Annotated in this window: 97 protein-coding genes and 7 pseudogenes (2 of these 104 cut by a window edge); 53 read left to right on the top strand and 51 right to left on the bottom strand. The window is 43.5% G+C overall.

The window, feature by feature from the left end; translation table 11 throughout:
• The 4 genes and pseudogenes from asnB to nagA all read right to left on the bottom strand — a co-directional run.
• Positions 1–824: pseudogene (gene asnB, locus P4S59_RS04400) on the bottom strand (asparagine synthase B) (it extends 840 nt beyond the left edge of the window).
• A 230-nt stretch (positions 825–1,054) separates the two neighbouring features.
• Positions 1,055–2,644 carry a cation:proton antiporter family protein gene (locus tag P4S59_RS04405; RefSeq protein ID WP_006742714.1) on the bottom strand — a complete coding sequence of 530 codons (1,590 nt, stop codon included), beginning with the start codon at positions 2,642–2,644 and terminating at the stop codon, positions 1,055–1,057.
• Positions 2,645–2,725: 81 nt separating this feature from the next.
• Positions 2,726–3,940 (bottom strand): DNA-binding transcriptional regulator NagC, encoded by a 1,215-nt coding sequence (gene nagC / locus P4S59_RS04410; protein ID WP_006742713.1) that lies wholly within the window; start codon positions 3,938–3,940, stop codon positions 2,726–2,728.
• Between the two features lie 2 nt (positions 3,941–3,942).
• Entirely contained in the window at positions 3,943–5,079 is a 1,137-nt protein-coding gene (gene nagA / locus P4S59_RS04415) for an N-acetylglucosamine-6-phosphate deacetylase (protein WP_047009534.1), read from the bottom strand.
• Between the two features lie 489 nt (positions 5,080–5,568).
• On the opposite strand from nagA, the gene nagE reads away from it, so the two are divergent.
• Both nagE and glnS read left to right on the top strand, forming a co-directional pair.
• A complete protein-coding gene (nagE, locus tag P4S59_RS04420) occupies positions 5,569–7,140 on the top strand; it encodes an N-acetylglucosamine-specific PTS transporter subunit IIBC (RefSeq protein WP_006742711.1) in 1,572 nt (523 codons plus the stop codon).
• 236 nt (positions 7,141–7,376) lie between these two features.
• Positions 7,377–9,047 (top strand): glutamine--tRNA ligase, encoded by a 1,671-nt coding sequence (gene glnS, locus P4S59_RS04425; RefSeq protein ID WP_337168014.1) that lies wholly within the window; start codon positions 7,377–7,379, stop codon positions 9,045–9,047.
• 289 nt (positions 9,048–9,336) lie between these two features.
• Here glnS and fcrX read toward each other — a convergent pair whose 3' ends face one another.
• Positions 9,337–9,786: a ferric iron uptake transcriptional regulator FcrX gene (gene fcrX / locus P4S59_RS04430; protein WP_005382141.1), complete on the bottom strand. Its 450-nt coding sequence runs from the start codon at positions 9,784–9,786 to the stop codon at positions 9,337–9,339.
• 200 nt (positions 9,787–9,986) lie between these two features.
• On the opposite strand from fcrX, the gene P4S59_RS04435 reads away from it, so the two are divergent.
• Positions 9,987–10,490, top strand: coding sequence for a DUF4442 domain-containing protein (locus P4S59_RS04435; RefSeq protein ID WP_005393042.1), 504 nt, complete (start codon positions 9,987–9,989; stop codon positions 10,488–10,490).
• 50 nt (positions 10,491–10,540) lie between these two features.
• Here the strand turns inward: P4S59_RS04435 and fldA are convergent, their stop codons facing one another.
• From fldA to P4S59_RS04450, 3 genes are all read right to left on the bottom strand, one after another.
• Entirely contained in the window at positions 10,541–11,074 is a 534-nt protein-coding gene (gene fldA, locus P4S59_RS04440) for a flavodoxin FldA (RefSeq protein WP_005393040.1), read from the bottom strand.
• Between the two features lie 48 nt (positions 11,075–11,122).
• Positions 11,123–11,344: a DUF2788 domain-containing protein gene (locus P4S59_RS04445; protein WP_005393038.1), complete on the bottom strand. Its 222-nt coding sequence runs from the start codon at positions 11,342–11,344 to the stop codon at positions 11,123–11,125.
• A 112-nt stretch (positions 11,345–11,456) separates the two neighbouring features.
• Positions 11,457–12,224: an alpha/beta fold hydrolase gene (locus P4S59_RS04450; RefSeq protein WP_012842048.1), complete on the bottom strand. Its 768-nt coding sequence runs from the start codon at positions 12,222–12,224 to the stop codon at positions 11,457–11,459.
• 92 nt (positions 12,225–12,316) lie between these two features.
• On the opposite strand from P4S59_RS04450, the gene seqA reads away from it, so the two are divergent.
• Together seqA and pgm are read left to right on the top strand one after the other, a co-directional pair.
• Positions 12,317–12,859, top strand: coding sequence for a replication initiation negative regulator SeqA (gene seqA / locus P4S59_RS04455; protein ID WP_005393026.1), 543 nt, complete (start codon positions 12,317–12,319; stop codon positions 12,857–12,859).
• Between the two features lie 92 nt (positions 12,860–12,951).
• Positions 12,952–14,598, top strand: coding sequence for a phosphoglucomutase (alpha-D-glucose-1,6-bisphosphate-dependent) (gene pgm / locus P4S59_RS04460; RefSeq protein WP_337168015.1), 1,647 nt, complete (start codon positions 12,952–12,954; stop codon positions 14,596–14,598).
• 62 nt (positions 14,599–14,660) lie between these two features.
• Here the strand turns inward: pgm and P4S59_RS04465 are convergent, their stop codons facing one another.
• Positions 14,661–15,434 carry a DUF1853 family protein gene (locus tag P4S59_RS04465; protein WP_046874255.1) on the bottom strand — a complete coding sequence of 258 codons (774 nt, stop codon included), beginning with the start codon at positions 15,432–15,434 and terminating at the stop codon, positions 14,661–14,663.
• Positions 15,435–15,666: 232 nt separating this feature from the next.
• Between P4S59_RS04465 and P4S59_RS04470 the strand changes: the two genes are divergently transcribed.
• Complete coding sequence (locus P4S59_RS04470; protein ID WP_145474338.1) at positions 15,667–16,425, top strand: Nif3-like dinuclear metal center hexameric protein; 759 nt, start codon at positions 15,667–15,669, stop codon at positions 16,423–16,425.
• 87 nt (positions 16,426–16,512) lie between these two features.
• On the opposite strand, the gene P4S59_RS04475 is transcribed toward P4S59_RS04470, so the two are convergent.
• Positions 16,513–17,802: a citrate synthase gene (locus tag P4S59_RS04475; protein WP_005382163.1), complete on the bottom strand. Its 1,290-nt coding sequence runs from the start codon at positions 17,800–17,802 to the stop codon at positions 16,513–16,515.
• 396 nt (positions 17,803–18,198) lie between these two features.
• On the opposite strand from P4S59_RS04475, the gene sdhC reads away from it, so the two are divergent.
• The 8 genes and pseudogenes from sdhC to sucD all read left to right on the top strand — a co-directional run bounded on the left by sdhC (position 18,199) and on the right by sucD (position 27,908).
• Positions 18,199–18,591, top strand: a complete 393-nt coding sequence (sdhC, locus tag P4S59_RS04480) for a succinate dehydrogenase cytochrome b556 subunit (protein ID WP_017634811.1) — start codon at positions 18,199–18,201, stop codon at positions 18,589–18,591.
• Positions 18,585–18,929 carry a succinate dehydrogenase, hydrophobic membrane anchor protein gene (gene sdhD, locus P4S59_RS04485; RefSeq protein WP_005382169.1) on the top strand — a complete coding sequence of 115 codons (345 nt, stop codon included), beginning with the start codon at positions 18,585–18,587 and terminating at the stop codon, positions 18,927–18,929. The genes sdhC and sdhD overlap by 7 nt, the downstream gene beginning before the upstream one ends.
• Entirely contained in the window at positions 18,930–20,696 is a 1,767-nt protein-coding gene (sdhA, locus tag P4S59_RS04490) for a succinate dehydrogenase flavoprotein subunit (protein ID WP_005393016.1), read from the top strand.
• Positions 20,697–20,711: 15 nt separating this feature from the next.
• Entirely contained in the window at positions 20,712–21,422 is a 711-nt protein-coding gene (locus P4S59_RS04495; protein WP_046874253.1) for a succinate dehydrogenase iron-sulfur subunit, read from the top strand.
• Positions 21,423–21,592: 170 nt separating this feature from the next.
• Positions 21,593–24,419: pseudogene (gene sucA, locus P4S59_RS04500) on the top strand (2-oxoglutarate dehydrogenase E1 component).
• A 28-nt stretch (positions 24,420–24,447) separates the two neighbouring features.
• Entirely contained in the window at positions 24,448–25,656 is a 1,209-nt protein-coding gene (odhB, locus tag P4S59_RS04505) for a 2-oxoglutarate dehydrogenase complex dihydrolipoyllysine-residue succinyltransferase (protein WP_176320271.1), read from the top strand.
• A gap of 213 nt (positions 25,657–25,869) precedes the next feature.
• Complete coding sequence (sucC, locus tag P4S59_RS04510; RefSeq protein WP_005393009.1) at positions 25,870–27,036, top strand: ADP-forming succinate--CoA ligase subunit beta; 1,167 nt, start codon at positions 25,870–25,872, stop codon at positions 27,034–27,036.
• Positions 27,036–27,908, top strand: a complete 873-nt coding sequence (sucD, locus tag P4S59_RS04515; protein WP_005382181.1) for a succinate--CoA ligase subunit alpha — start codon at positions 27,036–27,038, stop codon at positions 27,906–27,908. The genes sucC and sucD overlap by 1 nt, the downstream gene beginning before the upstream one ends.
• A gap of 71 nt (positions 27,909–27,979) precedes the next feature.
• Here sucD and znuB read toward each other — a convergent pair whose 3' ends face one another.
• Both znuB and znuC read right to left on the bottom strand, forming a co-directional pair.
• Positions 27,980–28,765 (bottom strand): zinc ABC transporter permease subunit ZnuB, encoded by a 786-nt coding sequence (gene znuB / locus P4S59_RS04520; protein ID WP_046874250.1) that lies wholly within the window; start codon positions 28,763–28,765, stop codon positions 27,980–27,982.
• Positions 28,758–29,546, bottom strand: a complete 789-nt coding sequence (znuC, locus tag P4S59_RS04525) for a zinc ABC transporter ATP-binding protein ZnuC (protein ID WP_006742704.1) — start codon at positions 29,544–29,546, stop codon at positions 28,758–28,760. The genes znuB and znuC overlap by 8 nt, the downstream gene beginning before the upstream one ends.
• 78 nt (positions 29,547–29,624) lie before the next feature.
• Between znuC and znuA the strand changes: the two genes are divergently transcribed.
• From znuA to P4S59_RS04550, 5 genes are all read left to right on the top strand, one after another.
• Positions 29,625–30,512 (top strand): zinc ABC transporter substrate-binding protein ZnuA, encoded by an 888-nt coding sequence (znuA, locus tag P4S59_RS04530; RefSeq protein ID WP_046874248.1) that lies wholly within the window; start codon positions 29,625–29,627, stop codon positions 30,510–30,512.
• Between the two features lie 201 nt (positions 30,513–30,713).
• Positions 30,714–34,091, top strand: a complete 3,378-nt coding sequence (locus P4S59_RS04535) for an AraC family transcriptional regulator (RefSeq protein ID WP_337168016.1) — start codon at positions 30,714–30,716, stop codon at positions 34,089–34,091.
• 825 nt (positions 34,092–34,916) lie between these two features.
• Positions 34,917–35,144 (top strand): FeoA family protein, encoded by a 228-nt coding sequence (locus P4S59_RS04540; RefSeq protein ID WP_005382190.1) that lies wholly within the window; start codon positions 34,917–34,919, stop codon positions 35,142–35,144.
• The gene (gene feoB / locus P4S59_RS04545; protein WP_337168017.1) at positions 35,144–37,420 is read left to right on the top strand and encodes a Fe(2+) transporter permease subunit FeoB; all 2,277 of its coding nucleotides are present in this window, start codon (positions 35,144–35,146) and stop codon (positions 37,418–37,420) included. Before P4S59_RS04540 ends, feoB begins: the two co-directional genes overlap by 1 nt.
• Positions 37,417–37,647, top strand: coding sequence for a FeoC-like transcriptional regulator (locus tag P4S59_RS04550; protein ID WP_005396058.1), 231 nt, complete (start codon positions 37,417–37,419; stop codon positions 37,645–37,647). The genes feoB and P4S59_RS04550 overlap by 4 nt, the downstream gene beginning before the upstream one ends.
• A gap of 93 nt (positions 37,648–37,740) precedes the next feature.
• Here P4S59_RS04550 and P4S59_RS04555 read toward each other — a convergent pair whose 3' ends face one another.
• Both P4S59_RS04555 and argS read right to left on the bottom strand, forming a co-directional pair.
• Positions 37,741–38,169, bottom strand: a complete 429-nt coding sequence (locus P4S59_RS04555; RefSeq protein ID WP_012842045.1) for an HIT family protein — start codon at positions 38,167–38,169, stop codon at positions 37,741–37,743.
• Positions 38,170–38,295: 126 nt separating this feature from the next.
• Positions 38,296–40,029 (bottom strand): arginine--tRNA ligase, encoded by a 1,734-nt coding sequence (gene argS, locus P4S59_RS04560; RefSeq protein WP_337168018.1) that lies wholly within the window; start codon positions 40,027–40,029, stop codon positions 38,296–38,298.
• A 220-nt stretch (positions 40,030–40,249) separates the two neighbouring features.
• On the opposite strand from argS, the gene P4S59_RS04565 reads away from it, so the two are divergent.
• Positions 40,250–40,849: a VOC family protein gene (locus tag P4S59_RS04565; protein ID WP_337168019.1), complete on the top strand. Its 600-nt coding sequence runs from the start codon at positions 40,250–40,252 to the stop codon at positions 40,847–40,849.
• A 74-nt stretch (positions 40,850–40,923) separates the two neighbouring features.
• On the opposite strand, the gene purU is transcribed toward P4S59_RS04565, so the two are convergent.
• Positions 40,924–41,757 carry a formyltetrahydrofolate deformylase gene (purU, locus tag P4S59_RS04570; RefSeq protein ID WP_005382206.1) on the bottom strand — a complete coding sequence of 278 codons (834 nt, stop codon included), beginning with the start codon at positions 41,755–41,757 and terminating at the stop codon, positions 40,924–40,926.
• 218 nt (positions 41,758–41,975) lie between these two features.
• Between purU and P4S59_RS04575 the strand changes: the two genes are divergently transcribed.
• The 7 genes and pseudogenes from P4S59_RS04575 (at position 41,976) to rnd (ending at position 49,468) form a co-directional block, all read left to right on the top strand.
• Positions 41,976–43,916, top strand: coding sequence for an ATP-dependent DNA helicase (locus tag P4S59_RS04575; RefSeq protein WP_337168020.1), 1,941 nt, complete (start codon positions 41,976–41,978; stop codon positions 43,914–43,916).
• A 29-nt stretch (positions 43,917–43,945) separates the two neighbouring features.
• Complete coding sequence (gene tsaB, locus P4S59_RS04580) at positions 43,946–44,647, top strand: tRNA (adenosine(37)-N6)-threonylcarbamoyltransferase complex dimerization subunit type 1 TsaB (protein ID WP_337168021.1); 702 nt, start codon at positions 43,946–43,948, stop codon at positions 44,645–44,647.
• A 60-nt stretch (positions 44,648–44,707) separates the two neighbouring features.
• On the top strand, positions 44,708–45,013 hold the full coding sequence (locus P4S59_RS04585) for a chromosome partitioning protein ParA (protein WP_074191016.1): 306 nt from the start codon (positions 44,708–44,710) through the stop codon (positions 45,011–45,013).
• Positions 45,014–45,055: 42 nt separating this feature from the next.
• Positions 45,056–45,613, top strand: coding sequence for a Slp family lipoprotein (locus P4S59_RS04590; RefSeq protein WP_337168022.1), 558 nt, complete (start codon positions 45,056–45,058; stop codon positions 45,611–45,613).
• 6 nt (positions 45,614–45,619) lie between these two features.
• Positions 45,620–46,474 (top strand): alpha/beta fold hydrolase, encoded by an 855-nt coding sequence (locus P4S59_RS04595; RefSeq protein ID WP_337168023.1) that lies wholly within the window; start codon positions 45,620–45,622, stop codon positions 46,472–46,474.
• A 106-nt stretch (positions 46,475–46,580) separates the two neighbouring features.
• A pseudogene (gene fadD, locus P4S59_RS04600) lies at positions 46,581–48,271 on the top strand (long-chain-fatty-acid--CoA ligase FadD).
• Between the two features lie 79 nt (positions 48,272–48,350).
• Positions 48,351–49,468, top strand: a pseudogene (gene rnd / locus P4S59_RS04605) (ribonuclease D).
• 78 nt (positions 49,469–49,546) lie between these two features.
• Here rnd and minE read toward each other — a convergent pair.
• Genes minE through minC form a run of 3 tightly spaced genes read right to left on the bottom strand, consistent with a single transcriptional unit; the run spans position 49,547 to position 51,305 of the window.
• A complete protein-coding gene (gene minE, locus P4S59_RS04610) occupies positions 49,547–49,810 on the bottom strand; it encodes a cell division topological specificity factor MinE (RefSeq protein WP_005396037.1) in 264 nt (87 codons plus the stop codon).
• Positions 49,811–49,812: 2 nt separating this feature from the next.
• On the bottom strand, positions 49,813–50,625 hold the full coding sequence (gene minD, locus P4S59_RS04615) for a septum site-determining protein MinD (protein WP_005388331.1): 813 nt from the start codon (positions 50,623–50,625) through the stop codon (positions 49,813–49,815).
• Between the two features lie 17 nt (positions 50,626–50,642).
• Positions 50,643–51,305, bottom strand: a complete 663-nt coding sequence (gene minC, locus P4S59_RS04620) for a septum site-determining protein MinC (protein WP_337168024.1) — start codon at positions 51,303–51,305, stop codon at positions 50,643–50,645.
• Positions 51,306–51,502: 197 nt separating this feature from the next.
• On the opposite strand from minC, the gene P4S59_RS04625 reads away from it, so the two are divergent.
• The 4 genes from P4S59_RS04625 (at position 51,503) to P4S59_RS04640 (ending at position 55,297) form a co-directional block, all read left to right on the top strand.
• On the top strand, positions 51,503–51,784 hold the full coding sequence (locus tag P4S59_RS04625; protein ID WP_005382303.1) for a YcgL domain-containing protein: 282 nt from the start codon (positions 51,503–51,505) through the stop codon (positions 51,782–51,784).
• A gap of 48 nt (positions 51,785–51,832) precedes the next feature.
• Positions 51,833–52,804, top strand: coding sequence for a lytic murein transglycosylase (locus tag P4S59_RS04630; RefSeq protein WP_337168025.1), 972 nt, complete (start codon positions 51,833–51,835; stop codon positions 52,802–52,804).
• Between the two features lie 91 nt (positions 52,805–52,895).
• Positions 52,896–53,840: a LysR family transcriptional regulator gene (locus P4S59_RS04635; protein WP_124008631.1), complete on the top strand. Its 945-nt coding sequence runs from the start codon at positions 52,896–52,898 to the stop codon at positions 53,838–53,840.
• 257 nt (positions 53,841–54,097) lie between these two features.
• Positions 54,098–55,297, top strand: a complete 1,200-nt coding sequence (locus P4S59_RS04640; RefSeq protein ID WP_337168026.1) for a NupC/NupG family nucleoside CNT transporter — start codon at positions 54,098–54,100, stop codon at positions 55,295–55,297.
• Between the two features lie 68 nt (positions 55,298–55,365).
• Here P4S59_RS04640 and folD read toward each other — a convergent pair whose 3' ends face one another.
• Entirely contained in the window at positions 55,366–56,226 is an 861-nt protein-coding gene (gene folD, locus P4S59_RS04645) for a bifunctional methylenetetrahydrofolate dehydrogenase/methenyltetrahydrofolate cyclohydrolase FolD (RefSeq protein WP_005396027.1), read from the bottom strand.
• 881 nt (positions 56,227–57,107) lie between these two features.
• Here folD and P4S59_RS04650 point away from each other — a divergent pair.
• From P4S59_RS04650 to P4S59_RS04690, 9 genes are all read left to right on the top strand, one after another.
• Positions 57,108–58,529: a site-specific integrase gene (locus P4S59_RS04650; RefSeq protein ID WP_140263776.1), complete on the top strand. Its 1,422-nt coding sequence runs from the start codon at positions 57,108–57,110 to the stop codon at positions 58,527–58,529.
• 231 nt (positions 58,530–58,760) lie between these two features.
• Positions 58,761–61,883, top strand: a complete 3,123-nt coding sequence (locus P4S59_RS04655; RefSeq protein ID WP_337168027.1) for a hypothetical protein — start codon at positions 58,761–58,763, stop codon at positions 61,881–61,883.
• A gap of 7 nt (positions 61,884–61,890) precedes the next feature.
• On the top strand, positions 61,891–62,565 hold the full coding sequence (locus P4S59_RS04660; RefSeq protein ID WP_078230897.1) for a hypothetical protein: 675 nt from the start codon (positions 61,891–61,893) through the stop codon (positions 62,563–62,565).
• A gap of 192 nt (positions 62,566–62,757) precedes the next feature.
• The gene (locus tag P4S59_RS04665) at positions 62,758–63,330 is read left to right on the top strand and encodes a recombinase family protein (RefSeq protein WP_078230896.1); all 573 of its coding nucleotides are present in this window, start codon (positions 62,758–62,760) and stop codon (positions 63,328–63,330) included.
• The gene (locus tag P4S59_RS04670; protein WP_337168028.1) at positions 63,330–63,629 is read left to right on the top strand and encodes a hypothetical protein; all 300 of its coding nucleotides are present in this window, start codon (positions 63,330–63,332) and stop codon (positions 63,627–63,629) included. Before P4S59_RS04665 ends, P4S59_RS04670 begins: the two co-directional genes overlap by 1 nt.
• A gap of 121 nt (positions 63,630–63,750) precedes the next feature.
• On the top strand, positions 63,751–65,937 hold the full coding sequence (locus tag P4S59_RS04675; RefSeq protein ID WP_337168029.1) for an AAA family ATPase: 2,187 nt from the start codon (positions 63,751–63,753) through the stop codon (positions 65,935–65,937).
• 442 nt (positions 65,938–66,379) lie between these two features.
• Positions 66,380–67,912, top strand: a complete 1,533-nt coding sequence (istA, locus tag P4S59_RS04680) for an IS21 family transposase (RefSeq protein WP_337167981.1) — start codon at positions 66,380–66,382, stop codon at positions 67,910–67,912.
• A 10-nt stretch (positions 67,913–67,922) separates the two neighbouring features.
• Positions 67,923–68,663, top strand: a complete 741-nt coding sequence (gene istB, locus P4S59_RS04685) for an IS21-like element ISVch3 family helper ATPase IstB (RefSeq protein WP_238131037.1) — start codon at positions 67,923–67,925, stop codon at positions 68,661–68,663.
• Positions 68,664–68,833: 170 nt separating this feature from the next.
• Positions 68,834–70,000 carry a hypothetical protein gene (locus P4S59_RS04690; RefSeq protein WP_140263772.1) on the top strand — a complete coding sequence of 389 codons (1,167 nt, stop codon included), beginning with the start codon at positions 68,834–68,836 and terminating at the stop codon, positions 69,998–70,000.
• 102 nt (positions 70,001–70,102) lie between these two features.
• Here the strand turns inward: P4S59_RS04690 and P4S59_RS04695 are convergent.
• From P4S59_RS04695 to P4S59_RS04755, 13 genes and pseudogenes are all read right to left on the bottom strand, one after another.
• A protein-coding gene (locus P4S59_RS04695; RefSeq protein WP_425597862.1) for an IS3 family transposase occupies positions 70,103–71,637 on the bottom strand; the annotation gives its coding sequence in 2 pieces (ribosomal slippage) (positions 70,103–71,169 and positions 71,169–71,637; 1,536 coding nt in all).
• A 285-nt stretch (positions 71,638–71,922) separates the two neighbouring features.
• Positions 71,923–72,627, bottom strand: a complete 705-nt coding sequence (locus P4S59_RS04700; RefSeq protein ID WP_140263771.1) for an FRG domain-containing protein — start codon at positions 72,625–72,627, stop codon at positions 71,923–71,925.
• Positions 72,628–72,806: 179 nt separating this feature from the next.
• Positions 72,807–73,208, bottom strand: a complete 402-nt coding sequence (locus P4S59_RS04705) for a hypothetical protein (protein WP_337168655.1) — start codon at positions 73,206–73,208, stop codon at positions 72,807–72,809.
• A complete protein-coding gene (locus P4S59_RS04710; protein ID WP_337168030.1) occupies positions 73,151–74,107 on the bottom strand; it encodes a DUF6602 domain-containing protein in 957 nt (318 codons plus the stop codon). The genes P4S59_RS04705 and P4S59_RS04710 overlap by 58 nt, the downstream gene beginning before the upstream one ends.
• A 355-nt stretch (positions 74,108–74,462) precedes the next feature.
• Positions 74,463–74,927: a hypothetical protein gene (locus P4S59_RS04715; protein ID WP_000185534.1), complete on the bottom strand. Its 465-nt coding sequence runs from the start codon at positions 74,925–74,927 to the stop codon at positions 74,463–74,465.
• Positions 74,928–74,931: 4 nt separating this feature from the next.
• Positions 74,932–75,954: a hypothetical protein gene (locus P4S59_RS04720; protein ID WP_140263769.1), complete on the bottom strand. Its 1,023-nt coding sequence runs from the start codon at positions 75,952–75,954 to the stop codon at positions 74,932–74,934.
• Between the two features lie 270 nt (positions 75,955–76,224).
• Positions 76,225–78,063, bottom strand: coding sequence for an ATP-binding protein (locus tag P4S59_RS04725; protein ID WP_337168635.1), 1,839 nt, complete (start codon positions 78,061–78,063; stop codon positions 76,225–76,227).
• Positions 78,064–78,315: 252 nt separating this feature from the next.
• Positions 78,316–78,420 (bottom strand): annotated as a pseudogene (locus P4S59_RS04730) (helix-turn-helix domain-containing protein); the annotation flags it as partial.
• Positions 78,421–78,543: 123 nt separating this feature from the next.
• Positions 78,544–78,903, bottom strand: coding sequence for an HVO_A0114 family putative DNA-binding protein (locus P4S59_RS04735; RefSeq protein WP_337168031.1), 360 nt, complete (start codon positions 78,901–78,903; stop codon positions 78,544–78,546).
• A gap of 13 nt (positions 78,904–78,916) precedes the next feature.
• Positions 78,917–79,114: a hypothetical protein gene (locus P4S59_RS04740; RefSeq protein WP_140263766.1), complete on the bottom strand. Its 198-nt coding sequence runs from the start codon at positions 79,112–79,114 to the stop codon at positions 78,917–78,919.
• Between the two features lie 2 nt (positions 79,115–79,116).
• Positions 79,117–79,314: a hypothetical protein gene (locus P4S59_RS04745; protein WP_140263765.1), complete on the bottom strand. Its 198-nt coding sequence runs from the start codon at positions 79,312–79,314 to the stop codon at positions 79,117–79,119.
• A gap of 60 nt (positions 79,315–79,374) precedes the next feature.
• A complete protein-coding gene (locus P4S59_RS04750; RefSeq protein WP_257980128.1) occupies positions 79,375–80,682 on the bottom strand; it encodes a HipA domain-containing protein in 1,308 nt (435 codons plus the stop codon).
• Position 80,683: 1 nt separating this feature from the next.
• Positions 80,684–81,223, bottom strand: coding sequence for a hypothetical protein (locus tag P4S59_RS04755; protein ID WP_140263763.1), 540 nt, complete (start codon positions 81,221–81,223; stop codon positions 80,684–80,686).
• A gap of 106 nt (positions 81,224–81,329) precedes the next feature.
• Between P4S59_RS04755 and P4S59_RS04760 the strand changes: the two genes are divergently transcribed.
• The 4 genes from P4S59_RS04760 (at position 81,330) to P4S59_RS04775 (ending at position 87,481) form a co-directional block, all read left to right on the top strand.
• Entirely contained in the window at positions 81,330–81,539 is a 210-nt protein-coding gene (locus tag P4S59_RS04760; protein WP_069216269.1) for a helix-turn-helix domain-containing protein, read from the top strand.
• Positions 81,540–81,814: 275 nt separating this feature from the next.
• On the top strand, positions 81,815–84,142 hold the full coding sequence (locus P4S59_RS04765) for a nucleoid-associated protein (protein WP_337168032.1): 2,328 nt from the start codon (positions 81,815–81,817) through the stop codon (positions 84,140–84,142).
• Between the two features lie 517 nt (positions 84,143–84,659).
• Entirely contained in the window at positions 84,660–86,291 is a 1,632-nt protein-coding gene (locus tag P4S59_RS04770; RefSeq protein ID WP_337168636.1) for an AAA family ATPase, read from the top strand.
• On the top strand, positions 86,288–87,481 hold the full coding sequence (locus P4S59_RS04775) for a hypothetical protein (RefSeq protein ID WP_267409230.1): 1,194 nt from the start codon (positions 86,288–86,290) through the stop codon (positions 87,479–87,481). The genes P4S59_RS04770 and P4S59_RS04775 overlap by 4 nt, the downstream gene beginning before the upstream one ends.
• A gap of 214 nt (positions 87,482–87,695) precedes the next feature.
• Here the strand turns inward: P4S59_RS04775 and P4S59_RS04780 are convergent.
• Positions 87,696–88,348, bottom strand: a pseudogene (locus P4S59_RS04780) (transposase).
• Between the two features lie 439 nt (positions 88,349–88,787).
• On the opposite strand from P4S59_RS04780, the gene P4S59_RS04785 reads away from it, so the two are divergent.
• Positions 88,788–90,482, top strand: a complete 1,695-nt coding sequence (locus tag P4S59_RS04785) for a class I SAM-dependent methyltransferase (RefSeq protein ID WP_282150386.1) — start codon at positions 88,788–88,790, stop codon at positions 90,480–90,482.
• A gap of 94 nt (positions 90,483–90,576) precedes the next feature.
• On the opposite strand, the gene P4S59_RS04790 is transcribed toward P4S59_RS04785, so the two are convergent.
• The 17 genes and pseudogenes from P4S59_RS04790 to P4S59_RS04870 all read right to left on the bottom strand — a co-directional run bounded on the left by P4S59_RS04790 (position 90,577) and on the right by P4S59_RS04870 (position 105,790).
• Complete coding sequence (locus P4S59_RS04790) at positions 90,577–91,800, bottom strand: beta-ketoacyl-ACP synthase (protein WP_258624908.1); 1,224 nt, start codon at positions 91,798–91,800, stop codon at positions 90,577–90,579.
• Positions 91,797–92,522, bottom strand: coding sequence for a 3-oxoacyl-ACP reductase FabG (gene fabG / locus P4S59_RS04795; protein WP_258669279.1), 726 nt, complete (start codon positions 92,520–92,522; stop codon positions 91,797–91,799). The genes P4S59_RS04790 and fabG overlap by 4 nt, the downstream gene beginning before the upstream one ends.
• Positions 92,519–92,983, bottom strand: coding sequence for a hotdog family protein (locus P4S59_RS04800; RefSeq protein ID WP_048626141.1), 465 nt, complete (start codon positions 92,981–92,983; stop codon positions 92,519–92,521). The genes fabG and P4S59_RS04800 overlap by 4 nt, the downstream gene beginning before the upstream one ends.
• Positions 92,976–94,163, bottom strand: coding sequence for a beta-ketoacyl-[acyl-carrier-protein] synthase family protein (locus tag P4S59_RS04805; protein ID WP_282150385.1), 1,188 nt, complete (start codon positions 94,161–94,163; stop codon positions 92,976–92,978). The genes P4S59_RS04800 and P4S59_RS04805 overlap by 8 nt, the downstream gene beginning before the upstream one ends.
• Positions 94,164–94,183: 20 nt before the next feature.
• Positions 94,184–94,795, bottom strand: a complete 612-nt coding sequence (locus P4S59_RS04810) for a DUF3261 domain-containing protein (protein WP_337168033.1) — start codon at positions 94,793–94,795, stop codon at positions 94,184–94,186.
• Positions 94,792–97,134 carry an MMPL family transporter gene (locus P4S59_RS04815; RefSeq protein ID WP_337168034.1) on the bottom strand — a complete coding sequence of 781 codons (2,343 nt, stop codon included), beginning with the start codon at positions 97,132–97,134 and terminating at the stop codon, positions 94,792–94,794. Before P4S59_RS04815 ends, P4S59_RS04810 begins: the two co-directional genes overlap by 4 nt.
• Entirely contained in the window at positions 97,106–97,726 is a 621-nt protein-coding gene (locus tag P4S59_RS04820) for a LolA family protein (RefSeq protein ID WP_029837307.1), read from the bottom strand. The genes P4S59_RS04815 and P4S59_RS04820 overlap by 29 nt, the downstream gene beginning before the upstream one ends.
• Positions 97,726–98,172, bottom strand: a complete 447-nt coding sequence (locus P4S59_RS04825) for an acyl-CoA thioesterase (RefSeq protein ID WP_005388315.1) — start codon at positions 98,170–98,172, stop codon at positions 97,726–97,728. Before P4S59_RS04825 ends, P4S59_RS04820 begins: the two co-directional genes overlap by 1 nt.
• Positions 98,172–99,725 carry an HAL/PAL/TAL family ammonia-lyase gene (locus P4S59_RS04830; RefSeq protein ID WP_005396014.1) on the bottom strand — a complete coding sequence of 518 codons (1,554 nt, stop codon included), beginning with the start codon at positions 99,723–99,725 and terminating at the stop codon, positions 98,172–98,174. The genes P4S59_RS04825 and P4S59_RS04830 overlap by 1 nt, the downstream gene beginning before the upstream one ends.
• Positions 99,709–101,415 (bottom strand): glycosyltransferase family 2 protein, encoded by a 1,707-nt coding sequence (locus P4S59_RS04835; protein ID WP_337168035.1) that lies wholly within the window; start codon positions 101,413–101,415, stop codon positions 99,709–99,711. Before P4S59_RS04835 ends, P4S59_RS04830 begins: the two co-directional genes overlap by 17 nt.
• Positions 101,408–101,776, bottom strand: coding sequence for an ApeI family dehydratase (locus P4S59_RS04840; protein WP_145532332.1), 369 nt, complete (start codon positions 101,774–101,776; stop codon positions 101,408–101,410). Before P4S59_RS04840 ends, P4S59_RS04835 begins: the two co-directional genes overlap by 8 nt.
• A 10-nt stretch (positions 101,777–101,786) precedes the next feature.
• A complete protein-coding gene (locus P4S59_RS04845; protein ID WP_337168036.1) occupies positions 101,787–103,187 on the bottom strand; it encodes an AMP-binding protein in 1,401 nt (466 codons plus the stop codon).
• Positions 103,188–103,191: 4 nt separating this feature from the next.
• Positions 103,192–103,751 (bottom strand): annotated as a pseudogene (locus P4S59_RS04850) (hypothetical protein).
• Positions 103,751–104,008 carry an acyl carrier protein gene (locus P4S59_RS04855; protein ID WP_005382279.1) on the bottom strand — a complete coding sequence of 86 codons (258 nt, stop codon included), beginning with the start codon at positions 104,006–104,008 and terminating at the stop codon, positions 103,751–103,753. Before P4S59_RS04855 ends, P4S59_RS04850 begins: the two are co-directional and overlap by 1 nt.
• A 15-nt stretch (positions 104,009–104,023) precedes the next feature.
• Positions 104,024–104,284, bottom strand: a complete 261-nt coding sequence (locus tag P4S59_RS04860; RefSeq protein WP_005382278.1) for a phosphopantetheine-binding protein — start codon at positions 104,282–104,284, stop codon at positions 104,024–104,026.
• 13 nt (positions 104,285–104,297) lie between these two features.
• Complete coding sequence (locus P4S59_RS04865; protein WP_182019111.1) at positions 104,298–105,065, bottom strand: lysophospholipid acyltransferase family protein; 768 nt, start codon at positions 105,063–105,065, stop codon at positions 104,298–104,300.
• Complete coding sequence (locus P4S59_RS04870) at positions 105,062–105,790, bottom strand: beta-ketoacyl synthase chain length factor (protein ID WP_145474318.1); 729 nt, start codon at positions 105,788–105,790, stop codon at positions 105,062–105,064. The genes P4S59_RS04865 and P4S59_RS04870 overlap by 4 nt, the downstream gene beginning before the upstream one ends.
• A 77-nt stretch (positions 105,791–105,867) precedes the next feature.
• Here P4S59_RS04870 and P4S59_RS04875 point away from each other — a divergent pair, with 77 nt between their 5' ends.
• From P4S59_RS04875 to P4S59_RS04890, 4 genes are all read left to right on the top strand, one after another.
• On the top strand, positions 105,868–106,266 hold the full coding sequence (locus tag P4S59_RS04875; protein WP_005390458.1) for a hypothetical protein: 399 nt from the start codon (positions 105,868–105,870) through the stop codon (positions 106,264–106,266).
• Between the two features lie 27 nt (positions 106,267–106,293).
• A complete protein-coding gene (locus P4S59_RS04880) occupies positions 106,294–107,361 on the top strand; it encodes a methyltransferase (protein WP_337168037.1) in 1,068 nt (355 codons plus the stop codon).
• A 7-nt stretch (positions 107,362–107,368) separates the two neighbouring features.
• Positions 107,369–108,613: an NAD(P)/FAD-dependent oxidoreductase gene (locus P4S59_RS04885; RefSeq protein ID WP_317387623.1), complete on the top strand. Its 1,245-nt coding sequence runs from the start codon at positions 107,369–107,371 to the stop codon at positions 108,611–108,613.
• A 220-nt stretch (positions 108,614–108,833) separates the two neighbouring features.
• Positions 108,834–109,574, top strand: coding sequence for a transglycosylase SLT domain-containing protein (locus P4S59_RS04890; protein WP_006742867.1), 741 nt, complete (start codon positions 108,834–108,836; stop codon positions 109,572–109,574).
• Between the two features lie 9 nt (positions 109,575–109,583).
• Here P4S59_RS04890 and P4S59_RS04895 read toward each other — a convergent pair whose 3' ends face one another.
• On the bottom strand, positions 109,584–110,888 hold the full coding sequence (locus P4S59_RS04895) for a hemolysin family protein (protein WP_164666897.1): 1,305 nt from the start codon (positions 110,886–110,888) through the stop codon (positions 109,584–109,586).
• Positions 110,889–111,064: 176 nt separating this feature from the next.
• Here P4S59_RS04895 and P4S59_RS04900 point away from each other — a divergent pair, with 176 nt between their 5' ends.
• The 4 genes from P4S59_RS04900 to P4S59_RS04915 form a co-directional block, all read left to right on the top strand.
• Positions 111,065–112,273: a DEAD/DEAH box helicase gene (locus tag P4S59_RS04900; protein WP_046874220.1), complete on the top strand. Its 1,209-nt coding sequence runs from the start codon at positions 111,065–111,067 to the stop codon at positions 112,271–112,273.
• A gap of 252 nt (positions 112,274–112,525) precedes the next feature.
• Positions 112,526–113,188 carry a potassium channel family protein gene (locus tag P4S59_RS04905; RefSeq protein ID WP_006742864.1) on the top strand — a complete coding sequence of 221 codons (663 nt, stop codon included), beginning with the start codon at positions 112,526–112,528 and terminating at the stop codon, positions 113,186–113,188.
• Positions 113,185–114,552, top strand: coding sequence for a TrkH family potassium uptake protein (locus P4S59_RS04910; RefSeq protein ID WP_337168038.1), 1,368 nt, complete (start codon positions 113,185–113,187; stop codon positions 114,550–114,552). Before P4S59_RS04905 ends, P4S59_RS04910 begins: the two co-directional genes overlap by 4 nt.
• Positions 114,553–114,908: 356 nt before the next feature.
• Positions 114,909–115,343: the 5' portion of a M6 family metalloprotease domain-containing protein gene (locus P4S59_RS04915; RefSeq protein WP_337168039.1), read on the top strand. Its footprint extends 2,550 nt past the window's final position; only the first 435 of its 2,985 coding nucleotides appear in the window; it begins with the start codon at positions 114,909–114,911; its stop codon lies off the right edge, out of view.

The raw sequence follows: 115,343 nt of genomic DNA on the forward strand, positions 1-115,343 counted from the left end.
AGGCCAACAGCGAAAGAGTGCAGTTGTGGCCACCAAGCTTCTGACTTTTCATCGTCTTCAATTCGCATTGCAGCAAAACGTTTAGCCACAGCAGAGGTGATGGATGAATCTAAACCACCTGATAGTAAAACACCATATGGAACATCCGTCATTAGTTGGCGTTTAACCGCTGCTTCTAGTGCTTCAGTCAGTTCTTCTTTGCTGGTGGTGTTACCTTGAACAGCAGCGTATTCGTTCCAGTCACGAACATAGTAACGCGTTGGCTCGGCATCTTTTGAACTGTAGTAGCTACCAGGAGGGAACTCGCTCACTGTTTTACATACTGGAACAAGTGCCTTCATCTCTGATGCAACATAGTAGTTGCCATGCTCATCATGACCTTGATAAAGAGGGATAATGCCAATGTGGTCGCGACCGACTAAGTATTCGTCTTTTTCTTCATCGTACAGAACAAAAGCGAAAATACCGTTTAGTTCTTCAAGGAGATCTGCACCCATATCTTGGTACAGTGCAAGAATGACTTCACAGTCTGAATCGGTTTGAAACTCGTATTTTCCTTCGTAACGAGCACGAATTTCTTTATGGTTGTAGATTTCACCATTGACTGCAAGGATGAGCTTTTTATCAGGGCTGTATAGCGGTTGTGCACCACTATTTAGACCAACAATCGCCAAGCGCTCATGCGCTAAAATAGCGCGCTCTGAAGAGTAAATCCCAGACCAGTCAGGGCCACGATGACGAAGTTTTTTCGACATTTCTAATGCGATAGGGCGCAATGCGGCTGCATCGCTTTTAATGTCTAAAATGCCAAATACTGAACACATACTACATCCTTACTAAACTAAATAATTTCTAATCGGTATGGCTTCAATTTGCCATTACTAGTAAAAAAAGCAACGTTTTGTGATTATAAAAATGATAAAAAGCCTTGTTGTGTAAATATTATTTAATTTAATGGCTGGTTTGGTGAATGGAATCAAGGTTTGGTATAAAAACCATACAAAAAAGCCTTTCTATTGATAGAAAGGCTTTTAAAAAATATTAGTATGGTTGCTTATTTTATTGGTGTGAACTGAGGTTCAAGTTGTTTACACACATGTCGAGCAAAACCGCTACCTGCTTCACTGTATATATTGAATGCGGCGTCAACTCCGCTTTCCAGCAAACCTTCCAACTGATCTGGGTACTCGGCGATAGCAGCTATTTGCCCTTTATATTTTCTGCGTTTAAGCTGCTCAAGTGCGGTTTGGTTACCTTGATGATGAGGCATGGCAAGCAGCACCAGTTTGACATGGCCTGTATCTAAAATTCGTTCCCAAAAATCTGGGTCTGTGGCATCGCCAGCGATCACGTTTCTTCCCTCTGAACGGTGCTGATGTGCTGCATCTTCACGAATTTCTATGCCTAGTGAAATTTTGCCATAGCGCGCACGTAATTCATCATAGGCCCCAGTCCCGATGCGCCCCATGCCTAAGATCAATACCTGGGCATGCCCAGGGTTAATGAGTTGGTCACGCTGGTTAAGCTTTTCTGCGGCTGTCTCTTGCAGCCACTTGCCGGAGTGTTGATAAATTTTGTGGCTAAGGCGGTTAAGTGGCGCAGAAATAATAAAGGACACAGACACCGCAACCGCAATCGCAGCGAGCATATCGCTTGGCATCCAGCCCATTTTATAGGCCAACCCTGCGACTATAAGGCCAAACTCACTGTAGTTGAACAGCGATAAAGAGGCGAGCAAAGAGGTACGTACTCGAAACTTAAAGTGATTAATCGTGACGAAGTACAAGAGCCCTTTTATAGGCAGCAGTAAGATAAATAGTAGGGCGAGTACGACGCCATTGACGCTCAATGAAGCGGACAAGCCAATGTTTAAAAAGAAGCAGACTAAGAACAGCTCCTTCATATTGAATAGCGATTTTGATAGCTCTGAAGCTTTAGGGTGGCCTGCGAGCAACATGCCTAAAATCAGCGCGCCCAAGTCTGGTTTCATACCGACCAGTTCGAATAGCCCTGCCCCAACAACAAGCGCGAAGAAAATACCGAACAGCACCAGCATTTCGCCGTGGCCAACTTTATCTAACAGCTTATAGAATAGTGGACGAAGGAAAGGCAATGCGAACAAACCAATGGCATACCATTCTGGGACTTTGCCAGTTGAAGCAGTCAGGAATACCACGGCAAAAATATCTTGCATAACCAAGATACCGATCGCGAGTGTGCCGTAGGTAGCGTTCATTTCCCCTTTTTCTTGCAATGCTTTTACGGCAAAAACGGTACTGGAGAACGATAGTGCAAAAGCTAAAAGTAGGATTTGACCGCTATCCATACTGGCGAGCGAAGTTAAGCCCAGTAGTTTTAAACCTGATAGCGCTAGTGCAAAAAAAGCGGTAGACAGTATGTTGTGGGCGGTCGCTCCTCCCCATATTTCTTTGGACAGTAGCGTTTTGACATCAAGCTTGAGTCCGATCGTGAATAGAAGAAGAGTGACACCAAGATCTGCAAGAGTGACGATAACGTCATTGCTTTGATAGCCAAATGCATGCAAACCAAATCCTGCCAGTAGAAAACCAACGAGGGGAGGGAGGCTACATTTAAGCGCAATAAAGCCAGCTAAAAAAGCTGTTGTAATTAGAATAATTTCCATACTGTTGAGCTGTATTCCTGATATACAAAAACGGGCTGTGAAAACACAGCCCGAGATTGTAACTCAATTAGTTGTATAAACTTAGTCTTCAAGTAACTTTTGTAACAAAACTCCGTTTAGCATTGCGCGTTTAATCATCGCAAATGCGCCCATCGTTGGCTGCTTATCAATGTGTGAAGCCACGATAGGAAGGTCGTTATGGAAAGTTTTGAGAGATTGATTTTCGACATTGCGTTGAATGGCAGGGAAGACTATGTCTTGTGCGGCAGTAATGTCGCCCGCAATGACAATTTTCTGAGGATTAAACAAGTTAACGGTAATTGCAATCGCTTTACCTAACTGGTTACCCACTCGCACTAAACTCTGCTTTGCAAGTTCGTCACCATCCATTGCATGCTGACACACTGCTTCAATCGTGATGTTTTCAAGGTCAGTCAAGCTTGACTCATAGCCTTGAGCAATCAGTTGTTTTACTCGTTGGATAATAGCTGGGTTCGCTGCTACGGTTTCTAAGCAACCAAAGTTCCCACATTGGCACTGTTCACCAAGCGGATCGATTTGGATATGACCAATTTCACCGACGTTGCGGTTAAAACCAAGAAAAACCTGGCCGTTAACGATAATACCTGCACCAGTACCGCGGTGAACGCTAACTAAAATGGAGTCCTGACAGTCTTGGCTTGCCCCAAAGTAGTGCTCCGCTAACGCCATGCCACGTACGTCATTCCCAACAAAGCATGCGGTATTAAACTTCTCTCCAACAATTTCACCCAGCGCCAGATTATCGATATCGGTATTCGGCATGTACTCAACTACGCCTGTTGTTGGGTTTACAAGGCCCGGTAGCGTAATACCAATTGCGATGAGCTGATCAATTTTGTCTTCGCAACGGTTTACGAAGTCTTTAAGTAAATCGATAAGCCCAGCGATCAAGTCAGCTTGGTTGGTGTAATGCAGTTCGTGTTGATCTTCCGCAAGTGCAGTGCCACCTAAATCGTACAAACAAAATTGTACGTAATCTCGACCTAAACGAACCGCAATAGAGTGGAAGGGTTTGACTTCGGTGGTCAGAGAGATTGCACGACGACCACCAGTTGAAGCTTGCTGGGCGACCTCTTTAATAAGGCCGCGCTCTAAAAGTTGGCGGGTTATTTTGGTAACACTAGCAGGTGCGAGCTGGCTCACATCTGCGACTTGAATACGGGAGATAGGACCTTGCTGATCAATCAGCCTATATACCGCAGCGCTGTTAAGCTGTTTTACTAAATCTACATTACCAATCTGTCCGCCATTCATGCTTAATTTTGCTCGTATTGTCCGTTAACAACCGTCGCTTTTACTTTGAAGTCACGATCGAAAATGGTTAGGTTTGCAACCATCCCTTTTCGAACTCGGCCAAGGCGATCCTCAACACCAATTGCAGTTGCTGGGTATAACGTGGCCATTCGTAGAGCTTCGTCTAAAGCGATCCCCGCGTGCTCAACTGAATTCTGAACTGCTTCTATCATTGTCAAAGCTGAGCCGCCTAGTGTGCCGTTTTCATCAACACACTTACCATCTCGGTAATATACTTTCTTACCGACAAAAATAAAGTGATCAATGTTAGCACCTGCTGGAGCTGTGGCATCCGTCACCAAAACAAGCTTTTCACCTTTGATTTTATGAGCAATTCGGATGTTTGCGTAGTCTACGTGGAAACCATCAGCAATAATGCCAGCATAAACGTCAGGCGTATCATAAATTGCACCAACAACTCCAGGTTCACGACCAACCATAGGTGTCATCGCATTAAATAGGTGTGTGGCAAAAGTAATACCTGCTTCAAAGCCTTTACGCGCTTCGGCGTAGGTCGCATTTGTATGACCAATAGAAACTACGATGCCGGCTGCTTTTAATCGTGCAATATGCTCTGGATCGTTTTGCTCTGGTGCAAGCGTTACTTTAGCGATGATGTCGGCGTTTGCGCAGATCAGATCAATCATGCTTTCATCTGACGGGCGAATAAAATCGACGTTGTGGATACCTTTTTTCGCGACGTTAAGATAAGGGCCTTCTAGGTGTAGACCAAGTGATTGGTTTTGATATTGGTTATGATATTCACGAGCGGCAGAAATTGCAGTTCGCATATCTTCGTCTGATGAAGTAATGAGCGTTGGTAAGAAGCTAGTACAGCCGGACTTGAGGTTTGCTTCGTGCATGATTTGCATGGTTTCCGGTGTGATTGCATCGTTTAGCATTACACCGCCACAGCCATTCAGTTGTAGGTCGATAAAGCCCGGACTTAGGTTTGCGCCTGCGAGGTCTTTCACTTCGATGCCCTGAGGTAGCTCTGCAACCGGCACAATAGATTGAATAAGGTCGTTTTCGATGATGACCGCATGATCGGTAAGAACATCACTACCGGTATAAATTTTACAGTTACTTAGCGCGTACATAGTCAGCTAGTCCTTATAGATGAGAATTCAATTTCTATATCGTTACCTAAGTGGAGACTGCTTTAGTCATATGGGTACTTAGTTTGTATCACTGAATTAGATAACGAGTCACATACAGCAAGTCGCGTTTTATCGATGTTATTGTCATAGTAACTAACTGAAAAGTAATAATTGTATGGTTTTTTATGATTCTTTTTCAGAGCAAAGTTACAGTGATTTACCCGCCTAGATACCAAAATAACACTGATTCTGCCTTGCATAAAGTGCGAGAATATTATCTTTAAAACGCCATTTTTTCGTATAATAAAATAAGTTTTATGATCTCGCTAGCAAAAACCTTCCGAAAGGGCAAATTGTGGTGATTATGATCACAAACGGTGAGCTTTTAATTTGCGGAGCAAAATTAATGTCATAAACTGAGGATGACTAAATTGGACGACTGAAATAAGTCATTCAACATAACATCTAATCCTATAGGGGGAACTTAAGGTGAATATTCTCGGATACGCGCAGAAGTTAGGTAAAGCTCTTATGCTTCCTATTGCGACTTTGCCAATCGCAGGCTTGTTACTGCGCTTGGGCCAGCCGGATGTTTTTGACATCGCATTTATGGCACAAGCAGGTAACTCAATCTTTTCTAACCTTCCATTGTTGTTTGGCCTTGGTATTGCGATCGGTCTATCTAAAGACGGTCAAGGTGCAGCTGGCCTTGCTGGTGCAGTTGCGTACTTTGTACTGACAGCGACAGCGTCAACAATTGATGCATCAGTAAACATGTCGTTCTTTGGTGGTATCATCGCAGGTATTATTGCTGGCCACTCTTACAACGCTTTCCATGCTACACGTCTTCCTGAGTGGCTTGCTTTCTTCTCTGGTAAACGTTTAGTGCCGATTATGGCAGGTCTATTCGCTTTAGTTGCTGGTGCAGTTGGTGGCATTGTATGGCCAACAATTCAAGGTGGTCTAGATGCGCTTGCTCATGGCATCTCAACTTCTGGCGCTATTGGTCAGTTTATCTACGGTACACTGAACCGAGCCCTTATTCCTGTAGGTCTACACCACGTACTTAACTCATTCTTCTGGTTTGGTATGGGGTCTTGTCAAGAAGTGCTAGTAACTGGTGCAAATGCTGCGGGTCAAGCGCTTCCTGCTCTACAACAACTGTGTGTGGATCCTGCGCTAGCGAAAACGCTTGTGGCTGGTCAAACTCATACATTTGAATTCGCTAACTCTGTCACTCCTGAAATCACTGCAACAGTGAAGGAAGTAACTGAAACAGTTAAATCTGGTGACCTACACCGTTTCTTCGGCGGCGATAAGAGCGCTGGTGTGTTCATGAACGGTTTCTTCCCAGTAATGATGTTCGGCCTACCTGGTGCGGCGCTTGCAATGTACCTAGCGGCTCCTGCTGAGAAACGTAGCCAAGTTGGTGGTGCATTGTTCTCTGTTGCATTCTGTTCATTCCTAACTGGTATCACAGAGCCTCTAGAGTTCATGTTCGTATTCCTAGCGCCTGCACTATACGCGATTCACGCAGTGTTCACTGGTCTGTCGCTAGTTGTTGCTAACATGCTTGGTACGCTACACGGCTTCACATTCTCAGCTGGTCTAATTGACTACTTGTTGAACTACGGTCTAGCAACTAAACCGCTACTACTTGGTGCAGTTGGTCTTGGCTTTGGTGCTCTATACTTCTTCACATTCAGCTTCGCAATCCGCGCATTCAACTTGAAATCGCCTGGTCGTGAAGATGACGACAGCGAAGCTGCAGCGCCTGCTGGTGAGAAGAAAAGTGGTGACCTAGCTCGCCAATACTTAAAAGCACTTGGCGGTCATGACAACCTAACTTCAATCGACGCATGTATCACTCGACTACGCTTGACGCTAAAAGATCGTTCAGTCGCTGATGAGGAAGTACTGAAGAAACTGGGTGCGAAAGGTGTGGTTAAACTTGGTGAAAACAACCTTCAAGTTATCCTTGGCCCTCTAGCTGAAATCGTTGCTGGCGAAATGAAAGCAATCGGTGCTAATGAAGACCTATCGAATGTAAAATTGCCTTAATTACATCGAACTGATATCTGACTAAAGACCTCCCTCGGGAGGTCTTTTTTTGTTTTGGCACTTTGAATCTGCTGTGCTTTCGCTCTAACTCGATAAATATTGTCGTTTTAGCGCGAGTTCTTGTTGTCTAATTGCTTAGAATTGTGGATCATTAGAAACAATGTACTCTGCAAAACCATACTTGGATGCAGAGTTCCGTTTTCTCTGACAATACTAATATTTTTGAGGTGCTATAGATGAGTGAAGCTGATGCTCGTCCATCAAACTTTATTCGCCAGATCATTGATAAAGATCTAGCGGATGGTAAACACACTAGCGTGCATACTCGATTCCCGCCGGAGCCAAATGGCTACCTGCATATCGGTCATGCTAAGTCTATCTGTTTGAACTTCGGTATTGCTCAGGACTACCAGGGTCAATGTAATCTACGTTTCGACGATACGAACCCTGAAAAAGAAGACATCGAATACGTTGAGTCTATCAAGAAAGATGTAAACTGGTTGGGCTTTGAGTGGAGTGGTGAAGTATGTTACTCATCAAACTACTTCGATAAGCTTTACGAATATGCAATTGAATTGATTAACAAAGGCTTAGCGTACGTAGATGAGCTAAGTCCAGAGCAGATTCGTGAATACCGTGGCACGCTAAAGGCGCCAGGTAAACCAAGCCCATACCGTGACCGTTCTGTTGAAGAGAACTTAGCGTTATTTGAAAAAATGCGCGCTGGTGAATTTGAAGAAGGTAAAGCGTGTCTTCGTGCCAAGATTGACATGGGTTCTTCATTCATGGTTATGCGCGATCCAGTTTTATACCGTGTGCGTTTTGCTACGCACCACCAAACTGGTGATAAGTGGTGCATTTACCCAATGTACGACTTCACGCACTGTATCTCTGATGCATTAGAAGGCATTACACACTCTATCTGTACGCTTGAGTTTATGGATAACCGTCGTCTGTACGACTGGGTTCTGGACAACATCACGATCGAAAGCCGTCCGCATCAATACGAGTTCAGTCGCTTAAACCTTGAGTACACAGTGATGTCTAAGCGTAAGCTTAATCAACTCGTCACTGAAACACTGGTTAACGGTTGGGATGACCCACGTATGCCAACAGTCTCAGGTCTGCGTCGTCGTGGCTTCACGCCAGCATCTATCCGTGAGTTCTGTAAGCGTATTGGTGTAACGAAGCAAGAAAATATGATCGAGTTTAGCTCACTAGAATCTTGTATTCGTGATGACCTAAACGAGAACGCTCCGCGTGCAATGGCTGTGCTGGATCCTGTTAAAGTTGTTATCGAAAACTTTGAAGAAGGTGCAGTAGAAAACTTGACGGTTGCTAATCACCCAAACAAACCAGAGATGGGTGTGCGTGAAGTACCATTCACTCGAGAGTTGTGGATTGAGCGTGAAGACTTCCGTGAAGAGGCGAACAAAAAGTACAAGCGTTTAGTGCTAGGTAAAGAAGTTCGCTTACGTGGTGCTTACGTGATCAAAGCAGAGCGCGTTGAAAAAGATGCCGAAGGCAACATCACGACTATCTTCTGTTCTTACGATGCAGACACACTAGGTAAGAACCCGGCTGATGGCCGTAAAGTAAAAGGTGTGATTCATTGGGTATCAGCTGATAAAGCATTACCAGCGGAAATCCGTCTGTACGATCGTCTATTTACGGTTCCAAACCCGGGTGCAGCAGAAGACTTTGCTTCTACAATCAACCCTGAATCATTAGTTGTGATCAATGGTTTTGTAGAGCCTAGCTTAGCGTCTGCAGTAGCAGAAAAAGGCTACCAGTTTGAGCGTATGGGTTACTTCTGCGCAGACTCGAAAGATTCTTCAGCAGATAAACTAGTATTCAACCGCACGGTTGGTCTACGTGATACTTGGGCAAAAATTGAGAACCAATAATCTCGATTAATGCAAAAACCGATAAAAATGCCAGCAAATGCTGGCATTTTTTTATTCTCATTATCGTAATGCGGCGGTTATAGGTAGTGTAGGGAGTTGCTTAAGAACGAGGGACGTTTGATAAATGTTCGGTTTGGAGGCAAAACAATGATGTTTATTAAGGTTTGAATTGGTAAGTCTAATCGACGCTTTACAAAAGTTGGTACGGCAATTCAGCTATTGAAAGATATCGCCCTCAGAAACAAAAAACGCCAGCATGAGCTGACGTTTATTTTAAATCAACAAACCGTTATTTTTTTGGTTTGTGTGCATCTGGATTGTCTTTACAACCACCATCACTACACTTGCCGTACAAGTATAAGCTGTGGTTTGTTAGCGTGACATTGTACTTAGCTGCAATCTCTTTTTGACGTTCTTCAATAAGATCGTCAGAAAATTCAATTACCTCACCACAGTCTAGGCACACTAGATGGTCGTGGTGATGTTGAGTCGATAATTCGAAGACTGACTTACCACCTTCAAAGTGGTGACGAGTTACAATACCAGCATCATCGAATTGGTTTAGAACTCGGTAAACAGTTGCTAGGCCAATCTCTTCACCTAGATCAATCAACTTTTTGTACAAATCTTCAGCACTGATGTGCTGGCAGTCTGGCTGCTGAAGTACTTCTAGAATTTTTAGCCTTGGAAGGGTTACTTTTAAACCCGCATCCTTCAGCGCCTGATTATTATCTGACATATACTTTCCCGTTGGATCATCTGCAGCGATTTAACAGAATTCAATCTTCCTACCATTATAGGATAAGCGCTCAGAACATTAAACCACGAACTTCAAAGGGTTAATAGAATCTTTTTGTAAATTAGAAACAGGTCGATTATATTACAGATCTGACCAGTTACAACTTTGTAACATTGAGCTTAGAGAGGGCACGGACTGCGATGAATAAGCGACTTGCGAAGATATACAAACCAGGAATTGTAAAATTCGCACTCAATATTTGGCCACCTTTTTGGGGCGCTGGTATTAAAATCTTACATATTTCTGAAGACTTTCGTACCGTGAAGGTGCGTTTGAAACTTCGCTGGTGGAATAAAAACGCCAATCGTACTCAGTATGGTGGCAGTATTTTCTCTTTAACTGATCCCATTTACTCGTTGATGCTGATGGGGATTCTACGCGAGGAGTATTACGTGTGGGATAAAGAGGCGAGTATTAACTTTATTAAGCCAGGGCAAAGTGATTTATTTGCAGAATTTGAGGTCACTGAAGGAATGCTAGAAAACATTTATCAAATGACACGGAATGGAGAAAAGTGTTTTCCTGAATTTATTACCCATGTAAAAGACAAACAAGGGAACGTGGTTTCAGAGGTTCAACGCAAGCTTTATGTAAGAAAGAAACCTCAGTATCGCGAAGAGGAAGTGCTCACCGATGCTTTGTGAAAATATACAAAAAGACCTCCAATCGGAGGTCTTTGTATAATTCGATTTATTTAGCCTTCAAGCTCAGCTAAACACATTTCTTCGTAAATCTGTTTAACCCAGTTCTCAACACGTTCGTCAGTCAGTTCCGGTTGACGGTCTTCATCGATACATAGACCTACGAATTGGCTGTCGTCACCTTCAACAAGTGCTTTAGACGCTTCAAATTCGTAGCCTTCTGTTGAAGTATGGCCAAGAATTGTGCCACCTTTAGACTCAACGATATCACGTACTGTGCCCATCGCGTCACAGAAGTACTCTGCGTAGTCCTCTTGGTCGCCACAGCCAAAGATAGCCACTAGCTTAGTAGAGAAGTCGATTTGCTCAAGTTCAGGGAAGAAATCATCCCAATCACATTGTGCTTCGCCGTAGTACCAAGTTGGGATACCTAGAAGAAGAAGATCGAAGTTATCAATGTCTTCTTTGCTGCTTTTCGCGATGTCTTGAACGTGAACTAGATGCTTACCTAGTTGCTTTTGAATCATCTTTGCAACGGCTTCAGTATTACCTGTGTCGCTACCGAAGAAGATACCTACACTTGCCATAGAGTCTATACCTTTACATTGTTTGTTATTGGCGATGGTACTAAGGGTTTAACCTAACCCAGAGCCTTCCCAAGTTAGCTGAATTACACCTTTTGCAATAAAGCCAGCACAGCCTAGGAAAAGGACTAACCACACAATACGACGACCAAAAACAGGTACATTGCCTTGCTTTAGCACATCTTTTATCGCCATCCCGATGAAAAAGAAGATAGCAGCAAAAAGAAGATCGAGCCCAATAGACTCGAGCATATCCATATAGTCGTAAAGCATTTTAGCCCTTCATGCCGAAAAATCTTGGGCGCACTATACCACTGTTAAACGGTAAAGTTAATGCACTACAAGAAGGGTTATTTCAATAATCTATTGTTGCTTTTCGAATTTGTTAACTCGAAATGTATTTCCGAATGACTCTCATTACTTCAGCCGGTTTTTCGGCGTGAAGCCAGTGGCCAGTATTAGCGATAATATGTGCTTTTGCTTGTTTGAACTGTTTTTGCACCGCAGGTTGGTGCTCTGGCATTAAGTAATCGGAATCACCACCTTTAACAAACAGAGTGGGTATGTCTGTTGGGGCAATTTCCTGCCAGCCGATAATTTGTGCGTAATTCTCAAAAAGGCTCGGTACGTTAAACCGCCAGTCCATTTTATCGCCATTTTTGTATAGTGACTTAGAGAGAAATTGTCTTACACCGTCGATCTCCACATGTTGAGCTAGGATATCCATCGCTTGTTGACGGCTTGCTGGCTTTTCGTTAATTACGGCGTGTAAACCATTAAACACATTGTCGTGACGGTTTGCTGTGTAGGCGACAGGTGCCATGTCGAGCACAACCAACTGTTTGACGAGCTCTGGAGCAATGTCCACCAGTGTCATCGCGACCTTTCCACCCATTGAATGCCCAATAATAATAGATGGATCAACATTTAAGTGTTGTAGGAGTTGTGCCACATCTTTTGCCATGTCGGCGTAATTATGAATGTTTGAGTGAAAAGAGAGGCCGTGATTTCTCAGATCAATACTGATCACCGTGTGATCTTTAATAAGATCGCGGGCTAGTAGACCCAGATTACTTAAACTACCAAACAATCCGTGAATCAAAACAACTGTTTGGCCTTGGCCTTCCTGCTTATAGTTGAGTAATGCTGACATTTTATCTTATTCGTGATGGGTTTAACGTGGAGTATCCGAGAGGATCTCGTTATAATCCCCCAGAGTTTAAACATTGAGAATGTGAAAAGCGAATGAAAACAATTGAGGTTGATGAGGATCTATACCGTTACATTGCTAGCCAAACTAAGCATATCGGTGAAAGCGCCTCGGATATTTTGCGACGCCTTTTAAACCTTGATGGTCAGTTGCAGGAAGCTGAAGCCGCGCCTGTAGTAGAGAAGCCACAAGGGATTGTAGTAAGTAAAGATGCGGGTAAAACGGAATCTGTTGATGTAGTGAAAGAAATGCGTTCGCTGCTTATTTCTGATGAGTTTGCCGGTCTAAAAAAAGCGATTGATCGCTTTATGTTAGTACTATCGACCTTACATAAATTAAATCCAGAAGGTTTCGCGCAGGCTACGAATGTAAAGGGGCGCAAACGCGTGTACTTTGCAGATAATGAAGAAACCTTGTTGGCAAATGGCAACACGACCAAGCCAAAAGCCATTCCTGGCACACCGTTTTGGGTTATCACGAACAACAATACCAGTCGTAAAAGACAGATGGTTGAACAAGTGATGACACACATGGGGTACCAACCTGACTTAATAGAAAAAGTAACAGGTTCAATCTAAGAAACCTGATAGAAGCCTCATAATGTGTCGCAGTTAGCGGATATTATGAGGCTTTTTTAATTTTATTTGTATTTAAAGAAAGGATGTCAAACATGGCTATGCACCCTCGTGCTGGGCAAAAAGCGCAGCAGGAAGATCTTCATAATATTCCGGCACTTGTTGCCAATTACTTCTTGCTTCAACCTGATGCTAAGAACCCCGATCACAAGGTTCAATTCGGCACATCAGGTCACCGTGGTACCGCTGATAAGCATACATTTAACGAAAACCACATTTTGGCTATTGCTCAAGCGGTTGCAGAAGTTCGTGCCCAGCAAGGGACCACAGGTCCTTTGTTTGTCGGTAAAGACACGCATGCTTTGTCTGAACCTGCATTTTCTAGCGTGATTGAAGTTTTGATTGCGAATGGCGTAAAAGTCATCGTACAGCAGGATAACGGCTACACGCCAACACCAGGTATCTCGCACGCAATTCTGACTTACAACATCAAGCACGATGAAAAAGCAGACGGTATTGTGATTACACCATCTCATAACCCACCACAAGACGGCGGTATCAAATACAATCCGACTCACGGTGGTCCAGCAGAAGCTGAGTTGACTCAAGCTATCGAAGATCGTGCGAACGCACTGATTGCCGAAGGTTTACAAGGTGTTAAACGCTTACCACTAGCAGAAGCAAAAGCATCGGATCTGTTTGTGGAGATGGACTTGGTTAAACCCTATATCGATGATCTGGTGAACGTTATCGATATGGAAGCAATCCAAAAAGCAAATCTGAAGATTGGTGTAGATCCATTGGGTGGCAGCGGCATCGATTACTGGCGTCAAATTGGTCAGGCATACAACCTAGACCTAACGCTAGTAAGTGAAGCGATTGATCCTTCTTTCCAATTCATGTCTCTCGATAAAGACGGCGTTGTACGTATGGACTGTTCTTCTCCATGCGCAATGGCGGGTCTATTGGCACTGAAAGACGAATACGATTTAGCATTTGGTAACGATCCTGACTACGACCGTCACGGTATCGTTACGCCAAAAGGTTTGATGAACCCGAACCACTTCTTAGCCGTTTGTATCGACTACCTATACCGCCATCGTGACGCATGGGGTAAAGATGTAGCTGTTGGTAAAACACTAGTATCAAGTGCACTGATTGACCGTGTTGTTGCGGATCTAGGTCGTGAGCTATGTGAAGTACCAGTAGGCTTTAAATGGTTTGTTGATGGTCTGTACACCGGTAAATTCGGCTTCGGTGGCGAAGAAAGTGCCGGGGCATCTTTTCTTTGTAAAGATGGTACGCCTTGGTCAACAGACAAAGACGGCATCTTGTTATGTCTTCTAGCGGCAGAGATCACTGCGGTAACGGGTAAGAACCCACAAGACTACTATGAAGAGCTAGCGGCGAAACACGGTGAGTCGAAATACAACCGTATTCAAGCTGTAGCGAATGGCCCTCAAAAAGACGTACTGAAGAAGTTGTCACCAGAAATGGTCGCGGCTGAAACACTAGCGGGTGATCCAATTACGGCTCGTCTCACGCATGCGCCTGGTAATGGTGCTGCAATCGGTGGTCTAAAAGTAACGACTGCCAACGGCTGGTTTGCTGCTCGTCCATCAGGCACAGAGGACATCTACAAGATTTACTGTGAAAGCTTCAAAGGTGAAGAGCACCTAAAACAAATCGAAGCAGAAGCACAAGAGATCGTTAATCAAGTGTTTGCAGCTGCCGGCCTGTAAACCATTCAATAGTCGATTTAGAAAACAAAGGGTTGATGTGCAAGCATCAACCCTTTTGCGTTTTAAGATTCCTGAACTGAGTTGTTTCCGGGCCAAGAATCCGGTACCACAAACCAGAATTGACCGTCCTCCGTTTGTGCATGTACAAATCGGTCTGAAGGCTTTTCAATGGGTTGAGATAAATCGTCCGTACCAATCGCCCAGCATGGTTTGTGTAAATGATAAAGTGGCTTACCGATTAACTCCCATTGGCTCTGGTAGCACCAGTAACCACTAATCTGACTTGGATTTAGTTCATAACCCAAGCACTCGCTAGGAGTTGGCTCTGGAGTAAACGGATTAATATAGAGTCGTCCTTGCATCAATAGATGCTCTTGTGGGGCGTCGTTTAACGGAATTATTTTTTGAAATTCCGGGCGATCGCTCATTTTCAATTGATGAGTAAGCATTCTATTCAGTTTTGTATGCAGCTGGTCGTGAGCATTCGGACCATACCAAACGCCGTTATAAAGAAGATAAAACTTAATCGCCACTTCCCAGTGTTCTACTTGATTTGATTCTGTATTCCGCAACACCAAGTCGATAGCACCAATGGTCTTACCTTCGATGTCGTTTAACTGAACCTCTTCCGCGATAACCTGATATCGTTCTGAACTAGAGAGAACTGCAGTGCATAAGTGCTGATATAAAAAGCCCAATCTTGGATTACCATTGTATTGCTCAGTGTTCTTTAAAGGCGTTACCGTAAGATCCTCTAAGGTTGCAAACGGAGGGCGTAACTTGAAAAGAGGAGGTGAAGTGGCGATCCATTGGTAAAAGCGTTGCAGTTGGTTCATCCGTATCCCTAAATGTATGGTGAGGCGACAAGCTTTGTTATTGTAACTAAATTTGCTTTTGAGGGTAGGGTGGCTAGCATCGATATTAGGGTTCGAGATACACTTTAAATACCTAAATGATATCAAGGTGCCAGATGTCAAAACGTTGTTGTATCAACTAGGTTGCACACTCTCGGTCTGATTTCATCGAGAGGTTATTTAGGTTTACATGCGCTAGAAATTGGAAGTAATAATGAATAACTTAAAGCTAGAACAGATTCTTAATGACAAACTGTCACCGCAGTTAATTAAAGATTACGCACCAAACGGGTTACAGGTAGAAGGGACGCCAGCCGTAAAGCGTATTATCACTGGCGTAACTGCCTCCCAAGCCTTAATCGATAAAGCGATTGAGCTTAATGCAGACGCATTACTCGTTCATCACGGTTATTTCTGGAAAGGTGAACCTGAGCCAATTCGTGGTATGAAAGGTAAACGAATTCGTAGTCTGATCAAAAACGATATCAACTTATATGGTTATCACCTTCCTCTGGATATTCACCCAGAGCTAGGCAACAACGCCGAATTAGCTCGCTTACTTGAAATAGAAGTAGAAGGTGGGCTTGAAGGACATCCTCAATCAGTAGCCATGTTTGGACGCTTGAAAAAACCGATGTCTGGTGCTGAATTTGCGAGCAAGATCAATCAAGTTCTTGATAGAGAACCACTGCATATTGCTCCAGAGAATACCGATAAGATGATTGAGACGGTCGGTTGGTGCACTGGTGGAGGGCAGGATTTTATTGAGCTTGCTGTACAACACGAATTAGATGCGTTTATCTCTGGCGAAATTTCTGAGCGTACAACCTATACTGCGCGAGAAATGGACATTCATTACTTTGCTGCAGGTCATCATGCTACTGAGCGTTATGGTGTTCAGGCTTTAGGAAAATGGCTAGCGGATGAATACGGCCTACATGTGGAGTTTATCGATATTGATAATCCGGTTTAGTGTTCGCTATTCATAACGTGAGACGCTGAAAAGAAAAAGGGTTGAGACAAAATCTCAACCCTTTTGTTTATCTTCTAACTAAAAATATCATTCACGTTCGTGAAGTGGAGAAAACTCACGCTGTGTCTCACCAGTGTATAGCTGACGAGGACGACCGATGCGGTTCAGTGGATCGCTGTGCATTTCGTTCCAGTGAGCAATCCAGCCGATGGTACGAGAAATCGCGAAGATAACCGTAAACATAGAAACTGGAATACCAATCGCTTTAAGAATGATACCTGAGTAGAAGTCTACGTTCGGGTACAGCTTCTTAGAAACGAAGTACTCATCAGAAAGCGCAATGCGCTCAAGTTCCATTGCTACATCTAGTAGAGGGTCTTGAATGTTTAGCTCTTTGAGAACTTCATGACACGTTTCGCGCATTACTGTCGCACGTGGATCGTAGTTTTTATAAACGCGGTGACCAAAGCCCATTAAGCGGAATGGGTCATCTTTGTCTTTCGCGCGGTCTACATACTCAGGGATGTTATCGACGCTGCCAATCTCTTCTAGCATTCTCAAGCACGCTTCGTTTGCACCACCGTGAGCAGGTCCCCAAAGTGATGCAATACCAGCGGCAATACATGCAAATGGGTTAGCACCAGAAGAGCCAGCTAGACGTACAGTTGACGTCGACGCATTCTGTTCGTGATCCGCGTGTAGCGTGAAGATTTTATCCATCGCACGCGCAACGACAGGATTTACTTCATACTCTTCGCAAGGGTTTGCGAACATCATGTGTAGGAAGTTTTCTGCGTAGCTCAAATCGTTGCGTGGGTAGATAAATGGCTGACCGATAGAGTATTTGTAACACATTGCAGCCAGTGTCGGCATCTTCGATAGCAGACGGTACGCCGCGATCTCACGGTGCTCGTCGTTGTTGATGTCAAGAGAGTCGTGGTAGAAGGCTGCAAGTGCACCGACTACACCACACATTACTGCCATTGGGTGAGCATCACGTCGGAAGCCATGGAAAAAGCTTGCGATTTGTTCGTGGACCATAGTATGGCGAGTAACGGTCGTTTTGAATTGCTCGTATTGCTCTCGGGTAGGGGCTTCACCATAAAGAAGGATGTAACATACTTCTAAGTAATCTGCGTTATTGGCTAATTGATCAATCGGGAAACCGCGGTGCAAAAGAATACCTTTGCCGCCATCGATATACGTGATTGATGATTCACAAGATGCAGTGGCAAGAAAACCTGGGTCAAAAGTAAAGTAACCATTGGCTCCCAGCTTACGAACGTCAATTACAGGTGTACCTAGCGTACCGTCCATAATTGGCAGTTCGATTGGCGCTTGACCTTCAACATGAAGGGTCGCTTTCTTATCCGCCATAACAATCTCCTTTGTTTATTATTTAATCCGTCCAGGATGTTTATGTGCCATTTTTGTACTGTTGTTAAAGCTTAAAGTCAATTTTTCTCCATCTTTGTGTGCACTTGTTATGATTTTTCTCATGAAAATCGTTAAAAATCTGTTCTATGTAGCATAATTTGTTACACCAATTGTATTAGAATGTTGCTCGCCGTATATTGGCTAAGAAAATTTTAGTTAAATCCTTATAAATTCGGGGCTAGAAACAAAGAGTGAGGTTTGTTGCTGGACTCCGATTGTTAACAAGTTGTTTACAATTATCTGGGTGGTTACTCGCGATATTTGTTAAATAGATGTTAACTTTTGTACGTTTGGAAGCTGAAATTGGTTATAACAATAAATGCTCAATGGAGCTGAGTGAGCAAGCCCGTGAAAGAAAGAAAGTCAAGACCTGTTAATTTAGATTTACAGACCATCCACTTTCCTATCACAGCAATCGCATCCATCCTACACCGTGTGTCTGGGGTAATTACGTTTGTTGCGGTGGGTATACTACTGTGGTTACTGTCCATTTCTCTGTCATCCCCAATGGGTTTTATGGAAGCCGCTGACATCGTCGATAGCTTCTTCGTAAAATTCATCCTGTGGGGAATTCTTACTGCACTTGCCTACCACATTGCAGGTGGTATCCGTCACTTGTTGATGGATCTAGGTCACTTTGAAGAGCTAGATTCTGGCACGATGAGCGCTAAAGTCGCGTTTGGTGCAACAGCAGTATTATCATTATTGGCGGGGATCTTGGTATGGTAAAACACGTATCTTCATTTGGTCGTAATGGTGTACACGATTTCCTACTAATTCGTGCAACTGCAATCATTATGACGCTATACACGATTTATCTGATTAGCTTCTGTGCATTTTCAGATATCTCTTACGCATCTTGGACCCAATTCTTTGGTGGTACCTTCACTAAAGTATTCACCATGTTGGCACTTGTCTCGATCCTGATCCACGCATGGGTCGGTTTGTGGCAGGTATTAACGGATTACATTAAGTGCGCGAAACTGCGTGGCGCACTGCAACTTGGTGTTATTGCCGTGCTATTCGGCTATGTCTTCTCTGGTCTATTTATTCTGTGGGGTGCGTAAGTGTCTATTCCAGTTCGTGAGTTTGATGCCGTAGTAATCGGCGCTGGTGGTGCAGGTATGCGCGCTGCACTACAAATTTCAGAACAAGGCCTATCATGTGCTTTGTTATCAAAAGTATTTCCAACACGTTCTCATACTGTGTCTGCACAGGGCGGTATTACCGTTGCTCTGGGTAACTCGCACAAAGACGATTGGCAATGGCACATGTACGATACTGTTAAAGGTTCCGATTACATCGGTGACCAGAACGCGATTGAATACATGTGTAAGAATGGCCCTGAGTCCGTTATCGAACTAGAAAAAATGGGTCTTCCATTCTCTCGTTTTGATAACGGTACTATCTACCAACGTCCATTCGGTGGTCAGTCAAAAGAATTTGGTGGTGAGCAAGCTGCGCGTACAGCAGCAGCTGCGGACCGTACAGGTCACGCGCTTCTTCATACGCTTTACCAACAAAATGTGAAACACAAAACCACCATTTTCTCGGAATGGTATGCACTAGACTTGGTGAAAAACCAAGACGGCGCCGTAATGGGCTGTACTGCGATTTGTATGGAAACAGGCGAAATCTGTTACTTCAAATCAAAAGCAACGATTCTAGCAACAGGTGGTGCAGGTCGTATTTACGCGTCGACCACTAACGCACACATCAACACTGGTGACGGTGTAGGTATGGCATTGCGTGCGGGTGTACCTATGCAAGACATGGAAATGTGGCAGTTCCACCCAACGGGTATCGCTGGTGCAGGTGTTCTTGTAACAGAAGGTTGTCGTGGTGAAGGTGGTTACCTTCTAAATAAAGATGGTGAACGCTTCATGGAACGTTATGCTCCAAACGCGAAAGACCTTGCTGGTCGTGACGTAGTTGCACGTTCAATGATGATCGAAATCCGCGAAGGCCGCGGTTGTGATGGCCCTTGGGGTCCACACATTAAGCTGAAGTTGGATCACCTTGGTAAAGAAGTGCTTGAGTCACGTCTGCCTGGTATTTGTGAGCTGTCTCGTACTTTCGCGCACGTTGATCCAGTGAAAGAGCCAATTCCAGTGATTCCAACCTGTCACTACATGATGGGTGGTGTACCGACTCAAGTGTCTGGCCAAGCAATCAAGCAAAAGGCTGACGGCAGCGAGATGGAAGTACAAGGTCTATATGCATGTGGTGAGATTGCTTCTGTATCAGTACACGGAGCAAACCGTCTAGGCGGTAACTCATTACTAGACTTAGTTGTATTTGGTCGCGCGACTGGCTTGCACCTTGGCGAAACGCTCGCAGCGCAAGCTGAGGCACGTCCTGCAACTGAATCTGATATTGAAGCATCTCTAGCGCGTACAATGCGTTGGGAAAATAGTACTGGCGGTGAAGATCCAGTTCAAATCCGTAAAGACCTACAAGCTTGCATGCAAAACAGCTTCTCGGTATTCCGTGAAGGCGATGCAATGGCAACGGGCCTAGAAGAGTTGAAAGTGATTCGCGAACGTCTGAAAGATGCACATCTAGCGGACAAGTCTTCAGAATTCAACACGCAACGTATTGAGTGTCTAGAGCTAGACAACTTGATGGAAACAGCATTCTCTACAGCCGTAGCGGCGAACTACCGTACTGAAAGCCGTGGCGCACATGCTCGTTTCGATTTCCCTGAGCGTGATGATGAGAACTGGCTATGTCACTCTATCTACAACCCGGAAACAGAAGCGATGACTAAGCGTGATGTGAACATGACGCCAACGCATCGTGAAGCTTTCCCACCGAAAGTACGTACATACTAAAGGGAGGATACGACTATGAAATTGAACTTCTCTTTATACCGTTACAATCCGGACGTGGATACCAAGCCTTACATGAAAGAGTATACCCTTGAGGTAGACGAAGGCTCAGACATGATGGTGCTTGATGCATTGATTCTGCTAAAAGAGCAAGATCCAAGCATCGCGTTCCGTCGCTCATGCCGTGAAGGGGTATGTGGTTCTGATGGTTTGAACATGAATGGTAAAAATGGTCTAGCGTGTATCACACCGTTATCTGCTCTACAAGGCGAAAAGATAGTTATTCGTCCATTGCCAGGGTTACCTGTCGTGCGCGATCTTATCGTTGACATGACGCAGTTCTATGATAACTATGCGAAAGTTAAACCATTCTTGATTGATGATGGTGCATTACCACCATCACGCGAGAACCTACAATCGCCTGATGATCGTGCGCATTTAGATGGATTGTACGAATGTATTATGTGTGCATGTTGTACAACGTCTTGCCCATCATTCTGGTGGAACCCGGACAAATTCATCGGTCCAGCAGGTCTTCTTGCGGCGTACCGCTGGCTAATTGATAGCCGTGATACGGCAACAGATGAACGTTTGTCTGATCTTGATGATGCATTTAGCGTTTTTCGTTGCCATGGCATCATGAATTGTGTAAGTGTTTGTCCTAAGGGATTAAATCCGACGAAAGCCATCGGCCATATTAAGTCGATGCTGGTTAATCGCTCGGTTTAATTTACTCGCTCTTAGGAATGTCGCAGTGTTGCGGATCACCCGATATGACCGCTTCACTGCTTCAAGAATATTTCGAGTAAAGAATACAAAAATTGCCGACTAGTTCTGGTCGGCTCTTATAGCTCGGCAAAGACCGAAGCAAACGTGAAAACTACTGGTTAAGGGAAAATATGCACAACGGCGTGATGAAGGCATGGCTCGAGTCTTCACACTCTGGCTGGCGCCAATGCAACGTATGTAGAGGACCTCTACGAACTGTATCTAAGTGATCCCGATCTGGTAAGTGAGGAGTGGAAACGTGTTTTTGAAGGCTTACCTAAGCCGTCAGAAGAAGTGGCAGAACAACCACATTCACGTGTCCGTGACTACTTCCGTCGACTCGCTAGAGAAACAAAGCATTACAATGTCCAAGTTAGTGACCCAGATGTCGATGCAAAACAAGTAAAAGTTCTACAGCTAATCAACGCATACCGTTTCCGCGGACATGAAGCTGCAGAACTAGACCCACTAGGTCTATGGCAACGCCCAACCGTGGCGGAGTTAGACCCTGCTTTTCATAATCTTACCGAAGATGACTTCGAAGAAACTTTCAACGTAGGTTCTTTTGCTGTTGGGCAAGAAACCATGAAGTTGAAAGACATCTATGAAGCCCTCAACAAAACTTACTGCGGTTCCATCGGTGCTGAATACATGCACATGACTGACACAGAGCAAAAACGTTGGATCCAACAACGTCTTGAGTCTGTCGTAGGCCAGCCATCATTCAACAAAGATGAGAAGCGCACATTCCTAGAAGAGCTAACAGCCGCTGAAGGTTTGGAGCGTTACCTCGGAGCGAAATTCCCAGGTGCAAAACGTTTCTCTCTAGAAGGTGGTGACGCACTGATTCCGATGACGAAAGAGTTGATCCGTCACGCGGGAACAAGTGGGATGCGTGAAGTGGTTATCGGTATGGCTCACCGTGGTCGTTTGAACATGCTGGTGAACGTGCTTGGTAAGAAGCCTCAAGATCTGTTCGATGAGTTTGCCGGTAAACACGACGAAACTTGGGGCACGGGTGATGTGAAATATCACCAAGGTTTCTCTGCCGACTTTGCTACCCCAGGTGGTGATGTTCACTTAGCTCTTGCATTTAACCCATCGCATCTAGAAATCGTCAACCCAGTAGTCATGGGGTCGGTGCGAGCACGTCAAGATCGCTTGGGTGATAATCAAGGTAGCAAAGTGCTTCCTATCACTATCCACGGTGACTCTGCAATCGCTGGTCAGGGTGTGGTTGCCGAAACGTTCAACATGTCACTGGCTCGTGGTTTCCAAGTCGGTGGTACGGTGCGTATCGTTATTAACAACCAAGTTGGCTTTACGACGTCTAACCCTCGTGACACGCGTTCAACGATGTACTGTACAGATATCGCGAAGATGGTTCAGGCGCCAATTTTCCATGTGAATGCCGATGACCCAGAAGCGGTTGCTTTTGTTACTCGTATTGCTTTGGATTACCGCAACGAGTTCAAGCGCGATGTCGTGATTGATTTGGTGTGTTACCGTCGCCACGGTCACAACGAGGCCGATGAGCCAAACGCGACTCAGCCTTTGATGTACCAAAAAATCAAAAAACACCCTACACCACGCAAATTGTATGCGGATATTCTGATCGATAAAAACGAATCAGATATCGAGACAGCGACTCAGTTAGTCAATGAGTACCGCGACGCATTAGACCGCGGTGAAGTGGTGGTTAAAGAATGGCGTCCAATGGCGTTGCACTCTGTAGACTGGTCCCCTTACTTAGGGCATGAATGGGATATGGAGTGGGATTCAAAATATGACAAGACGCGTCTTATCGAGTTGGGTAATCGTCTTTGTCAGTATCCAGAAAGCCATAAACTGCAAAGCCGTGTTAATAAGCTTTACAACGATCGCCTAGCAATGATGACCGGTGAAAAAGCAATCGACTGGGGTATGGCCGAAACATTGGCGTATGCAACATTAGTTGATGATGGCAAGCGTATTCGCCTTTCTGGTCAGGATTCGGGTCGTGGTACTTTCTTCCACCGTCACTCGGTTCTTCATAACCAAACAGATGCAAGCACGTACATTCCATTAGCGAATATTCATGACAATCAGGGTCCATTCCAAGTGTTTGACTCAGTACTGTCAGAAGAAGCGGTATTGGCATTTGAATACGGTTACGCAACAGCAGAGCCAGGTGGTTTGACTATTTGGGAAGCGCAGTTTGGTGACTTTGCCAACGGCGCGCAGGTTGTGATTGACCAATTCATCTCGTCAGGTGAGCAGAAATGGGCACGCTTGTGTGGTCTCACAATGCTTCTACCTCACGGTTACGAAGGTCAAGGCCCAGAGCACTCCTCTGCACGTCTAGAGCGTTACCTTCAGTTGTGTGCTGAGCAAAATATGCAGGTTGTAGTTCCTTCAACACCGGCTCAGGTATACCACATGATTCGTCGTCAAGTTGTACGCCCAATGCGTCGACCTCTGATTGTGATGTCGCCAAAATCTTTGCTGCGCCATCCTCTATGTACTTCGACAATTGAAGACTTAGCGGACGGTACATTCCAATCTGCAATTCCAGAAGTAGATGATTTAGACCCAAGCAAAGTAAAACGCGTCGTGTTCTGTTCAGGTAAGGTTTATTTTGACCTACTGGAGCAGCGCCGTAACAACGAGCAAGACGATGTCGCTATCGTGCGTATCGAGCAGCTTTATCCATTCCCGATGGAAGAAGTACAAGCAGCGATTGCTCAATACACTAACGTTGAAGACTTCGTGTGGTGTCAGGAAGAGCCTCAGAACCAAGGTGCTTGGTACTGTAGCCAACACAACTTCCGTGCCGCTACTCCTGCAGGTGCAGATCTTAAATACGCAGGTCGCCCAGCTTCTGCTTCGCCAGCAGTTGGCTACATGTCGGTGCACTTGAAACAACAAAAAGCGTTGGTTGAAGACGCTCTGAACGTGAACTCAAAAACTTCGAATTAAGAACTAGAAGTTAAAGGAAGAAACAGATATGACAATTGAAATTCTGGTTCCAGATTTACCTGAATCAGTTGCTGATGCAACCGTAGCGACATGGCACAAACAACCAGGCGACGCAGTAGAGCGTGACGAGGTTTTGGTTGACATCGAGACAGACAAAGTCGTACTAGAAGTGCCAGCTCCGGAAGCAGGCGTTTTGGAAGCTATCGTTGAAGAAGAAGGTGCGACAGTACTTTCTAAACAAATCATTGCTAAATTGAAGCCAGGTGCAGTTGCAGGTGAGCCTACCGCAGACAAAACAGAAGGTACGGAAGCATCTCCTGATAAACGTCATAAAGCTGCGCTTAGCGAAGAAAGCAATGATGCGCTAAGCCCAGCAGTACGTCGTTTATTGGCTGAGCATGGCTTAGAAGCAAGCCAAGTGAAAGGTACTGGCGTTGGTGGCCGTATTACGCGCGAAGATATTGAAGCGCATCTTGCGAACGCTAAAGCTACGCCAAAAGAAGAAGCACCAGCAGTGGTTGACGTACCGGCAGCGGCTCGTAGCCAAAAACGTGTTCCAATGACTCGCCTGCGTAAGACAGTCGCTAACCGTCTGCTAGAGGCGAAGAACAACACGGCAATGCTAACGACGTTTAACGAAGTGAACATGAAACCAATCATGGACCTTCGTAAGCAGTACAAAGATCAGTTCGAAGAGCGTCACGGTATTCGTTTGGGCTTCATGTCTTTCTACGTAAAAGCAGTAACAGAAGCGCTTAAGCGTTACCCAGAAGTAAATGCTTCGATTGATGGCGATGACATTGTTTACCACAACTACTTCGACATTAGCATGGCGGTATCAACGCCACGTGGTCTAGTTACACCTGTCCTAAAAGACTGTGACAAGCTTGGTTTCGCTGATGTTGAAAAAGGCATCAAAGAACTGGCTATCAAAGGTCGTGATGGCAAGCTAACGGTAGACGAGTTAATGGGCGGTAACTTCACTATCACAAACGGTGGTGTGTTCGGTTCACTAATGTCTACACCAATCATCAACCCACCTCAATCAGCGATTCTTGGTATGCATAAGATCCAAGAGCGTCCGATGGCAGTGGATGGCAAAGTTGAAATCTTGCCGATGATGTACCTAGCGCTGTCTTACGATCACCGCCTAATTGATGGTCGTGAGTCTGTTGGCTTCCTAGTGACGATTAAAGAGTTGCTAGAAGATCCAGCACGTCTCCTATTAGACGTTTAATATCGCTAAAACGTCTAGTTATCGTAGGTAGCTAGACGTTAAAAATTTCAATGGCTAGACTAGCTCAACGTCTGGCCTTCATTTGAATCCCACACCATGGGTACTCGTGATGAGGGATTGATTTGAGAAGACCCTACAGACGTACAAGCAGCCAAGACTGCAGCGTTATGGAAATAATAAATCCCCTAAGGGAAAAACAAACGGAATATCGAAATGAATTTGCATGAATACCAAGCCAAACAGCTGTTTGCAGAATTCGGTTTGCCTGTGCCAGAAGGCTACGCGTGTGATACACCACAAGAAGCTTTTGAAGCCGCAGGCCGTATCAGTACAGAAAAGAAAGTAGTTAAATGTCAGGTTCACGCTGGTGGCCGTGGTAAAGCGGGCGGTGTAGAGCTGCACGATACAAAAGAAGGTGTTAAAGAGTTTGCACAAAAGTGGTTAGGTAAAAACCTAGTGACTTACCAAACTGACGCTAACGGTCAGCCAGTTACAAAAATCCTTGTTGAAGAAGCTTCAAACATTGCAAACGAATTATACCTAGGTGCGGTTGTTGACCGTGCAAGCCGTAAGATCGTTTTCATGGCTTCAACAGAAGGTGGTGTTGAAATCGAAAAAGTTGCGGAAGAAACGCCGGAGCTTATCCACAAAGCTGCAATCGATCCACTAGTAGGCCCACAAGCTTACCAAGGTCGCGAGCTTGCGTTCAAACTTGGTCTTGAAGGCGACCAAATCAAACAATTCGTTAAGATCTTCATGGGTCTTGGCACGATGTTCGCCCAGTACGATCTTGCTCTACTTGAGATCAACCCGCTTGTGGTTACTGGTGAAGGCAACCTGCTATGTCTTGATGGTAAGATCAACATCGATTCAAACGCTCTTTACCGTCAGCCTAAGCTTCGTGAAATGCACGATCCATCACAAGAAGATGAGCGTGAAGCACACGCAGCTCAGTGGGAACTGAACTACGTAGCACTAGACGGTAACGTTGGCTGTATGGTTAACGGTGCAGGCCTAGCAATGGGTACGATGGATATCGTAAACCTACACGGCGGCAAACCAGCTAACTTCCTAGACGTAGGTGGCGGCGCGACGAAAGAGCGTGTTGCTGAAGCATTCAAGATCATCCTATCAGATGACAACGTGAAAGCGGTACTTGTTAACATCTTCGGTGGTATCGTACGTTGTGACATGATCGCAGAAGGTATTATCGGTGCGGTTAAAGAAGTAGGTGTAAGCGTACCTGTTGTTGTTCGTCTAGAAGGTACTAACGCTGACCTAGGTCGCGAAGTTCTTGCTAATTCTGATGTTGATATCATTGCTGCTGAGTCGCTAACGGATGCTGCTCAGAAAGTTGTTGCTGCTGCGGAGGCTAAATAATGTCTGTATTAATTAACAAAGACACTAAAGTAATCTGTCAGGGTTTCACTGGTGGTCAAGGTACGTTCCACTCAGAGCAAGCTATCGCATACGGCACTCAGATGGTTGGTGGCGTTTCTCCTGGTAAAGGTGGCCAAACTCACCTAGGCCTACCTGTATTCAACACAGTACGCGAAGCAGTAGAAGCAACTGGCGCAACAGCGACAGTCATCTACGTGCCAGCACCTTTCTGTAAAGATGCAATCCTAGAAGCGATTGATGCGGGCATCGAGCTAATCGTAACAATCACGGAAGGCATTCCTACAACAGATATGATCGACGTAAAAGTGAAGCTAGAAGAAACTGGCGTTCGTATGATCGGTCCTAACTGTCCGGGTGTTATCACTCCTGACGAGTGTAAGATCGGTATCATGCCTGGTCACATCCACAAGAAAGGTAAAGTAGGTATCGTATCTCGCAGCGGTACTCTAACTTACGAAGCAGTTAAGCAAACAACAGACGAAGGTTTCGGCCAGTCTACTTGTGTTGGTATTGGTGGTGACCCAATCCCAGGTTCAAACTTCATTGATATTCTAAAACTGTTCCAAGAAGACCCTGAAACAGAAGCGATTGTTATGATCGGTGAAATCGGTGGTACTGCAGAAGAAGAAGCAGCAGCATACATTAAAGAAAACGTAACGAAGCCAGTGGTTTCCTACATTGCTGGTGTAACTGCTCCTCCTGGTAAACGTATGGGCCACGCTGGTGCGATTATCTCTGGCGGTAAAGGTACTGCTGAAGATAAATTTGCAGCACTAGAAGCGGCGGGCGTTAAGACTGTGAAATCTCTAGCAGAGATCGGCCAAGGTCTACGTGAAGTAACGGGCTGGTAATTTCAAACTCGAAGCTTAAAGCTAAAAAAGCCTAGCAATTGTTGCTAGGCTTTTTTGTATCAAGGTGCTTTTTACGATTTTTGGCGAATAAATTGGCTAAGCATAAACAGAGATGTTGCGCTGATTACTACTGATGGGCCAGCCGGCGTATCGAAGTGCCATGATAGGCTAAGCCCCATTAGTACTGCCACAGAGCCAATAATAGATGCGAACAGTGCCATTTGCTCTGGTGATGAAGAGACCTTACGTGCTGTTGCTGCTGGGATGATCAGCAAAGAAGTCATGATAAGTGCCCCAACAAACTTCATTCCTACGGCAATCACAACACCTACCATAAGCATTAACACCAATCTAACTAAGTCTGTATTGACGCCCTCGACGGCAGCAAGCTCTTCACTAACTGTGCTCGACAATAAAGGTCGCCAAAAAACGTAAAGACACACACTAACAGCAGCGACACCTGCGTAAATGAACATCAGATCTTGCGGAGATACTGCGAGTAAGTCACCGAACAAGTAACTCATCAGATCAACACGGACATTATCCAAGAAACTAACAGAAACTAGACCAACAGATAATGCGCTATGGGCGAGTATACCCAGAAGCGTATCGGTTGCGACCAGTTGTTGTTTCTGTAGTGTCACGAGCAATACCGCGAGTGCTAAACAGCAAACGAGTAGGGCAAGATAAAGGTTCACGTTGAGCAGAAAGCCTAATGCCAAACCCATCAATGAAGCATGTGCTAGGGTGTCACCGAAGTAAGCCATTTTGCGCCAAACGACAAATGATCCAAGAGGACCTGCAATGATCGCGATGCCAATACCAGCAAGAATAGAAGGTAGAAGAAACTCAATCATGATGATGATGTCCGTGTTTATGGTTGGAGCATGATGTCGCATCGCCAGTTACTGGCGTTCCGGATAAATCGTGATGATGATGCTCGTGGTCGTGATGATAAAACGCGAGCGATTCTCTCGCTGCATTGCCAAATAGCGCGATGTAAGAAGGGTGCTGAGTAATCGTGGCAGGTGAACCAGAACAGCAAACATGGTGATGCAGACAAATGACATCATCTGTTTTGGCCATTACTAAATGTAAGTCGTGTGACACCATAAATACACCGCAATCGAATCGGTGACGAATGCTTTCAATTAGATCGTAGAGATCGATTTGACCTTGAATATCCACACCCTGCGCAGGTTCATCTAGCACTAACAGCTCTGGGCGTTGAAGCAAAGCACGCGCAAGTAATACGCGTTGGTTTTCACCACCTGATAAGCGATGCATGTTACTACTAATTAAATGCTCAGCGCCAACAAGCCTTAATGCATCAATACATTCTTGTTTACTGTATTTTCCTGCTAAATTTAGAAAACGGGTGACATTCAATGGAAGAGAGTCATTGAGTTTCAATTTTTGAGGAACATAACCAATTTTTAGTTTTCTTTGCCGGTTTAATTTGCCGCTAGTCGGTTTTTGAAGGCCTAAAATGACTTTGACTAACGTTGATTTTCCCGCTCCATTGGGACCAATTAGGGTTGTTATTTTGCCCTTTTGTAATTCCATACTAATGTTATCGAGAACTCTGCGGCCATCGAACTCGACGCATAAGTGCTCAAGATGGACTAAGGAAGACATGAATGAAACTCATTTGCAAATCAATAATGTTATAATGTAACATTATCACACTTTCTACACCATATCCCAAGTAAAACTATGAAAAGAGCATTAATTCTTGCTGCGTCAGCGATGCTAACGTTGCCAGCACACGCAGTAACGGTACTAACGAGTATCAAACCTATTCAGTTATTAGTGACAGAACTTACTCAAGGGGTGACTTCGCCAGATGTATTACTGCAGTCCAACACTTCACCCCATGATTACGCTTTACGCCCATCGGATGTTAAGAAAATCGCTTCTGCTGATTTAGTTATTTGGTACGGACATGATCTCGAACCGTTTCTGGAAAAAGTCGTGTCAGACAGATCGAATATTCTGACTATTAGTCAAATTCCAGATCTAGATTTGCGTGAGTTTGATAGTGAGCACAATCATGACCATGATGGCCACGATCATGGTTCACATGATCCGCACTTTTGGTTAGGTGTAAGTCAAGCACAACAAGTTGCCAAGGCTGTCGTGAATCAACTGGGATCACTTGATCCGGAAAATGCAGCACAGTACCAAGAAAACCTTAAAAAATTTGAAACTGAGCTCAGCCAGACGGACCTAGAGATCAAGAAGAAATTATCGCCAGTGAAAGACAAAGGTTACTTTGTGTTTCACGATGCTTATGGTTATTTCGAAGAGCGTTATGAGTTAAATCAAATGGGGCACTTCACCGTGAGCCCGGATCGTAAGCCGGGCGCAAAAACCTTAATCCAAATTCGTCAAAAGTTAAGTTCAGGAGATGTAGCCTGCGTGTTCTCTGAACCTCAGTTTACTCCAGCTGTCGTTCAGAGCGTGATGCGAGGTAGCAAAGTTGCCAAAGGTGAACTTGACCCATTAGGGAGCACAATTGAAGCAAAACCGGGCAGTTACTTTACTTTTCTCAACAATATGGCGAATAATTTTGAGCAGTGCTTGAGCCAAAAGACGGATTAAGTAGTGTTGTTGTGTAGGAATAGTCCTTTTAACGTGATCCAGTAGTAAGAATTACAACCTTTGGCAAGGCGAGCCTTTTCTCAAACAGTAATTGAGATATCATTATCAATAATTAGCAGCTCAAAATAACCGTATAAGTCCATGCTGTAGAAGATATGGACGGTGAGCGCCGAGCACAAATTGATATAAAAGGTTTTCGTCTTGCTACGCCAATTAGCCCTTGTCTTGTTGGGCTTTTTCCTATCTTTCCAAGCATTTGCTCTTCATAATGCGAATGCCATCTTTTACCCTTTGCCGACTCAGGTTAAGGGTACTTTTATTGCGGCTAAAAAATTGTTCTTGGGTGAGCAAGGGGGCTTGTGGATTCACGACGTGCATGGGCGGGTGTTGTTTTATGATGGCCAAAATATCCTACCTAAATCAGGCAGTTTTTTACAAACGTCTGCCAAGCAACTGGCTTATCATGAAGGCTCGTTCTGGACCTTTGTTGAGAATGAGGTGTATCAAACTTATCCAAATCAAGAAAGACGTTTAGTCTTTAGCTTAAACCCCGGGTCGCAAATAAGAAAAATCGGTTCTTCTGAAGATTATATTTGGGTTAGTGATGGCGCACATTTCTATACTTACAACATCGATACTAGCGAGTTAAAGTCCTTTTCTTTGTTGCAGCTCTATCAACATAGCAACAATAGCTATGTTTATATTAACGATGCAGTTCTGCTCGAAGAGAAGTGGGCACTTGCTACAACTTCTGGCTTTTATCTTTCAGAAGGAGATAAGTTTGACCATGTAGTCGCTTCAGGTCAGAACTACATTGAAAAGATCTACTACTCACACACGCGCAGAGAAATTCTGGTAGGAACGTTGCGTGGGGCATTAATTTTCAATATTTATCAACCTGATAAAGAGGTGATTAAGATTGGCGGCTCTCATGTGTTGACTTTCGCTGAGACAAATCAAGAGTACTGGGTGGGGACTGAGCATGGTCTGTATTTATACTCATTCTTGTCAGGCGAAGTGACAGAAGTCGAGCCTGCAAGCTTTCTTGAACTGGAGCTGGATAATACAAAGATCTATTCGCTACTGAGTGACAACATGGGAGGGATGTGGATCGCGACTAACCAAGGCATTCGCTATTACTCCTTGTTTAGTAAAAAGTTTGAACGAGTAACCTTCAGTAGTTACGACTCGCAAACCTTATCAGGGCGAATTCGACAAACCTCCACAGGACCTGATGATGCGCTTTGGTTCGCGGATGACCGAAAGCTTTATCGGACAGGTGAGAGTGGCAACATCAAAGTCTTGGAGCTTGATTCGCAGATCAATGAATTTGCATTTCAAGGTGGGATGCTTTGGCTTGCGACCTCTAAAGGGCTCGAAATATTCGAGCTGAATGGTCTTAACAAAGTGACATTTCCTTATTTACAGGTTATGGCTGGACACGGAGTGGAGCATGTGACTGTAGATGGTAATGAGCGTCTCTGGGTATCAAGCGGATACCATCTTTACAATGTTGATATAACCAAGCAAAGCGTAAGAAATTTTGGAAGTGAGTGGCTAGTAAGTCAGTACTTACCAGCTAAGGTTACGCGTTTATACGACACTGAAGATTCTCTATTGATAGGGACCGATCATGGGATTTATCAATACAGCAATGAAAACATCCAGTTCATCCGCTATTCCGAAAAATTTGGTGAATCATTAGACATGGTCACGGCGGTTGATGGCAGTCAGTGGTTTGCGTCATCTTACGGCGTTTTTAAAACGATTAAAGGAAGTAACGAGAAACATGTTGTTGAAATGAGTGTGCCCAACGCGCGACCTGCTTGCTTGATCAGAGACAGGCAAGGTGTGTGGTTAGCCTCTTCTGTCGGATTAAGCTATTACCACCTTTCGGGTGAATTAGTGAAACATTATTCATCGGCGTCTGGCTTAATGAACAACGAGTTTCTACCAGGAATCTGCAGTGTTATACAGCAAAAAGAAGGTAGTGAGCGAGAGCTCGTCCTAGGGTCGAAATACGGGTTGGTAAAAGCTGAAGCATCCAAGCTGCTTGTGTCCAACCCTCCAGAGTCGAAGTTTATCGTGAGCCAAGTTGTGCTTGAAAACGAGGTTCTACAAGTTGGTAGCGCCGATTTGAATGGAATAAAATTACCGTATGGCTCTTCTCTAAGTTTCTTATTTGGCGTGATGCCAAAACCAGACAGCCAAAATTTGTATTATCGATTGAATAGCGATGATCCTTGGCAAGCGCTAGAGGGAGGCCAACTGACTCTAGAGCATCTCAATTCCGGTGAATACCATCTGCAGGTAAGTAATGAGTCTCAAGTCGCTGCTGGATTGGTTGGGCTCGAGTCGTATTTTATTGTGCTTAATCCTTGGTATTTATCGCAACTCGCAATTTTAGGTTTTGTGGTAGTGAGTATTGCCATGGTTGCACTACTTATGTACTGGCGTTCTCGCTATGTTGTACAGGCTAACCGTGATTTAGCTGCGCAAGTGACACTCAAAACTAACCAGTTGAGGCATCAAAGCCGAGTGTTGTTGACGAGTAACCAACAGCTACGTAAACAGATTCAAGTCAGAAACCTGTTGGTTGATCACGTGGCGCAATCTATTAAGTCCAGTGTGGATTTTATAGCGTCAAAATTACCCATACCTTTGGATGCAGCTACGGAAGATCATCTGGCGAAAACGACATGGCAATTAAATGAGTTAAAAAGTGTTCCTGGTGAAGCTAGCGGCGGCAGTCACAATTACAATTTGAGTCAGATAACTCAATCGGTGGTTGATGTATGGCAAGATGATTTTGCGAAGGCTGGGATTATGGTGGAGCTTGAAGATGAGAGAAAAACAAGTCGAATTGCTCTGGAAAGCTTTAACCTTGATGTTATCTTCAACAGCATTTTTGCCAATATCATCAAGCGTTCTTTCCGAGGCCAAACGGTGAGAATCATGCTAGAAGAGGGCAATGATATTGTTTCATTGAGTTTTCTTGATTATGGGACGCAACTGCCTAATAAAGTGACGACCGGGCGTCCATCTAATATGAACCACTCTGAATTGAGTATTGATCATCTTGCCCAGTTAGTGACAACGAGTGGAGGATACTTGGCGGTGTTTACTTCCGACGCTCAAAATAAAATCGAAATTACATGGCCAACTGCGAAGGAGATGAGTTATGTGGATGAATCTCTGCAAGAATTTGAGTCTGAACCTATCGTCGAAGATAAAGTGACCCCAGAGAAAGAATGGTTGCAAAAAGTCTATCAGCTGGTGGCTGAGCATTACCATGACCCTGAGTTTGGTACTGCTTTAGCGGCTAAAATGCTGTTCATGTCAGAGCGCTCTTTACAGAGGCGCTTTAAATCAGCCTCGTCAAGAACGTTAAAAGATTATGTAACCGAAGTTCGTTTAGAAACGGCGTGTGAGCAGTTATTAGCGGGCGAGAAAATCAGCGAAGTAGCGTTTAACTGCGGCTTTAATGATCCATCTTACTTTAGCCAAAAGTTTAAATTGCATTTTGGTTTGCCTCCTTCCAAGTTTGCTTTGACTCAAGAAAGCCAAGAAACCAACTAAAAAACCTCATTACACACTCCCTAGTGAATATTCAAAAGACTGGGGAGCTGCTTATAGTGCTCTACTATTCTAGAGCTACCAATGCAGTGATTCTCATTGCTTCTTCATCACATCTAGCCTACAAATCCATTCTCAATACGTAAGCACGGTCACGCTCTATCTGTTAGTAGCGCTGTTCTTAGCTATAACCATACATGGCTTAAGAGGACGGATTTACCTACGGCGACAAATAGATGAATGGTTGTATTTTTGTATCTAGAGTGCGTTGGTTCATTTGAGTAGTGGGGGTATGCGAAATTCGTGAAAACAGAACTGTGCTGAAAAGGTGGATAAGATAAAGAGTTTAGAGAGAGATGAAAAAAATATCGTGGTATAGCCGGGGGACTATACCACGGGTGTCAATGACACCTTCGCTTGCTGCCGGAGTGACATGTTGCCATGCCACCTCTGGAATTCATTTGAGAGGTTGCCCTCTCGATGGAGTAACTATACGAGAGGTTACTTATTTTTCTTATAAAAATAACGCCATGTTGATATGAGAAAAACGACAAAGTTTTAAATGTCATCTAACCTGTTGTTTTGTATGGAGATTTTTATCTTTACCATTTGTTTGTGACATTTTTATTTCATTGGTCGTGATTTTTAATTGTTAATTTTGACGTAAATAACGAGAGGAAATTTACGGAGTTGACGTTTGAAAGCATGAAAACATTTATGAAATCTTTGATTTCACACAAGGATTGAAGGGTTATAGGAGAGTAATATTGGCAGCCTAAACTTATTAAATAATAATATTTCTCATTAGCAATACTCTTAAGGGCCACTATGAAGTTATCAGAGATTAATCCTGGCGATACGGTGACGATTCGGTTGTTAGATGGTCTTTCATCAGATATCAGAAAGAAACTCATGGTAATGGGGCTGCTTCCCAATACAGAAGTCAAAGTGATTCGACGTGCTCCAATGGGCGATCCTTTACAAGTCGAAGTCCGTGGTGTGTCTGTCGCATTGCGAGAAACCATTGCTCAGAAAATTGAAGTGGAGCGAGTGTAATGCAATATCAAGTGCTTACCGTAGGTAATCCTAATAGTGGTAAAACGACGCTATTTAATGGTTTGACTGGCGCAAAACAGCAAGTTGGTAACTGGGCAGGCGTCACCGTTGAAAAGAAAACGGGACAATTCAAACATGCGGGTGACGAGTTTTTGCTCACTGACCTTCCTGGTATTTACTCGTTAGACAGTGGTAATGATAGCAATAGTATTGACGAATCCATTGCATCGCGTGCGGTTCTAACTCATCCTGCTGATCTCATTATCAACGTGGTTGATGCCACGAGTTTAGAGCGCAGCTTATATATGACGTTACAACTTCGCGAACTTGGCCGTCCTATGATTGTTGTTCTCAACAAAATGGATGCGCTAAAACGTGAACGTCAAATGATTAACGTTTCAGAGCTTGAGAAAACGTTAGGTTGTCCTGTAGTAAGTTTATCTGCAACCAATAAAACTCAAGTTGCAGAGTTTAAAGAAAAACTTCATAAGTCCATTGTTCAAGGGGTCGCGCTTAAAGAGTTATCTTTGCATTACGGTGAAAAGATGGAGTTGGCGATTCAAACTGTTTCCGCACTTTTTAACGATCAAACCGTCGCCCATCGTGCATTAGCGATTCGTGCGCTTGAAAAAGACACGATGGTTCTCAATAGCCTTTCCGATATTGATAGAAGCAAAGTATTGGAAGTCATTGCGACTTTAGACTTGGATATCGATTTGCATGTCGCGGATACCAAGTACACATACCTGCATGAACAGTGTAAAAAAGTTCGCCGAAGCGAAGGCAAATTAAGCCGTAGCGTGACTGAAAAACTCGACCAGTTTATTTTGAACAAGTGGATTGGGATCCCATTCTTCTTTGTGGTTATGTACTTGATGTTTATGTTCTCGATTAACATCGGTAGTGCATTTATCGACTTTTTTGACATTGGTGTAGGCGCATTGCTGGTTGATGGTGGACATCACTTATTAGATGGTCACCTCCCCGTATGGCTAGTTACGGTGATTGCTGATGGTTTAGGCGGCGGTATTCAAACAGTTGCGACCTTTATCCCGGTCATTGCGTGTTTGTACTTATTCCTTGCTGTGCTTGAGAGCTCTGGTTACATGGCACGCGCTGCGTTTGTGCTTGATAAAGTGATGCAGAAAATCGGCTTGCCGGGTAAAGCGTTTGTCCCTTTGGTTCTTGGTTTTGGCTGCAACGTTCCGTCAATCATGGCAACGCGCACGCTAGACCAAGAGCGTGAGCGCAAGTTGGCTGCGTCGATGGCACCGTTTATGTCATGTGGTGCTCGCTTACCTGTGTACGCTTTATTTGCTGCCGCTTTCTTCCCAGGCTCTGGTCAAAACATTGTGTTTGCACTTTACCTACTTGGTATTGTCGCCGCGGTGTTTACCGGTTTGTTCCTCAAGCACACGCTGTATCCTGGCAGCAGTGATAGCTTGGTGATGGAAATGCCTGACTATGAGCTTCCGACATTGCAGAACGTCGTGATCAAAACTTGGCAAAAACTTAAGCGTTTTGTATTGGGTGCAGGTAAAACCATCGTAGTGGTTGTTGCTATCTTGAGCTTCCTCAACTCGCTAGGAACTGACGGTACATTCGGTAATGAAGACAGTGATAAATCGGTTCTATCAAAAGCCGCTCAGGTTGTGACGCCAGTGTTTGCACCAATTGGTATTCAAGAGGATAACTGGCCAGCAACGGTTGGTATTATTACTGGTATCTTCGCGAAAGAGGCAGTCGTGGGCACATTGAACAGCTTATATACTACGCCAACCGATGGAGAGGATGCAGATTTTGATCTTGTGGGTAGCCTAGAAGAAGCGGTGATGAGCATTCCTGAAAACCTAGCAGGGCTGAGCTATTCTGATCCGCTGGGAATTGACGTCGGTGATTTAGCGGATTCTCATGCAGTCGCAGAGGAGCAAGAAATTGATGAATCGATCTTTGGTAACATAAAAGAGAAATTTGTTTCTGGTCATGCTGCTTTTGCGTACCTAATTTTTATCTTACTTTACACTCCTTGTGTGGCTGCGATGGGTGCCTATGTTCGAGAATTCGGCAATAACTTTGCGCGCTTCATAGCGGTATGGACAATGGGGCTCGCGTACTTGAGTGCGACTTTCTATCATCAGCTTATGCATTTCGCTGATAGCCCTATCACCAGCGGCGTTTGGATTGCCATAATTATTGCGATTTTCTTTGGCACGTACCGCGTTTTCAAGCGCGTAGGCAAGAAACATCAAGGTGAGTTTGAGGCGCAAGTCGTATGATTTTAAAAGAGCTTTATCAATATATTGCCGAAAAAGGAACGGTTTCCCAATCTGAGCTAGCAAAACAGTTCGGAATGAGTGAAGACGGTGCAGACGCCATGTTAAGTGTATGGATTAACAAAGGTCGCATTTCTCGCTTGGTAGATACAAATAAAGCTCATCATATAACGCGAATACGCTATGCAGTCACAAAGCACGATGGTTTGTCACTTACCGTGACCATGTAGTAGGAGCAATGAACCATCGCGCACAAACAACAAAGCCGCATCAGCAATGATGCGGCTTTTTACTTTCTACCTGAATTAAAAGTTATATAACGGTTACGCTTTACGGAAGATAGAGCTTAACGACAACACATTACGAATTCGGTTAAGAATCTCTTCTTGTTCTTCGTCAGTACGAAACTCTCCTTTTGTATTCCCCCAAACTGGTCCTGGCCATGCCATATCGTCTTTAAAGCGCGCAATATGGTGAATGTGCAGCTGTGGCACCATGTTACCTAGGGCGCCAAGGTTTAGCTTGTCTGGGCGGAATGTCGCTTCGAGTGCTTGGCTTACCGCTTGAGATTCGAGCAAAAACTGTTGTTGCTCTTGCATTGGCAAGTGGTGTAGCTCTTTCAAATTTTCGCGTTTAGGCACCAAGATAACCCATGGCACAGCATTATCTTTATGAAGAAGCGCGACGCAAAGTGGGAAGTGACCAATCACCGAAGTGTCTTTTGCCAATTGAGGATGAAGTTCAAAACTCATTATTGCTGTCCGATTAATTTTTAGTTTGAATTAGTATACGACAGATAAAACAAAAGGTTGGCGCTTTCACGTCAACCTTTGTCATCATTTAGCTTGTGCTACTTAAGCTAACTACGTAAAAGCGGATTACATACGCTCTAGAGTATCGATACCCAGTAGAGACAGACCTTGCTTGATGGTCTTCGCTGTTAGCGCAGCTAGTTTCAGACGGCTTTGTTTCACTGCTTCGTCTTCAGCAACTAGGATAGGGCACGCTTCGTAGAAGCTAGAGAACTGACCTGCTAGTTCGAATAGGTAGCTACACATGATGTGTGGTTGGCCTTCGCGAGCAACAGATTGCACCGCTTCTTCGAACTGCATAAGTTTAGCAATAAGTGCTTTCTCTTTCTCATCAGTGATTTTGATGTCACCTTGGAGAGCATCCATAGCAACACCAGCTTTAGCGAAAATTGAAGCTACGCGAGTGTATGCATATTGCATGTATGGTGCTGTGTTACCTTCAAACGCTAACATGTTGTCCCAATCGAACACGTAGTCAGTCGTACGGTGTTTAGATAAGTCAGAGTATTTAACCGCTGCCATTGCAACTGTTTTAGAGATCTTCTCTTTTTCTTCTGCATCTAGTTCAGGGTTTTTAGATTCGATCAGCTGTGCTGCGCGAACTTCTGCTTCATCCAGAAGATCTGCCAAACGAACGGTACCACCCGCACGAGTCTTGAATGGCTTTCCGTCTTTACCCAGCATCATGCCGAACGCGTGGTGCTCAAGAGATACCGACTCAGGCACGTAGCCCGCTTTACGAACAATCGTCCAAGCTTGCATTAGGTGCTGGTGTTGACGTGAGTCGATGAAGTAAAGCACACGGTCTGCGCTTAGCTCTTCATGACGATATTTTGCACATGCGATATCTGTTGTTGTGTATAGGAAACCACCATCGCGTTTTTGAACGATAACGCCCATTGGTTCGCCATCTTTGTTCTTGTATTCATCTAGGAATACAACTTGCGCGCCATCATCTTCAACGGCAAGACCTTGTTCTTTTAGGTCCGCAACGATCTTAGGAAGCATGTCGTTGTACATGCTTTCGCCCATTACGTCGTCACGAGTCAGTGACACGTTTAGACGGTCGTAGTTGCGCTGGTTTTGGATCATGGTTACATCAACGAGTTTTTTCCACATTTCTGCACAGTACTCGTCACCGCTTTGCAGTTTTACCACGTAGTTTCGCGCCTTTACTGCGAACTCTTCATCTTCATCGTACAGCTTTTTAGACTCACGGTAGAAGCCTTCAAGGTCCGCAAGTTCCATAGAAACTTCGCCAGACTCTTGTTGTACACGCTCAAGGTTTGCGATAAGCATTCCGAACTGAGTACCCCAGTCGCCGATGTGGTTCGCGCGGATCACTTTGTGACCTAAGAACTCAAGCGTACGTACCACTGCATCACCGATGATGGTTGAACGCAGGTGACCTACGTGCATTTCTTTTGCTACGTTTGGTGCAGAGTAGTCGGCAACGATGGTTTGCGCTTCTTCTTTAGCTACGCCAAGACGTTCGTCTGCTAGCGCCGCGTCGGCTTGTTTCGCAAGGAACTCTTCGCTTAGGAAAATGTTGATGAAACCAGGGCCAGCGATTTCTGTTTTGCTCGCAATACCATCTAGGTCTAGAACATCCAGTACTTTCTGTGCAAATTCTCGAGGGTTAGTACCCAGTTTTTTAGCAACGCCCATTACGCCGTTTGCTTGGTAATCACCAAATTGTGGCTTTGCTGATTGGCGAACGGCTGCAGGACTGCCTGCAGGTGCGCCAGCGGCTTCTAGAGCCTGAGATACTTTGTCATTAATAAGTGCTTGGATATTCACACGCGTTTCCTTCAATTCAAGGACAAAGAACTCGGCAAAGTAAGTGCCGAGTTCTGTTGGAGTTCACAAAAATGGGGCTAATGATAACAACTTTATTGCTTTTCATACAGAGAGGAATTGGGGAAATTTATACTTTTTCGATTGAATGGAAATGTGGTTTGGTTTGCGTTTACTATTGCGCTCAGAGTAATGAGATAAATCGCCCCATAAGAGAGCCACAATGACGACTCAACTAGTTGAAAAACGCCTAGCGCCTAAATTGATGATCCAAGACCTGGACGCATTTATGGCGAAGATTGAAGAGCTTGCAACCCTGTTAAAACTGGATCTGAGCTTTGCTCAGGCTGACCATATTGCGCTGCGTATTAATGATACTGAAACAGTGAAAGCCGCGCATGAAGCATGGAATCAATACGGTAAGGTGATTTCACAAGCGAAAATAAACGGTCGCCCAATCATCGTTATCGAATTCGACAAAGCGTTGGAAAGCCGTGGCTGGAAGATTGAGTGTCTGGAGCTGCCATACCCTGCGGAAGGCAAAATCTACCCAAATGAAAGCTGGGAACATGTGGAGTTTGTGATTCCGTCTCATGCCGAAACCGCAGATGAGTTTCTTGCTGATTTGAAACACACTTACCCAGCGTTTGGCGCGCGTTTTGATGAGTTAAAAGAGCTGGGTGTGAAGATCAAATTGTCGAGCCCGAAAGGGGAAGGCGAACGCTTGAACAACCCAACCGTGGCGTTTAAGTACCAAGGCATTTGTATCAAGCTGCACCCGCATTCACTTAAGCGTATTGTGGAGTCTGAGCAGGCTGAATAAGTGAGCTCTGAACAACTATTAAAAAGAAAGGGTTGCCAAATGAGCAACCCTTTCTTTTTTCAAATGCGATGAACTTAAAGGATAACCGTCTTATTGCCGTAAACAAAGACGTGGTCGTTAATGACTTTATTCAACGCTTTGCTCAACACATTCTTTTCTACATCGCGTCCCGCTTGTGCCATATCTTGGGCATTGAATGTATGGTCGACAGGAATTACGTCTTGCTTGATGATCGGCCCTTCATCTAAATCATTAGTCACGAAGTGTGCCGTTGCACCGATGATTTTCACACCGCGATCGTAAGCTTGTTGATATGGCTTAGCGCCAATAAAAGCAGGTAAGAAGCTGTGATGAATATTAATGATTTTGTGGTGGTATTTCTCAACAAACGTAGGCGTCAATACGCGCATGTATTTAGCTAACACCAAAAAGTCAGCATCGTATTGGTCGATCACCTCTAACATCTTCTGCTCGTGTTCTTCACGGCTAAGGTTTTCATGGGTCACGTGGTGGTAAGGAATGTCGAAGCGTTCAGTGAGAGTTTGCAGTTTGTCGTAATTCCCTACCACAGCGGCGATCTCAACATCTAGGCTTCCGTCGTAGGTTTTCATCAGAATATCGCCTAAACAATGCGCTTCTTTTGTGACGAGAATGACGATGCGCTTACGGCGAGAGCCAACCAATTTACGCTTAGCACCTTGCGGGAGTGCTTGGTCCAAATCGGCAAGAAACGTTTGATCGTTGAAGTATCCCTCCAGCTCCGTTCTCATGAAAAAGTGGCCACTGGTATTATCAACAAATTCGTTATTGTGAACGATGTTGAGTTGGTGCTTGTAACAGATATTAGTGATTTTCGAGATGAGACCCGGGGCGTCAGAACAGTGGGTCAACAGTGTTTTCTTTTCCATAAATCAGGTACTTCCATGCATTAATATTTTAGCGTACGAATGTGTTATTATTCCCTGGCGGGTGTAACTGTACTGCCATGTTTCACCATAAATAATCTATTCTTACGTTGGTTTCAACAAAATATCCGTGTGTCGCCACAAGCTGGTCAGATTGTGGGCTGATGTCACTCCTATTCCTCTGATATACTCTCGATAATTTTTCAAACTCAATACCAAGCATGATCGCAAAAACTTTTTCCTCTGATGGCGCGTTAGGTAAGGCCATTCCTGGCTTTCAAGCTCGTCAGCCACAAATCGATATGGCGGAAGCCGTCAGCAGTGCGATCAAAGATCAAACCCAGTTGGTGGTGGAGGCAGGAACCGGAACCGGTAAGACCTTCGCATACCTAGTCCCTGCGCTGTTGAGCGGTAAAAAAGTGATCATCAGTACAGGCTCGAAAAACTTGCAAGAGCAGTTGTACCATCGTGACTTACCGCTCATGGTCAATGCGCTTGGTTTTTATGGCCAAGTGGCGTTATTAAAAGGGCGTTCTAATTATCTGTGTTTGGATCGTTTGAGCCGCCAAATGGTCGAAAGCCACACTAATGAATCTGACCCGACGTTATTAACTCAACTGGTTAAAGTGCGTGCTTGGTCATCAGAAACCAAAACAGGTGACCTTGGGGATTGTGATGATCTGCCAGAAGACAGCATGATCATTCCGACCATCACCTCAACCAATGATAACTGTTTGGGTAAAGAGTGTCCGAGCTACACTGATTGCTTTGTATTGAAAGCGCGTAAGCGAGCCATGGATTCCGACATTGTTGTAGTGAACCATCACTTGTTTCTTGCTGATTTAGCGATCAAAGAAACAGGATTTGGTGAACTGATTCCAGAAGCCGATGTGTTTATTTTTGATGAAGCTCATCAGTTGCCAGATATTGCGAGCGAATATTTCGGCCAGTCAGTTTCAAGCCGCCAAATTCACGATCTTGCCAAAGACATTGAAATAGCCTATCGCACCGAAGCCAAAGATATGCGTCAATTGCAAAAAGTGGGCGACAAACTCATGCAAAGCGCAATGGACATGCGGATTGTATTGGGTGAGCCAGGCTTTCGTGGCAACTGGCGTGAGGCGTTGCAATCAGGTTCTATTAAGCGAGAATTATTGCGCTTAACTGATAGCCTCGAATTGGCGATTGATGTACTCAAAATAGCCTTAGGGCGCAGTCAATTACTGGATACCGCCTTTGAACGAGCCAATTTGATCAAAGGCCGCATCGACCGGGTATGTGATGTCGATATTACTGGTTACTCATACTGGTATGATACCTCGCCTCGTCATTTCGCTCTGCACATTACGCCTCTTTCTGTCGCGGACAAGTTCCATGAGCAAATAGAGATTAAACAAGGCGCGTGGATTTTCACGTCAGCAACTCTAGCCGTATCGGGCGACTTCAAGCACTTTACTGAGCACCTTGGCCTCAAGCCTACAAAGCAATTTTCTCTGCCGTCCCCCTTTGATTATCAAAAACAAGCGCGCCTTTGTGTGCCAAGGTATCTGCCAGAGCCAAACAGTAACGGCTTAGCGGATAAGTTAGTCCGAATGCTTGCTCCGGTGATTGAAGAAAATGATGGTCGCTGCTTCTTTTTATGTACCTCGCACAGCATGATGCGTGAGCTCGGTGAGAAGTTCCGAGAAGTACTTGAGCTGCCTGTGTTAATGCAAGGGGAGATGAGTAAGCAGAAAACCTTGGCGGAGTTTATGGAACTGGGTAACGCTTTACTCGTGGCGACAGGCGCTTTCTGGGAAGGGATTGATGTTAGAGGTGATGCGCTGAGCTGTGTTATTATCGACAAATTACCGTTTACCGCCCCTGACGATCCGTTACTCAAAGCCCGTGTCGAGGATTGTCGATTACGTGGCGGTGAACCATTTGCTGAAGTACAAATCCCGGATGCAGTGATTACGTTAAAGCAGGGAGTAGGGCGATTAATTCGAGATCAGAAGGATCACGGTGCGTTGATCATTTGTGATAATCGCCTTGTCACGCGAGACTACGGTGGTATTTTCCTCGGAAGCCTACCACCTATCCCAAGAACGCGAGACTTAGATGGAATCAAAGCATTCCTGAAAGCAGAACAATCTGTCACAGACGCAAGTGCTGAGGCATAACCCAATAAATGAGAGTTGTAGAGAGTTAAATGAGCGCAAAAATTCTTGCTATCGATACAGCGACTGAAAACTGTTCAGTTGCGTTGTTGGCTAATGATCAAGTGATTTCACGTAGCGCGGTTGCACCACGCGATCACACCAAAAAAGTACTGCCAATGGTTGATGAAGTACTTAAAGAAGCTGGCCTGACTCTACAAGAGCTAGATGCGTTAGCGTTTGGACGTGGTCCAGGTAGCTTTACTGGCGTTCGTATCGGTATTGGTATCGCACAAGGTTTGGCGTTCGGTGCTGACTTACCTATGATCGGCGTTTCAACGCTGGCTGCGATGGCTCAAGGTAGCCATCGTTTACATGGTGTGACCAATGTCGCTGTTGCCATTGATGCACGTATGAGTGAAGTTTATTGGGCGCGCTATTCTCGTCAAGACAATGGTGAATGGGTTGGTATTGATGAAGATTGTGTTATTCCACCAGCACGTCTAACTGAAGAAGCACAAGCAGACGACAAAACGTGGACGACAGCAGGCACGGGTTGGGATGCCTACCAAGAAGCGTTAGCAGATTTACCGTTTAACTTGACGCATGGTGAGGTTCTGTACCCTGATTCACAAGACATCGTGATTCTTGCTGAACAAGAATTTAAAAAGGGTAATACCGTGCCGGTCGAAGATTCGAGCCCTGTCTATTTACGTGATAATGTGACATGGAAAAAACTTCCTGGTCGCGAATAGTCCGTTTTTCATTAACCTGACAAAAAGCAGGGCGTTTGCCCTGTATTTTTATGGAGTGCTATGGCGTCGATTAATGGCTTGCCTCCTTCTTTGATTCCCGGTGCAAATCGCACTAATAAAGTCAGCAAAAAGAAGCAGGTAGGTAAATCACAAACAAAGCAGCCTGTAGGTCAGCCTTCAAAGGTTGCTAACGCTGTGGCGCACTCCATAAAACACGTGGATGAGTCCCAAATTCACCGAGCTCAAGTGCAATATGACCTTCCTGAAGGGAGCGCACGTAAAGCGATGGAGCAGTACATGGATGTCATGAATCGAGCTAAAAAAGAGGAACTGGCTCAGTTACTTGGTGTCGATATTTACGTGTGAGTACTTTCCCCAAACAGGGATTACTAATATGAAAGGTGGTTTATGAAGGTTTTTGGACGGTTTTTTCTCGCATTATTTGCTACGGTTGGTTTGTCTGCGTGTAGCTCGTTGCCAGAGGCGCTAAATGCAAGCACAGAATTGGTCGTTACAGACTATAAAGCTTTTGCTGAGTCTCAGGGGCAAGTGAGTGAAGATGTTCGCCTTGGTGGAATCATCGCTAAAGTGGATAACTTTAAAGATAAAACGCGTCTAGAGATTGTAAATCTTCCAATCAGTAAGTCTGGTAAACCTGATATTGATGAAGAGCCTACGGGACGTTTTGTCACCTATTTTGATGGCTATTTAGAGCCTGTTGCCTTTAGTGAAGGTCGCTTGTTGACGCTTGTAGGTACAGGCGCCGGAGAAGAAGAAGGAAAGATTGGTGAGCACGAATACGTATTCCCGATCATTAAGGGGCAAGGCTACCGTTTGTGGAAAATTGAAGAACGTGTACGCATGTATGATTCGCCAACCTACTTTTACCCATGTTACTCGATTAACTGCCGCATGTGGCGTAATGATTTCCCACAAGACGGTAAAGTGATAAAACAGGTCAAATAATCTGCGATGCATGAGCGTCAATTCGAGCTTCCTGCCGGCAAAATGGCAGCCCTTGAGATAGGGAACGAGAAAACGGCTGACTTGTCAGTCGTTTTTCTTCATGGATGGTTAGATAATGCGGGCAGCTTTAAAGCGCTCATGGAGCAGTTGAACCAGCTTAATCCTCACTTACACCTCCTCGCCATCGATCATTTTGGTCACGGTTTATCGAGTCATAAATCTCACGATAATTATTATCCCTTTCACGACTATATTGCCGATTTATATCAGCTGTTGGACGAATTATCACCAAACAGACTGATATTAGTAGGGCATTCACTTGGTGCTTTAATCGCAAGTTGCTATAGTGCTGCGTTTCCAGAGCAGGTCGAAGCTCTTGTGCAAATTGAGGGAGCAGGACCTCTTACTGAAGATCCTACTAACAGTTTGCCTCGTCTTCGCGATGGCGTTTTAAGTCGAATAAGACAGCAAAACAAGCCAGAGCGAAGCATTACCTCCTTCGATCTGGCGTTAAAATTACGCATGCAAGCCAACCAATTAACCGCTGAGCAGCTTCTGCCGATAGTCGAGCGAGGAACGGAGCAGCGAGGAGATAAATGGTATTGGCGGCATGATGCCAAGTTAAAATGTGCGTCGCTTTACCGAATGGCGCAAGCGCATGCTAACTCGATTACCAGCCAAATACGTTGTCCTCATTTGATCGTATTAGGCGATCAAGGATTTCAGAATTTACCATCTAACCAAGCTGATTGGGGAGAGAACCCGCCGCAAGTGGTTTCTGTCAAGGGTGGTCATCACTGTCATTTAGAGCAAATACTCGAGGTCGCAACGCGAATTATTGGTGTAGTTAACAAAATTTAAACAAGTGTTTGAGAGTTGCGTGCTCAAGCACGTTCGCTGTGCTGTAATAGCTTTCAAAATAAAAAGGACGCTATTTTTTAGCCAGTTATAAACGAGGAGTAACATCGTGGATAAACCATGGCTTTCACGTTATCCAAGTGACGTACCTGAAACCATTAATCCAGAGCAATATGAGTCTTTGGTAGAAATGTTTGAGCAGTCTGTACAAAAATATGCAGACCAACCAGCATTCATGAACATGGGCTCGGTTATGACCTTCCGTAAATTGGAAGAGCGTAGTCGCGCATTCGCAGCGTATCTGCAAAACGAGTTAAAACTGCAAAAGGGTGACCGTGTTGCTCTGATGATGCCAAACCTACTGCAATACCCAGTGGCGTTGTTTGGTATTTTGCGTGCAGGTTGTATCGCCGTAAACGTTAACCCACTTTACACTCCTCGTGAACTTGAACACCAATTGAATGACTCAGGTGCGACGACGATTGTGATTGTATCTAACTTTGCGAACACGCTAGAACAAATCGTCGATAAAACACCAGTTAAACACGTGGTGTTAACCAGCCTTGGTCAAATGCTGCCACGAGCGAAAGGTACGATTGTCGATTTTGTCGTGAAGTATGTTAAGGGCATGGTGCCTAAGTACGATTTACCTGGTGCAATCTCAATGCGTCAGGCTCTACGTAAAGGTCGTCGTCTACAATACGTTAAACCGTTTATGTCTGGGGATGACATTGCATTCCTGCAATATACGGGGGGACGACAGGCGTCGCGAAAGGTGCGATTCTGACTCACCGCAACATGATTGCGAACGTTCTACAGGCAAAAGGCGCGTACGGGCCGGTTTTATCTCCAGGCCGCGAATTGGTCGTGACAGCGCTACCGCTGTATCACGTATTTGCTCTTACCGTAAACTGTTTACTGTTTGTCGAAATGGGTGGCCGTAACCTACTTATTACGAACCCTAGAGATATTCCAGGGTTCGTGAAAGAGCTACAAAAGCATCCGTTTACTGCGATTACGGGCGTGAACACCTTATTTAATGCTTTGATCAACAACGAAGACTTCCACGAGTTGGATTTCAGTAACCTACGTTTAGCCGTTGGCGGCGGCATGGCAGTGCAGCGCTCAGTGGCAGAAAGATGGCAGAAGACCACGGGTTGTTACCTACTAGAAGGCTACGGCCTAACCGAGTGTTCTCCATTGGTTGCGGCATACCCGCATGACCTTGTTGAATACAATGGATCGATTGGTCTGCCTGTGCCATCAACAGAAGTTCGTATTGTGGACGAAGAAGGCAATGCGCTTCCGAACACTGAAACTGGTGAACTTCAAGTTCGTGGTCCTCAGGTTATGCAAGGCTACTGGCAACGACCTGAAGCAACGAAAGATACGATCAACGAAGACGGCTGGCTATCAACGGGCGACATTGTTAAGTTCGATAACGAAGGCTTCTTGCACATCGTTGACCGTAAAAAAGATATGATCTTGGTATCAGGCTTTAATGTTTACCCGAACGAAATCGAAGACGTTGTAGCGCTACACGGCAAAGTCCTTGAAGTGGCCGCTATTGGTCAACCGCACGAAGTCTCTGGTGAATTAGTGAAGATCTATGTCGTGAAACGCGACCCGAGCTTGACCAAAGATGAAGTGATTACGCATTGTCGTCAGCACTTAACTGGCTACAAAGTGCCTAAGTTGGTTGAGTTCCGTGAAGACCTCCCTAAAACCAATGTCGGTAAGATCTTGCGTCGTGTTCTGCGTGAAGAGAACGACGCTGAACTCGCGAAGAAAAGCGCATAAGCCGATTTCGTCGAGTCGAGAGATTTAAAAAATGATAGAATGCCAGCGTTTTGCTGGCATTTTTTATAGCGAGAAGTATGTGAATTATCAAATTATTACCAAAAACAAAGACCTAGAAGAAGTTTGCATTCACGCCCGAGAGGCAGATGTAGTGATGTTGGATACCGAATTCGTCCGTATTCGCACTTTCTACCCGCAGTTAGGTCTGATTCAGCTTTTCGATGGTAATCGCCTCTCGCTGATTGATCCGACCGAATTAACGGATATGACGCCGTTCGTAGCGCTATTAAAAGATACTTCCGTGTTAAAAGTGCTGCACGCATGTGGTGAAGATTTAGAAGTTTTCCAAAATGCATTTGGTTGTACGCCGTTCCCTATGGTAGATACTCAGTTGATGGCGGCCTTTCTTGGCCACGGTCTATCAACAGGCTTTGCAACGCTGGTGGAAGAATATTTAGGTGTTGAGCTAGACAAAAGTGAATCACGTACTGACTGGATGGCTCGTCCACTGACACAAAAGCAATTAGATTATGCTGCCGCAGATGTTCATTACTTGTTACCGTTATACGAAAAGCTGCTCGATAAGGTGACGCAAGCAGGTTGGTGGGAAGCCGTACAACAAGAAAGTGATTTGTTGGTTTCAAAACGTATTCGCGTCACTAATGAAGAGAATGCCTACCTTGATATTAAAGGTGCTTGGCAGTTAAAACCTTCTGAGCTGGCGATTTTAAAGCCTCTAGCGACGTGGCGTTACTGTGAAGCAATCAAACGAGATTTAGCGCTGAACTTTATCTTCAAAGAAGGTGACCTGTTAACAGTCGCTCGTCTTGGCTTAACGAACTTTAAGAAGATGGAAGCGGAAGATATTGATATCCGAGCGATTAACCGCCATGGCGCGAAGATTGCCGCGATTGTTAAACAAGCGAAGCAAACACCTTCTGAAGAGTATCCAGCGAAAATTGAACGCTTAATGGATTATCCAGGTTACAAACAAGTCTTCAAAAATATGAAAGACATAGTGAAATCGGCGTCGCAGAAGTCTGGCTTAGCGACGGAGTTCCTTGCTTCTAAAAAGCAGATTAATCAGTTGATCAGTTGGGTGTGGAAAAAGATCGCGATCCAGAAGTGTTGCCTGACTTGATGCAAGGGTGGCGTTTGGATCTACTCGGCGACAAGATGAACAAAGCATTAAAGTAATAAAAGGTTAAAAGGTTGGCCTCGATGCCAACCTTTTTCATTCAAATCTGAGCATTCAATCTCGCGAGGAAAAGTGGTTTACTTCTCGTCGTCTGGTAGCTTCACATTGAGCTCAAGAACTGAGATATCGTCGTCTTTGTGCTCAAATGTTAAGTCAACCATATTTGGATCAATTGCCACGTACTTACTGATCACCTTCAAGATGTCCTCTTTCAATTGAGGTAAGTAAGAAGGCGCTGGATCATTTTGGCTGCGGCGCTCAGCAACAATGATTTGCAAACGCTCTTTAGCTAGATTCGCAGAAGTTTTCTTCTGTGGACGGAAAAATTCTAATAATGACATGTCTAGCCTCCAAAGAGTCGTTTAAAGAGTCCTTTCTTCTCCTCAGTAAGGAAACGAAATTCAACCTGATTGCCTAATAAGCGATCAACGGTGTCAGAGTAAGCCATACCTGCATCGGTGTTATCGTCAAAAGTGACTGGCACACCTTTGTTTGACGCGTTAAGCACGGCTTGGCTTTCTGGAATCACGCCCAGTAGTGGAATATGTAAGATCTCCTCTACGTCTTCAACGCTTAGCATTTCGCCTTGAGTGACGCGAGATGGGTTGTAGCGAGTCAGTAGCAGGTGCTGTTTTACTGGCTCTAGCCCTTGTTCTGCACGCAGGGACTTAGAATCTAAAATACCGAGAATGCGGTCAGAGTCACGCACAGAAGAGACTTCTGGATTCGTTGTGACAATGGCTTCATCGGCGTAGTACAAGGCCATCAATGCGCCTTGTTCGATACCTGCTGGTGAATCACAAATAATGAAATCAAAGCCCATTTCATCAAGTTCGCCGAATACGCGCTGAACACCATCTTTTGTCAGTGCGTCTTTATCACGAGTTTGAGAAGCAGGAAGAATGAATAGGTTGTCCGTGCGCTTATCTTTGATCAGCGCTTGGTTTAATGTCGCTTCGCCGTTAATGACGTTTACAAAGTCATACACGACACGGCGCTCACAGCCCATGATTAGGTCGAGGTTACGCAAACCGATATCAAAATCGATCACCGCGGTCTTTTTTCCCTTCAGAGCTAGACCAGAGGCGATGGCTGCGCTTGAAGTGGTTTTACCAACGCCACCTTTACCAGACGTTACTACAATAATGCGTGCCATTTTTTTTCCTTTTTAGATTAAATCGCGAGAACTTCTAAATGTAATGATTCATCGGCTTTACTGATCATTACTTTCTTTTGCCAGTACTCGCTTTCAATTTGATCGCTTAACCAGTAGTCACCCGCAATGGATACCAGTTCTGCTTGTAAATCGTGGCAAATAATACGCGCTTCCTGCTGACCACTTGCGCCTGCAATCGCACGGCCTCGAAGTGTGCCATGGATATGAATAGAGCCGTCAGCAATGACTTCAGCACCTGCACTTACGTGCGCTAGCACCACCAAATCACCATCTTTCGCGTAGATCTGTTGTCCTGATCGAACAGGCGTGCGAACTACTTTCGTTGGTGCCATTTTGGCTGGCGCCTGGCTTGGTGATTTGCTTGCCGACATAATGGCGAAGCCAGCTTCGGAAGCAAGATTTTGTACACGCTTGTCTTTACAGCCCGTTACACCGACCGGAATAAAACCAGCATCTGAGATGTCTTGTTTAAGCTTAGGGAAATCAATGTCGCCTTGTACTTTTGCTATATTGATTACCAAAGGCGCGGATGCAAAAAAAGAAGGTGCTTGAGAAACTTTTTCTTGCAAAAATTCGACAGTCTTTGCGATCTCATTGTCAGAAAGGTGTAAAACTGACAATGTAAAACTGCTACCTTTAAGGTCTGGTGAATGGGTCATCGTGGACTTCTTGCCTTTATTGAAAGAGCGTTGCCTTAAACTAGGTCTGTCATGTTATATTTCATCCTTTGACGCAGCAAGTTCTCTCGTGGGCAAATAGGTGAATTAATCTCAAATTTGCTATTAAGTTTGCGAGAATTTGACGTTTTCAACCTAATCCGCACTCAACGCGGCTAAATCAGCATAAAAGGCGTGTCATGCTTTGTTCTATTTATAAAAGCTCGAAAAAAGAAGGTACTTATCTCTATATTCCGAAAAAGGATGATTTTTCACAGGTTCCTGACACCTTAATGCAGATGTTCGGTAAGCCTATCGCTGTTATGACGATTAAACTTGATGGCCGTAAATTGGCACAAGTTGATATCGAAAAAGTGAAGGCTTCATTGCAAAATGATGGCTTCTTTTTGCAGGTTCCGCCTCCGCCGGAGAACCTACTAGAAAAGTACAAAGAACAAAAAGCCCAGCAGAAAGGCGAATAACGTCATCGTTTTTCATCTGGGATTTCTGCCTTGCTCAAGGAGGGCAATATGAAAAAAATACTGGCTACCATGCTTAGCGTTGGTGTGTGTACCTCGGCTTTTGCAAGTAGCGAGGGTTTCGATGAATACTTGAATAAGCTGCGTGCTGAAGCGCGTGATAAAGGTATCTCAGAGCAGGTCATTAATGCTGCTTTTGCGAATGTTGAGTACAAGCCTCGAGCAGTAAAAGCGGACCGAAACCAACCAGAGAAGAAACTGACGTTGGATGAATACATTCCTCGCGCGGTGCCCGAATGGAAGGTGAAGCAAGCAAGACAACTCTATAAAGAGCATTACACCGAGCTAAAGCGTATAGGCGATGAGTACGGTGTGCAGCCTCGCTTTATCGTGGCGCTGTGGGGTGTAGAAAGTAACTTTGGTAAGTTTACGGGCAACTTTAAAGTGATTGATGCACTATCCACAATGGCTTTTGAAGGCCGTCGTGAAGAGTTTTTCCGTAAAGAGACCATGTCGGCACTGCAGATCCTCGATCAAGGCCATATTGAGCTAGATAACTTTAAAGGTTCTTGGGCTGGTGCGATGGGACAGTGTCAATTTATGCCAAGCTCTTTCCTACGTTTTGCCGCTGACGGCAACGGGGATGGTAAAAAAGACATTTGGCAATCTGAAGCCGACGTGTTTGCATCAACCGCTAACTATTTGAGCAAGTCCGGCTGGGATGACAAATACACTTGGGGTCGCCAAGTGAAAGTTCCTAAAGGCATTGATCGCAGCTTAGAAGGGCGCACAGCTGAAAAAGGTAAATACCTTCAGGAGTGGAGCAAACTTGGCATCACAAAATACGACGGTAGTCCGTTGCCAAAACTGGATGAAGACATCAAAGCATGGTTGATCATGCCGGACGACGAAAATGGTCGTACGTATCTGGTTTACAATAACTACAACGTACTGATGAAGTGGAACCGCTCTTACTACTTCGCACTCGCCGTGAGTCACTTGGCTGACCGAATCAAATACTGAGCTGTTATCAAATAATCACTTGGCATCCAGTATTCAATATGAGGGCTCTTCGGAGTCCTTTGTTTTTTCTATAATCAAATCGAGGTAAAGCGTGTTATCTGAACGTGCTGCACAAATGGTGATCTTCTCCGCTCTTCTTAAACATAAAAGTTTCACGGCTGCTGCAAAGAGCTTAGGCGTGTCGGTGTCTCATGTGAGTAAGCAGTTGAGCCAGCTAGAAGCCTCTCTTGGTATCAAGCTTGTTCAACGCACTACGCGAAGCTTTACGCCGACTGAGGCAGGGAAAACCTTTTTTCATCACTGTGAGCAAGTAGTACAAGCGGTGAGCAGTGCTACATTAGAGATGGAAACCCAGCGGGATGAAGTGGCAGGCTTAGTGCGTCTTGGTTTGTCGCAATCATTCGGTACCTTGCACATTATCCCAGCGATTCAAGAGTTACGCGAACTGTATCCTCAACTTCAAGTGGAAGTACATCTGTTTGACTATAAGGTCGATATGTTAGCCGAAGGGCTCGATTTATGGGTAACCAACAACGAGCATTTACCTGAAGGTTACATTGCGCAGCGTTTGACGGATTGCCAGTTTGTTGTAGCGGCATCACCAGATTACTTATTGAAACATGATACGCCAACAGAGCCGGATGATTTGTCTTCTCATAACTGTCTTATATACAGAAGCTGGGAGCGTGACTATACGGGGTGGGCATTTACCAAAGATCAGCAAGAATTGAACGTAAAAGTCTCGGGTAACTATTCAGTGGATCTGGCAGAAGCCGTTCGGGATGCCGCTATTGCAGGTTGGGGTATTGCCTACCTTGCCACTTACTTACTGGGTGATGAATTTAGGACGGGTAAGTTAATACAATTGTTACCGGACTGGAAAGCAAGTCAGTCGATGCCGTTTTATGCGGTGTATCCAAGCCGCCAACATATGCCCAAAAAAATATCCGCAGTGATTAACTTCATCAAACAGAAGATCGGTAACCCGTGTCATTGGGATCAACGTCTAGCGTCTTACATCTCTATTCCTAAGTAACAGGATCAATGACGTTATTGAACGGCACATAAGGTGATTCACTTCACAAAAATTTTTCCAGAACTAGAAACATCTTTTCCATATAGAAATAATAAAAATAAGCAAACGTTTATATTTATATAATTCAATGCCTTATAGTTAAGGTTAATTATTGGGCGCTTAAACTTTTCACACTGTTAACATCCTCAACTTGCAGCATTTTGAGTCCACTATACAATCCGGTGCCTTCCATATCCCCCTTCTGTCGGATTCATTTTATGAACTCAATTATTGGTATCGTAGCCATACTATTCGTAGCATGGCTACTTTCTACAAATAGAAAAAATATAAAGCTGAGAACAGTGTCGTTTGCGTTTGCTTTGCAGGTACTGTTTGCGTTGTTGGTTTTATATGTACCAGCAGGACGAGATGCGCTGAATTCAGTGAGCAGCGTAGTGTCGAATTTGATCAACTATGGTCAAGAGGGCATTGCGTTTTTATTCGGTAATTTGGCGACAGGGGGCTTCACCTTTGCGATCAATGTTCTGGGTATCATCGTTTTCTTCTCCTCTCTTATCTCCGGTCTTTATCACATTGGTGTGATGCCAAAAATCATTAACTTTATCGGTGGCGGTATTCAAAAACTGCTGGGTACCGGTCGTGCGGAGTCTTTGTCTGCTACGGCGAATATCTTCGTTGGCACCATTGAAGCGCCATTGATGGTGAAGCCTTACCTAAAACACATGACTGACTCGCAGTTTTTTGCGGTGATGACAGGTGGTTTGGCATCAGTTGCTGGTGGAACGTTGGTCGGTTACGCATCACTGGGTGTCGACCTTAACTATCTTATTGCTGCTGCATTTATGTCGGCACCTGCGGGCTTGCTGATGGCAAAAATTTTAATGCCAGAAGATACGGATAAAGCAGCAGATATCGACATTAGCCAAGTTGAAATTCCACGTGCAACCAACGTAGTAGAAGCATTAGCCGATGGTGCCATGGCGGGTGTACGCATTGCTGTATCAGTAGGTGGTACGCTATTGGCTTTCATCAGTGTCATTGCAATGTTAAACGGCATGCTAGGCTGGATAGGTGATCTTATTGGGACACCATTAAGTTTTGAGCTCATCCTAGGTTTTGTGTTTGCGCCAGTCGCTTGGTTATTAGGTGTACCATGGCAAGAAGCAACCACAGCAGGCTCGCTGATTGGTAACAAGATTGTGGTGAATGAGTTCGTTGCCTTCATCCAGCTTGCAGAAGTGAAGTCTCAACTTAGTGAGCACTCACAAGCAATCGTGACGTTTGCTTTGTGTGGTTTTGCAAACATCTCAAGCATGGCGATGCTGATTGGTGGGTTGGGCTCATTGGTACCTGAAAAGCGTGCATTTGTTTCTAAACATGGTTTCCGTGCGATTATCGCTGGTGTCATGGCGAACTTAATGAGCGCTTCGATTGCGGGCGTGATTTTAAGCCTGTAATTGAAAGATATACCTAAAATTAGCAAAAAGAGCTCCTTGCGGAGCCTTTTTCGTATCTGAAGTTTACGTTATTTGTCTGTGTGGAACTGCTCGCAAGCGAGCATCGTGTTCTCAATTAAGCTTGCGACGGTCATTGGGCCAACACCACCAGGGACAGGAGTAATAAAGCTCGCACTTTCACGTGCTTTATCGTATTCCACGTCGCCAACTAGCTTGCCTGAATCAAGACGGTTAATGCCGACATCGATAACCACTGCACCTTTCTTAATCCACTCTCCAGGGATGAAGTTTGGCTTACCAACCGCAACTACGACAACGTCAGCTTGACGTACATGACTCTCTAGGTCTTTGGTAAAACGGTGACATGTTGTTGTCGTGCAGCCCGCAAGCAGCAGCTCAAGTGTCATTGGACGACCAACAATGTTTGATGCACCGACCACAACAGCATGTTTACCACGTAGCTCAATGTTGTAACGGTCGAGTAGGGTAATGATGCCCTTTGGCGTGCAAGAGCGAAGCTTTGGAATACGTTGCGCAAGACGACCAACGTTGTAAGGGTGGAAGCCATCCACGTCTTTCTCTGGGTGAATGCGCTCTAAAACATGTGTTGTGTCGATGCCCGCAGGAAGGGGTAATTGCACTAGAATGCCGTCAATTTCATCATCGTTGTTTAATTCATCAATCAGCGCTAGTAACTCTTCTTCTGAGCTAGACGCAGGAAGGTCAAAAGACTTAGAAACAAACCCAACTTCTTCACATGCGCGGCGTTTGCTGCCGACATAAACCTGAGAAGCAGGATCTTCACCAACTAGAACCACTGCTAAACCAGGAGCACGTAGCCCTGCTTCAACACGCGCTTTAACACGTGCAGCCACTTCGGAGCGAACAGTTTGGGAAATGAGAGTTCCGTCTATATTTTGAGCAGTCATGACTTTCCTTATAAATTAAGAAGGCAAATTATCTGCGGCGCATTGTCGCAGAATTTCTTATTAACATCCATACGCAAACGTTTGCTTTGTGGTGTTTTTGAACATTAAGCGTTTTGATGGACTTTTTTTAGGCATTCAGATCAGAATGTTATGAAAACCCGTTGATTTACCCGTTTGAACTCGTATAATCCTGTCCCTGTAGCGCGCCCTTAGCTCAGCTGGATAGAGCACGTCCCTTCTAAGGATGTGGTCATTGGTTCTTATATTAGGTTATTTTTGGTGTAATGAATCAAGATGACTGACTAGTGGCTTTGCAACCTAATCTGGTGCAATGAAGCGTACAAACAATTTGAATTTCGTTTTTTAGCTAGATATAGTTGAAAAGCAAAATAAAGCGCCCTTAGCTCAGCTGGATAGAGCACGTCCCTTCTAATTGGCTAGATTTATCTAGCGTTCAGATTGGGCCTCTTTTTGGAAACGATAAGAGTGTAAGACGTCAAATTCGGGGAAACCTTACTTTAACGAGTTGGCAATCCCGAGCCAAGCCCTGTAATTATGGGAAGGTGTAGAGACTAGACGGCGTCTACCTAAAGCTTTCAAAGCTATGGTAAAGGTATAGTCCAGCGCACAAAGCCTTAAGAGGTGGTAGCGAAAGCTATAGTGTGACGAAGGATGTGGTCGTAGGTTCGAATCCTACAGGGCGTGCCACTTTGAAGAGCCAGTATCTATTAATTTAGGTACTGGCTTTTTTCATTCAGAAATTTATAAATTTCCCATATCTCAGTCACAAATCACGTAACCCCCTTTATCATTGCACCAAAAGGCATTTTTTTGGTATAGGATATATGGAGTGTTAGGTTAATTTTGGTGCGATGTGAAAAATGGCTAGAAAAACGAAGAATGTAATTAAAAGAGAACTCACTACCCCAGAAGGTGTGATTTTTTATTCATTCGTTTCGAGAATCACAGGTTCGATTGTGGAGCTTGAAGAGCATATAAATAATCTTATATTAAGTAGTCAGCCATACAACACTGTTAAAGCGAAGGCTTCAGATTTAGCTAAGTTCTATGATTTCTACATTGAAGCATCAAATGTACTACACACGCAGGCGTTCAAGGAAGAGCTTACGAAAAAATGCCATTACTCCTCTGCCTTTCATTTAAGAACTACTCTGAACAATATTTTTAAAGCTTATCCTTCTTTTCTTATGGATGGGAAAAGCTCAGACAATCCACTTGCCAGAGCATGCGCTGTAAATCTAGATTCAACCCCTCTTGGTAGAACATCAGCTAAACGTATGATTTCAAGTCTGTGTGATTTTGTAACTGCATCAAACGCACTTGAATACAGCATGGTACAGCAGAGAAAGATGGATGGGCTTATTAATGTAGATCGGCCACTTACTGCCGTTGGTGAAGAACTCGGCATGGTAAAGGAGTTACCAACAAGTCAGCGTAAAGCGCTGATTGAGAACTCTTACTTAGCTGGCTGCATCTCAGGTGGTGCTAAGGTCTCGAAAATCAAAAATTTTTTCAAACTGCCCAGTGAAACCAAAAGCGAGGAACCTAAACATTTTCCAAAGGATTCCATAGGGCAATTTCTTTTGAACACCAAAACTCATCGTGACAAATGTTTATACGCACTCTGCTTTGGAGGAGGGTTAAGGTTTTCTGAAGCAACAAAAGTGAGATTTTGTGATTTGGACGTTATCAATGAAGAGGTTAAACTACACGACAAAGGAGCAGTTAGTTACCTTGAAGCTATTGATTATAAAACAAAAAGTGGGAAATCTTTAGACCATTATCACGTAACTTTTATAGAACCTTTTAAATCATTTTTCTTTGAAGAATTAACAAGCTATTTAGAGCATGAAAGGGCTGAGTCAAACTCTCAGTACGTCTTCTTACAGAGTCGATCCACTAAAAATAGTCAGACTGGAATATTCGAATATCAACCCTACTACCGTTCCGCAAATAGCACTATCAAGGAAGCTTGGGATTTAAACCTTAAGAGAGCTGGCTTAAATACAGACCCAAGGTTTGATTCACTTGGCACTCATTCAATGCGCCACTACTACGCTCACTTCATGACCAATCACGCCCCTAACCCTAGAGGTAGTAAAGGCTACTCACTTCTGGAAGTTCAACATTTTATAAGACACAAAGAACCAAAGAGTACAAAGATTTACACCTCGACAATTGATATTGAAAAAGTGCGTGAGGACACACAAAAGATGAATGAAATGATACTGGCAGCCATTCACTCTGGAAGCGATCAAAACTTCATTTCAATTACAGATTAGGGCCAGATATATGATTTTTCTAGAAACTTTCACAACGGAGCGCTTTAAATCTCTCCTAGTTGAATTTAAGTCTAAGCTTAAAGAATATTGTAAAGAGGCGTACCCCCTAGTTATCAAAAAAACCATAACGGTGAAAATGATGGATCTGACCTCCTTCTTTCAGCATTAAATAGAGAGTCAACTAAGCAACTTGATGAAATTAAGTGCTTTTTAACTAGCTGCGAAGATCTTGTGATTAAGGAGTCCCGAGGCAACGGTATCGGGCGTAGCGTTGATGAACTTGATAATTTAATACCTTGGGAGTCAAAACCCAAAGCAAACGATATCTATAATCGATTGCATCACGTGCGCCTGTTCTTGAGTTTTTTGGCTTTGAATAAGTTAGTTAGGCTTAATAGTATGTTTGGCTCACACCCTAAGTCAGTGAACGCTGCCAATCGGATTGCTACAACAAAATTAAGGCACTTTATGCCTGTAATGGCTAATGATTTGTGGCTGTGCGCGACCAAGAATCGCTTTAATAAAATAGGGAAACATATCGAAAGCGCCCCAATTATTACCCACTATCCTGATTACACTAAAAGGGTCGGTACAGATACGCTTAATCAGTCTTTTAAAAGGCTGGCTGATATCATCATCTCGAATGGAATAACTGATCTTAGCGAACTCAATAAAGATATTTTGTTAGATTATCATCATGACCTCTCTGAGTATTACAATGGTTCTCCGTCTGCATATAATCTTAGGTTTGCGATTGATTTCCTAGTTGAATGTGGGCTTATCGCAGATGCTAAGTTTCACGACGAATTTAAACGCATCCCCAAAGACAATGTCAAAAAGGCAGTGTCATCTTTAGTAAAAGTCCACCCAGCCCAAAACAAGCTTGCTCGCACTTACATCGGTGAAAATGTTCAGAATGCTGAAGAAATTATAGTTTCTAGAAGAGATAGGAATACCATTGTTGATTACGGGTATTGGTCTGATTCTGGCGGTAGTGATGTAAATTTTTACGCTGAAAATCTAGATCAAAGCAATATTTGGGTTGCTGCTCAACAAGATTATATTCGAGCTTCTTCAGTAGAAGCAGGAACTAAGAAGCAGAAGAGAAACCGTTTGAGCATATTCAACAAATACCTCTTCTCTTACCTACCTGCGTATTTTAATTCAGGCCTTTCGGGCAAATTCACTTATCCAGAAACTCCAAGTAAATTTATACATAGCCTGTATGTGCAGAGAAGTAACGTTTTCGAAATGCAAAATCCTGATAAGTTCGGAGATGGTTTTCAGTACCCTGTTTCTATACAACAATTTGTCTACGATATGACAGGTGCGGTTAGCAAAGCCAACACCGAGGGTAACAATAGTGGTAGGGATGCATTGGTTGTTGTCAGTGCCTTTTTTGATTACCTGACGGAGTTGGACTCGGGCATCACGGGCGAATTCAGAAACCCTTTAGATGGTAAAGCAAAAGAAAAGGTTGGCAGAAAGTATGCCAAAAACAGGAAATACGTTTTCAGCCTCACTTATTGGTTAGGGTTGCGCTCATATGCCATGGCAGTTACCAATCGGATACTTGATGATGTTCTTTACGCCTTAAAGAATGGTGAAAATTGCAAACAATCCATCCATGTTCCTGAGGCGATTAATATTGATGGTGGCGATGAGAGTGCCATGGTAATTGGTCGGGTATCACTAGAGTCAATAACGAGAGTAAAACTTACTAAAGACGATAGTGTGATTTACAAAAACGGCGTCAAAGACACCAGTGTTTATATAAATAATCACATACCATGGGCAATGATGACGCTGTTTTTGCACTCTGGACTTAGAAGATCTAATGCCCTTTGGTTAGATGAACGAGATTGTTTTTCTTATATTGTGGAAGGCGCGGAATATCAGGAGATCGTGGTATCGACGGATAAAGCGAAAACAAAACCATATAAGGTTTTGGTTCCTAATGAAGTGGTGACGGTATTAAAGAAAGTTGTTGAAATAAAACAGTTCGCAGCTAAAGCTAACCACAAACTAACAGAGGCAGTGCCTTACGATAATAATGAAGATTCAAAATGGGGGGATATCTACCCGATATTCCAAATTAAGGACCATCACGCTGATAGTGCTGTACCGCACTGTTTTTCAGCGATAATTAATGAATACGAGAGCTTTTTAACCAGAAACAACGTAAGTTTCGATCCAACAACTATATATGCCCCTCAGTTACATTACGCTCTTGATGAATTCGTCTACTTACGTGAGCATGGGGATATTGACACTAAATCTTGCGAAATATTAGTCAAGTATCTACTAGATCCTGAATTGGTGAAGTTTATCCCGCTGGAAAAGAAGACATTAGTTACTCCACACTCATTACGCACTATGACTGATAGCGTGTTTGCACCAATCGTTGGTGCAAAGGTGGTTGGTAAGCTAATGACTGGTCAATCAGAATCAACAGTCGGCTATTATACAAAGTTGTTGCCAGATAGTGCATCTAGAGACTTTATTAATCAAATTGCGCATCTTGTGGCAGTGTCTAGAGAAGATTGTGGTTTAGTGACGGTGTCTGAGTCCCAAATTAATCAGGAGAGCTTTGAGAGAGATCTTAACAATTCGCCTCAGTCTACTATCAGTAAATACAATGCACAGTCGGTCAATTTTACAGCACCTGAAGGTGGTGTAAAACCACTCAACGGATTAGATGAGTTAGGGGCGGCGCATCATAGTAACATTGCTTACTTCCGTACACATATCTGCCCTGTCGGTGGAAAGTGTCCGAAGACGGTTGTTACGGACATTGGAGAGAAACATTGTTACGCCTGTCCTCTAGCGGTAGTTACTAACAACCATCTCCCAGCTATTGCTGCGACCATCCGTGCTTTGTGCGATGACATAAAAACTATCAACATAAAGCTGGAACATTTTAAAGATACTATGTATGAAACTGAGGTCGAGGAGTTGGAGCTACAGAAGACTCAGTACGTAGTTGAAGCTTCGTATTGGTTAGCTCGAAAGGATATTGCAGATCAATCTAATAGTGGCAAGAACTCATATTATGTATCGGATGAAGGTTTGGAGCTAATGCATGAGATTAAGCCAATAGAAGCAACCGATCAGGAAAAGCTATTATTACGGCTGAAAGAAACGGAGGGAATCCCTAAACTGCAAACACAAACCTTATCTAAGCAAGCGGCAAGATTGAGAAGGAAAGTCCAAGTGCTATCTAAGAATGGATGGGATGAACAAGACGAGCTAACCGATATTGAATACCTAGCTCAATTGTTTAACCTTAAAACCGATATTCGAGGCATAAGCAATGAAGACAAAATGAAGATGCTTTTGCTCACAGAGGGGTGAGGTTTTTATGGCTGGTTTAATTGATGTAAAAGTGGAAACTGTAAATCGCAGAACTGAGATGATTAAAGAAATCCTCTCAGACCTTGCGAGATCACATGCTAGCTTTAAATCCGCAAGAAAACTTTCGGAGTACGTTGCGGACAAGATGACTGAGAAAGGAGAGCGCATCGATAGCTCAACATTGAGACGTAAGGGTTCAAAATACAAAGTGTTAATTGATAACTATGTTGGAAAGAATCTTAGCTCGAATCGAGAGGCTGACAATGTAGCAAGAGACTTAAAGTTAAGGCGACAAACAAAAAAAATTGAAGAACTTGAGGCTCTTATTAAAGATAAGGATCGTGAGTTGGACGAGAAAGAGTCTGAAATTGAAACCGTGCTTATCGAATTACGTCAGGAGAAAAGCAAAAGCTTGTCCGCAATTGCGCCCCCTAAGGCATCGATATATAGCAAAAGCGAACTCACCAAGGCTCAGTTAACCATTGAGGAGCAGACAAGCCAGCTAGAACAACTCACCCGCCAGCTTGATTTAGCGTGCAAGACTTTGAACCAGATAATGCTAGACTCTCACGAATCATATGTTGTCGATAATGGACAGTTCAAGGATACGGTCGCTAGTAATGAGGTAATGTTTAACAAAGGCAACCTAGAGAGATACTTTGAGTTGTATGGAGGTAAGTAGGTATTACACTAGGTTCAAGAAAGTATACTTTTTTAGACATCCCCCAGGTTGCAATTTGGTTATTTTAGGGTGTAGATAAAAATCCATTCATCTATTGTTGTACATATGTCTAAAATAGTCTTAGAGTTGTTTGACACTACTTGTAACTTTATTCATACTGTATTTCCATGCGATTATTAAGGTTATTGTTTCATGTCTGTTCAACAGATTGGGTATAAGAGAGTATCTACGGAAGAACAAAAAACTGATCGGCAACTTGAACACCTCAAACTCGATAAAGAGTTTGTAGAGAAGGCATCAGGTAAAAGTACAGATAGACCAGTACTAAATGAATGTCTGGCATACTGCCGCGAAGGAGATGAACTTCATATTCACTCTATTGATAGATTTGCTCGAAGCTTGCATGATTTAGAGTCCCTTATTAGGAGTTTCAATTCTAAAGGTGTCACTGTGAGCTTCCACAGCGAGAAATTATCATTCTCTAGTGATTCTGATGATCCTATGGCAACTCTAACATTGCAAATGTTAGGTGCATTTGCACAGTTTGAGAGAACTTTAATTAAAAAGCGGCAACAGGAAGGGTTTCGAGTCGCGAAAAGCCGTGGTGTTAAATTAGGTCGTAAACCGACTCTTTCGGAAGAGACGATTAATGAAATCGAGGTTGTGTACAAGGAAAGGAAAGAGTCCGTAACTCAAATGGCAAAAAGGCTTGGGGTTTCTAGGGCTACTATTTACAACGCTCTGAAGTTAAACAGGAAAAGCTAATGGCTGGCGGTAAGAAATCTAAACAAGAATCTATTGCCAAATTCTTAGCTTGGAAAGAGTCTACTACAACTCAAGAATGTAAGAATATATGGGAGAATGGCCAGCTTAATAGAGTTGAATTGTCAAGAGTCACAGATATCACCAGATCCGCATTCTATCAGAATAACACCCTCAAAGATCTGGTAAAAGAATATGAAAGAGAACTGCTCAAAAAAAGGATTTCTCTTCAAAAAGCAAAAAATCAAATGAAGCACGGACAACTAGGCATGCAGACACTAACCCTAGAAACACTAGTATAAGCAAGATAGTAAGGCTTGAGGCTCGGATTCAAGTACTGGAGTCTCAAAATTTGGAGTTGAAAGCAAAACTAGCACGATACGCAGAGCTTGAAGAAGTCATCTCGCAAATGGGTGGCATTTTATGAGATCAATAAATGTAAGCCGCTGTTATGTTCGTATTACTTCCAGTTACGGCTTAAGACATGGTTCGTATAAGTTCTCTGGTGTATTCGTTAGATTAGACGATTGCGATAACAAGATCCCTTTTGCGTCAAATGCTGTGGTCGAAATTCCCGAGTTTGTAAATGCCGAGCCTTGTGTCGGTCAGGTGTGGGAGATTGTAGGTTCGGCTAGCACCTCCATTATTCGCACAAATAACAATTACGAGATAACTCAATTTAAATTTGTTAACCCAGAAATAGCCATGATGGTGATGCCAGAGTCTCTGGAAGAATTTTACAAATTTGTTGGTAGCAACAATGAGTTTGAAGGTATTGGTGAGACAACTACAAGGCGTTTGGGAGAGAAGTTTGGGATTCAGCTACTATCCATGATTAAGTCGGGTGAAATACAGCCTATCGCTGAGTTCCTTACATATAAGAAAGCAGAGTCATTCCTGAAGGGGTTCCGTAAGTACGAGAATATTCAGTTTGCTTTCGAGTTCGCAAAGCTAGGCATTCCACAAAGTATCCAACAAAAGCTATTTAAACTTTACAAAAAAGATGCGTTCGAACAATTAAAATCGAATCCCTATTTACTCCAAACCTTTGGTTTGTCTTTAGATAAGGTAGATGAGATAGCAATTAACTCGTTTGGAATTGATGAGTATGATAGACGACGTTTAAATGCTCTTGTTGAATACGCAATGAATAAGCACTGTCGAGATGGTCATACTGTTATTGAGTTGGACTTCTTGTGGGATCATGTATTTGAGTATACAAATGATGAATATATCGCTGAAGAAGCTATCAAGAGTGCAAGTTCATCGTTGGGAGTCTACTACAACCTTGAGAGCGGGTTAGTTCATCACACTGGACTTTATGTGATGGAAAGCGTTATCGCAAAAAGAATAAAATACCTTTTAAAATCGAAGGATATTCACCTAAGCGGATCTGATATTGCTTATCAGCATGTGATCAAAAAACTCTCTTTTCAGCTAAACGATAAACAAACTGAAGGCCTGATACATAGCTTAAACAGTCGTGTTTTTACATTGACAGGGGGTGCAGGTACAGGAAAGACAACGGTTCTCAAAGCGGTAGTGGATACATACCAGATGTTGAACTTTAAGGTGTTTGGTTTGGCTCTAAGCGGACGAGCAGCTAAGAGACTAAGGGAATCAATAGATATTGAGACTCAAACAATTCAGCGCTTTCTAATATTGAATGACCATGATATTGCATTATATGACTCAATTTTGGTGTTAATCGATGAAGCGTCGATGATCGATGTTCCTAACCTTTACAAGGTATTGATGAAGTTACCACGAGATAGAGAAGTGCGTCTTGTTTTTGCTGGGGATGAAGAGCAATTACCACCTATAGGTGCAGGTTTAGTTCTATCTGAATTGATTAACTCAGGCATTATACCTAGAACCCACTTGACCGAAGTGCGCAGACAATCCTGCGAGACTGGAATACCTTCATATGCTAATGATATTCGCAATGGTCGTGTGCCTGATAATCTGCATTACAAAAATATTTCATTTGAAGTTTGTAACAACCAAGAATTAGTAAGCCGAGCCGTCGATTTGTATATGAAGTTTGAGCGCAAGGGGCAAATCATAGCTCCGACTCGACAGTTAACAAAAGAGATAAACTCCTTGTGCCAAGCTGTTGCTAACCCCTATGGAAGAACCTTGTTGATGGCGGGAACTGGTGCTGATTATGAGGATGTTGGCATTAGAATTGGTGACCCTGTTATTTTTACTAAAAATGATTATAAAGCTGATTTACAAAATGGAACTTTAGGGAAGGTTGTCTCTCTTTATGATAAAGAGGATAAAAATATTCTGGTTAAAGTAAAAATTGATACGGGTGAGATCGTTGGTGTCACATACTCAATGATTGATAATCTTGAACTTGCTTATGCGATAACGTTACATAAAGCTCAAGGAAGCCAATTTGAAACGGTCATAAGTCCTATAACTAACAGCCGAGTTATTGATAAGTCTTGGGTATATACAGCGATAACAAGAGCGACTAAGAACATGTTCTGGCTCGGAAGTGAGAAAATATTGAGAAACGCTATAACGTCTGGAACCAAGGCGAGTAAGAGACAGGTCTACCTCTCCAAGCTAATTACTAACGAGGTCGCGAGTATCAAATAGACTTATATATGTGTACTAACTAATACACGATTTGACAGTTTTGATTATACAGTGTGACTTAATCGAAAAACCGCAGCTCACATTTGGACAAAACCGTGTCAGTGACTTTTCTAATTTAGTCATACATTGCTTTAATGTATGAGTGCTCCATTTCTTATTGATAAACATTGCGTATTACACCTAAATACCTGCGTATTAGTGCTTCATTGAAGTGCGTATTTCGGAGCATTCCGAACAGCCATTTCGGTATGACCCGAACACCTATTTCGGTTTAATCCGAACGTACATTCCGCGATTATCCGAACACTTTTAAGCGAACTCCGAAATCAGCGTTCGGAATAGCGAAAACCGCGTTCGGAATGCCCGAAATCCTTCCTTTTTCTCTTTTAAATCAATAGCTCGCTATTCTTTACTTCTTAAACAAGAACGTAAGGAAGCGACAATGGCTAAAAAGAGAACTCCAATGAACAAAATCAAAGAGATATTACGCCTTAAGTACGAGTGTGGGTTGTCCTACCGTAGTATTGCTAGTTGTCTCAATGTCAGCCTTGCAACAGTCTCAGAGCTTGTCGCTCGCTTTAAGCAAAGTCAGATAGGCTGGCCTCTCCCAGAAGGTTGCAGTGATACGGACCTTACCAAAGCCCTATATCATTCGAAGCAAGCCAGTCGAGACAAGGTTATGCCAGACTTCGCTCAGTACGCTGTCGAACTCAAACGTAAAGGCATGACAAAGATGTTATTGTGGCAGGAGTACCATGAGCAATATCAAGAGCAAGCTTACGCTTACACTCAGTTCTGCGAGCACTTCACTCGTTGGTTCAAAACCCAAAAGCGCAGTATGCGTCAGCTCCATGTTGCAGGTGATAAGCTGTTTATCGATTACTGTGGGCCTCGGCTTCAAGTGGTCAACCCTGATACAGGTGAAGTGCGCGAAGCAGAAGTGTTCGTAGCAAGCTTAGGCGCGTCCAACTACACCTATGTGGAAGCCTTCCCCAGCCAAGGGAAGTCTTACTGGTTAGAGGCGCATGCCAATGCCTTCGAGCACTTCGGTGGCGTCCCCCATCTCTTGGTTCCCGATAATCTACGCAGCGCGGTCAGCAAACCTAACCGTTATGAACCGAGGCTTAATGAAAGCTATCAAAAACTGGCAAATCATTATCAAACTGCCGTGATGCCAGCTCGCCCCTACAAACCGAAAGACAAAGCCAAAGCAGAAAATGCCGTCCTCCTAGTGGAACGTTGGATCATGATGCGACTTCGCCATCAAACCTTCCATACCTTTAAAGAGCTGAACCTCGCCATCCGTGAGCTTATGAATGACTTAAACGAACGTGAGATGAAGCAGTATGGTGCGAGCCGCAAAGCACTGTTCGACAAACTCGATAAACCCGCGTTAAAGCCCCTTCCTAAACAGCGATATCTCTATACCGAAACCAAGCGAGCCAAAGTTGGGCCTGATTATCACATCGAATATCGCCGTCACTACTACTCGGTTCCCCATCAACTGGTTGGCCACCATGTCGAGCTGGAAGCCTCCAACCGTCTGGTGCAGATCTACCACCAAGGTAACTTGATCGCTCAACATCCACGCAGCCAAAGGGAACGTGGAAACAGCACTCAACCAGAGCACATGCCGAGTAACCATCAACATCAAAAGTGGTCGCCTGGACGCTTGCTCAACTGGGGAGCCAATATCGGCCCAGCCACCCGAGAAGTCGTCAATAAGATGCTGAACGCCAAACCTCATCCAGAGCAGGCCTATCGTTCCTGTCTTGGGCTGCTCAATCTGAGTAAAACCTATGGCGAGTCGCGCCTAGAACAAGCCTGTAAAGATGCATTGATGCTGACAAAACCCAATTACACCTTCGTCAACAATCTACTCAAGAACAATCGTGAGGGGCACCTGAGTAAAGATAAAGCGAATACGCCGAACCTTGTTCACAGCAATGTTCGTGGCCCGAACTGTTATCACTAGGAGAAAGGATATGAACGCACTGAATGACCAACTCAAAACCCTGCGCTTAAGTCATGCGGCGAAAGCGTTAGAGCAGCAACAAGAGCAACTGACCACCTACGCAGAGCTGGACTTCGAGGAGAGGTTAAGCCTACTTCTGGAAAGTGAAATCTTGAATCGCAATCAAACCAAAATCCAACGCCTGAAACGACAAGCCAAGCTGAGAGTGGATGCTCAGCCGAGCCAACTTATTTACAAGGAGGGACGAAACCTCAACCGCAAGCAGATGAGCGAACTGCTAACGGGTGGCTATCTGCACAAGCACCAGAACATCTTGATCACAGGCCCAACAGGCGCAGGTAAAACGTATCTTGGTTGCGCACTGGCAACCAGCGCCTGCGACCAACAGCAAACGGTCAGATACTACCGATTAACTCGCTTGCTCGATGACCTGACCGCAGGTCGTCTGGATGGTAGTTATCAAAAACAACTTCAGTCGCTGGCTAAGAAAGGCTTACTACTCCTCGACGACTGGGGGATGGAAAAACTGACTCAAGAGCATGCTGGTCACTTGTTAGAAGTACTTGAAGATCGTTACCAAAACAGCAGCACAATCGTCATCAGCCAGTTACCAGTAAAAGAATGGTACAACATGATCGGCAACGCCACTGTCGCTGACGCTCTAATGGATCGTCTAGTTCACAATAGTCATCGAATAGAACTGGGAGGAGAATCAATGAGAAAACTGGCGCAATCCGAACACTTAGAGTAAAAATAGGGAAAGAGAAAAAGTGCTGGTTAAGGTGTTCGGAATAAACCGAAACAAGCGTTCGCAATCACCGAAATACGCAATTGAAGACTGGACGACCACAAAAGTGATAAACTTGTTGCTTATTTACCTAAGCGTGCCGTTATGATGCACTTCATTGAAAAAAGCACAATATGATAACAAGAACCCTATTTTTTATAGCGCTAATTCTATCAACAGCAGTAAACGCTTCAGAGAACCCTCAAACAACATCAAAATCGGCAGATGAACTTGTCACAGTAGAACAACTCTCAATGCAACTTAAAGAGCTTACAACAAAGTTTGAAGCTATATCTAAAGATAATACAGATCTTAAAAATTCTATTATTCCAAATATTGAGAAAGCCCAAAAGCAATTCACTCAAATCAACAGTAAAAATGCAGAGATAGCTCAATATCTTAAAGAGCAAAACGTTGACTATGAATCGCTCGAAAAGAGAGATGTCGATTTACATCTTTTTATGAACTCACCTAACACTCCCGCGTGGATTAATTTTTGGGCGGTGATAGTTAGTATCGGAGGCTCGATTGGACTCTCACTCTATTTTCTTCATCGGACTCTACGAAGAGAAACAGATAAGCAGCTTAAGCAAATCAAAATAGATGCAAAAGAGCGTAAGCAAGAACATCTCGCTCTTCTGCAAACTCAACAGAAACAAAATGATGATTCATTAAAAAGCCAAATCCAACTTGCTAAAAATGAGCAGAAAGAACGTCATAAAGTCGTAATTGATGAACTTCGTCAAAAGTGGATTAACACCTTTCGAGATGAAGCTAGTAGTTATGTCAGAGTCGCAACTCAACTACTCCATTTCTATGAAATCGAGAAAGATATACTTGCTATAGTTAAAAGTTTGAAAAGTGCAGAAAGACGGTGCGCCAAGTTTCGAGCTGATTTCCGTGAAGAAAATAGCGGATTGCCACGAATCCTCTCAGAAGAAAACAATAATGAGTACAGAGAATTAAAAATGCATGAGAGGCAAGCAAGAGAAGACTTTGACAGTGTCAAACCCACGTATGCAGAGCTTAAGAAACTTGAATCTGAACTAATCGAAAAGAAAGTTAAGATTAGTTTTATGCTTAACCCAGATAAAGACGTAAACAGTTTAAATAATAAAGCTTTTGATAATGAGATTTTAGAATTAGCCACCCTTATAAATGATGCATTTATCTCAGAACAAAGGGTGTATCAAGCACTTACAAACGAACGTCTGATCAAAGAAAAAATTGCAGAGTTTCAGCGCATCGTTCCCTTGATGCTCAAAGCTGAATGGGATAGAGTGCAGAGAAAACAGCAGTAGCAAACGCTTTGATAAAAATATATCTCCCTCTTCAGGTCAATTTCTGTAAAGTCGGCTGCATATCGGCGTTTTTCAAGCTAGTTGTCACTACTTGATTAATTATCAAGCAGCTTCTTTTTCTGGGTTCAGGTGAACTTCTCCGATTGGTTCGCAGTTGCGTATTTTACCTGACCAACGTTCTGGTTTTGCTTGGCGATGTGCCATCAACACCTTAGCTCTTTTCTTTAAAATCTCTGTATCCTTTCCACTATGTCGCTCTGAAGGTGTCACGTAATTCAGCCGACTATGTTTATGCTCCGTGTTGTACCAGATTACGAAGCTTTCTACCCAAGAACGGCTTCGTTCAAGGCTTTCGAACCCTTTTGATGGCCAGCTCGGAACATATTTAAGCGTTCGGAACAGTGACTCTACATACGGATTGTCGTCGCTCACTCGAGGACGACTGTAAGATGAAGTAATGCCAAGCTCCTCCATTTTTGCCTTGAACGTCAACGACTTCATTGGCGCACCATTATCTGAGTGCAGCACCAATGCTTGATTGAAGCATTGCTCTCGCATCAGCGTGCGCTGAAGTAGTTGAGATGCCATCTCTCCGCACTCTCGGTCATAGACATCATACCCAACAACTTTTCGACTGTAGATGTCTTCAATGAGGTAAAGGTAATAATGTTGTCCACGAACACCTGAAGGTAGATACGTAATATCCCAAGTAAATACCTGATTTGGACCTGTCGCTGTGTAGCTTGTTGGTGTTGATGATTTTTTACGGCTACGTTGACGGCCTCTACGGTTAAGTTGTCCTGCCGCTTTTAATACGCGATAAAAGCTGGCTTCAGAGGCAATATACCGACCTTTATCCAGCAGTGTTGGCACTATTTGGCTTGGCGGCAAACTGGCATACTCGGGCGCATTACTAATATCAATAATATCTTGCCGCTCTTGCTCTGAGAGCTTATTAACAGGCTCAGGTCTTATCGACGTTGGTCGCTCATCAGCTTGTATCTTTCCGCGCTGATACCAGCGACGGTAAGTCCGTAAATCTATCTCAGCTTCATTGCACGCACGCTCTAAGCGACTGCCGCTCTGACATGCCTCATGGATAAGCGTAACGATATTTTGCCTTTCTTCGGTTGAGGTTAGTCGTCCTCTGGCTCTTCCCCGTAAAAGGCCCTCAGCTTTTTTCTTAGCACCAACAAGGCTGCCGTTTCCGCTAATGCTTTCTCTTTAAAGCGAAGCTCTTTTTTTAATTCTTTGATTTCATGCTTATCGGCTTTAGCTTGTTTCTTTGCCTCGGCTTCACGCTCCTTCGATGACATGAACCCCTGCATACATTCGCTGCGCCACTGCTGGACTTCTTCTGGGTACAACCCGTTTTCACGGCAGTACTGGCTTAATTCATTTTCTGTCATAGAAAACGTCGCAGCGACAATGGCTAACTTAGTTTGCGCGGACCAATGCTCTGAAGGAATATGACTGTTTGGCACAACGGCTCCTGATTCTCGAAGTTGTTTGCGCCAATAATACAGCGTCGCATCACTGATGCCTTCTTCTTTTGCTACTTCGGCTACAGAGCGAGAGTGCGGGGGTAACAACTTTTTCAATACAGCTTCTTTTCTTTCTTGTGAGTAACGAGACATATTTCCTCTGTCACCGCCCCTTTAATTGGTTATTTTTTAACAGTGACAACTAGCCTGACACAGGGGGATATAAGCAGGATATGAATGAGAATCTTATCTGACAGCAAATAGTGCACTTTCGAGCTAGAAAGTGCCACGGGTAAAAACTCACATACCTCAGTTGGTTGGCTAAAGCTTTTTTGGACATTTCCGTGTCAGTGACTTTGCTAATTTAGTTATTCACGGATTACTCTGTGTAGGGCAAAGCCGAACCATAATCGTTTGTTTGTATATTACATACAGGCGCTATCTCCGCTTTTGGATTGCCTTTAATTCATCCATTAAACAATGATGCTTAGAAAGTCCATCCAAATCTGGGAACAAGGTTTTATAGTTCACTGACAAACGGTCAAGCATAAGTATTATGGATAACTTAGCATTTGCGGGTATAGTCCACTCAAACAAAGTTTGATGTTTTGCAGGTTCGAAGAATTCATTTTCGATTTTGAACTCTGGCTCTTTGTGATATGTGAAGCAACCTGACTGAGATTGTAGTCGTGCTGCAACTCCCTTTGGCTGATAGCCAAGAGCACGCTCGGGCTTACCACCAGGAACCAACACATCTTTTTCTAGATAGGCATATTGCGTTGGAAAGTAAGCATAAATTTTGCCATCTTTGTCAAAATGGCTACTACAAGCAAAAAAAGCAGAAGTTAAGATATTTGAAGACCAGTCTAGCAACTTGGTTGCGAAGCCATGATGTTGCGCTATTGCCATTGCCTCTAACTCATTTTCAAAATCCATTTCAGGATACTTATGTGCTTGCTTGAGCCACATTTTAAATTTGAAATCGAACTTGTCTTCCTCGTTGTGCGGAAAACGATGAGCTTTAGGTTCTAGATCCCAGGAAGCAACTGCCTGCCCACGATAAAACCATCCTCCAACATAATCATCTGACGGTAACTTGCTCACTACATCCAGTAATTCTTGGACAGACTTCAATTTATTCACAAATACTTATTCCCATTTTTAGTATGCTAGCGCCGCATTAAAGTGTGAGCAACGCTACCACGAAACCTAACCAGACCACCGTAAATACAAAGCCCAACGAGGGAATGAATAATTCCAAGCGTTGGCAATCACTCTTAAATGCTTGTATGGCTCTTTGGTTTACTCCAAGATTATCAAGTTTACGTAACTTTTTCGATACCACGCCTTTCACACCAGTTGTCTAAACGCTCTCGGCTAGATGAAATAAAGTTATGATCTTCACTATCTGTAACCATATGTAGTAGTGATGAAATCGGACGAAAATAATCTCCGACTTGCTTGAATAACAAGGTATTCATAAGTCGTTTTAGAAGATCATCGAGCTGTACTTCATGACTTGAGGCAATTTCATCAATACTATCCAAGTCAACGTAACCACCAAAAAACATCATTGAGTGAATAACGCTTTTTATGTCTTTGCTGATTTCGACGGGTTGCCACTCTTGTTGACTTTCCCGTGCACTAAGATCAGATTCTTTTAGCCTTATGGGAGAATAGTACCAACCTGCACTATCTTCTGTTTCAAGTGGTTTAGCAAACAATAGTGGAACTGCTGTCTCTGTATCAGAATCTTCCCCCAGGGCATAGCAACGTCAAAATACAGAGATATCTTAGACCAAATAACTTCTAGAATTATACGGGCAGTATTCCCTTTCGTTGAAAGCAAAGCCGCCCACTCACGATCTTCGTTGATGCCGATGAAGGGAACACCATTGCCTTTAACGATGCTAAAGCCGTTGGTAGTGACCAGTGACGGTAGACTTGGAATACCAAGCCCCTGACCAGATTCTTCACCTTTTTCAGATAGAATATCTAAGAAAGCATTACGCATTCCAGATTCAGTCGTATAACCACCATAACCTTGGATAATACTTAGTGGGGCTAGTGTTTCTTGAACTAACGAGTAAAAAAGTATCCCATCTGATTTTGATAGGTTATTAATCTGGCTATACTTCTCAGGTGCTTCTTTACCTGTTATTTGTGAAAAGTGCTTACGCGCAGCATCCACATTTGGTTCAAATGTAGGGTCTTCATCAAATTTTGATTCAAAGAACTCGGCGTACTTTTTCCTGATGACTCTCAGGTGATCAAACGCATCTATGTAATCAGCTTTATTTAGTGTTTTCTTAACTTCAAAAATGCAAAGCACTTGATCTATAGAATAGATATATTCTTGCGTTCGACCATATTGTTTCCCCTCACCACGGACTAACATTCCATCTATTTGTTGAGGTAACATTTCTTCTCCGACAGAAATGAAGCCAGACACTACCTTCAAGTCTAGGCCTTTTGGGATCGCAAAGCCTTGGTCAATCCCTTGCTTTGTTATCTCCTCGTATGCACTTCCTAACGTAGGCATGTGGGGCATATCGACCTCATCTAATGCCTGCGTTTCAATTCGTATGAACTGCTCTAACAGTTCCGATGCTTTTTCTATCATTCTTTCACCCACTTAGTTCGAAGAACAGAACTCTATTTAGATAGTTAATAGCTGCTTTAATCCCCACATACAGCCCCTTTATATCACTTCAATTTATGAACAATAGGTTAGTAGCCATATTAAGAAGTTAGACTGCAATGTGTGCAGCACTCGGATAACTTTTGGTGGAGCAAACGTATGCCAGTGATATGTATATGAGCATTTACTTTAGCTAGCTCAAATCTGGACAAAAGCCGTTTAGAGCTTTGCCTCAAAGCCGTTTGCTTCGGATTACTTGAGTTTGGGTAAGGTAAAGTAGGTGGGTTTGATGCTCAAATGGAGCTACGGTCAAATCTGGTGTAAACCGACCTTTTCTTTATGATGATTCACTTTCTCTGGCTTTCGCTACTTTGTCCATAATCACCAAAGTAACAACGCCCAGCTGCAAGATATTGTTAATAACTGACATCATCATAAGCTTGAAGGCGAATCCTACAGCTTGGGACGTAAAAACAAACAGGCTACACCCGAAAGTAACAAACAAACAAGCAAATGTTACTTTGAACAAAGTAAAGAATATCTCCGAATAACCGTCCTGAATCCAACGTTTGAAAAAGCGATATTTCTGAAGCGAGAACAAGAATGCGGCTATCGCAGCAAGAAACCCCATCATTGTAAAACTGAAACCAGCAACGACTGTTGCTAGGGTCCTTACTTCTTTAAAGCCGACTGACCAGTCAGCATAATGCTTGATTCCAAGGTATGCGAAACCAATAGCTACACCAATTAACGGTGTTAGCCATATCAGCTTCTTAACGCTTGCAATCTCTGTATTGGTCATGACATTAAGCCTTTTCTGTTTCCTCTAGAGGAACCACGTTATCATCGTTGTCAGCTTCTTTTGAGGTATCAACTTTACTAACTTTTGCGGCGAACGGTTTTACCTTTTTATATTGTTCAAGTAAAGGAACGCTTTTCTCTTTGAGGCGATTGTTTGATACATAGGCATTAAACAAAGGCAATAGCTGCATGTTTTCATCGAACTTTTCACAAATCTGGTCAGGTAGCTTTCTACGCTTCGCTTTCGGGTTTAGGGAGTCTGTGAGGTTATTTTCATTATCTAACCAGTGATCCATCAGTTGCCCTTTAAACTCATCATGCTTGGCTTTTGCCCCAATCTGCACTATGCCGTCAGTGTTGTTACTCTTACCTGTTGTGTCGTGTCTGTGAACAATATGGCGGAATACGTCGCGCATGTTAGAACCAGACGGTTCAATAGTAATGCGCAAGTTCCCCAAGCCTGCTGATTCTGAACCAGTCAGTTTCTTACATAGGTATTTGCTAATGTCTCTATCCGCAGCAACATCAATATAGATGCTATTCACTACTTCCATTTCCAGTAGGTCTTTTTTGCTACTAATCGTAGTTAGTGCGCCCAAAGTCACTTCATAGTTATTTAGACCAACCTTCTTGAACATCTCATTAATGTAGTCTGCTAAATCATCAAACCTTGGGCAACTCATCCCACTAGCACAAGCAATCACCTGTCGTTCAGTGCAGATATACACGTATGAAGCAAAAGCGACCTTTTCATTAGCGGCAAGATTCTCTGAGATCTCACTAACGGTAATATCTTGCTCGTTCACTCGCTTGATGATGTCATCATCGCTAGTACGCACAAAGTAGTACAGGTTCTTTTGAGCTGCGATCTTGGTTAAGTACAGCTTTTCATCACCACGTTTGAAGCTGTTTTTTAGTTCAATGTTATTTGAGCTAACAAATGCGTCAATAATCGGTTTGATGTTGTAGAGAAAGGCTTCTTGAGAATCAAACTCACGCAAATAGTAGCCAAAATAACGAAGCTTCATCGGTGTTTCCTTTTGTGCAGTGTATACAAGTGTCTAGATTAATGTACCTCATAGTAATATGAGATTGAATGATATTAGCTAAGTTTCATTTCATTTTATGACAGGCATGTCATCCAGTCCTGCATAAGATCAGGTATTGGATAATTACGTTAACAATATGTGAGTGACTTTCGGCTCTACATGATAATGGGGCAGAAATACGTTAGTGCAAATGAACTAACGTATTTATTTAGGGTAAGAAAAAGTATCTTGAAGCTTTAACGCTAGTATCTATTGGAGGTTCTCTTTTATCCTATCAAACCAACCACAGACCTCTTCGTAAGCTCCAAGCTGTCTGAGATCCTCGACAGTGACAAGCGGAGCTGCTTTTTCGGATAGAATCCTTTTTATCGATCCTGCGCCTTCACCAGCTATTTCATTATTGCCCGCAGCCTTTAGCTCCTTCAAAAATATCGATAAATCCTTTGGAATATTCTTATGTTTCCATTCATTTTCCCAACCATCCACTAAGTCAATGAAGTCATCGTCAATAGGGTAAACTTCTTTAAACAAGCGAGGATGAATATAATTTTCTACCTCTAGCATATTGGTTAATGTAGCCCAAGAGCCTTCTCTCTGGTTAACTTGATCGACAGCAAGCTGGTACTTAGATACATCATTATCATATATATGAACTTCGGGCTTATTCAATTTAGCTAAGTAGTTGTTATTAACCCAATGCATTAAAGTGCCACCGCCTAAGAATATCGTTAATATGCGGTCATCATTTTTCAAGTCTAGATCGAATAGTTTGCCCATATGACTAAAGAACTCAACATCAGTTGGCCCTTCCAGACAAAGGATCGTTTGCACACCTAAGTTATCTATTGAGAGCGATACGTCAGGTAACATACCTAACGTATTTGCAATAGCCTCCAAGTTTTCTTGACTCCCTTTACGAACGATAGTAGAGCCATCTACTCGATCAATAAATCGGATTTTATCTGTATTCACCAGCCCCGCCAGCGACGGGCTATGCGTAGTAATCAGCACTTGAGTATTAGAATTTTCCGATAGATCTACAAGAGCATTAAAAAGTTCAACCTGCCATGTTGGGTGCTGTGATGTTTCGGGTTCTTCAATTGCGTAGATAACGTTACGCTCTTCTGAGTTCTTACGCTCAGCTTCCGCACGGAAGTAATTAAGCAAAATTAACCGCCTTACACCACTCCCTCTTTTATTGATCGGAATGCCATCGTCACAGTTGAATGAGAACGAAAATAATGACTCCCAAGGTTTGTGGGTCATCTCAGGAGAAAGAACATCGGCAATCTCTGGACTCATTTCCTTGAGCTTTGCTAGTGTATTGTGTCCTAATTGTTCAGCTTTGATTCTAATTTGCTCTTTTACATCCTCAAGCTCAGCCTCTAATTGGCTAATGGCTGTTTTTGTGATTGCTTTAAGAGGATCTTGAACTTCTTTATCTGAGTCTTTGTTTGCACGGTCAGATTGAAAAATAAAGAACAGCGGCAAGTCTAACTTTAATGACTCCCAAATTTTCTTCCCATCCTCTTTATCAATTGGGATTTCTATAACAGAAAAATCATTCAGATTTTCAACACCGTATATTGCTTGACGGATGGAAGAGCTTTTATGCTTCTTGACTTCGTTGACATCAAGCTGGTCTTTATAGTCATCTAGAAGTTTCTTTAAATCTGCAATTTTCTGGGTTATCAGAGGTGAGTCAAATGCTGTTGGGTAGTTGGCAACTAGATACGTTTTTAGGGATGATGCCGTTAGTTTATCTTTTGAACAATCCCATACTTTCTTTATAGATAGGTTGTTGTCACTATCTAGAAGATACTCCTTTTTCAGGTCTGTTGGTACGGTATCTATCGTGTATTCCTTATCTTCAGGCTTGAAGGAGACTTGAATTGACATGAAGTCTTGATCAGCCGCATGAACGTTGTGGTCGTTAATATCTATTTTCACTGTATCATTATTGAAAAATATCTCTAATGCTTCGAGAATCGTAGATTTACCAATGTCATTTTTACCAATTATCACATTAAAATTTTCATCAAATCGACAGACACATCCCTGTAACCACGAAAATTTTTCAACGTCAATTTTGTAATCTTCACCCCGTACTCCTTAAGCCAATGAGAAATGGATTGCCACCAAAGCCATAGACACTTTGTGGCATAAGAAAGAATAGGTCAAAGAATCTCATATAGAAATGAGGTGCAGAGCAGTCCTAGCTCAGAATGGGGCAAAAATGTTTCAGCCAGTTCGGGCTGAAACGAACATGGACAAAAGTGAGTCAGTGACTTTACTAATTTAATAAGTAATAAATTACTGTGGGTATAGGCGACCTACAGTAGAGACATCCATGACCTTACAGGCTTTTGATACGTTGCCGAGTTCTTCTGCAAGATTGAGAAGGCCAGCTTTGTGTTTGATTATTGGATTGCTAGTATGACGCATGAGAGTTACTTCTTATTGTCTTTGATTACGGATTAAGCACCTTTAATCAAAGTAGGTAACTCTCTTCTTTTCAAATTGAAGTGTCAGATCTAGTCGGAACTAATACATCTAATGTTCTAAAGTTTAGAACAGAGAGCTGTCCATAACGATCTCGAACGTTGTAAACAACTCAATTGGTTGAGATTGACCTCCCTTCGTTTCTATACAAGCAAAACCTTTAGATGAAAGAGCTTCGAAAGTATCAGTAATATCCTTGATACTGCGCCCACTCATTTCAGCAAGTTCATCAAGATTGTTTGGTTTTTCGCGAGCAATCAAATTCAGCAGTTCAACATTTTCGTTAGACAACAGTTGTGAAAGCACAGCCAGTGATTCAAACAAAAATTTAGGGTATGGTTCTTCAGGCGTCATTTTTCCTTCAGCGATGCGAATCATGCGCTTACGAGCAAGCTCTTCTGATAGAATGCCGATTGTTGCTTTCATACCATCCTCACTCCTAATAGTCGCCATCTAAATCGACTGCATAGTATTCAACGACCTCCTCCAATTGATCTTTCATTTCATGAGAAGGAACAACTAAGTTATCTGTATGCTGCTCGATGTCTTTTTCGAGCAAGTCTAAAAATTGAGCAATGCCCTGGTTCTCACAAGAAGGTTCTGACAGCTCACTACTTTTATATTCCTCACGTTCCATTGCTAGCTACTCCCGTTTTTTATTGACGCGATCACTTTTAACAAATCTGTTGCGATTGCTGGGCATTTGTCGTTCATTAAAACCGTTACTTCATCACCAAATTTCATCGTTACGATTCCATTTTTATCGACACTTAACAGAGCGAAAGACTGCTTCAAATCAAGAGTCGTGTTACTTCCATTGGTCGTGGTTTCAGTCATCTTTCCCTCACAGCTAACGAGTATGTGTACAAAAAGGGCAAAAATTATTACCCAAGATGTTTACTTGATTGTTCTGTTTAACTTTCCCACGATTTCAGTGGCATGTTGATATATGGCGTCCTTTACTAACGTGAACTCCTTTTCAGGAAATCGTTTGTCTATAGAACTCAGTGCGTTATTAAATTGAGAGAGAAAATCTGAGACGATTTCATAGCAGTCCACCTTGCTGATACCAAACTGACTAGCAGTCTGCTCTATGTGTCGTAAGAAAATTTTGCTGATATGGTATTTATATCCTTTGGATGCTTTCAGTCCCATTGCTAGCTTTAGCTTTCGCTTATTTAAGCCTCTATTACCGATAGCGGGGTAAGCTGATAGCAAATCGTAGAACGGTGTAAGTTGATAGTGTCCGCTAGGAGCAATATGCACGGAAAAGTTCTTGAGATGACCGTCAGTGGCACCAAGAAAGTACTGTAAAACCATAAACTTAAAAAAGTCATGATTGTTCGCCTTGCTTTCCGTAGAGAGACTTAAAACATCAACAATTTTGGAGACACTTAGGTTGTTCTCCGATTGATATTTTTGATGTTCAGGTACACCGAAAATCTGGCAGAAGTCTTCTTGGTGTCTACGAGTCACAACTCCATCACCAAAACATCGGTCGAACCGTTTTACTGCAAGGGCTTTAGCTCCTGATTCAGTCGTTATTATTTCCATATCGGGTACTTTAAAATTAAGTTCCTTCGCTATTTGAGTACAGATGAATTCATTCTCAACACTGCTGCTCATATCTAGTACGGAGTTGCTTTGCGCAATTGCATCCATTGGGTATTTGATAATGTGGCTACTTAGTGATTTTTCTTGAGGTACGTACCATTTACCGTTCAACCTAGCTAGCGTTGTTTTTCGCTGAGTGCCTGAAATACAAGGTCGATATTCCCCAAAAAAAGGAAGAAATGACTTACGCTGAGTAACGAGTTCATTTAATTCACTTGCCGAGATCTCTCGATATTCCCATCCTATGTTTGGTGCCTGCCTACTCCCAGTAAATGAAATGCCGCCCGTGCAATCGTGACCAATTTTGGAGAGTAAGGTGAATGCATCGTTGGACTGTACCCCCATCGAGTAAGCAAGACTTAATCGTTCTTCTTTCAAGTCAGGAAGCAGGTTGTGAATAAAATTCAGTGCATTAAGTGATGAGCATTCTCCCTTTACGAGCGGCAGGCTTAACGAGATCGGGAAAGCTGAATCATATGCTAACCACTCATCAGAGTATGAAAATGACCCGTAGGTCTTCGACTGTTGGACAAACTGCCCCACGAGCATGTTGTTATTTGTGGCATGTGCGTAAAGTATAGGATTGTGCAAATTAGCTCCCACTTTCTTCTAGTTGGGCTGTGTTTTTGTAGAAGTTAATTGCATTTTCTACTGCTAGCATTTCGGCTTTGATATCCAATCTACGATTGTCATGCTCTGAGATGTATTGCTCTATGCATGGCCTAAGCTCGGAGTATTGCGCACACAACCGATTGAAATGCTTCCATGCCCTTTTATGAAGAGAATAGGACTCTGACAGCTCTGACTGTTTATCTTGCAAAATCGTCAAGAGACTTTCTTTCTTGAGAGCAAGATAATTAGAATCCTCACTGTAATTGTCGTAATCAACAACCTCCCAGTCGGTATGGTTAAACATAAAACCTTTGGAAAACTTTTCATCACCATGCTTGTCGAAACCGCACGAAAGCACTGCGCCGATAAGCGACATTTCCTTCAATTTTTTTTCGACGTATTCATCCGATAAGTATTCCTTCTCATCACAGTCTATTGGAAAGGACTTTAAGTCATTAACAGAGAAATGTTCATTGTAATAAATGGCTAGAAATAACTCTTTTCTGATCTTTACCTTCATATGTTCAAAAAATGGCCTTTATTGATGGTTTTGAGGATTATAGTCCGTGGAGTTGTATGCCGCAACTGTGCAATTGTTCAACAAATTAATTCCATAAATAAAAAACATGAACAAGAAGCTTGCGGCACTTGTGGGCAAACGCATTGCAAAAATGAGGAAATCTAAAGGGTTAACTCAAGATAAACTCGCGTTGTTCGCAGAGATAGATAGAAGTTATGTTGGACGCATTGAGCGCGGTGAAGTCAATATCACGGTTGAGAAGTTGTATCAGATTGCTGAGACTTTGGGATGTGATGTCAAGGAGCTTTTACCTTAATGTTTAACCCCTTAGATTCATTTTTACTGGAAATGAAAAACTATCTTTGCCACTAGCTCTGCTTATGAACACTTCGTTGAACTCTTCTAGTTGGTAACTTTTCTTCGATTCCCTAACCTAGTTCTACCTTTTTTATATATTGTTTATAAATGCATCAATCTAAATGTAGAAAAGTAGATGCTTACTAAGGACAAAGTAACCCAGTAGTTGTAAATTGTTACTGTAGTTTGATTTAACTTATTGATAATGATGTAAATAACAACTAAGTGAGCGCTATGGAAATTGAAAATGTCATTTTGCACAACCTCATCAAAGAGGAAAAAAGTACCAAAGTTGAGCTAGATGATCGCAAAAAAGAGAATGAAGTAAATGAATCGGCGCTTCAACTCAGCAAGGGGATCAATGAGAAATTTAATTCTACTGGATTAAATACTGGTCACTTTGAAAAACCAGAAGAGGATGAGCAGTTAACTCATTTTGAGTTTTTATTGGAAAAATACTACAACGAAGGATTTGATAATTTTGTTGGTTTTACAAAGTCAGCAGCTACTTATCTGCAAAAACAACTAATGTCCGCACCATCAGCAAAAGGAGGGCATCTTTGGTTTAACCATTATACGCATGCTGGTGAGCACTTTTTGAGCGTGGTTTTACTACGCGAAAAAATGGTAATGCGTATTGACAAATTAGAACTAGAGCAATTCGATAGTGTTGACCTTGATAAGCTCCATATGGCAGCCCGAATTAATTTGACTAAATGGAGAAATGCAGATGAGCAATCTAACCGCTACATCTCATTTAAGATTGGTAAAGAAGCTAAAAAGGTTACGGATTACTTCGCCAAGTTCATTGGTTGTAAAGAGTTCACTCAGGCCGCTGCGGACACTAAGGCTCTTGTAAAATGTATCGAAGAGTATTGCCGTCATCATCTCTTCGATGAAGCGAAAACAGAAATGGTGAAAAACAAGGTTCATGACCAGATTGTTGAGTGGAGAAAGGAAGAAAAGCAAACAATACACTTAGATACTCTTTCTACTGTCCTGGACGCGACATTTTTGACCGAAGATGTGGACGAAGAGAAAAAAGGACAATTATTGCGTATTTCACAAGGTGAGCCTCATAATCTCAATAACGAACTCGCTACTGATCCCAATGCTCTAAGACGACTAAAAAAATACTCAGGAAGAAACAAGCATATCTCACTAAGCTTTGACGCAAAGCTGTTAGGAAATTCTGTCGTATATAATCCCGAGAATGGGGGAGTGTTGACCATTACTGAAATACCTAAAACGCTGAAAGATCAGCTAGACGGAAAAAAATTAAAGATGACTAAGGTAGAGCTTCTTAATCAAGTATCATCTTTTATTGACACGTTTAAACTCGTTTCCAATAACGAAGACGATTACATGTGTCAAATAAAAATGACAAATGAAATTAAGGCGCAACTATCTTCATGGGAAGATGAAGGGCTTCTTTTAACTATTGAAGACTTGGCAAGCGATTGCTCACCAGAGGCTGAAGACACTGTTATTGATCGTGAGTATCGGGTTTCTATTTCATTGGTCAACTTACACCAAGATGGAGTAGAAATTTACTCAAACTGGAATCAGTTTTTTAAGAAAAGTAAAAACAAACATATAGTTCCTGATTCATTTTATATTATTAGCGATAAGTCAAAATTCACTGGTGAAACCAAAAGTCTAACTGGTGACTTGAAGCACTATGTAAATACGGTTGCGTTAATCAAAATTTTACTTGATCACGCCGACCATACTGAAACTGTTAATGGAAGTAACGTTCCAAACGCAATAATGTTGCATAAAAATCGGTTGGAGATTCCTTGTAATTACAAGTTAGAGGATATTCAGTCTGGTCTAGACGGCATAACGCATATAAGCAAATGGATAAAAGATGAGTCGCACAAAGATCAAAGAATAAGCATCTTTAAAACAGCATTGTATGACTTTCTTAAATCTGTGCAAAAAGACAGACGCTTTAAATACCTCCTTACTCACTTTGGGGAATTCTCTGCTCAGGTTATTGAAAACTATGATCTATATGTGAGCGAATTTTCTTTTGATGATGTCCGTTTAGAATATCAGGAAAAGAAAAGAGAATACATGTTGAAAATCAATGAAACATTTAGCTCTATTCAGACGAAAGCATTAGGTATTCCAGTATCACTAGCATTTGTTGCACTTCGCTTATCAACATCAAAGACGGGGCATGTTACTGAAGCCACTAATATGCTTTTATTTGCATCAGCACTAGTTTACGGGTTGATGATGTGGTTACTAATACAAAACCAGAAGCATTCATTGAAGTCTATAGAGACAGAGTACAAAGGACAAATCAACCGCCTCAAGAAAGAGTATCCAGAGCACCATGCAAAAATAGTACTGGAGTTTGCAGACTTAGATAAAAGGTGTCGTACACAAAGGTTCCAATTGAATTTTTTCTTGATTCTGATAGTCGGTCTAGTGCTTATTGTTTATACGCATTTAGATATATCTCTGAGTTCTACTCTGGAACGCATTTTCGCTTGGATATTAGAAAATTCAACGAAGGGGTGGGAAATCATCTTAGCTGTTATTCATAAGTAACATACAGTCTTATTCCGATACTAAGGGCAGGAAATTATCTAAATTTGTCGACTTTTATCTGATCAGCCATTGGAATACAACCAAGCTTAGTTAAAACTGACTCAAACATCATATATCAGTTTTAATTATATAATGTAACTTGTTCGTACACCTAAACTCGACATCCACTCAGATAAACTTTTGCACAAAGGTGAACTAGAGACTTTACTTTAGCTATTATGATTTGAATTCGAAAAAGTAATGGGGAAATCTAGGTTAGTAAAATGAAAGAGTTGCCCTAGTGAAGACCGAAGATGATCGATTTAAGAGTAAAATAATGTATTATATAAACTAAAAGTACTAACACCTTGAAAAATAATTTATTGTAAAAAGTAGTCTGTTATCTAACTTAAAAATAAAATAAGGTTTTTCATTTGAAAATTGCACATATTTATATTGAGGAACACAAAGCCATTAAGGCTCTAAACATACCTATCAATGGTAACTTTGAGTGCTCATATAACAATAAAAAATTAATATTAAAAAAAGTGAGCTAGATCTATCTGATTATTATAGAAATATCGATATATCTGCCATTATTGGGAAGAATGGAACGGGGAAAACTACGATTCTAGACTTTTTAGAAACATTGATATTACCAAGCGATTCAAACGGAATAATTGTATTTTATTGTGAGTCTAAATATAGATTTTACATTTGTAATATAAATAGATGCGAGATTGAATCAGTCGAAATAATAAGTTCCAACAATGATATTCCAGTTAGTTATGAGCATATATCTAATAGTGCTTACTTTATAAAGAAAAATAAAATAAATTTGGTAAATATCAATAATATCCCTTCTGAGCAAGCAGGGTTAACTCTTAAAGGAAATAGAACTAATCCACATATTATAAACTTGTCTTTAAAAAGTTATATAAAAAATCAAAGCAAAATAAGAGAGTATTTTTCTAAACTTTTAACTTACTTTAAAAAATATTATGAGTATGAACCATTCCAAGAAAAAATATACTTCGAGCTTAAAATAGGTCAATCTCCAGTTAGGATATTTAACCGAGTTAATTATTTTTTATCTGAGAGGGAAAGTGGTATAGATGTTTCAAAAGAGTGGCTACGAAATGTAAATGTCAGACAACTATTCAAAGACAGCACTCCGTTCAATAACCTTATCGGATTTAATGCATTATCTATATTAAGCCATCTTTCAAAGAGTGCTGATGAAAGACCAGAAAACCAAGACGTAATATTATATTATTTTATTAGGATTTTTCTAATAATAAAAGAAGAAAATGATATGGCTTATCATAACATTTTGAGAGAAACAGTTCGTTCACTTGATTTCAGAGAAAATTGGTCGGAAATAATTATCAATCAAAAAATAAATCCCCCAAGAGAGATGGATGAATTATATAATATTATAGATTTTAAAAATTTAAGGAAAAAGTTGGAATTAATAATTGAAAAATTAACTGTATTATCTGGTTTGATGGTAGATCATGGTTTAGAATATTCTGAATTTAAACAAAATACCTTTGAGTTAGATGACTATAATCTAATTAATGATATATCAAACATATTAGATGATTTACCAACTGATTTATCTAGCAATGTTAGAATGGGGTGGCGAGGGATAAGTACAGGTGAACTGGCTTTTTCACATATTTTTTCAGAAACATTTCACTATTTTAATGATTTGAGTTCATACAATGAAAATAATATTATAATTATTGATGAAGTGGATTTATATCTACACCCTGAGTGGCAACGTGAGTTTATCTATAAATACCTTGTGCTCATTTCACATTGCCAGCAAATAAATAATATAGCATCACCTCAAGTTATTTTAACTACCCACTCTCCTATCATTACAGGTGACTTTCTTCCTAAAGATATCGTATCGCTTTATAAAGAAATTGATGAGTATGATAATGAAAATATCGTTATTAAACCATCATTGGGTTTTGGGACTAGTATTTCAGATCTATACTTGACAGGAATGCATTTAAGGGCAGTTTTTGGTGAACATTCTAAAGCTTATATTGATCTTATTCTTGAACACGCTAAGGGAGGAGAGCTAACCGAATTTGATAAGAAGCTAATTGAACAAATATCAGATAAACATATTAGACAGTACTTGCTTGCGTTATGATTAAATTGAACCTTAAATTTAGTGACAAATTCAAAGAAGAATACTTTGAATATTGTTATAATGAAATAATTTCTGATAAGATCGATGAAATTAGAATGTCATTACCTGATAATGAAAATTCATTATTTTATTTTAATGCGTTGTTTAACAAATGTAGTATTAGGGAAATACTCTTTTGTCCTGCTGAAGATTTAGAGAAAATAATAGAAACATTCTTCAAACTATTTCCTGTTTTGGCGGAACGATATCATTACTCATACTTACTTAATAAAGTATCCATTCCTAGAAACTGTATGGAGTTGTCGTTACAAGATGAAGAACAGAAATCACATTTTGATTCGATTGTCGATAATACAATTCTGGAACTGGAAAAACTAACTAAAGAGTACGACTTAGTTGTAACGCAAAGTCATATTAATGATTTGAGACAAAGTACGATTAGCCGTTATAATAAAAAGAAAGTTTTATGCCGTTTAGAGAATGCAAAAAGAGGAAACTCTATTCTTACAAGAAAGTATATTGATATGTTTCCTCTATGGGTAAATTCCCTCGAAACAGTGTTTGATTATAACATCATGGCAAAAAAGTATGGGTATGATCTTGCATGTAATGCAGACACATCTATATGTGCTTACTGTGGTTTAGAGAACATTCAAACTTATAATAATGAACAAATTCAAGTTCGTCCTGAATTAGATCACTTCTATCCAAAGAGTCGCTTTCCATTTTTAGCTCTTTCGCTATTTAATTTAATTCCCGCAGGGTTAGTATGTAACCAAAGACATAAAAGAAATACTCCAATGATTGGTTATATGCACCCATCCTTGGATAGTCTACAAAATAATACATTCTTCACATTTTCATTCCTAGATGGTAGTGACGTCCAAGAAACACTAAAAGTGGGCGTAGCTCCACAGCATAATTTTAAAGATAACAATATTTCACTGTTTAAGATTCAAGCTCTTTACGAAGGGAGTGAAGAATTAAGGTATTGGTATTCATGTCTTCATCATATCTCTGAATTTCATAAATCAAATGGAGATGATTTATCCGCTATAGATTTCACAGCTGTAACTTGGAGACATACGATTAGACTTGATGCTCCTGCAACAAAAGTAAGTGCTCAGCAATTTAAGGTCGATGCAATTAACGACTTATTTGGTACATATTTATGTTCTTTTGAGCAGTAACTTTTAGAAATCTAGCGCAGTAATACGTGAGTGCTTGTGATCTTTCGTTGTTGATGTTGGTGCTTACATTAGGGTTGGCTTATTTACAAGGTTGCTTTTTCACTCAAGTATCTAAGCGAACACTTTCGGGTAAAAGCGCGATAACTCAATGATTGTTAGTGGTCTTGTTACGTAATTTGGGCAAGATACCAAATCACTTGAACATGAGTAATGTTCATGCAATATACTGGGTTTCAGGCATACCAAGTCCTGTAAGCTTGTTCAGCGCTTTAATCATGGCGTAGGTCTCACTAACCTGAGTATTGTAGTTTCTCAGGTTTAGTTTCCGCCCCGCAACTGCTTCACTCGATACATGGCTATTTCTTGTGTCATAAGCGCTATTGCCTGATATCTCAATGATTTTAAGATGTGCCCGCTTAAGTAAGTTGGGAAGTACTTCTGCTAGATTCTACACTTCCCGTCAGTATGACCTTCGATTCACCTTCGCCATGAACCTTGAGACCTGTAGCATCAATAGCCAGATGCCGTATCGTGCCTCTGGTTTTAGGATTAATTGAAACATCAACTTCCTTAGCTTGACGGCTTATACAGATGTTATGAGGATAAACAAGCGGTATGTTAACCGTCTTAAACATTGAGTCTAGAAAACCTTGAAACGCTCGCAATGGCATGGAGAAAACACGTTTTACCATCAGTGTGATAGTAATGGCTAGGTCGCTGAATCTGAGGCCTAACGCGCTTGTTTTGTTTGCTTTATTCCCATTCGTTTATAGCTGCTTCATCAATCCAGAAAGTGAGTGAACCGCAATTGATTAGGACTTTGTTGTGCTGCTTGCCATTAGTTGTTTTGTAACCAGGTTTCGGAATAAGACTATAATTATTAACTGATGTAGCCGAGCAGATCGTAACTTCCTGATATATCCTCATCGAATTACGTAGCAAAGCCCACCAAATTTAGCAAGAGTGCAATAATAAAACATCAATTGCACCAATGGTGCATTGATAATTTGTTCTCTAACAATGTTGAATTGTAGGGTGATAAGGCTTTATACATAAAGGATTGTTAAATTTCAAATGCACACACACACACTTGTTTGATAAAAATAACCTTATATAATGGTTCGAATCCAATAGGGCGTGCCATTTATTCAAAAGCCCCGATAACTCTTTGAGTTGTCGGGGCTTTGTCGTTTTTAGGTTTTTGGCTGTAATTACCACTCTATCTACAACTTTTGAATGGCATTCTAGCCATTGCAATTTCTAGCAATTAATATGGACGCATATTAATTATCTTTCGTTAGTCTTTATGCCTGCCACTTCTAATTTTTATGACCAACACGCCAACTCTTTCGCGAAGCAATACACATCGCTCCAGTTTGAGGATGTCCACGCGAGTTGGAGAGTTTTCTGGCCCCAGGCTGGAGATCGCGTGTTAGATGTTGGCGCGGGCTCTGGTCGAGACGCGAAATGGATGGCTGAACATGGGTGTGAAGTTGTTGCGATTGAGCCTGCTCAAGCACTTCTAAGGCTTGGTAAGTCTTACTGTGGCGATTCCGTTACTTGGCTTGAAGATGCATTACCCAAGCTTGAGAAAACCATTAATCTTGGCTTTCGCTTCGATTTAATTCTTGTCAGTGCGGTATGGATGCATCTTGCGCCTACGCACCGTGAACGTGCATTTCGCAAACTTGCAAATTTGTTAGCGCCTAATGGTCGATTGGTGATTAGCCTCCGTCACGGTGACTTTTCTGACGGTCGTAAAGCTTATCCGGTATCGGTTGAAGAGCTCGAAAAGTTTGCAAAGAATAGCGCGTTAATGGTGAGAAACGTATCTCTCGATGATGATCAGTTAAAGCGAACGGGTGTATCTTGGCAAACGGTAGTGATGTCTTTGCCTGATGATGGTTCCGGTGATCTGAATAAGGTTCGCCACATTATCGTCAATGATTCCAAATCGGCTACCTATAAACTCGCACTACTACGTACTTTACTACGTATTGCAGACGCTCATTCTGGTGCAGTGGTTGATCGCAGCGAAGGTAAAGTTGCCATCCCATTAGGATTAGTTGGCTTATATTGGATTCGTCAATTTAAGCGTTTAATCGATAAAGAGAACATCCAGCAAAGCTCGAACTCGTCTAAAGGGCTAGGTTTTATAAAGCCCGATGGTTGGGGCAGACTTTCCCATTTAAGTCCTGATGATCTTGCTATAGGCACGACATTTTTTGGCGAAGACGCAGTGGCGCTTGATAAAGCAATAAAAGACAGCTTAAAAACCATAAAAGATGGCCCCGTCACCTTTACCTATCAAGGTGATAAATCAAACCCTTACTTTGAAATGATTCGTTCAGCTAAAAAGCCTAATAAAGGCTCAATTGTTGTGGATAGTGAGTTCCTCGAAAGCTATGGGCTGTTTGTGTTGGATGAAAGCCTTTGGGATTGTTTTCGATTGTATAACTCTTGGATTGAGCCGCTGGTAGTCAACCAGTGGATTATGGAAATGCAACGATTTCGGTCTAATCAAGAGCGGAGTATTCCACTGCAAACGTATCACGATTGTTTGGTCTGGATTGATAAAGACCATGATACGCGAGTCGTGCGAAAGAGAATTGAACAGTTGAAGCTCAGCCATTACGACATTGTCAGTGTATGGAGTGGAAGCAAATTACGAAATGAGTATCACGTTGATCACTGTTTGCCTTTTGCTTATTGGCCCAACAATGATAAGTGGAACTTACTACCAACATCTAAGGTTGAAAACCTAAACAAACGTGATCGTATTCCTGCTAGCTATCGATTAAACGCATCCAAGTCGCGAATTTTGGATTGGTGGCAGTTAGCGTGGGGAGAGACGGATACTTTGAGTCGGACATTTTTCACTGAGGCTTCATTGTCGTTGCCTAATGTACCTGCATCTTGCCAAGATTTTGAGCATGTCTTTGAAGCGATGGGTTTACAAATTCGTGGTGTTAAAAGTCGCCTTTGTATCGCGGAATGGTAATGTCTTGTTTGCCGTTACTGCGTGATATATGAACCTGATAGGCAACCAACAAAAAAGCGCTGGTTAACCAGCGCTTTTGTATTTACTAAGGGCATTACACCTTTTTAAAGATGATGGAGGTGTTGATGCCGCCAAAGGCGAAGTTGTTACTCATCAAATATTTCACGTCCAGCTCTCGGCCTTGTCCGGCAATGTAGTCTAAATCGCCACATTGCTCGTCGAGGTTTTCTAGGTTGAGCGTTGGGTTGAACCAACCTGTGTGCATCATTTCTAAACCTAGCCACGCTTCAATTGCGCCACAGGCGCCTAGTGTGTGGCCAAAGTAGCTCTTGAGTGAACTGATTGGCACTTTGCCCAGAGCATTCGCTGTTGCGTTGCTTTCCGCAATATCGCCGCGGTCGGTGGCAGTGCCGTGAGCAGATACATAGTCGATCTTCTCAGCAGGAATGCTCGCGTTTTTCAAAGCCATTTCCATACAGATTTGCATGGTTTCCATCTGTGGTTGAGTGACGTGTGCGGCATCACAGTTGCTGGCAAAACCGATGATTTCTGCATAGATTTTCGCGCCACGAGCGACGGCGTGTTCGTACTCTTCCAGAACCAGTGTTCCCGCACCTTCACCAATCACCAAACCATCGCGATCGGAGTCATAAGGTCTTGGTGTGCTTTTCGGGTCTTCATTCTTCAGACTGGTGGCAAAAAGGGTATCGAAGACAGCGGATTCCGTTGGACACAATTCTTCAGCGCCACCAGCAACCATGACCGTTTGGTAGCCGTGTTTGATCGCTTCGTAGGCGTAGCCGATTGCTTGGCTGCCGGAGGTACATGCACTGCTGGTTGGGATCACTCGGCCTTTCAAACCGAAAAATAGACCAACGTTCACCGCCGTGGTATGTGGCATCATCTGCACGTAAGTCGTTGCGGTGATCGCTTTAGTGGTTTTCTCATTCAGCATGACACCAAATGCGCCGATTGCGTCAGTACTGCCTGTTGATGAGCCGTATGCGATACCCGTTTGGCCATTAGTGAGTACGTCGTTACCAATCAAACCTGCTTGGCTTAGTGCGTTTTCTGTTGCGACGGTCGCTAATTTGGAAACACGCCCCATGCCACGTACTTGTTTACGCTTGTAGTGCTTTGGCAGTTCAAAATCTAAAATTGGTGCCGCGAGCTTGGTGTTCAAACCATCATACTGTTCGTAAGAAGGCATGTATTGCGTCGCGTTCTGGCAGTCACGCAGTTTTGGCTCGACAGATTGCCAATCGTTACCAAACGCAGTCACACCCGACATTCCGGTTACAACAACTCGACGGCTCATACTAGGCCTCCGTTTACCGAAATGACTTGGCGAGTTACATAGCCTGCGATGTCAGACATAAGGTAACTGACTAAACCAGCAACTTCTTGTGGCTCTCCCATGCGGCGCAAAGGAATTTGCGGCATCGCGTGTTCTTTCACGTGTTCGTCTACCATGCCTGTGTCGATAAGCCCTGGAGCAACGCAGTTGACGGTGATTTTGCGTTTTGCCAGTTCAAGTGCGAGTGATTTTGTTGCACCAATTACGCCCGCTTTTGCTGCGCTGTAGTTGGTTTGACCACGGTTACCCATCAGGCCAGAGACTGATGCAAGGGTAACAATTCGGCCGCCTTTGCGCTTTTGCACCATAGGCATAACACAAGGGTGAAGAACGTTGTAGAAGCTATCTAGGTTGGTATGAATCACACCATCCCATTCTTCTTCGGTCATCGCAGGGAAAGCGGTATCTTTTGTGATGCCAGCATTGTTCACGACGCCATAGTAAGCGCCGTGTTTGGCGATATCGGCTTCTAGCTTCTCACGACAATCTGCACGGTCACTGATGTCGAATTGGATAAGACGACCGTTACCACCATGCTGTTCGATGGTGTCTAGGGTGTCTTGCGCGCCTTGTTGATCGCCCATGTAATGGACAATGATTTGGAAACCATCTTTGGCTAACTGAACGGCAATGGCTTTACCGATGCCTTTGCTGGCACCTGTAACGAGGACTTGTCGGGTCATTGTTGACTCCTGATTTTCATTTCTTGTAATTTTTCTTCTGATGGAACGTAAACGTTCAATTGGCAAGTCGCTACAACAGTTCCTTGTAGCTCAATACGGGCTGAAAAAACCGCCATACCGTTATCTTCCATAACTTTTTCAGCATACACATCGAGCACCTGTCCGCGAGAAAACGTATCGCATTCAGACGTGTATCGACGGCTACCAAGCAAAAAGCCAATCGGTGGCGCTTGTTCTTTCATTAATGCGTGGTAACCAGACCACGCCGCGACAGATTGCGCCATAAACTCAATGCCAACGTAAGCTGGCACAGTTTGAGAGGTCAAGTCGAAGAACGGGTTGTGTTCTGCGATATCAACCTGGCAGTGAATCGTATCTTGTTGAACATCCAAGGCACGATCGACCAAAATCATTGGTTTGTCGTGTGGCAAAAGTTGTTCGATGGGAGGAAGTTTAGTCATGAGCGTAACCAAAAATAAGACTAATATTGTTGCCACCAAAAGCAAAAGAGTTGCTGAGAATCGCTTTGTTACCCAGTTTGGTTGGCGTCTCAACTAACGATATATGGATATCGTCTGCTTTGGTTTCGCAGTGTTGCATTGGCAAGTCAAGGTTGTACTTGAGAATATGCCAAGCGATCGCGGCTTCCGTTGCACTTGCAGCGCCTAATGTGTGTCCGGTAAGTGGCTTTGTCGAGCTTACGGGAACGGAGTCACCAAAGCAGCGATGAATGGCTTTGCTTTCCATCGCATCGTTTAACGGCGTTGCTGTGCCATGTGCGTTGATGTAACCAATGTCTTGCGCTGTAAGTCCTGCATTGGCCAACGCTTTTTTCATCGCTTCTTCTGCGCCTAACCCTTCTGGATGTGGTGCGGAAATATGGTGTGCGTCTGAGCTGTCGCCAGCTCCGAGAAGAGCAACGGGCGCAGGTGTTTTGCTTAGCAACATTAATGCTGCGGCTTCGCCGATATTGATGCCGTTACGATGTTGGTCAAATGGTTTGCAAAGAGTATCGGATAGAGCTTCTAAACCGTTAAAGCCGTTTAGTGTGAGGCGACAAATGGTATCTACACCACCCACAATAACCGCATCAACAATGCCAGAGCGAATCAGGCGCTGCGCGGTTAAAAAGACACGGCCACTAGAAGAACAGGCGGTTGAAACTGAGTAATGTGGGCCGCTCAAATCAAAGTAGGCGGCAATAAAATCGCTGCAGTTACCAAGCTCTTGTTTGGTGTAATGGTAGTCGGCAGGAAAATTACCGTTTGCCAGCTTTTCGCCAAATGCGATTTCGCCATCTGAAATGCCAGATGTGCTGGTGCCGATCACGACTGCGATACGGTCACGGCCATATTTAGCAATGGCGTCACGCACGTCGCCTTCGATTTGCTGTAAAGCCGAAAGTGCGAGGCGGTTGTTTCTCGTATCAAACTGGCTGAGTGCGGGTGGTAATTGCGGTAACGTCTGTGCGATTCGACCGATTACTGTTTGTCGGCCTGAATTCAAAATGTCTTGGTCAACCACCATGTTGGATGGTTTCGCTCCCGATAAACACTGGTGGATGATGGCGTCATCTTGCCCCATGGCAGAGTGGAAACCACAGGCCTGAATATACAAAGGTTGAGAAGAGCGAATAGGCATATTGTTATTCTAAATTGTTCTTAATTAATCTGATGTTGCAGTGTTTGAATAGAAATTGAAAACTGATGTTTGAGGTGATGAAAATCAATCTTACCCTCTAACTTGTTAGAAGAGCTGTATTGAATCTCAATGATCTTTTCACCGTCGCTATCAAAGATGGCGCGAGAATTATTTTTATCAATAATTCGCCACCTTACCTCATTTAACGATCCTTCCCAAGCGGAACTCGGCCAGAGCGTGATCATCAGGTTAAATAATACCTGTTCTGGCTGCGGTAGCGAACCTTGTAAACCGTTGAGCACTTCGGTTTGAATTTGTTCTCCATCGTAAGACAGTGAGAGTACTCTCGTCCCCCAGGATGAGAAGCCTGCCAGCACCACTTCGTTGTTGGTTACTTGCAGTTGTACCGGAAGTTGCTCAGATGTGGTTTTACCATCTATTGCCCAAGAAGCCGTAATCAACTGACTGGCAGACAACTGATAGCCCAAGCTTGCGGGAGTGGGCAAGCTAACTTGGGTGTGCTCGTCAATGTCGACCTGAGGCGTCGATTGGTGAGGTACCAAGCTGCATGCACTTAAAAACAGACTCAGTACGATTAACGTCGCGCAGCGAAAAGCATGGTTAAAAATCATGACGTCGTTTCCTCTGTTTTAATCGCAATCGGAGAGAGCAGCCAAGCAACAAAAATACCACTTAACACCGTAATGCCGAAACTGTGAATCGCGTGAGTTTGGCTTAGTGACAGCAACCCAAATGACAGCACAGTGGTTATTGCCGAAAGGGTGATCGCCAATAGTGTGCTCACGCTGCGCGCTTTCTCGGCAAAGAAAAGAGTGTAATCGATCCCGATACCAAGAATGAGTACTAAGCCAAGCAAGTTGAACAGGTTTAATGTTGTTCCCATCGCGACAGCCGTTGCCAGACCGCACGCACAAGCAATCAATGATGGCAGTAAAACTCGCCAACTGTGTTGCAGACCGTACCGCTTGATTAACACCAGAAAGATCACAGTACTGGCGGCTGCCAACAGCTCCATGATTTTGATTCGGTATTCACCAAATAGGGCGGAAATTTCTTCTGCTTTGTTTAGGTAGACAACGTCAGGCTGCGATTTGGCAAAAGACTTAACAACGGCGGAGTCTTGCAATTGGTTTAACACCACTACCGTTGCCGATTTTCCTTTAATTTTACCCAAATGGAGAAAACGCACAGGCGCTGATACTGGGTTTTGCAAGTACTGATCAACCGTGACAGGGATAAAGTCGGCGTCCATTTTCGGCTTTTTATTTAAGCCCAGTCCGGATGCAAGTGGGCTGGATTGTGTTGCGTAAAGATCGCGAATCAATTGATAGTCTTGTTGCTGACGCTCCACTGAGCTCAAGTAGCGGCTCAGACTCTGGTAGCTTTCGATGGTGCTGTCCGCTTTCCACGCTTCTAAAGTTGGCGTCAAAGACTCCAGCTTTTTCATTAGGTTTTCGTCATCGTCGGCGGTAACGACCAACATTTGCTGCGAAGATTGCATGCCACTGAGCGTCGTAGTCAAGGTTTCTTGCTGCTTGAGATCGTTCGGCATCGTTTGCAGCAGACGAATGTCGTCATCGTAGTTCAATTGCAGCAAGAAAAAACCACTCGCAACCACACATAACATCGGTAATCCGACTTTAATTCGAGGTTGATTCCAAAGCGTTAACCATTTCGCCAACAGTGATTGTCCCGGTAAATTCGAAATGGTGCGCGATGGGTTACGAGCCAGTATCGGATACCAAGCCACCACGGTGATGTAAGCGGCAATCAGACCAATGGATGAAAACAGCGCAAGCTGCTGCAAACCAGGAAACGGTGCCACTAACATGCCCAAATAGCCGATCAAACTGGTGATTAAGCCAAGTGTGATAGCGATGAAAATATGCTTTAACCCTTGCTCGCTATCCCATTCATTTCCCGCCGCAAGACGTTCGGTTAGGTAGTGGAATGCGTAGTCGATAGACACGCCGATTAAACTTGCGCCAAACACTAAGCTGAACAGATGGACTTTTCCAAAAATCCACGTCGTAACGGACAACGCAACGAGCAAACCAATGGTGATGGAAAGCAGTGCGAGAGACACTGGCATCACACTACGAAAGACCAACACGAACAATGCAATGATACCGAGCAGAGAGAACACACCGATGGTACTGATCTCCGATTTGGCACTTTGCGTACCAAAGTCGGCGTAAAATAGAACGCCAGTATGTGAGACTTCAGCACCATATTTCTGCGCGACGCTTTGTTCTAGCGATTGAATATCAGGGACTGCAAGCTGCCCAGTTAGGCTATAAGGCGAGTCTTTTAGCTCAGCAGTAATAAGCAAGTATTGAGCACCGTCTTTTTCGACGGACAGATAGCCGTTATCCAACCGGAAAGAGGACGATTGCTGGGTAACTTGGCTTAAATAATCACGAAATAGCAAGAAAGGATCATTTTGTAACTCTTGCCCAGTCACCCCAGAAAACGGGTTGTACAGAGACTGAATCACATGCTGCACTTGCTGTTCTGGATTTTGGCTTAAACGCTCTCGTTGTTCAGGCGTCAGCAATTGGAAGCGGTGCTTAAAGTAGTAACTCGCCCAAGCTTGCTGTTCTTGAGGTGAGATTTTTCCTACCACATCGCGAAAATGATTACTTTGGCGTAACCCCTTATCAAATTCAGCGGCCGCTGCAAAAAGGGCATTTTTGTCCGGCGCTGTGATCACGAAAATGACTTTGTCGCTCATACTTGCCGAGACCGACTCAAAGGCTTGCTCAGCCACCGGGTTTTGTTGGTTCTTCGGCAGTAGTTTTAAAATGTTGGTCTCAATCGGAGATTCTGCACTCCAAACCCATTGTTTGAGTAGCAACGCGCCCGCTAAAACAACGAGATTGAGCCAAACAATTGCAAAGGTGTGAGTGCCGAGACTGAGTTTAGAAACGGAATTGAGCGTCTTCGGCATCCGTGAGTTCCTGAGGTAGAGAGGTCTGGTTCGTAAACGTGATTTCGGTTTTATCGCCGCGCAGCTCTTGTAGGGTTAGGCGATCAATGTGCGTTTTACCGGAAAGAGTGATGGATTGAAACACCGCATTTAATGGCGACTGTTTGGGCACTAAAATGAGCTGCCACTGATTGTTCTCTACTGAAAAATCGAGTGTGAATTGTTCTTGCAGTGCAGAAGTATCCCCGTGGAACACGGATAAAAACACATGGCTAAAGTAGAACGCCATTGGGTTTTCTTCTGCAGAGATCGTTTTCGGAGCTTGGTCGGCAAAAGTCTGACGAAGTTTGTTTTCCGTCAATACCAAATTGACTGCGAAAGGTTCTGTTTGTTGCCACAACAAGCCATGTGTTTTGCTCAGTGTGAACTGACCTTTAGAGGTTAAAGGTTGACTAAACATTTCCAGATGACGCTGCTGCGTAAAATTTCCGCGTACGATTTCATGCTGAGACAACTGCTGTTGAAGCGATGCCAAATCCGTTACATTTACTGTCGGTGTTGCCAGTGCTGAAACAGAAAATATCAGCAAAAAAGAGAGTAACCACTTTTGCATTAGTTCAGGCTCCCATGGTTGTGCCATTGCTCTACTTTATCTAAAAAGACTGCTGGAGACACAAAGCACATCTCTTGCTTTTCAATGGATACGGCGACTTGCGTTGTATGCGCTTTGCACATACGTTGATTCGTTTCGGCGTCGTAAATCACGTAATCCACACGTAAGCGGTTTTCCCACTCCGTGAGTTGCGCGGTAATACGAATGGTGTGATTAAACGGAATCGCCTTCACGTATTTAACGCGCGTGTCGATGATCGGCCACATGTACCCAGAGTCTTGCATATCGCGATAGCTGTATTGGATCTTCTCCATCAGCACACGACGCGCTTCTTCAAAATATCGAAAGAAGTTGCCGTGATAAATCACGCCCATCGGGTCAGCATCTTGGAATGAGGTGACCATAGTCACCTCCGCTTCTAATGGGTAGAGAACCTGCTCTTGCATTATACCTCCGCGTAGAGTGGCCAATGACGTTGCTGAATGCGTTCAATGAAATGACGCAAATCTTGTTCTAATGGGCGATCTTCAATCACAAATTCAAACTCGCTCAGTACGGCGTCACGAATTACTCGCAAACTCTGACTCATGTGGTGTTCGTCCAATTCGTTATGACGGCGACGAATCTCAACCGCTTGAACGCTTGCTAGGAGTGAAGCCGCAGCAACTTGCTCTGTTAACTCAAGTACGCGTAGGCAATCACGAGCCGCGATGGTGCCCATGCTCACTTTGTCTTGGTTGTGACATTCGGTTGAGCGAGAAAAAACGCTCGCTGGCATGGTGTTTTTCAAGGCTTCTGCCGTCCAAGCTGAGATACCAATCTGAACCGCTTTAAAGCCGTGGTTGATAGGTTTACGCTCGCCTTCTGCACCAGTTAAGTTAAACGGCAGGCCGTTATTGAACTTGTAATCCATCAGTTGCGCCATCTGACGGTCCAGCAAATCAGCTAAGTTGGCAATGTTCACTTTCAACGTATCCATCGCCATTGCGATATGACCACCGTAGAAGTGACCGCCGTGCAGAACGCGCTCGTTGTCGCCATCGATAATTGGATTGTCGTTGGCACTATTTAGTTCATTCTCAATCAATTGACGTAGCCAAGGCAGTGAGTCTTGCACCATGCCAATTACGTGTGGCGCGCAACGCAGCGAGTAGCGATCTTGCAGTCGGTCGCTATTGCGTGGCGGACGTTCAGCATTGAGATCATCACGCAGCCAAGCCGCAACTTGCTGTTGACCAGGGTGAGGTTTTACCGCAAACAATGCTTCATCAAAGTGGAAGTCATTACCTTGCATACCCACAGAGACCATCGCGGTAATCTTGGTGCAAAGCTGCGCTAGGTATTCTGCGCGTTTGTAGGCAAGACAGGCGAGGGCAGTCATCACGGATGTACCGTTCATTAACGCCAAACCTTCTTTTGGTTTTAGGCGAATTGGCTCAATGTCCAGCTCTGCAAACACTTCTTGTGTTGGTCGCACATCGCCTTTGTAAAGCACTTCACGCTCGCCAATTAAGGTCGCCGCTAGGTAAGACAGAGGCGTTAAATCGCCACTTGCACCCACCGAGCCTTCTTGTGGAATACGCGGCGCAATGTCGTGATTGATAAGCGTAACGATTTGGTTCAACAGATCGTGAGACACGCCAGATACGCCTTGCGACAATGAACATAAACGTGTCGCCAACACCGCGCGAGCTTGCTCATGAGAGAGGATTTGACCTAAGCCACAGCCATGGAAGCGCGTAAGGTGCAACGGAAGTTCATCTACAAGAGCGGGTGGAATCGCCACAGTGCATGAATCGCCGTAACCCGTGGTCACGCCGTAAATAACACCTTCTTCTTTCAGTAATCGTTCCAGAAACGCCACGCCACGATCGATCTTCGCGGTAAATTCTGGCGAGGTGTTCATGTTTGCCTTTGCACCTTGAGCAATGGCAACGACATCTTCGATGGTTAAAGATTGGGCACCAAAAGTGATGTTGTGATTATTGTTGTTTGTCATGTGGCTGATTACTTAAAGTCCAGAAGTTAAAAAAGTTGTACCACTGTAACGGCGCTTGCAGTGTGTGGTGTTCTAATCTGTGGGCGTACTGTTGAACAACGTGTTCTAGTGCCTGCTGACGCTCCTTGCGCGGTAGCGTGATTTGGTCACTAAAGTGTTCAAAGTACACATTAAAATGCGGAGTGTTTGCTTCGTCGTCGCGTAGGCCGAAGAGTAGGTAAACCGGCGCTTTTAATACCGAGGCCAGCATGAATGGGCCTTGCGGGAATGGTGCGGGTTTACCAAGAAAATCTGCCCAAACGACACGATTTTCTTTGCTGGTGGAAGTGCGATCGCCAACGATCACTACCCATTCGCCTTGCTCGATTTTTTGTTGAAGCAGAATCGCGGTGTCTGGTCCCATTGAGCTGACTTGAATCAGATTCAGTTCCGAATTTGGGTTTACCGCCTTCATTACCGCATTAAATTGTTCAGCGTGTTGGGTAAATACCAAGGCATTGATTTTGACATGAGAGTGTCGACGACCAAGCGCGCGGCAGAGTTCGATATTGCCAAGGTGCGAGCCTAAAATGAGCACGCCTTGTTTTTTCTGCGCCATCTCTTCGAAATGATGCTGGCCGTGAATGGTTAGGTTGTCGACGTTAAAGTCACCTTGCCATGCTGCCAGTTTGTCGAGCATGGTTCGCCCAAAAGAAAGCAGATGATGATAGCTGTCCAACTGTTTTGGTAGTGTGATGTTCTGCTGCGCTGCGTAGCGCTGCAAGTTTTGCAGGTAAATCTCAGACGCTTCGCGGGCTGATTTACCCGTGAAGTGGTAGTAGCGCATGACTAGCTTTAAAATCAGGTCGAACGCTTTTCTGCCGAACAAGCGGTAAACCGCGAGCAAGGTTTTGATGCCTAAAATCGTGCCTTGTTCTTTTCGTTTCGACCAGTGGGCATTACTGTCGTCTGTGTGACGGCGCTTTCTGGCGAGTAGCGAAGGAATGCGCGGCAACATGCCAAAAAATAGGCGAGTGTGCATCCAGGTTATCTTGACGTTATCCCACAATGCGTCGAAGTGGGAAATGCCACCTTCAGGGTAGATCACGCGCGTTGGAACAAAATCAATATCGACGCCTTCCCAGTACATTCGCACCAGAATTTCGATATCAAAATCCATGCGTTTGCCGATGTTGTACTTGTTCAACACGGCGACCGTTTTCGCCACTGGGTAGGCGCGAAAACCGCACATACTGTCTTTGATAGACAGTGACAAGGTTTCTATCCACACCCAAACGTGCGTAGCGTAGCGACCATACAAACGGGATTTAGGTACGCTCTCGTCGTATATCGGTTGGCCAGAAATCAGGTTATCTGGTTTTGTTTCGCTGGCGCTGAGCAATTTGGGTAGTGCTTCTAGGTCGTGTTGACCGTCTGCGTCGATTTGAATGGTGTGCGTAAAACCAAGCTGGTGAGCTTGATGTAGGCCAGCCATCACCGCGCCACCTTTGCCTTGGTTTTCACTCAGACTAGTCAGTTTTATCAGTCCTTGCTCACTCAACGCTGAAAGCGCTTGTTTGGTGTCTTCATTGCTGCCGTCGTCCACGACCAGCACTGGCAAATCGAAAGAGGATAACGATGCAACCACGTCTGCAATTGTGCTGCCGTGGTTGTAGCAAGGAATTAAAAAGCAGGGACGGTAATCACTCACGTGACTCACCCAGTTTCATTTTGCCTGAAGAGTGAGTCACCAAGGTTTCACCGTTTTTCGATGTGTACTTAAAGGTCAATTTCTCGCGCTCATTGTCCCAAGAGAGTGAGAGACAAACGTCGGTGTTTGGCAGAATCGGCTCTTGAAATTTGATGACTTCCATTCCTTTAAATATCTTGGGAGTATTCAAATATTGAACGGCGTAGAACAACGCCCAATCAATTTGAGTGACGCCGGGTAAAAGAGGGAAGTGACTGAAATGACCTTGGAAATCTAAGATGTCAGCATCCACACGCAGCGACAGCTCCGCGGTGTGGTCGCTCACTTCAATATTCTGAATAGTTGGTTTTCTTTTTTCCATGTTACTAGCTTTATTGGAATAATTTTTCAATTTCAGCAACTTGGCGTTTGCCTTGGCTGTTCAATGGAATTTCGTCGACCACTCGGAATTTTCTCGGTATAGCGATCGGTTCTAACCAATTGCGCAGTGCCTTGCGAAGCTCAAGCCAGAACTTGCCTTTACCAAGTTCATCAAGCACATCGCTGCCTTTATCGTTAAGTACGATGATCGAGACTAACGTGAGGCGACCTGATTCTTCCATTGGGATCACCACGCTTTCTTGAACCCACGGCAGTTGCTCTAAACGTTTTTCCACTTCGACAAGGGAAATACGCTTTTCTTCGACTTTGACGATTCGGTCAGTGCGTCCACGCAATTCAAAAGAAATACTATCATGGAAATAGCATTCATCCGCAGTTTGGTACCAAGTGTTTTCATCAATGTGTGGCGAGCGGAGCTTTAAACAATTTTCATGGTTAAGCTTTGCTTCAACACCTGGGAATAACGTCCAAGGAGTGCTGGCTACGTGCTGCTGACGGTAAGCGATGCCGCCGGTTTCTGTGCTGCCAAAAACTTCAATAGGAAGTGACCCAAACAACAGCTGGCTGTGTTGCGCGGCTTGGTTTGGCAAGGGGCCTCCAGAAGAGAATACGCACCGAATTGCAACCGGATTATGCTCCTCACTGAGTCGTTTAAGTAACGCAGGGCTACTTACTAGCGCGGTGTCAGCATCGGCGTGATGGACAATTTGCTCTGGGAACTCAAGGTTGTGTGCTGAAAATGGACGTGCAGAGCACAAAGGCCACAATACGCGGAACAGCAAGCCGTAAATGTGTTGATGAGAGACGGTGCTTTCAACGCGTGTGTTGGCAACCGTGTCGCCCCATAGGTTGTCTAGAATAGACACTTCGACATCGAGCTGCTTCAGCGTTTTTGCAATGGCTTTTGGTTTGCCGCTTGAACCAGAAGTGAATAGCGTCACTGGTATTTGTGCCAGATTCAATTCACGCCAAACATAAGGTTGGTTTACCTGTTGTTTGTTAGTCAATGTGGTTTCTAACAATGAACTAGCTTCGATTAAAAGCGAACTCACCTGTTCTGGAACCGAGACATCGGCATCGTGCAGTAATAAATCGTAGTGCTCACTGAGTTCTTTGAGTGCTTCTGGTTGGTAATTACCAGGCAATACAATGGATTTTCCTGCGTGACAACAAGCAAAAAAGCCAACGGCAAATAGGTAGCTGTTGCCAAAACACAACGCAATGTTTTGCGTTGGCTGGGTTTCTAACTGCTGAGCAAGCGTTGCGACGTGCTTCTGGAAATCACCCCAAGTGATAACTGTGTCGCGATCGTAAGAGACAGGGGATTGCTCATACCTCTTTGTGCTGAACAAGGTCGCCAGTGAGGTAAAGCTCGAATACGTTGTATTCATACGATTAGTGTTCCTTTCGAACAAATTGACGCACGATCCATTCTCCGGCGAACAAGCTACCAGCAAGTAAGTAGCTAATCAGACCGTTATACAGCGTCCATATTTTTACTGGCAGGAAACAGGTATAGAGGGCAAAAGCGGCATTCAGTACAAAAAAACGCACCAAACCATCGTCACTTTGCGAGTGTAAGCAACGCCGCTTGGCGGTAGTTCTGGTTCTTGCAAGCGAGCAAGCCTTTCAATGATTGATTGCGGCTGTTTCAAGCTCAGTCCAAAGACACACAGCATACATACATTGACAACCACAGGGTAAAACTGAAGCCACCCGTGTTGTTTAAACACCATGCCAAGTGTAATTAGAACAATGCCAACAGCGCCCGTAGCGAGCGCCAAGAATTTAAACTCTTTTAGTGGGGTCTTATTTGCGACGAAAACACGCAAAAGTAACGCAGCAATTAACAAGCCCCCGACTAAGTTCAAGCCAAATTTATCTATACCGAAATAGACGGCGAAGGGGTAGGCAAACAGTACAATTGCAGACAGACCAGTCAGCAATTGGCGCATTAACTTTCCTTCAATAACTCAGTGACGGCGTTAACCACATCGTCAACGGTTCTTACAGCACTAAACTCTGCTGGCTTGATTTTTTTGCCAGTGACATTCTGTAGGTGTACGACCAAATCAACGGCGTCAATGCTATCAAGGTCGAGATCTTGGTATAAGTGCGCATCTGACTGAATGTCGGCTGCGTCAATTTCGAACAGCTCAACAAGCGCATCTTTAACTTGTTCAAATACTTGATCTTTATTTACATCAGTCATGAATATACCTACAACTTATTCATTAGTTTGAGAAGAAACGTATTTCGCTAGGTTTGCTACAGAAGCAAAGTGTTCGCGCGTATTTGAGTCGTCGGCATCAATAACGATGTTGTATTGTTTTTTTATTGCGAGTCCAAGCTCAAGCGCGTCGATAGAATCTAAGCCAAGTCCATCACCAAAAAGTGGTGCATCCGTTTCAATATCATCTACGGTTAAATCTTCAAGGTTTAAAGCATCAATAATAAGTTGCTTAATGTCGTTGTGTAACTGTTCCACTGGGACCTGCTTATTAATAAAAGTTTTCTGGAAAAATGTTTTCAGCTAGGTGCTGTTGTAAGCGTCGCGCCGCTATTGTCGGCGACGTAGTTTGCTTTATAAAAGGGTCAATCTCAACTTTATCCTTAACTTCAACCCTGAAAAAAGGCTTTGTTGCCGGTACTTGATACCATTTTTTCTCTTTTGTGAGGAAACTTGGCGTTACCGTAATATGGACAACCCTTAAATCTCGTTCTGTTCTTACCGCAATTTGTGCTGCGCCGCGTTGTAATTTTGGTTCTACACCTGGTGTTGTTCTTGTCCCTTCAGGAAATATAAGCAACACGTTGCCTTTGTTAAATCGTTCATCACAAAGTGCTAATAAATCATCCGGCGCTTCATTGGGAATATATCCGGCTGCTTTTACGATGTGCTTCATAAAAGGATTCGACCATATTGCCGATTTTACTAAACAGTCGCAGCGATTTAATTGTGAAGCAATGAGAACGTAATCGATTAAACTCGGATGGTTGGCAACAATTAAACAATTACGATCTTGTTGAAGAATATCGGCACCAATAATTTCGTAATCGATTGCTCCACTTAACTTCATCAATTTACAAAAGGTGTTGAATGAATATCGAATGGTACCTTGAACTTTATATTCACGTTCCGTTTGATCCGAAACGAAAATACGAATGGTCGGAATAACAATGAAGCTTAGTGCTAAACCACCTAACCCAAATACTGAAAAACAAAAGCCGGTTGCTAGCACACGCCAATACTGATTTAAGCGACTCATTGCTTTTGCCATTCCCAAATTTGTTGCGGAGCGTGAATAGTCCACTGATTTTCATCTGACAAGTAGTGTTGCAAAAACGCTAAGCCTTGTGGCAACGGGTGGTTTGAGCATTTTGCACTGATGCCGCTTTGCACCGTGAAGCTATCTCCATGAGAAAGTATCAAGCCGAGTCCAAACCCTTGGTATTGTTGGTTTTCATATTCTAAATAAGAGTCAGGCATAGGCTCATCAAAATCAACAAGCAGGACTTTTTTGTCAGGATTGTCGGACAAAAACAGCCATGCTTCTAATATTGCACTTTGGAATGTGTTTTCTGCCGCAGCGATCGAAGTTAGGGGGATGGGCTGTTTGGTTGCAATGGTGGCAAGCCCTGCGGCGGTATTATGCACTGACTGAGAAAAAGCCATCGGAGACGCTTCTTCACCGTTAATAATATCTTTAACTAACGCAACACTGCGATGCAATTCGCCATGACGACTCGAAAATACGAGGTAATCAACCTGATGTTGATTAAGCAATTCGATTGCCGTTTGCACTGCCAGTTTGCTAAGTGGACTCATTCTTCTGCGCATCATCGCAGGAATATCTGCAACATTGATTTTGCCATCTTCTGGCCATGTTATCTCTGTTGCCCATTGTTTCCATTCATTGGATTCGGATAAACCGAATGAATTCGCTGTCCACGCATCAATATTGAACGAAATGTTGATCTTCGAGTTTGGCATATTGGGTTAAATTGTTTATTTTACAGCTCGATACAAATTGGGCTTTACCCAAAGTCATAATAAAAAAGGAAATTATCATGTCGCGTTTTAAGCTGTATGTCTCGTTATTATTAACTTTGCTTCTTGTCGGTTGTGGACGAGTACAACCTGTAATGAATGTGGAGGATACTCCAGTTGCTTATGATCTTCAAAATAAACAAGTAAAAATGGCCATTGTGCAATCGGCAACTAACCGAGGTTGGACGATTGAAGAAGTAAGCCCAGGCGTTCTTATTGCAAAAATTCACGTTCGTAAACACTTTGCAGAAGTAAAAATTCCATATAACAACAAATATTACTCAATTATTTATCTCAACTCAGTAAATCTAAAAGCCAGTGATGGCAAAATCCATCGCAATTACAATCGTTGGATAAACAACTTGAATGTTGATATTCAACGAGCTATTGCATTGTTAGGCTCTCAGTCTAAACAATAAAAATATTAATTGCAGTTAGGTTTTTCCGTGTTAAATCAAAATAATGACCCTTTTAATGCTTTTGAAGCAAAAACAGAAGCTCAGAAGTTATCTTTTGCACCAATCGTGTTCCAGACCGCCAGAACGCTCCGAGATTTAGGTATTTTAGCCGCGCTAGACAGCGCTGGTTCACAAGGCATGAGTGCCACGGACATTGCCGAGAAAACGGGCGTGTCAGAATATGGTGTCAAAGTATTGTTGGATATGGCGATTAGCGCACATATTGTTTTATGGGAAAGACCTAACTATTCGCTTGCGAACCTTGGTTTTTACCTTCTTCACGATGGTATGACGAACGCAAACATGGACTTTACGGCTGATGTCTGTTACGCCGCGATGATGCATCTGACGGAAGCGATTCAAGAAGGTAAGCCTTCTGGTTTGAAAGAGTTGGGCAATTGGGAGACGATTTATCAAGGTCTGTCGACGCTGCCAGACCAAGCCAAACAGAGTTGGTTTAAGTTCGATCACTTCTATTCGGATCGCTCGTTTCCATTACTGCTTAAAGAAGTGTTTGCAAGCAAGCCAAAGCACCTCGTGGATATTGGCGGAAATACCGGGAAATGGGCTATTCAGTGTTGTAAGCATGATCCTGATGTTGAAGTTACCATTGTCGATTTGCCGCAGCAATTAGAAGTGGCGATGTCAAATGTCTCAGAAAACCAGTTCGCCGAGCGTGTACGTCCATACCCTGCCAACATGCTTGATAAAGCACAAACATTGCCTGAGCATGCTGACGTATGGTGGATGAGCCAGTTCTTGGATTGCTTTTCCCCAATTGAGATCCTAAATATCCTTAAAAAAGTCAAAGCCCAGTTAATGAAGGGAGATACTATTTACGTATTGGAGCTATTTTGGAATGCCCAAAAATACGCGGGCGCTTCCTATAGTCTTAATGCAACCTCTCTCTACTTTACCTGTTTAGCCAACGGCAATGGTCGTTTTTATCGCAGTGATGATTTCTTAGAAATTGTTGAAGCGGCAGGTTTATCTGTCGTCGAAAGAACCGACAACATTGGCCTTGGTCACACCTTATTAAAACTACAAGCAAACTAAATTCAGAATGAAAACAGAGCTCAAGCAAGTTGTCGTCGTAGGAGCGGGCCCATCTGGCTCCACCGTTTCTGCGTTATTAAAATCGCGTGGCATAGATGTCGTTGTCATAGAAAAAGCCACCTTTCCACGTTTCTCTATCGGAGAAAGCCTGCTTCCTGCATGTATGGAAGTTGTCGAGCAAGCCGGAATGACCAATGCGGTAAAGCAGTTTGGCTTCCAATATAAAGATGGCGCTGCATTTCGTCGCAATGGTGTTTACACCCAGTTCGATTTTACGGACAAATATACCCCAGGGCCGGGTACGACGTTTCAGGTGCAACGTGCCAGTTTTGATAAAGTGCTCGCCGACAGTGCCGCAGAGCAGGGCGTCGATATTCGTTATCAACATGAGCTAGTTAGCTTGGCGTTTGAAGGCAAAAAATCGCGCTTAGAAGTGGTTGGATCCGATAAGCAGGCGTATCAAATCGAAGCTGATTTTGTTTTGGATGCGAGTGGTTTTGGCCGTGTTTTGCCACGCTTGTTGGATCTTGAAGAGCCTTCTTGTCTTCCTCCAAGAAAAGCGATATTTACTCACATTGAAGATCGTATCTCTCCACAAGAGCCAGAGTACGATCGTAATAAAATTCTGATTTCCGTGCATCCTGAAAATCACGATGTATGGTACTGGCTAATTCCATTCTCGAATGGTACATGTTCGTTTGGTGTGGTGGGTGAGCCTGAGTTTTTCGAGCAATACCCAGAAGATAAGCTTGCAGCTTTGCAGCAGTTGGCGAATGAAGAGCCGGGGTTGGCTTCTTTGTTGCGAAATGCGAATTACCCAAATCCAGCAGGCGAGTTGGGTGGCTATTCAGCGAACGTCAAACGCTTAGCGACTGAAAACTACGCACTGCTTGGTAATGCCGGCGAGTTTCTTGATCCTGTATTTTCATCGGGTGTCACTATCGCCATGAAATCGGCGGAATTTGCGGCCGATTGCGTAGCTCGTCAATTAAATGGTGAAGTGGTTGACTGGCAAGAAGAGTATTCGGAACGCTTGATGGTGGGGGTGAACACATTCCGTACTTATGTGGAGGGGTGGTACAACGGCACATTGCAAGATGTGATTTTCTACCAAAACCCGAATCCACGTATTAAGCAGATGATTAGCGCGATTTTGGCTGGGTACGCTTGGGATACAAACAACCCTTACGTAAAACAAAGCGAACAACGTTTGTCGACGCTCGCTGAGCTGGTTCGAGAAGCGGAACTGTAAGAGTATAAATTCTCTTAGCTGAGGATGCGTAAACCTAGGTCTTACCGAGAAATTGGTAAGACCTTTTTTATTCTCGACAATACCTTTTTATTTGTACTTCGAGCTTACTGGAGACATCTTGACCACTTGTTTCGAGGTGTATCGAATTTGAGAAAATTTATAGTGATTATGATCACATACATACTCATTGTTGCTGATATTTATATTAAACGTGTAGGAAATGGATTACATTTTGGGAGTGTTCCCTAAATCCGGCTTCGTTGTGAAAACGGTTTATAAGCAACTGTATAAATTAGTAAAGTTCCAAAAACTGCACCAAAAAAAAGATAAGTTTCTTGCCAAATCAATTCGCTTGGTGAGTTCGAACCATCGACTGCGCCAAACACTTCCTTTACTTTCTCGAATTGTCAAAGAACACGACGCGCCAACTGTCTCTTCGGTTGTTGATCCCGAGAACGCGGTGGCGTGGGGAGGCAAAGTTTCTCCAGAGTTCAAATGCAAAGTCATTCGTATTAGTGAAGAGCTGGAGATCAACCCTAATCATCTGATGGCCTGCATGGCATTTGAAACCGCTGAAACCTTCAGTCCAAGCATCAAAAATGGTTCAGGAAGTGGGGCGACAGGGTTAATTCAATTTATGCCCTCTACCGCTGAGTCATTAGGAGTGAGTACGAAAACTCTTGCGAGGATGAGCGCGGTCGAGCAACTTGACTATGTAAAAGCCTATTACTGGCCATATCGCCATAAAATCAATAGCCTGGAAGATGCGTATATGGCAATTCTCTATCCTGCTGCGATTGGCAAACCGTCTTCTTTCGTTTTGTTCAAGCAAGGCTCGATTGCATACCGACAAAATGCGGGTATCGATCGTCACAATACAGGAAAAATCACGCTTAATGATGTTTCCTATAAAGTACGGAAAAAACTAGAGAAAGGTTTACAGCCCAATTTGATGGGATAGGGCCGTGTTTTATTCAACTTCGCTATTGTTGGTTGGTGTATCGGTGTCTTTGGTGACTCTGACTTGCATAATGCGATGTTTTTTAACGAGGAGTATGTCAAATCGCCAACCTTGGTAGTGAATGTGCTCCCCAACATTTGGGACTCGACCATAAAGCCATGTCAAAAGCCCATTTAATGTTTGAAAGCCTTCTCGCTCTTCGCCTTCTATGCTGCTCAGTTCGAGTTTATTCTTGAGCTCATTGAGCGGGATCAACGCGTCCATCAACCAACTGCCATCTTTTTGTTGCTTGGCCCACACTTGCTGTGGTGCCATGCCCAGTTCTCCAGCAATTGACTTTAACAAGTCGTAAAGGGTTACTAGGCCTTGTACATCACCATACTCATCGACAATAAAGACCATTTCCGCACTGGTTTGTTGCATGTAGTTAAGGAGAGGTAATCCTTTCATGGACTCGGGTACAAAACGCGGACGCTTGAGCTGTTTAGCCAGTTTACTGATAGACAATTCGTCATATTCATCGAGCAGGACTTTGGATGAAATGGTACCAATAATATTGTCCAAACTACCCTTACAGACTGGCCATACGGAGTGTTGGGTTTGGCGAAGGTCAGTAAGGATGACATCAATAGGTTGGTTGGCATCCAGGTAATGGATATCGCACCGTGGTGTCATTAACGATAATGCTAAACGATCGTTAAGGTGGAGTAAGTTGCGAATCATCAATTGCTCTTGTGGCTCAATCGCACCGGACTCAGAGCCTTCGCTAACAATAGCAAAAATATCCTCCTCGGTAACAATCTCACCGTTGCTGTCGTTTTGGCGCAATAATCGGAGAAAAGTATCGGTTGAAAACGTCAATAAGAAGACAAAAGGAGTGGTGAGCTTGGCGAGCCAGTGGATCGGGTAAGCTACGATAATAGCGATGGTTTCTGCGTTGTTTTGTGCAAAGCGCTTGGGAACGAGCTCTCCCACCACAATCGCGAAGTAGGTGATCATGAGCACGACGCTGGTCGTTGAAAGTACCGTTGCTATCTCTCTTTCTAGCCCTTGGGTTACTAGCCAATTTTCGAATGGTACTGAGAGCGTTGCTTCACCAAAAATACCACTTAGTAGCCCGATCACGGTAATGCCTATTTGGATCGTGGAAAGAAACTGAGTCGGATTGTTTTTAAGTTCGAGCGCTAAAGCGGCAGAGGCGTTGTGTTCTGCAATTAATTTTAGCCTTCCGCTTTTGGCTGCGACTAGAGCGATCTCTGACATCGCAAACGCGCCATTGAGTGCGATTAATCCAACCAGCAGTAATACGTCCATAACGTTTCCCAGTAATGTACACGTTAGCAGCATAACTAGATTCACGCGCAAGAAATGTGATGTTGCGAGTAAATCATGCAGCGCTCTATTATCGGGCTCTACGCGCATGAATCCTTCTGTTACTTCACTGGGATTCTGATACACTACGCGCCCATTTCCTCTGTTGAGACGTTTCTATGCCATTTTCTAAGCTTGGTTTAAGCGCATCGATTACTGATGCAGTAAAAGCGCTAGGTTATGAAAAACCGACCTCTATCCAACAAAAAGCCATTCCAATCGTACTGCGTGGTAGCAACTTAATTGCTGCAGCACAAACGGGGACAGGTAAAACGGCCAGTTTTGTTCTACCAATCTTAGAAAAGCTTAGTCAAGGCGAAACGCAACGTAAAAAACGCGCTCGCGCTATTATTCTTACGCCCACACGCGAACTTGCGCTTCAGGTTCATCAAAGCATTGAAGCTTATGGTAAAAACTTACCGCTGCGCTCAATGGCGATGTTTGGTGGTGTGGATTATGCGCCACAAAAACAAGCCTTGATCGAGGGTGTCGATATTGTGGTAAGTACGCCGGGACGTTTGATTGACCTGTACGGTCAACGCGCTATTCACTTTGATGAAGTGGAAATGCTAGTGCTTGATGAAGCGGACAAAATGTTGGACATGGGATTCATCGATGCGATCGATAAGATCGTTGATTGCATGCCAGAACATGTTCAAAGTCTACTATTCTCGGCAACGCTATCTAACCCTGTTCGTGATTTGGCGAAAAACGCGATTATTGATCCGGAAGAGATCACGATTGCAAAACACAGTGCATCTAAGTCGAACATCAAGCAGTGGATCACCACCGTCGATAAGGACATGAAGTCGTCGCTGTTAAGTCACATGCTCAAAGAAAACGACTGGTCACAAGTACTGGTATTTATTGAAACCAAACACGGTGCTGCCAAGCTTGTTAGCCAACTTGAAAAGCGCGGCATTGTGGCTGAAGCGTTTCACAGTGGCCGTAATCAGCGTGTTCGCCAGGAATTAATAGAAAAGTTCAAAGCCGGTGAAATCCAGTACCTAGTTGCTACTGGTGTTGCAGCGCGCGGTATTGATATCGATAACTTGCCCGTTGTTATTAACTATGACTTGCCGTATCCAGCAGATGAATATGTACACCGTATTGGTCGTACCGGTCGTGCTGGCGCACAAGGTGAAGCGATCTCATTAGTCTCAAAAGATGACTTTAAAAACCTTTGTATGATCGAGAGCCGTTTAGGGCACTTGCTAGAGCGAGTGGAAATTGACGGCTTTGCACCAAGAAAGCCAGTGCCGATTTCTATTTTAAATTACGTACCTAAGAACAAGCGTAAACCGCACGATAAGCGCGAATCAAAATAGCCTGTTTTATCTCTACGATCCAAAAGCCGCATTGTTGCGGCTTTTTGCGTTTTAGGGAGACTCACTCATGGGTTGACAGTGTTGGCTTTTATGCCGTAATGAGGAAAAAGTTAATTTATGTCATACGCTTAACACTCAAAGTGAGTCAGCTTTCGTAAAGCTTTTGTCAATTCTCTGTCCTCAGGTTTGCACAAGGTTAGGAATGGGCGCAGACTTTTTTGCTTGCTAGTGAATGCATAAGATGAGGCATAAATGAAAACAGGTGATAAGCAATTCGCCGTTATTGGTCTTGGCCGATTTGGTTTGGCAGTGTGTAAAGAGCTACAAGATTCAGGAGCTCAAGTTTTAGCGGTTGATATCAACGAAGACAGAGTCAAAGAAGCTGCCAGTTTTGTTAGTCAGGCAATTGTGGCTAATTGTACTCACGAAGAGACGGTTGCTGAGCTTAAGCTCGATGATTACGACATGGTGATGATTGCTATCGGAGCGGACGTTAACGCCAGTATTCTCGCCACACTGATCGCCAAAGAAGCGGGAGTGAAGTCAGTATGGGTTAAAGCCAACGATCGATTTCAAGCGCGTGTCCTGCAAAAGATTGGTGCGGACCACATTATCATGCCTGAACGTGACATGGGGATACGTGTCGCGCGTAAAATGCTCGATAAACGGGTTCTTGAGTTCCACCCTTTAGGTAGTGGCTTAGCCATGACGGAGTTTGTGATTGGATCTCGTTGGATGGGTAAGACATTAAGTGACCTAGCACTGTGCAAAGTTGACGGTGTGCAAGTACTCGGGTTTAAACGGGGCCCAGAAATTACCAAGGCGCCAGACCTTAATACCAAGCTGGAAATTGGCGATCTCATTATTGTGGTTGGCCCGCAAGATGCGCTGGCAAATAAATTAAAATCACTATGACGCAGTTTCATCAAAAAGGCGTTTTTTACGCGCCAGATGGTAAACGAGAAAAAGCAAAGGGTAACGAGCCGCGGATTATATTGCTGAGTTTTCTCGGTGTATTGCTGCCTTCTGCCGTGCTGTTAACTTTGCCGGTTTTTTCTGTTACGGGCCTTTCGATAACGGACGCTTTGTTTACCGCAACATCCGCCATCAGTGTGACAGGGCTTGGTGTTGTCGATACCGGGCAGCACTTTACGTTAGCCGGAAAAATCTTGCTGATGTTTTTAATGCAAATCGGTGGGTTGGGACAGATGACGTTGTCGGCGGTTTTACTCTATATGTTTGGTGTGCGTTTAAGCTTACGCCAGCAAGCGTTAGCGAAAGAAGCGCTAGGGCAAGATCGACAGGTCAACTTAAACCGACTGGTGAAGCGGATTGTGATTTTTGCGCTTGTCGCAGAATCTATTGGGTTTATTTTCCTTTCCATTCGTTGGGTTCCTGAAATTGGCTGGCAAACCGGCATGTTTTACGCGTTATTTCATGCAATTTCTGCGTTTAACAACGCAGGGTTTGCTCTGTTTTCGGACAGCATGATGAGCTTTGTGAATGACCCGCTGGTTATCTTTACCCTGGCCGGGTTATTCATTTTTGGTGGGCTTGGTTTTACTGTTGTCGGAGATATCTGGCTGAACTGGCGTAAAGGTTTCCACTTTTTGCATCTTCATACCAAAATCATGCTTATCGCGACACCGATATTGCTCCTCGTTGGGACGGTGATGTTTTGGTTACTCGAGCGGAGTAACCCAAATACAATGGAATCGTTACCTTTGACGGGTCAATGGTTGGCGGCTTTCTTCCAATCCGCTAGTGCTCGAACGGCCGGATTCAACAGTGTCGACTTGGCGCAGTTTACCCAGCCAGCGTTATTGATCATGATTGTTTTGATGTTGATTGGTGCTGGGTCCACCTCAACGGGGGGCGGTATTAAGGTTTCCACATTTGCCGTTGCGTTCATGGCTACGTGGACCTTTTTGCGCCAAAAGAAACACGTGGTTATGTTTAAACGAACCGTAAACTGGCAAACCGTGACTAAGTCACTCGCCATTATCGTTGTGAGCGGCGCCATTCTGACAAGCGCGATGTTTTTATTGATGCTCACAGAGAAGGCAAGCTTTGATAAGGTCATGTTTGAAACCATTTCCGCATTTGCGACGGTAGGACTTACCGCTGGTTTGACGGCTGAGCTTTCTGAACCTGGCAAGTACATTATGATCGTGGTAATGATCATTGGTCGTATCGGGCCACTCACGCTTGCCTACATGTTGGCCCGCCCTGAACCTACCTTAATCAAGTACCCAGAAGACGCCGTTCTTACAGGGTAAAGTAGCGTTTATCTGCACCCCACCGACCATAACGAGCACTGATTAATAGCAGTGCTCGTACATTTATAAAATATGTGGGACGTTGCCCAATTTTATCTACAAAGTCGCAGAAGTTTATTTCTTCTTCCTTTTGTTTCGATACTATTCATTCACTCAATTTATACCCTCGGAAGCCACACTTACAAAAGTATTTGGGCATCCGACGCTTTTGTAACGTGATGCTAAATAATATTGTGTTATCTGAGCGAATTGATACCAGCCTTAGTCGTTAGCCACTCAACCTCATTCTATGTTTATGGGTTATTGTGTACTGGCTGTGCTTGGTATTAAACGAATCGAAAAGATGGAGCCGTACTTTGAAATTCAACACACTCGCCTTGACTATGCTAACTGCGCTTCTTGCAGGTAAGAGCATGGCAACTACTCCGCCATCACCAGTTTGGCATACTATTGCGTTGAGCGATGGTACCTCTAGTGAGGCAATTTTACGCGGCACTGCCGATTTCCACTGGTTTGAAGATAAACAAGGTAATGCCTTGGTTCATGAAGATGGCATTTGGTTTTTTGCACAGATTCAGCGCGAGTCAGACATCCCAACGTTACGCTCGACGGGTGTTGCTAAAACTCAATCGAGTGATGCGCCTGAATCGGCGAAGTTTCGCCCGGATCTACAAGTTAAGCCGCAGTTATCTTCTCTAAAAACCATTGAACCGATGGCGCGCCAAAATCTATTGCGTTCGGCGCAAGGTTATCAGGCGATGAGTAGCTCATCGGTGAAGCAGCAACCACTG

Source organism: Vibrio sp. M60_M70 (assembly GCF_037162085.1).
In the GTDB taxonomy this organism is placed as follows: Bacteria; Pseudomonadota; Gammaproteobacteria; order Enterobacterales; family Vibrionaceae; genus Vibrio; species Vibrio diabolicus.

Coding starts and splice junctions, on each gene's coding strand:
- P4S59_RS04760 (WP_069216269.1), top strand. CDS start 81,330: ATGAACAAGAAGCTTGCGGCACTTGTGGGCAAACGCATTGCAAAAATG.
- P4S59_RS04630 (WP_337168025.1), top strand. CDS start 51,833: ATGAAAAAAATACTGGCTACCATGCTTAGCGTTGGTGTGTGTACCTCG.
- P4S59_RS04800 (WP_048626141.1), bottom strand. CDS start 92,983: ATGACTAAACTTCCTCCCATCGAACAACTTTTGCCACACGACAAACCA.
- P4S59_RS04660 (WP_078230897.1), top strand. CDS start 61,891: ATGGCTGGTTTAATTGATGTAAAAGTGGAAACTGTAAATCGCAGAACT.
- P4S59_RS04870 (WP_145474318.1), bottom strand. CDS start 105,790: ATGCCAAACTCGAAGATCAACATTTCGTTCAATATTGATGCGTGGACA.
- P4S59_RS04855 (WP_005382279.1), bottom strand. CDS start 104,008: ATGACTGATGTAAATAAAGATCAAGTATTTGAACAAGTTAAAGATGCG.
- P4S59_RS04405 (WP_006742714.1), bottom strand. CDS start 2,644: ATGGAAATTATTCTAATTACAACAGCTTTTTTAGCTGGCTTTATTGCG.
- nagC (WP_006742713.1), bottom strand. CDS start 3,940: ATGAATGGCGGACAGATTGGTAATGTAGATTTAGTAAAACAGCTTAAC.
- P4S59_RS04470 (WP_145474338.1), top strand. CDS start 15,667: ATGAATAACTTAAAGCTAGAACAGATTCTTAATGACAAACTGTCACCG.
- P4S59_RS04495 (WP_046874253.1), top strand. CDS start 20,712: ATGAAATTGAACTTCTCTTTATACCGTTACAATCCGGACGTGGATACC.
- P4S59_RS04820 (WP_029837307.1), bottom strand. CDS start 97,726: ATGCAAAAGTGGTTACTCTCTTTTTTGCTGATATTTTCTGTTTCAGCA.
- P4S59_RS04550 (WP_005396058.1), top strand. CDS start 37,417: ATGATTTTAAAAGAGCTTTATCAATATATTGCCGAAAAAGGAACGGTT.
- P4S59_RS04640 (WP_337168026.1), top strand. CDS start 54,098: ATGAACTCAATTATTGGTATCGTAGCCATACTATTCGTAGCATGGCTA.
- P4S59_RS04815 (WP_337168034.1), bottom strand. CDS start 97,134: ATGCCGAAGACGCTCAATTCCGTTTCTAAACTCAGTCTCGGCACTCAC.
- fabG (WP_258669279.1), bottom strand. CDS start 92,522: ATGACCCGACAAGTCCTCGTTACAGGTGCCAGCAAAGGCATCGGTAAA.
- znuC (WP_006742704.1), bottom strand. CDS start 29,546: ATGTCTTCCTTAGTCCATCTTGAGCACTTATGCGTCGAGTTCGATGGC.
- pgm (WP_337168015.1), top strand. CDS start 12,952: ATGGCTATGCACCCTCGTGCTGGGCAAAAAGCGCAGCAGGAAGATCTT.
- P4S59_RS04755 (WP_140263763.1), bottom strand. CDS start 81,223: ATGAAGGTAAAGATCAGAAAAGAGTTATTTCTAGCCATTTATTACAAT.
- P4S59_RS04905 (WP_006742864.1), top strand. CDS start 112,526: ATGAAAACAGGTGATAAGCAATTCGCCGTTATTGGTCTTGGCCGATTT.
- P4S59_RS04650 (WP_140263776.1), top strand. CDS start 57,108: ATGGCTAGAAAAACGAAGAATGTAATTAAAAGAGAACTCACTACCCCA.
- nagA (WP_047009534.1), bottom strand. CDS start 5,079: ATGTACGCGCTAAGTAACTGTAAAATTTATACCGGTAGTGATGTTCTT.
- P4S59_RS04665 (WP_078230896.1), top strand. CDS start 62,758: ATGTCTGTTCAACAGATTGGGTATAAGAGAGTATCTACGGAAGAACAA.
- P4S59_RS04825 (WP_005388315.1), bottom strand. CDS start 98,172: ATGCAAGAGCAGGTTCTCTACCCATTAGAAGCGGAGGTGACTATGGTC.
- minD (WP_005388331.1), bottom strand. CDS start 50,625: ATGGCACGCATTATTGTAGTAACGTCTGGTAAAGGTGGCGTTGGTAAA.
- P4S59_RS04675 (WP_337168029.1), top strand. CDS start 63,751: ATGAGATCAATAAATGTAAGCCGCTGTTATGTTCGTATTACTTCCAGT.
- fldA (WP_005393040.1), bottom strand. CDS start 11,074: ATGGCAAGTGTAGGTATCTTCTTCGGTAGCGACACAGGTAATACTGAA.
- P4S59_RS04465 (WP_046874255.1), bottom strand. CDS start 15,434: ATGAACCAACTGCAACGCTTTTACCAATGGATCGCCACTTCACCTCCT.
- istB (WP_238131037.1), top strand. CDS start 67,923: ATGAACGCACTGAATGACCAACTCAAAACCCTGCGCTTAAGTCATGCG.
- P4S59_RS04865 (WP_182019111.1), bottom strand. CDS start 105,065: ATGAGTCGCTTAAATCAGTATTGGCGTGTGCTAGCAACCGGCTTTTGT.
- P4S59_RS04810 (WP_337168033.1), bottom strand. CDS start 94,795: ATGATTTTTAACCATGCTTTTCGCTGCGCGACGTTAATCGTACTGAGT.
- P4S59_RS04900 (WP_046874220.1), top strand. CDS start 111,065: ATGCCATTTTCTAAGCTTGGTTTAAGCGCATCGATTACTGATGCAGTA.
- P4S59_RS04785 (WP_282150386.1), top strand. CDS start 88,788: ATGCCTGCCACTTCTAATTTTTATGACCAACACGCCAACTCTTTCGCG.
- P4S59_RS04710 (WP_337168030.1), bottom strand. CDS start 74,107: ATGATAGAAAAAGCATCGGAACTGTTAGAGCAGTTCATACGAATTGAA.
- P4S59_RS04775 (WP_267409230.1), top strand. CDS start 86,288: ATGATTAAATTGAACCTTAAATTTAGTGACAAATTCAAAGAAGAATAC.
- P4S59_RS04830 (WP_005396014.1), bottom strand. CDS start 99,725: ATGACAAACAACAATAATCACAACATCACTTTTGGTGCCCAATCTTTA.
- P4S59_RS04885 (WP_317387623.1), top strand. CDS start 107,369: ATGAAAACAGAGCTCAAGCAAGTTGTCGTCGTAGGAGCGGGCCCATCT.
- P4S59_RS04840 (WP_145532332.1), bottom strand. CDS start 101,776: ATGGAAAAAAGAAAACCAACTATTCAGAATATTGAAGTGAGCGACCAC.
- feoB (WP_337168017.1), top strand. CDS start 35,144: ATGCAATATCAAGTGCTTACCGTAGGTAATCCTAATAGTGGTAAAACG.
- purU (WP_005382206.1), bottom strand. CDS start 41,757: ATGGAAAAGAAAACACTGTTGACCCACTGTTCTGACGCCCCGGGTCTC.
- P4S59_RS04595 (WP_337168023.1), top strand. CDS start 45,620: ATGCATGAGCGTCAATTCGAGCTTCCTGCCGGCAAAATGGCAGCCCTT.
- P4S59_RS04765 (WP_337168032.1), top strand. CDS start 81,815: ATGGAAATTGAAAATGTCATTTTGCACAACCTCATCAAAGAGGAAAAA.
- P4S59_RS04575 (WP_337168020.1), top strand. CDS start 41,976: ATGATCGCAAAAACTTTTTCCTCTGATGGCGCGTTAGGTAAGGCCATT.
- P4S59_RS04540 (WP_005382190.1), top strand. CDS start 34,917: ATGAAGTTATCAGAGATTAATCCTGGCGATACGGTGACGATTCGGTTG.
- istA (WP_337167981.1), top strand. CDS start 66,380: ATGGCTAAAAAGAGAACTCCAATGAACAAAATCAAAGAGATATTACGC.
- seqA (WP_005393026.1), top strand. CDS start 12,317: ATGAAAACAATTGAGGTTGATGAGGATCTATACCGTTACATTGCTAGC.
- P4S59_RS04585 (WP_074191016.1), top strand. CDS start 44,708: ATGGCGTCGATTAATGGCTTGCCTCCTTCTTTGATTCCCGGTGCAAAT.
- P4S59_RS04890 (WP_006742867.1), top strand. CDS start 108,834: ATGGATTACATTTTGGGAGTGTTCCCTAAATCCGGCTTCGTTGTGAAA.
- sdhD (WP_005382169.1), top strand. CDS start 18,585: ATGGTAAAACACGTATCTTCATTTGGTCGTAATGGTGTACACGATTTC.
- minE (WP_005396037.1), bottom strand. CDS start 49,810: ATGTCATTATTAGAATTTTTCCGTCCACAGAAGAAAACTTCTGCGAAT.
- P4S59_RS04445 (WP_005393038.1), bottom strand. CDS start 11,344: ATGCTTTACGACTATATGGATATGCTCGAGTCTATTGGGCTCGATCTT.
- P4S59_RS04845 (WP_337168036.1), bottom strand. CDS start 103,187: ATGAATACAACGTATTCGAGCTTTACCTCACTGGCGACCTTGTTCAGC.
- P4S59_RS04720 (WP_140263769.1), bottom strand. CDS start 75,954: ATGAAGCTTCGTTATTTTGGCTACTATTTGCGTGAGTTTGATTCTCAA.
- P4S59_RS04895 (WP_164666897.1), bottom strand. CDS start 110,888: ATGGACGTATTACTGCTGGTTGGATTAATCGCACTCAATGGCGCGTTT.
- P4S59_RS04875 (WP_005390458.1), top strand. CDS start 105,868: ATGTCGCGTTTTAAGCTGTATGTCTCGTTATTATTAACTTTGCTTCTT.
- glnS (WP_337168014.1), top strand. CDS start 7,377: ATGAGTGAAGCTGATGCTCGTCCATCAAACTTTATTCGCCAGATCATT.
- P4S59_RS04555 (WP_012842045.1), bottom strand. CDS start 38,169: ATGAGTTTTGAACTTCATCCTCAATTGGCAAAAGACACTTCGGTGATT.
- odhB (WP_176320271.1), top strand. CDS start 24,448: ATGACAATTGAAATTCTGGTTCCAGATTTACCTGAATCAGTTGCTGAT.
- P4S59_RS04745 (WP_140263765.1), bottom strand. CDS start 79,314: ATGACTGAAACCACGACCAATGGAAGTAACACGACTCTTGATTTGAAG.
- P4S59_RS04910 (WP_337168038.1), top strand. CDS start 113,185: ATGACGCAGTTTCATCAAAAAGGCGTTTTTTACGCGCCAGATGGTAAA.
- P4S59_RS04565 (WP_337168019.1), top strand. CDS start 40,250: ATGACGACTCAACTAGTTGAAAAACGCCTAGCGCCTAAATTGATGATC.
- P4S59_RS04805 (WP_282150385.1), bottom strand. CDS start 94,163: ATGCCTATTCGCTCTTCTCAACCTTTGTATATTCAGGCCTGTGGTTTC.
- P4S59_RS04475 (WP_005382163.1), bottom strand. CDS start 17,802: ATGGCGGATAAGAAAGCGACCCTTCATGTTGAAGGTCAAGCGCCAATC.
- P4S59_RS04690 (WP_140263772.1), top strand. CDS start 68,834: ATGATAACAAGAACCCTATTTTTTATAGCGCTAATTCTATCAACAGCA.
- P4S59_RS04715 (WP_000185534.1), bottom strand. CDS start 74,927: ATGACCAATACAGAGATTGCAAGCGTTAAGAAGCTGATATGGCTAACA.
- sucC (WP_005393009.1), top strand. CDS start 25,870: ATGAATTTGCATGAATACCAAGCCAAACAGCTGTTTGCAGAATTCGGT.
- minC (WP_337168024.1), bottom strand. CDS start 51,305: ATGACCCATTCACCAGACCTTAAAGGTAGCAGTTTTACATTGTCAGTT.
- sucD (WP_005382181.1), top strand. CDS start 27,036: ATGTCTGTATTAATTAACAAAGACACTAAAGTAATCTGTCAGGGTTTC.
- P4S59_RS04590 (WP_337168022.1), top strand. CDS start 45,056: ATGAAGGTTTTTGGACGGTTTTTTCTCGCATTATTTGCTACGGTTGGT.
- tsaB (WP_337168021.1), top strand. CDS start 43,946: ATGAGCGCAAAAATTCTTGCTATCGATACAGCGACTGAAAACTGTTCA.
- fcrX (WP_005382141.1), bottom strand. CDS start 9,786: ATGTCAGATAATAATCAGGCGCTGAAGGATGCGGGTTTAAAAGTAACC.
- P4S59_RS04450 (WP_012842048.1), bottom strand. CDS start 12,224: ATGTCAGCATTACTCAACTATAAGCAGGAAGGCCAAGGCCAAACAGTT.
- folD (WP_005396027.1), bottom strand. CDS start 56,226: ATGACTGCTCAAAATATAGACGGAACTCTCATTTCCCAAACTGTTCGC.
- P4S59_RS04740 (WP_140263766.1), bottom strand. CDS start 79,114: ATGGAACGTGAGGAATATAAAAGTAGTGAGCTGTCAGAACCTTCTTGT.
- P4S59_RS04435 (WP_005393042.1), top strand. CDS start 9,987: ATGAATAAGCGACTTGCGAAGATATACAAACCAGGAATTGTAAAATTC.
- P4S59_RS04625 (WP_005382303.1), top strand. CDS start 51,503: ATGCTTTGTTCTATTTATAAAAGCTCGAAAAAAGAAGGTACTTATCTC.
- znuA (WP_046874248.1), top strand. CDS start 29,625: ATGAAAAGAGCATTAATTCTTGCTGCGTCAGCGATGCTAACGTTGCCA.
- znuB (WP_046874250.1), bottom strand. CDS start 28,765: ATGATTGAGTTTCTTCTACCTTCTATTCTTGCTGGTATTGGCATCGCG.
- P4S59_RS04670 (WP_337168028.1), top strand. CDS start 63,330: ATGGCTGGCGGTAAGAAATCTAAACAAGAATCTATTGCCAAATTCTTA.
- P4S59_RS04790 (WP_258624908.1), bottom strand. CDS start 91,800: ATGAGCCGTCGAGTTGTTGTAACCGGAATGTCGGGTGTGACTGCGTTT.
- P4S59_RS04735 (WP_337168031.1), bottom strand. CDS start 78,903: ATGAAAGCAACAATCGGCATTCTATCAGAAGAGCTTGCTCGTAAGCGC.